The sequence below is a fragment of the Herbaspirillum sp. VT-16-41 genome, assembly GCF_001994935.1.
Classification (GTDB): Bacteria; Pseudomonadota; Gammaproteobacteria; order Burkholderiales; family Burkholderiaceae_D; genus Herbaspirillum; species Herbaspirillum frisingense.
Genome location: NZ_MUXB01000022.1, coordinates 57,672 through 171,188 on the forward strand (window position 1 = coordinate 57,672; position 113,517 = coordinate 171,188).

Consider the following 113,517-nt stretch of genomic DNA (forward strand, 5'->3'; position numbering starts at 1 on the left):
CGTCCACACGCTTGCGGCGCGGGTTGTCGATGTCGTAGCAGGTGATGTGGCGCGCCTCCAGGACCACTTCGCCGATGGAATGATTACGTTCGGGATACATGGCCGTGATTTCGCGACCGACCATCTGGGTGATGATCTTGTCCACGTCCATTTCCTGCATGGGCGTGGTGGCGATGTGTTTGCCATCGCGGATCACCGAGATGGTGTCGCAGATCTCGGCCACCTCGTCCAGCTTGTGCGAGATGTAGACGCAGGCCACGCCACGCGCCTTCAGGTCCTTGATGATCTTGAGCAGCACCGTGATCTCGGAGGCGGTCAGCGAGGACGAGGGTTCGTCCAGGATCAGCAGCCGCGCATCCTTGTTGAGCGCCTTGGCGATCTCCACCAGCTGCTGGTGGCCGCCGCCAAATTGCGAGACCGGCAGTGCCACATTGATGTCGGGCATGTTCAGCTCGCGCATGAGCTCTTCGGCGCGGCGATACATGGCGGGGTAGTTCATGCGGCCACCGGGCAGGGTGATCTCGTGGCCCATGAAGATGTTCTCGGCCACCGACAGTTCCGGCACCAGCATCAGTTCCTGGTGGATGATGACGATGCCAGCCGCTTCGGTATCGCGCACCGAGTGCGCCTGCAGCGGCTTGCCGTCCCACAGGATTTCGCCGTCCCAGGTGCCGTGGGGGTAGACGCCGGAGAGAATCTTCATCAGCGTCGACTTGCCTGCGCCGTTCTCGCCGCACAGGCCCACGCATTCGCCGGGCCGGATCTTGATGTCGATGCCGTCGAGTGCGCGCACACCGCCAAAGCTCTTGACGATGCCTTTCATTTCTAACAGATACTCGGACATGCCTGTTCTTTCCAAGAAGCCTCTGGAATCCCTACCGGCGGGTGTCCGGCCGGTAGGGACGGCATTGCCGGCGACCGGGGGGGCAGCCGGCAACGCCTCATGCATTACGCCTCATGCAGGAATCAACGGCCGTCGATCTGGGCCTGGGTGTAGAAGCCGTCGTCGACCAGTACCTTGACGTTCTCCTTGGTCAGCAGGATGGGCTTCAACAGCAGGCTGTCGACCTTCTTGAAGCCGTTGTCATACTGGGCGTTGTAGGTCGGCTTTTCGTTGCGCGCCAGTTGCACGGACAGGTTGGCGGCCTCGGTGGCGATCTGCTTCAGGGGCTTGTAGACGGTCATGGTCTGGGTACCGGCCACGACACGCTTGACGGCGGCCAGGTCGGCATCCTGGCCCGAGACCGGCACTTTGCCTGCCAGCTTCTGCGCGGCCAGTGCCTGGATCGCACCACCGGCGGTACCGTCATTGGAAGCGACGATGGCGTCGATCTTGTTGTTGTTGGCGGTCAGCGCATTCTCGACGATGGAGAGGGCTTCGGTCGGGTTCCATTCCTTGACCCATTGCTGGCCGACGATCTTGATGTCGCCCTTGTCGATGTAGGGCTTGAGGGCCTTCATCTGGCCTTCGCGGAACATCTTGGCGTTGTTGTCGGTGGGCGAGCCGCCCAGCAGGAAGAAGTTGCCCTTGTTCTTGACCTTCAGGATGCCCTCGGCCTGCATTTCACCGACCTTCTCGTTGTCGAAGGAGATGTAGGCATCCACGTCGGCGTTGAGGATCAGGCGGTCATAGGACAGCACCTTGATGCCGGCCTTCTTGGCTTCCTTGATGGTGTTGGTCAGCACGGTGGCATTGAAGGGCACGATCACGATCACGTCCACGCCACGCGAGATCAGGTTTTCGATCTGGGAAATCTGGCGCTGTTCGCTGGCATCGGCCGATTGCACGAACACCTTGGCACCCAGCTTCTCGGCAGCGGCGGTGAAGAAATCGCGGTCGCGCGCCCAGCGCTCCACGCGCAGGTCGTCGATGGAAAAGCCGATCTTGGGATTCTTGGCGTCGGCCATGGCGCTACCGGCCACCATGGACAGGGTGGTCACGGTCATCAGCGCCAATACGGTCTTCTTCAGCATTGCCTTCATAGTCCAGTCTCCGATTTGAATTAAATTTGATTATGATTTTTGAAGCGGCGCTGTCCGGTGGATGTGGAGGCCTGATCTGGTGCAAAAGCTTCCAAAGCCGCATGGGGCCGGGTAGGGCAGGGGACGAATGCGCCGCATGATGGTGCGAGGGGGATACTAGCCCCGGGCCAATCCCCTCTACAATTACGAAATTGACCAAACGGCTTAGTGATTCTTTTTGTTGCAGGAGCACATATCGGTCATTTCGACCACGGCTCGCTACAATTCGACACCAGAGCCCATCCAGACAAAAATGGCGCGCGCCAGCGACGCCACCCCAAGGAGACACAGCGTGGCAAAAGTACCCACGGTGCACAGGATTGCGTTGCTCTTCAACGGCAACAAGATATTCGATCGGGAAATCATTTCCGGCATCGGCGAATACATCAGCAGTACCCGCGCTTCCTGGGACCTCTACCTGGAAGAGGATTTCCGCTGCCGTCCGCAAGGCATAGAGCGCTGGGCCGGACACGGCATCATTGCCGACTTCGACGACCCGGTCACCACCGCCGCGCTGGAAGGGGTGCAACTGCCGGTGGTGGCGATCGGCGGCTCCTACGCCGATCCTTCCCAATATCCGGCCAACCGCCCTTATGTGGCGACCGACAATGTGAAGATGGTCAAGCTGGCCTACGACCACCTGATCGAGGCCGGCCTTCAGCATTTCGCCCTGTTCAGTCTGCCCGAATCCGACTGCAACCGCTGGGCGCAGGAGCGCGAACGCATCTTCACTGGCCTGACAGCCGCCGACGGCATCGAAGGGCATATCTACCGGGGCGTGGGCACCAGCGCGCAATCCTGGGATACCGCCGTGGAACAGCAGATCGCCTGGGTGCGCAGCCTGCCCAAGCCGGTGGGCATCATCGCCGTCACCGATGCCCGTGCGCGCCAGCTGCTGCAGGCTTGCCTGTTTGCCGGCATCGCCGTGCCCGAACAGGTGGCGCTGATCGGTATCGACAACGATCCCCTGGCCCGCGTGCTGACCCGCATCCCGCTCAGTTCGGTGATCCAGGGCAGCGTCGAAATGGGCCGTACCGCCGCTCACCTGCTGCACCAGATGCTGCATGGAGCGCGCTTTCCGGACACCCGCATCATGGTGCCGCCGGTGGGCATCAATGTCCTGGCCTCCAGTCGCCACGAGGTACGCAATCACCCGCATGTGATGCAGGCGCTGCATTTCATCCGGCAATACGCCTGCCAGGGCATCAAGACCGATCAGGTGGCCGATTACGTGGGCATCTCGCGGTCCTCGCTGGAATGGTATTTCCGGCGCGAACTGGGACGCAGCGTCCATGATGAAATCCTGCGCTTCAAGCTGGAAGCCGCCAAGCGCATGCTGGAGCAGGCCGGCAGCCATGCCGCCGAGATCGCCGTGAGCTGCGGCTTCACCACCGTGCAATACATGCACGCCGTCTTCAAGCGCGAACTGGGCTGTACCCCCAGGGAATACCAGGAACAATTCGTCGCCGGGCTGGAGCATTCCGCCGCTCCTGCACCACGGCAGAAAAAGAAAACCGCAGGGAACGCCCTCCTCACCTCCACAAAATGACCCATTTCACCCTTTCCCACACCACCGCCGCCGACGGCATCCAGCTCTATACCCTGCGCAACCATACCGGCATGCGCGTGACCATCAGCGACCTCGGCGCCACCATGGTCAACTGGTGGGCGCCCGACCGCTATGGCCGCGAGGCCGACATCCTGCTGGGCTTCGACCGGGTGGAGCAATACCAGCGCAACCCGGCCTATTTCGGGGCCATCGTCGGTCGCTGGGGCAACCGCATCGCCCGTGGCCGCTTCACCCTCGACGGCGTACCACGGCAGGTCGATTGCAACGAAGGGGAGAACCATCTGCATGGTGGCCGCGACGGTTTCCATGCCCAGCGCTGGCAGGTCCAGCCCGACCCGGAAGGTCTGCGCCTGATGCTGGTGTCGCCTGACGGCCAGGCGGGCTTTCCCGGCACGGTGATGGCATCGGTACTCTATCGCCTGGACGACGATGGCCAGTTGCGCATCGACTACACCGCCACCAGCAATGCCGCCACCCCCATCAACCTGACCTCGCACGCCTACTTCAACCTCAATGGCGGGGCCAGCGATATCCGTGACCACATCATCGCCATCGATGCCGACGCCTACCTGCAGGTGGATGCCAGCCTGATCCCGGAAGCACGCGCCGAGGTTGCCGGCAGCCCCTTCGATTTCCGGCAGCCGGCCCCCATCGGCCCGCGCCTGGACTGGCCCGATCCGCAGCTGAAACTGGCCGGCGGCTTCGATCATTGCTATTGCCTGCGCAGCGAGCACGAACCGGTGCCCGGCGAGAGCCGCGTGGCGCAGACATTGCGCGAGGTCGCCACCGTCTACGAACCGGGTTCGGGACGCGAATTGCGCGTGTCCACCACCGAAATCGGCCTGCAGTTCTACAGTGGCAATTTCCTCTCCGGTGTACAGGGTCGGGGCGAACAGCCGTATGCCATCCATGACGGCTTCTGCCTGGAAGCGCAGTCCTACCCGGACCAGGTCAACACGCCCCTGAGTGAAGCGGTGATCCTCCGACCGGGCCAGGTCTATCGCCAGACCACGGTATATCGCCTGGGCGTGCGCGACTGAATGATTGAAATTTTTGAATAAAGCAGTCCTACATCCGCGTTACTGCTGACTTGCCCTTCCTCTCTCTTTAGCCTCCTCCGATCGCGGTGCCGCTGAACGTGGCATCGCGTCCGCTCCCCCGTACGCATCCATTTGTTGTTTTGGTGCTTCAGTAACTCATCTGGGTGAACCTGTTTGCGTCCATGACTTGCGTTGGGGCTTACAATCCAATAACCTAACGGTTAGGTTTATGAGAATCTGCAGCTACAAGGGTCTGGTGGTTTCAGTCTTCACCCGTGACGAGCACTGCCCGCCGCATGTCCATGTGGGTCAGGGGCGTTGGGACGCGCGTTACCAGTTCAGTTTCTGGCATCACGGCGTGGCCTTGTGGGATGTGAGGCCCATGTGGTCTGCCCCCGGCATCGCGCTGCTGGAGGAGTTGAGGCAGGTGATCGAACAGCCGGACCATCTGCGGCGAGCGCGCCAGCGATGGTGGCAGAGCCGGGCTTCGGTCTGCCTCGATCACCAGCAGTGGGACCCGCGTCGGGAAGAAGTCGTCAGTCCCAGCGTTTTCCGGCGGCATGCCGTCGATATTGTGTGGGCGCGTTACGCACCTGAACGTGACAGCACCTTGATTCAACTCGCGGGGCAAGCCAGTCCCCTGGAGATACAGTAATGACCATCATCAAAGCGAAGAAACGCGATAATCCGCCCGTCACCGAAGAGCTGCTCGCACAGGCCCTGGCCCGCGGCAGCAAACGCGCTGGCGCCGCCCTGCAGGCTACGGAGGTGGAGTATCTTCCCGCCTTCGCAGCCATCGCCATCGGTTTTGCCGACAAGACTGCCGTCCTGCTGCCCATCGACAACTACCCCGAGCTGGCCGAACTCAGTGCCGCCGAACTGGGGCGCATCGAACTGGGGTACGCCGGCAGTGCCCTGTGTCTGGAAGAGCGCGACCTGCATGTCTCCATCGCCGGGCTGGTGGCCGCCAGCCCGGCCTTGATGAAACTGGCGTCGACGGTGGTCGCAACGCGCAACGGCAGCCGCAGTAGCGAGGCCAAGGTCCTGGCCGTGCGAGAAAATGGCAAGAAGGGCGGCCGGCCCCGCAAGCTGCCGCAGGACGTCTAGCCCCCTGCTGGCAATATCCTGGTTCAACGGGGCCTCCCACCACCGCCACCACCGCTACCACCGCATATCCGTCCGCTCTGCGACGGAATTCATTAGTTCGTCTAATATCCCCATTAAGTCCAGGTCAGCTAATCGCCGCCCGCGTGATACATCATCATGCGGGAGCCAAGCTGCATCTACGGGCTCGCCTTGCTGCGTCCGTTTGCTCCCCCAGGGCTGCGTCCCGCCCTGATTTGCGTTCTCAACCCCGATGGCAGGAACCATGGAACTCCAGATAAACGACAAGACTTACCAGATCACTTCCGACGCCGAGACACCCCTGCTCTGGGTGATCCGCGACGAACTGGGCATGACCGGTACCAAATACGGCTGCGGCCTGGCCCAGTGCGGGGCCTGCTCGGTCCTGGTCGATGGCGAGGTGCTGCGCTCCTGCGTCATGCCGGTGGGCGCCATGGCCGGCCGCAAGGTCAGCACCATCGAGGCGGTGAGCGCCGATCCGGTAGGCAAGCAGGTGGTCGACGCCTGGGTCAAGCACCAGGTCCCGCAATGCGGCTACTGCCAGTCCGGCCAGGTGATGGCCGCAACCGCGCTGTTGAAGCAGGTCGCCCAGCCCAGCGACGAGCAGATCGCTGCCGCCATGGTCAACCTGTGCCGCTGCGGCACCTACAACGCCATCAAGGCCGCCATGCACGACATCTCCGGTAGCAAGGGCGCTCCTGCAGCAGCCGCATCGACGCTGCCGGCAGCCCCCGCCGGGCCGGCCGGGGTCAACCAGACCGCCGTCGCTGCCGCTGCCGTGGCGGGTATCGGCGCCGTGGCCGCCATCCAGTGGAGCCGCACGCAGAAAGCCAAGGCCGGAAAGGAGCAGGCATGAACCCCTCGCACGATCTTCCCGCCCAGGACCTGCCAGCCGATGGCGAGCCGGTCAATGTCTCGCGCCGCCACTTTCTCCTGACCTCCGCCAGCACCGCTGCCGGCTCTCTGGTGCTGGGCTTTGCGCTACCGGCCGGCAACGCCCGGGCTCAGGGCAGCGCGGCACCCGCCGCCGCCGGTACGCGGGTGCCGGCCTTCCTTGAGATCCGCCCCGACAACAGCATCCACCTGCAAAGCCCCTTCGTCGAAGGCGGCCAGGGCATCTTCACCGCCATGGCCCAGATCGTGGGCGAGGAACTCGACGCCGATCCAGCCGGCTTCGTCGTGCACAACGCCCCCGCCAACGACCAGTACAAGGTCATGGACATCGGTATTCGCATCACCGGCGGCAGCATGTCGGTGCGTACCAGCTATCCCACCATGCGCCGCGTGGGCGCGCTGGCGCGCCATTTGCTGATGCAGGCGGCCGCCACGCAATGGAAGGTGCCGCTGGAGAGCCTGTCCACCGAGCCAGGCCGCGTGGTGCATGCCGCCAGCGGCCGCTCGCTGAGCTATGGTGAACTTGCTCCCAAGGCGCTGGACCTGCCCAATCCGCCGCTGGACACCATCAAGCTCAAGCAGGACAGCCAGTTCCGCTGGATCGGCAAGCCCCTGGCGCGCCTGGACGTGCTGGACAAGTCCACCGGTCGCGCCCTCTATGGCATCGATACCCAGGTGGAGAACATGCTCCAGGCCGCCGTACAGCACGCGCCGCGCCTGGGCCTGGAAGTGGGAGGCATCCGCAACGAGGCCGAGGTGCGCAAGATGAATGGCGTGCATTCGGTACACCGCCTGCCCGGTGCGGTGGCCGTGGTGGCCGAGCGCTGGTGGAACGCCAAGCGCGCCGTCGAAGCCCTGCAGGTGGACTGGAGCGACCCTGGCCCGGCGCCGGACCGCCGCTATGTGCCGGCGGACTTTTCCACCGAACAGTTCGCTGCGCAACTGGCCAGCTCCACCGCTGCCGTCGATGAGGCCGAGAACGAAGGCGATGTGAACAAGGCCATCGCCGGTGCCAAGACCGTGTTGCAGGCCAGCTACCGCAGCCAGTACCTGAATCACGCGCAGCTGGAGCCGCCTTCGGCCACCGCCCGTTTCAATCCCGATGGCACGCTTGAAATGTGGATCCCCAACCAGGCGCCCGAGATGTTCCTGGGCGCCATCGCCAAGCAGACCGGCTTGCCGCCGGAAAAGATCCAGATCCACTCGCCGCTGCTGGGTGGCTTCTTCGGCCGCCATTTCCTCTACGAGAGCGCCATGGTATTCCCGCAGGCGATCCAGCTGGCCAAGGCCGTGGGTCGTCCGGTCAAGGTGATCTGGAGCCGCGAGGAAGAATTCGCCCGCGACACCATGCGGCCCATGGCAGTCGTGCAGTTCCGCGCCGGTCTGGATGAAAAGGGCTTCCCCATCGCCATCGAAGCCATCAGCGCCACCGAAGGTCCCGCCGAATCGATTGCCAACAAGCGCAACAAGATCGATCCAACCGCCCTCGAAGGCCTGGCCGGCAAGTCCTACCAGTTCGCCCACAAGCGCATCGGCCAGCGTTTCGTCAAGAACCCGCCAGTATTGGGCTACTGGCGTTCGGTGGGCAACTCGATGAATGACTTCTTCTACGAAGCCTTCCTCGACGAGATCGCCGACAAGGGCGGCCAGGACCCCTATGAAATGCGCCTGCGCCTGCTGCAGGGCAACGAGCGCCTGACCACGCTGCTGCGGGCGGCGGTCGATCTGTCCGGCGGCTGGAAGCGCGGCCCCTTCACCGCGCCCGACGGCACCCGTCGCGCCCGTGGCGTGGCCATGGCCAAGGCCTTCGGCACCGAGACTGCGGCCATCGCCGAAGTCTCCATCGAGAACGGCCAGGTCCGCGTACACGACATCTGGGAAGCCATCGACCCCGGCCGCATCGTCAACCCGGCCATCGTCGAAGCCCAGGTCAACAGCGCCGTTTCACTGGGCCTGTCGCAGGTCTTGCTGGAAGAAGTGGTCTACAAGGAAGGGGCCAGGGTGGCGCGCAACTACGACCTCTATCCCATCCTGCCGCCCCAACGCATGGCCCGCGTGCATGTGAAAGTCATCGAGAGCGGCGCCAAGATGGGCGGCATCGGCGAGCCCCCATTGCCGGCCGTGCCACCCGCGGTGGCCAATGCGGTCGCACACCTGACCGGCCAGCGCATCCGCAGCATGCCGCTGTCCCATTACACCTTCAAGGCCTGATGGCGGACTGACGCATCCATGACCACTCCAAAAACCGGGAAGCTGCGCATCTTCCTGCTGATCCTTGTCGCGCTCATCATCGGCGCCGCCTGGGTCGCCCTGCGCACGCCGGCCTCGCCCTTCGAAGGCAGCGCACCGCCCCCGGCGCCTTCGGCCGAACTGCTCCAGCGCGGTGAATACGTGGCGCGCCTGGCCGATTGCGTGGCCTGTCACAGCACGCCCAACAGCAAGCCCTTCGCCGGTGGCCTGGAGATGGCCACCCCGCTGGGCGCCATCTACGCCACCAACATCACGCCGGATCGCGCCAGCGGCATCGGCGAATACAGTCTGGCCGACTTCGACCGCGCCCTGCGACATGGCGTGGCCCGTGACGGCCACCGGCTCTACCCGGCCATGCCCTATCCTTCCTACGCCAAGATGGCCGATGAAGATGTCAGCGCGCTCTATGCCTGGTTCATGCATGGCGTCAAACCGGTGGTGCAGGCCAACCGCGAGAGCGATATCCCCTGGCCGCTGGACATGCGGTGGCCGCTGGCGTTCTGGAACCTGGCCTTCACCCGTCCGCAACCGTATCAGCCCCAGCCAGGCAAGGATGCCCTCTGGAACCGTGGCGCCTATATCGTCCAGGGTGCCGGCCACTGCGGCAGTTGCCACACCCCGCGTGGTGTCGCCATGAACGAAAAGGGACTGGATGATGGCCAGCCGCTCTATCTGTCTGGTGCGCTGCTCGATGGCTGGTATGCGCCCAGTCTGCGTGGCGACGTCAATATCGGCATCGGCCGCTGGAGCGAAGAGGAAGTGGTGCAATTCCTCAAGACCGGCCGCAACCAGCACGCCGTGGTCTTCGGCTCCATGGCCGACGCCTTCAACAACTCCACCCAGTTCATGAGTGATGACGACCTGAAGGCCGTCGCGCATTACCTGAAATCCTTGCCGGGCGACCCCGGTCGCGATGGCACCCCCTGGAAGTACGACGCCAGTACCACCGCCGCCCTGACACCGCAACGCCTGGAGGGGAGCGGGGCGCGCACCTTCATGGCCAAGTGCGCTGCCTGCCATGCGGTCGACGGGCGCGGCAGGGCGCCCTGGATTCCTCCGCTGGCTGGCGCCGTGTCATCGCTGGCCAGGGAAGATGCCTCGGCCATCAATGTCACGCTCAATGGCTCGGCGCGGGTGGTGGCCGACGGCGTGCCCGATGCCTATCGCATGCCGCCGTTCCGCAGCCAGTTGTCGGACGCTGAAATCGCCGACGTACTGAGCTTCATCCGCACTTCCTGGGGCAACCATGGTGGCGCCGTCAAGGTGGACGATGTCAGCAAACTGCGCGAACGGACCAATCCGGCCAGCAGCAATCCCATCGTCCTGCAGATGCGCTGAAGCGCTTTTCGAGGAAGTCGTACCGGAACCGCCGCCTGCACAGGCGGCGGTTTTTTTTCAGGTCGGGGAGGGGGACGATTCAGCCGTCACACGTGCCTGCTTCATGGCCGCCACCGACATGGCCGCAGGCACGGCCACGCCATTCTTCACGGCCAGCACTTCAGCCATGACGCTGACCGCGATCTCGGAAGGCGTCTTGCTGCCGATATAAAGACCGATAGGGCCACGTAGGCGCGCCAGGCTTTCTTCGGTCTGGCCGAAGTGGGTCATCATGCGATCCTTGCGGGCGGCACTGTTGCGGCGTGAGCCGATGGCACCCACATAGAAGGCCGGACTGGCCACCGCTTCCATCAACGCCAGGTCGTCCAGCTTGGGATCGTGCGTCAGGGCGATCACGCAACTGCGCTGATCGGGGCGGAAGGCCTGCACGGCGTCGTCAGGCATGTCGGTGACGATGCGCACCCCCGGTACTGCCCAGCCGCCCAGGTATTCCGAACGCGGATCGCACAGCGTCACCGAAAAACCGTTGAAGAGCGCCATCGTCGCCAGGTATTCGGCCAGCATGCCGGCGCCGATCAGGAGCATGCGATAGTCCGGCCCCATCGTATGGCGCAGGGTCTGGCCATCGAACACCAGGTCGGCCGGCGACGGGCTGACGTCCATGCGGCTCTGGCCGGTAACGCAGTCGACGCTGCGGCAGACCAGTTGCCCGCTTTCCAGCGCCAGTACCAGTTCCTGCAAGGGCGCGGCCGGTGGATCGAATTCCAGCAGCAGCTCCAGCGTGCCGCCGCAGGGCAGGCCGAAGCGATGCGCCTCGTCGGCGTCGATGCCATAGCGCACCAGCTGCGGGGCCTCGGGGCGGCCCCAGGCAGTGGGGGCGTTCTTGATGTATTGGAACAGCAGGTCATCCTCGATACAGCCACCCGACACCGAACCGATGAGCCGGCCGTCGTCACGGATCGCCAGTTGGGAGCCCACCGGGCGGGGCGACGAGCCCCAGGTGGAGACAACAGTGGCCAGCAGTGCCCTACGGCCGGCCTGGCGCCACTCATGCAGGGCGCGCAATACCTTCAGATCAGTGGTGTCGTTCATGATGCGTTAGAAATACGGTGATGGGGCAAATCTGCCACGACATCGTGGCCGGAACTAATTGCGCTGGCCAATAGACCAAGCAAGCCCCGGGCCAGCGAATCCCGGCCCACATGATGAGGCAGAATCGGCCAGCCTGCTTGCTTTCCCTCCGGAAAGCGGCTTCCTGCGACGAGCGATGATGCACTGCTCATCCTTCATCCGGTCGTGCCAGCTGTCCTGCGGAGAGGTGGAATTTCAGGCAATAATCGTAGCGGAATAGGTCTGTCTTCCCCCCCCCCGCCACGTCACAATGCCCTGTTCCGGGACAGGTTCCCCCGCCTGTCTGCACGTCCGTTTTCAATTCCCGTCTGACTCAAGGAGATTCCCATGCAAGTACATGCCTACGGCGCCCACGCAGCCGACAAACCGCTGGAACCCCTGCAGATCAACCGCCGCGCCACCGGTGCGCATGATGTGCAGATCGACATCGCCTACTGCGGCATCTGCCACTCCGACCTGCACCAGGTCCGTTCCGAATGGGCCGGCACCCAATACCCCTGCGTTCCCGGCCACGAGATCGTCGGCCGCGTCGCCGCCGTGGGCGACCACGTCAGCAAGTTCAAGGTCGGCGACCTGGTCGGCGTAGGCTGTATGGTCGACAGCTGCCAGACCTGCCCCGACTGCGAAGAAGGCCTGGAAAACTATTGCGACAACATGGTCGGTACCTACAACGGCAAGACCGACGACGCTCCCGGCTGGACCATGGGCGGCTATTCGCAGCAGATCGTGGTGCATGAGCGCTATGTATTGAACATCCGCCATCCGGAAGCCGACCTGGCCGCCGTGGCGCCGCTGCTGTGCGCCGGCATCACCACCTATTCGCCGCTGCGCCACTGGGGCGCCGGCCCTGGCAAGAAGGTCGGCGTGGTCGGCATCGGCGGCCTCGGCCACATGGGCATCAAGATCGCCCATGCCATGGGGGCGCACGTAGTGGCCTTCACCACTTCCGACTCCAAGCGCGCCGACGCCAAGGCCTTGGGCGCCGATGAAGTGGTGGTCTCGCGCAATGCCGACGAAATGGCTGCACATGCCGCCAGCTTCGACTTCATTCTCAACACCGTCGCCGCCCCGCACGACCTGGATGCCTTCCTTGGCCTGTTGAAGCGCGAAGGCACGATGACCCTGGTTGGCGCTCCGGCCACGCCGCATCCCTCGCCCAATGTCTTCAATCTGATCATGAAGCGCCGCTCCCTGGCCGGCTCGCTCATCGGCGGCATCCCTGAAACCCAGGAAATGCTGGACTTCTGCGCCCAGCACGGCATCGTCGCCGACATCGAGCTCATCCGCGCCGAGGACATCAACACCGCCTATGAGCGCATGCTCAAGGGCGACATCAAGTATCGCTTCGTGATCGACAACGCCAGCATGGCGGCCTGATCCCCTTGCCAACCTCTGTGGAACGGTCCTGAGCGCAGGATCGTTCCACTTGTCTATCGCTCCCCGGCGTCATGCGGGAAAGATCACCCGTGCGAGCTTGCGCGCTTGATCATGGCAAGTTCGCCTTATCCGCAGCTGTTTGGTGAGTACCTTGGCCGGTGTAGTGCCAGGCCATTTGCTCCCGCCCTCACGGCGCCCGATCCTCCACCGGCTTCGCCGTCTTCCTGATCTTCGCCACATCGGCCGCCGACACCGTCGCGCCGCGATTGCCCCAGGCGGTCTGGATATACGAGGTCACTTCCGCCACCTGCTGGTCATTGAGCAACTGCGCGTAGGGCGCCATCACCAGTCCGCCCTTGACCGAATCAGTCGCCGGCTGGCGTCCGCCCTGCAGGATGATGCGGATGGCCGAGGTGGCATCGCCCGTCTGCAGCACCGGATTGCCCGCCAGGGCCGGGAAGGCCTTGCCGTAACCCGTGCCGTTGCTGCGGTGGCAGGCGGCACAGCGATCCAGGTAGAGCGCCGCACCCGGCGTCTGCGGCCGGCCCTCGTAGGCGGCCGTGGCGCTCACCTCGTCATAGCGATAGGGCGCCGCATCGTTGCGCGGCGACAGACTCAACAGGTAGCGCGAGATGGCATTGAGATCGGCCTCGCTCAGGTATTGCATGGAATGCTCGACCACGTCATTCATGGCCCCGAAGGAGGCTGTGAACTGGTTGCGTCCGGTGCGCAGGAACTCCACCAGATCGGCCTGGCTCCAGCCAGCGATGCCGCCACCATGCTCGTTGCGCAGCGACGGCACGCTCCAGCCATCCACCACCTGGCCACCGGAGAGGTAGAGACGGCTGCTGTCGTCACGCAGCGATTTTTCCTGCAGCGTGGTCGAGCGCGGCGTATGGCAGCTGCCGCAATGTCCCAGTCCCTCCACCAGATAGGCACCCCGTGCCAGTTCCTGGTCGCCGCCGGCCGGTGCTGCATAAGGCGTCGGCGTCGGCGCGAACAGCTTGCGCCAGATCGCCAGCGGCCAGCGCATCGACAGCGGCCACGGGATGTCATTGGCGCGATTGGCCTGGGCAGACGGCGGCACGGCCTTGGTGAAGTAGGCATAGAGCGCCTGCATGTCCTCCTCGCTCAGCCGCGAATAGGACGGGTAGGGCATGGCTGGGTAGACCGTATAGCCAGCCCGGGTGACGCCGGTACGCATCAGACGCGCAAAGTCCTCGTAGCTCCAGTCGCCGATGCCGTGTTCCTTGTCCGGCGTGATGTTGGTCGAATAGATCGCGCCCAGCGGGGACGCCAGCGCAAGACCGCCGGCAAAGGGTGCGCCACCCTTGCTGGTATGGCAGGCCACGCAATCGCCGGCCCGCGCCAGGTAGGCACCCCGCAGCAGCAACTGGCCGTCCGCACTGGGGCTGCCCTTGGCGGCAATGCGTTGCGACAGCGCGGCATCGGCCGGCGGTACCGCGAAGGGCTGCAAGGGCACCGTTTCGCGATTCAACAGCCGCCCGCCCATCGGCGGCTTGGGCGGCGCCGCAACGGTCAGCGAATCATCGGCATACGCCAGGTTGTAAGCGGCTGCCGCGGCCAGCATGGCCGCGCCCAGTGCCAGGGAGGAGGTCAGGATCAGTCGTTTCATCATCACTCCCGTGCTCACGCGCTGACCAGCGGACGCGGGTCCTTGAGGTATTGCTCGCGGATGGCGCGGGCCGACCAGTAGGTCAATGCCACCGCCGCCCCGGTCGGGTTGTAGCCGATGCCCTGGGCGAACACGCCTGAGCCCACCGCAAACACGTTGTGTACGTCCCAGCTCTGCAGGTAGCGGTTCACCACGCTGGTGGAGGGGTCATTGCCCATGGCCACGCCTCCGGCCCAGTGCGTGGTCTGGTAGCTGCGCAGGTCCGGCGCCGCGCCGAAATCCTTGACCGTGACCTTGATCTCGCGCGCCTTCAGTTCATGCGCGATCTTGACCGCCTGATCAGTGACATAGCGGCTCATGCGGATGTCGTTGTCCTTCCAGTCGAAGGTGAAACGCAGCAGCGGCTGGCCGAAGGCGTCCTTGTAGTTCGGATCGAGATCGACATAGACGTCCCGATACACCATGTTGGCGCCATGCACGTCGAAGGACATGGTGTTCAGATAGCTGTCCTTGACCGCCTGCTTCCAGGCGCGCCCCCACTTGGGTGTGCCGGGCGGCACGGCAATCCCCGAGATTGGCTTGGCCCCGGCCGGATTGCTCCAGATCGGGGAACCGCCCACGAAGCCCAGCGGCCCGTGGTCCATGTGGTCGCCATTGAAGTCATCCACCGCCACCCCGTTGCCACCGGCACCGATGAAGCCATTGATGTTCTTGCCCGGCGCGAAGAAGGCATTGATGGTGGACATCATCTGGAAGGCGATATTGCGGCCCACCACACCGGTATTGGAAACCGGGTCATACGGCTTGCCGATGCCCGAGAGCAGGAACAGCCGCGCATTGTTGTAGGCGAAGGTACTGGCCACGACGATATTGGCTGGCTGGAACACGGTGTCGCCGTTGGCATCGATGTAGGTCACGCCGGTGGCCTTCTTGCGGGTGCTGTCGAGTTCGATGCGCAACACATTGCACTGGCTGCGCAGCTCGAACAGCTTGCTCTGGCGCAGTGCCGGCATGATGTTGACGTTGGGCGAGGCTTTCGAATAGTTGTAGCAGGCATAGCCCGAGCAATAGCCGCAGAAGGTGCAGGGCCCCATCTGGCAACCGTACTGGTTCACATAGGGTGCCGAGGCATTGGCCGAGGGCAGCGTAAAGGGATGGAAGCCCGCCTGCTGCGCCGCCTTGCGAAACAGCGCCGCCTGGTATTGCTCCTTCTGCGCCGGCAGCGGGAAGGCGTCGGAGCGGTCGGCCTCGAAGGGGTTGCCACCATTGTCCACTACGCGACCCTTGACCCGATAGGCGGTGCCGGAAGTCCCCATCATCTTTTCGGCGAAGTCGAAATACGGTTCCAGTTCTTCGTAGCTCACCCCCCAGTCCTGCAGGTTCATATCCTTGGGGATGAAGTTCTTGCCGTAGCGTTCTTCGTAATGGCTGCGCATGCGCAGTTCTTCCGGCAGGATGCGCCAGTGGCAGCCCGACCAGTGCAGGCCAGCACCGCCCACACCTTCACCCGGCTTGAACATGGCGATCTGGCGATAGGGGATGGCGCTGTCGCCCATCTTGCGGCGGAAGGTGAAGGAGGATTTGTTGAGGTTCTGGAACAGCTTGAAGCGCTGCTGGTAGTCCAGCTCATTGATGGTCTTGGGATAGGCGCCATCGGGATAGGTGTCGCGATAGACACCACGTTCCAGCGCCACCACGCTTTGACCGGCCTCGGTCATTTCCTTGGCCATGATGGCCCCGGTCCAGCCGAAGCCGACGATGACGACGTCGACTGCTTTCATGTTCTTGTTGGCCATGTGCTTGTGCTTCCTGGGGAAGGGGAAGAGGAAAGAAGTAAAGGGCAGGGGCAGGGACGCCCGGGTCATCAGCCGCGCGAGACCGGCGGCAGCGGATAGGTGCGGCCGTATTGGTCCACCCAGTCGTAGTAGTCGGCGCGGGCACCGGGGAAGCCGATCATCTTCCATGCGGCCATGCCCTTGTTGCCGCCATCGACGGGGTCGCAGAAATAGCCTTCGTGCACGTTCTGCAGCAACTGGTTGAACAAGGCCGCGGGGGGAATGCTGGCCATCTTCACATTGCCCTTCTCGAACTCGCCCATCATCTTTTCGCGCTGCTGCTGGTTCAGCCCGACGTAGCCCTGGCCGTACTGCTGCTTGATGGCGGCGTCGAACTCGGCCAGGCCCTTCTTGTACAGTTCACGCGGCGGGTAGGGCAGCTGGTAACCGAACTCGGCCGGCGCATCCGGCGTGAAGGGCCCCTGCATGTACCACAGCTGTCCCTGGCCGTAGGGCGTGTTCATCTGGGCATCGATGAATTCGGGCACACCTGCCTCCAGCGCACCCGGGCCGTTTTCATCGGCCGGGATGAGCACCTCGGCCAGGGCACTGAGCAGGGCGAATTCATCCTGGTTGAAGAAGCTGGGTTTGTAGGGCGTGTTGTCGCCGGGCTTGGCCGACTGGCCCTGGGCAGCCACGGTGAGGCTGCCGGTGGTCACCGCCAGCGCGGCAGCCGGCGCGGCAGTCAGGGCGCCGCGCAGGAAGTGGCGGCGATTGGCGGAGATGCTTATTTTTTTCATGGCGCGTTTCCGTGTGGGAAATCGGGGCCGCAGCAAGGCAGATGCCTTCCGTACGGATGAGCCATGATGCGCGCTTGCGCAGCGTGAAGGGATCAGTGAATCTGAGGTTTTGGTGTCGGAAACGTCTGACATCGCGACGCTGTACCAGCACCGCGATGTCCGCATGTCCGCTGCTCAGGCGTCCGGCAGGATCTCGGTCAGCGAGAGGATGGCCTGGGCCACTTCGGCGATACGGCGGTTCTGGTTCATCGCATGCTTGCGCAGCAGGCGATAGGCGTTTTCTTCGTTGAGGCCCTGCTTCATCATCAGCACGCCCTTGGCGCGTTCGATGAGCTTGCGTTCTTCCAGGCTCTCGCGCACGGTGGCCAGTTCCTGGGTCAGGTTCTGCAGCCGTTCGGATTGCGCCCGCAGCAGGTCGACGATGGATTGTGTCAGGTGCGGCCCGACCCCGGCATCCATGGGGCCGCCGCTCAGGTGCCCGCCATCCAGGCTGGAGGAGAAGGTCGCCAGCGGGGCCAGCGGATCGAGCGCCTCTTCCTGGCTGAACCACTGGCCCTGATCGTCCAGCTCCTTCTGCAGTTCGATGATCTTGGCGCGGCATTGCGCCTGCACGTATTGCGCCAGGTGAATCTCGACCTGATGCAGGCCATCGATGCGGGTGGAGCAGCACTGGTACCAGGCATCGGCCATATCGGAATCCAGCGGCCGCTCGTGCGAGGTCAGCAGCTTGCGGCGCAGTCGCTCGAGCTCCGCCAGCGGCAGCGTCGCCTGCATCGCCGTCCACTCATTGCGGAAACCCTCGGCGAAGGACTCGAAACGGCGCAGAGCCTGCTCCTGCATCTCGATCTGATATTCGATGCTCTGTTCCTGCTCGCGCGTGATCTTGCCCATGGCAAAGGCCGCGGCGCCGCCGGCGCGTTCGCGGCCGGCGAATTCCTTGCCCTGCATCAGGTTGAACAGCGCCACCAGCAGGCGTGAGATCTGCGGATCGACTGCCACGTCGGCGGCCTCGAATACCAGCGCCAGCAGCGCCCCGACCAGCGTCTTGAAACGTTCGTAGCTGGCAGCCGGCGAGCAGGCCAGGGCCGCCACGTCGGCGCGCAGGCGCGGCAGGCCGTCCAGGGCGTGCAAGGCGAAGGCGATGCGGGTGTAGAGGCGGGCACCGTTGGAAAGTGCGTTGTCATGTTCGGTCGCCTCCAGCCAGGAGGCAAATTCCTGCTGCGCCACCTCGCTGGCGGCCACGCGCTCGCGCCACACCAGGGCATCACGCTCACCGCGCGAGCCCAGGTAGATATTGGAAATGCCACGTTCCTGCTGCAGGCAGTGGATCAGTTTGCCCACCGTCAGCACCAGCTGGCAGGTGCGGGCGAGGCGTTGCAGTTCTTCCACTTCGCAGCGGCGGGCAGTGATCAGGTAGTTGAGGACGTTGCTCATGGGCGCAGGAAAGGGAGGGAGCGGGCAGCTGCCAGGGCAAGCAATATTCATGCAATGCCCGGCGCTGCCGCGATTGTAAAGGATCGCTCCCCTGCCTGAAACCCCGGGGCGGGCCGACGACCTTGCACCCCGGTCCGCCCCGCCGTACCCGACTACATGTCGCTGACCAGCACGGCACGGCTGGCGTCAGCCGGTGCCGCGCCTTCCATCACGATCAGTTTCAGCGGGCCGGATTGGGACGATTGCGCGCCCGGTTCGGCCAGGCGGCGCGCCGGACCGATGGCCGTGCCGTTGGACATGCCCTTGGCATCGGTCACGAAGCTGGCCACCGGCGCACTCTGACCACTCAGGTAGACGTTGTAGTTGGTCTGCGGCTTGAGCTTGAAGAGCGACACCTCCAGGGCATCGACCACGCCCAGGTTGCGCGACACCACGAAGCCCTTGGCTTCCGGCGTCGTCACGGGTTTCAGGCGGATATTGAGCGGTTCGGCATTGGCCAGCGGCGCCAGGTTCTGCTTGCCATCACCCTCGCCGACCACGTTGGAAAGGAAGATCAGGGCCTGCGGCGCCTGGCCACCGGCGACGTGGGCGATCACCTTGTTCTGCGCCGGATCGATCACTTCCATGCCGTCACCGTTTTCCAGGCCCACATAGACCCGGCTGCTGTCGTCGGAACTCCAGATACCATGCGGCAGCGCGCCGGTCGGGATGGTCGCCAGCAACTGCGCCTGGGCATCGGTGCTGTAGACCTTGACCACGTTCTCGCCACCCACCGTGACATAGGCCAGCACCTGGCCGTTGACCGTGGCAAAGGCCAGGTGATTGGTGATGAAGCCGGTATCGATGACGCCGGTCACCTTCAGGGTGCGGGTGTCGATGCGGGTCACCTTGCCCACGTCCTTGTGGGTCATCCACAGTTCCTTGTGGTCGGGCGTGAATTGCAGGAAGGGCGAGAAGGGGCTCACCACGTCGATCTTCTTGATCACCGTATGCGACTTCACGTCGATCACATCCACCTGCGGCGTAAAGCTCGATACCGAGAAGGCCAGCTTGTTGTCCGGCAGGAATTGCACCATGCCGGGACCGACGGCGGTCTGGATGCGGCGGGTTTCCTTGAAGGTCTGCGGGTCGATGACGGAGATGTAGTCCTCGCCGCGCACCACCACCCAGACTTCCTTGCCGTCAGCGGTAAAGAAGCCTTCGTGCGGGGAGCGGCCGACATAGGTCACTCCCTTGACGGCATTGGTGGCGGTATCGATGAAGGTGACCGAGTTGGACCCGTTGGAGATCACCACCAGGGTCTTGTGGTCCGGCGAGAAGCCCATGCCGTGTACGTTGATCTGGCCGCGATACAGGGGCGAGAGCACGTCCGGACGCGGATTGCCCAGGCGGATCTGGCCTACCAGCGTATTGTCGGCCGGGTTGAAGACCGACACCGTATTGCTGTTCTGGTCGGCGGTGTACACCCGGTCATGGGCGGTGGGCAGGGCCATGGCCGAGCAGGACAGCAAGGACAGCAGCGAGATGGTGAGGGTGGAAAGTGCGAGTCTGGATGATTTCATGGCGTTGGCGCGGTGGTTGGAAAAGCGGGGGGAGGCACAGTGATGGCGGGCTCAGGGCGCGCTGGAGGGGTAGCCGTGGCGCTTGAGCCAGGCCTGCATCACCTGGATCTCGTTCTGCTGTTCGGCCACGATGCCCAGTGCCAGATTGCGTATCTCCGGGTCCTGGCTGTACAACAGCACGGCACGCGCCATGTCGACTGCACCCTGGTGATGGGGCAGCATCATGCTCACGAAATCGTGGTCAGGTTGACCGTTCATGGGCGCGTGCTGCATGCCGTAGTCCATTACGGCCATGGCATCGTCATTCAGTGTGGAAAAGGGTTTGGCGCTGCTGGCCACGAAGACGGGGGGCGCTGCCGTAGTGGCCGGCGTCGCGCCGCCATGGGCCATGCCATGCATGGCACCCATGTCGTGCATGGCCCCCATGTCATGGGCCGGTGCGGTGGCCGCGAACGCAGCCAGGGAACATGCCAGCGAAGCCGCCAGCATCAGGCGCCAGCCCCGGGCCGACCGGCCGTGCGTTGTCGATACTGCCTTCATGCTATCTCCTGGAGGTGATGAGTACGGGCAGTCTAGGCAGCGCACGGCGTCGTCGGCATGACAATCGAATGACAAATCTGTCACCCGCTCATGCCCAACGACGGCAAGGAGGATAGGCTCAACCGTCGGTGGAACGGCTCAGCGCTTCATGGGTCTGGATTTCCTGTTCCAGCGCGGCCACGCCGGCGCGCACCAGTTGCAGCGCATCGCTGCCCAGCAGCAGATGGGCCGGTGGCTGCGGCATGGAGATCAGGGCCAGCATCGCCTGCGCTGCCTTTGCCGGGTCCCCCAATTGCTTGCCGTGCTTGTCTTCGCGGGCCTTGCGGACTGGGTCGAAGAGGGCGTCATAGTCGCTGATGGTGCGCGGCGAGCGCGCCATCGACCGACCCGCCCAATCGGTGCGGAACGAGCCCGGCGCCACCGCCGTGACGGCGATGCCCAGCGCCTTGAGCTCCTGGCCCAGAGAGGCCGAGATACCCTCCAGCGCGAACTTGCTGCCGCAGTAATAGCTGATCCCCGGCATGGTGATATGCCCGCCCATGGAGGTGATGTTGATCAGGTGGCCGCGGCGGCGGGCGCGCATGAAGGGCAGCACCGCCTTCATCATCGCCACCGCGCCGAAGACATTGACCTCGAACTGGCGGCGCATGTCCGCCAGCGGCGATTCTTCCATCACGCCTTCGTGGCCATAGCCAGCATTGTTGACCAGTACGTCGATGCCACCGGTCTGCGCTTCGGCCGCGCTGACCATGGGCGCGATGGCGGCGGTGTCGGTCACATCCAGAACGTGACCCCAGGCGCGGCCCGGCGCCAGGGCCTCGAAGTCGGCGACCGCCTGTGCGTGGCGTGCGGTCCCGACCACACGGTGACCGGCGGCCAGGGCGGCCTCGGCCAGCGCCCGGCCGAAGCCGCTGCTGATGCCGGTGATGAGCAAGGTTTTCTGCAGGGACATCATGCTTCTCCAGTTGAAGTAGGGGAGTGCATAATAGTCAGCCATCACCGAATCATTAAGTCGTAATCACCTGTTTTTATTGCCTGAAACTATGAAACGCGAGATTGCCGTGCGTACCGCCAAGCCCACCCTGCAAGCCCCTGTACAGCAGCGCATCATCCACCTGCTGCAGGACATGGCGCCCACCGAGGGCTATCACCTCACGCCCATGGAGAGCGTGCGCGTACTGCGCGCCGACGGTCCGCTGGCGCGCACGCCGGTGCTCTACGACCCCGGTATCGTGATCGTCTGCCAGGGGCGCAAGCGGGGTTATTTCGGCGGGGAGCTGTATCTCTACGACGAGCAGCACTACCTGGCGGTCTCGGTACCGGTACCTTTCACCATGGAGACCGATGCCACGCCGCGACGGCCCTTGCTGGCCCTGTACCTGCATCTGGACTTCACCCTGGCTGCCGAGCTGGCGCTGCAGATCGACCGCCAGGGCGCCCCCGCCGTGCAGGCCGCGCGCAGCATGATGTCCTCGCCCATGGAGCCAGCCTTGCAGGGTAGCCTGCTGCGTTTTCTGGAAGCGATGGCGCAACCGCAGGAGGCCGCCATCCTCGGTACCGCGCTGCTGCGCGAAATCTACTATCGGGTGCTCACCGGCGCCCAGGGCGAGGCGCTACGCAATGCCCTGGCCATGCGCGGTCATTTCGGCAAGATCGGACGGGTGCTGCGGCGTATCCACAACGACTATGCGCAGGACCTGGACGTGATGCAGCTGGCGGCCGAGGCCGGCATGAGCGCGCCCAGCTTCTACGTGCATTTCAAGGACATCACCCAGGCCTCGCCGATGCAGTACCTGAAGTCGATCCGCCTGCATCAGGCGCGTCTGCTGATGGTGCGTGAAGAGATGACGGCCGAGGCGGCCGCCCATGCGGTGGGTTATGTCAGCACCAGCCAGTTCAGCCGCGAGTTCAAGCGCCTCTTTGGTGCCACCCCGGTGGCCGAATGCCGACGCCTGCGCGCGAGCTTTGCCCTGCCGCCCGGCTTTGCGGATGCGCAGTTCGTGTCATCGCATTGAGCCCTCGGGCTGCAGCGTTCAGCGGGCGATATACCACTCGTAACGGTGGTTCCAGGCCACGAACAGGTTCATGACGATGGCCCCCACCAGGGAATAGAGCACGCGGTCGGCCGGCATGAAGCAGGCCGCCGTGGCGAACAGCACCAGGTCGAAGCCCATCAGCAGCCAGCCGGCCTTGAAACCGGTGCGCTCCTGCAGGTAGCTGGCCAGGATGCTCATGCCGCCGCAACTGGCCTGGTGGCGGAACAGGCCGATCAGCCCGATGCCCACGCACAGACCCGCCAGCACGGCACCCACCAGCGGATCGAGGTGGCTGTAGCTGATGTAGTTACCGGCGATATTGGTCAGCACCGACACGGCGGTCACCGCCGCCAGCGTGCGCCAGGTGAAGGCCGCACCCATGCGCAGGGCCGCCAGCAGGTAGAAGGGCAGGTTGATCAGCGCAAAGGCCGTACCGAAGCTGACCCCGGTGGCATAGCTGACCAGGAAGGCCACACCGGCCACCTGGCCGATGATGAGACCGAGACTATGCAGCATGGACATGCCGAAGGCGATCATCACCACCCCGAACAGCTGGCCCTGCAGGTTGTCGATCCAGTTGTGGCGCACCTGGGGAAGCGCTGCAGCGCGCTCGCGCGGGCGGGGTAGGGACGAGGAAGACGAGGAAGAAGCGGGTGCCACGGAGGCAGGGGAGGCAGACGAAGAGCCGGCAGTAGAGGTCGTCATGGCAATACCAATCATCAATCGTGGATAACGAACGCGTTACGGCAATGGACAGGCCAGCGGGTAAGCCGGCACCACCATTGCATTTGCGACTGCCTTCTGTCGTCGACAGTCGCCGCAGGGGCGCATGGTAATTGATTTGTTGCGACGCAGCGACTACTGGATGCGGCCGCGCTGCGTCCTCGCAACATTTCCCATCTAGCAGGAAATATGCCAGGGGGTCCGAGGGATGAGCACCGGAATGTCGCCTCCGGCTAGAATCCCGTCATGGACATTCTTTCTCCCACGCCCGCCCAGGAATGGATCAGGCTGCAGCGCGACGAGGACAGCGGCATCGAGAGCATCGGCGCCCATTTCTCCGGCCATGCCTACGATCCGCACGACCATGACGAGATACTGGTCGGCGTGACCCTGCAGGGCGTGCAGCGCTTCCGCTGCGGCACCGCCTTGCACGTCAGCACCCCCGGCAAGTCCATCCTGATCGAACCCGGTGCCCTGCACGACGGTCACGCGCCCCATGAGAGCGGCTTTACCTACGCCATGCTCTACCTGCCCACGCCCTGGCTGGACAGGATGACCGACCACCTGCGCCTGCCCGCGATGACCCGCTTCGCCACCTTCCGCCAGACCCTGCACGACGACGCCCAGCTCGCCGGTGCCATCCACCGGGCCTTCCTGGCCTTGCACCAGCGCGAGGGCAAACTGGCCCGCGACCTGGCCCTGGACCGCATGCTGGTCTTGCTCTCCGGCCAGTTCGACGACAGTGTCGCGGGAAGCAACGAGCCACCTTCCCCGGCCCTGCAACGGGTACGCGATCTGATGCATGCGCGTTTCGCCGACGATCTGGGCCTGGAAGACCTGGTCGCCTGTTCCGGCATGGACCGGTTCCGCCTGAGTCGCCAGTTCAGCCGGGCCTTCGGGCGCACCCCGCATGCCTATCTGGTGCAATTGCGCCTGCGCCGGGCGCGCAGCCTGCTGGCGGCCGGCCATGATCCGGCCCAGGTCGCAGCCGACGCCGGCTTTGCCGACCAAAGCCACCTGGGCCGCTGGTTCCGGCGCGCCTACCGCATCACCCCGGCCGCCTACCGGCGCGTCTGCACAAATGTTCTAGAGTGAAACGTGGCGGCTTCCTAAGATGGAAGGCTCTGAATCCTGATCGGGAAGACCGCATGTTCGATACCAAAATCGCCATCCTGGTGCGCAATGACCTGCCCATGTGGCAACGCCTGAACGTCACCGCATTCCTTGCCACCGGCATCGTCGCCGCCGCGCCGCAAGCCCTGGGCACGCCCTATGTCGATGCCGCCGGGAAAAGCTACACCGCCCTGTGCGGCCAACCCATCCTGATCTTCGAGGCCGACCTGCAGGGGCTGCAGGCGGCCCATCGCATCGGCCTGGAACGTGAACTGATCGTCGCCCCCTATGTGCAGGCGATGTTTTCCACCGGCCATGACGACGCCAATCGCCAGGTCTTTCTGGCGGAAGACCCGGCATTCATGAACCTGGTGGGACTGGCCCTGCGCGGCGGCAAGAAGGCGGTGGACAAGGCCACCAAGGGACTGGCGCTGCATCCCTGAAGGAAGGCCAGAGCGGGGAGGGGACAGGGCTGGGCAGGCTGGATGGCGACGGCCGCTCAGACCGGTCGCGTCATTCCAGTTCCTTCAACTTCTGGTGCAGCACCTCCACCCGCTGCAGGTGGCCATTGCCGCGTTCGCGCAGCCGTTCGGCCGTCAGCGAACAGATCAGGTTGACCATCGCGGAGACGGCCACCACGCTGTCGAACAGCATCATGCCGTCGGTATGGCAGCGGATCACCCAGTCGGCGCGCCGGGCCGGCTTGCCGGCGATCACATCGGACACGTACAGGGTCTTCACGCCGGCCTCGGCCAAGGCTTCCATCGCCAGGGAGATCGCCGGCACCCGGCGTCGCAGACCGATCACGATCGCCATGTCGCGCTCGCCCAGGTCACCCAGGTACTCGGCCAGCGTATCTCCTGGCGCCGGCAGCACCAGCACATTGCTGCGCACCTGGATCAGCTCGCGCCGGATCATCTGCGCAATCGTATGGCTGTGACGATAGCCGATGATCGCCACGCGCTGCGCATTGGCAATCCCATTGACCGCATCGGTCAGGACCTGCGGGTCCAGCGAGCGGTAGGTATTGGCCAGGTTGGCGACCTCATGGTTCAGGTGCGCCTCGATGGTGGCACCGAGCCCGCTTCGGGCTTCCTTCTCTCCGCGCTTCTGCAGATACAGGGGCGACCCGCCCATCAGCGCCGCCCGCGCGTCTTCCCGGGCATCGTCGTAGGACGCATAGCCGAGTTTCTGGAAAAAGCGGGTGGCCGTGGCCTTGGACACCTGCGCGCTTTCGGCCAGCTCCGTGGCCGTCTGCATGGCCAACTGACCCGGTGCGCTGAGGATGATGTCGGCCAGCCGCTGGTCGATTCCCGAAAGCTGTTCGTACTGCGCCGCGATGCGGCTTTCGATGGAGGCCGAAGCCTTGTTCTTCTTGGTCGGAATGCTTGCCATGGTTGTCTGGACGGCCTGGTCTGGGATGCTGCGCGATGGTGCAAGAATCATTCCAGTGCAGCGCGGCGCACCTGTCTTGTGCGGGGCGGCGCTGCCCTGGAACGAGAGGCATTGTACGTCGTCGGCGTCGTCGTGAAACAGATATTTCAGATTTAACCTGATTGTATCTGGTGTTTCACGGCGTTCCTCGCGGGAAACTGGTGTTTCAGGATTGATTGACATGAAACATGCATTGCATGATCGTGCTTGCCCGGATCGCCTGTGCGATCCCATCGTCCCTCAACCTCCAGGAGCCGCCCATGTCCGCACCACGTCTGTCCCGCTATCTGCTTTCCGCACTGCTGTTCTGCAGCGTCGCCGCCTATGCCGACACGCTGGACGACATCAAGAGCCGCGGCAAGATGATCGTCGCCATCGATCCGACCTTCGCGCCCTATGAATACACCGATGCCTCCAACGCCATCGTGGGCTACCACCCGGCCGTGCTGGCGGCGGTGGCCAAGAGCCTGGGCGTGAAGATCGAATACCAGCGCATGGCCTTCAGCGGCATCATTCCCGGCCTGTTGTCAGGTTCCTTCGACATGGAAGGCTCGGCACTGAACGTGACGGCCGAGCGCGCCAAGCGCATCGCCTACGTGGTGCCGACCGGCAAGACCGTCAATGGCCCCCTGGTGCGCGATGACTTCACCAGGATTCCCGCCAACCCCACTCCCGAATCGCTGGCCGGCCTGACCGGCGCGGTCAAGACCGGCAGCGCGCCCGAGGGCATCCTCAAGCAGTTCAACGACACGCTCAAGGCCAAGGGGCTGGCGCCGATCACCCTGCTCAGCGTCGATAGCGTGGACCAGACCGTGGCCGCCCTCATGACCCGCCGCGCCGACTTCGTCTTCGATGACCTGACCGTGCTGGCCGACGTCATCAAGCAGCACCCCGGCAAGATGAAGATCACCGGCGAACTGGGCCCCTCGCAGTGGATCGCCCTGGCCACCCGCCCCGAAGACAAGCGCCTGAACAAGGCCGTCAGCGACCAGATCCTGGCCATGAAGAAAAGTGGCGAACTGGCCCGTCTGCAGCAGCAATACCTGGGCGTCACCTTCGCCACGCCCGATGCCGATTTCATCCCCGCCAAATAAGCGCCCAATACGACCTGCCAGCATGTGCAACTCTACCCACTCCCTGACCGTCCCCGCCGGTCATGGCCGGACCTTTGAAGTCAAGGCCGGCCAGTTCCTCACCATCACCGATGTCGAGGGGCAGCAGGCGGCCGATTTCGTGGCCGTCGTCGCCGGCGACAAGAGCGAGAAACTCTCGCCCACGCATACCCGCCGCAGACTGCAGTCGATCTTCTTCGACGTCGGCGACCACCTGTATTCCTCGCTGGATCGGCCGCTGCTGCGCGTGGTGGCCGACACCGTCGGCGTGCATGATGCCAATGTCCCGGCCTGCGACGATACCCGCTTCACGGTCGACTTCAACGTGATCGGTCACCGCAATTGCCTGGACAACATGCACGAAGGCCTGGCGCTGCACGGCCTGTCCAAGTTTGACGTGCCGGAGCCCTTCAATCTGTTCCAGAACGGCCCGGTCACCGCTGACCGCCGCATGCAGGTCACCGACCCGACCAGCAAACCGGGGGATCACATCACCTTCGAGGTGCTGGAAGACCTGCTCTGCGCCGTCTCGTCCTGCCCGCAGGACATCATTCCCGGCAACGGCCTGCGGGTCACCGATATCGCCATCTCCATCCATGACGCCGATCCGCACCGCCGTGCCGGGGCGTCCACCGACTGACTACCATGCTGCTGCTCAAAGAAACCCCGCCCCGTCAGCCCCTGCCACCCACGCGCCTGGTGGTGCCGGCCGGCGAAAGCCGCGCCATCGACGTCAAGGCCGGCCAGATCCTGCGCATCGAAGCGCGCGAGGACGGCGCCACCGCCATGCTGTTCGCCTTCGACCGCGCCCAGCCTGACATCTTCATGTCGGTGCACCATACCCGCGTCTTCAGCAATTCCTATGTCCTGCAGGCGGGCATGCGCATCGTCAGCAACCGACGCCGCGCGCTGATGGTGCTGGGCAAGGACAGCGTCGGCACGCACGACCTGCTCATGCCGGCTTCCACCACCGCCTGGCTGGCCGCCAACGGCTATGCCGGCCAGACCGGCTGCGTGGAGTCGGTCTCGGCCGTCATCCGGGAGCAGGGTTTGACGCCGCCGCGCCTGCCGGACCCGATCAATCTCTTCATGCATGTCGACCTGGACCAGCAGGGCCGTATCATTCCCTTGCCCAGTCGCACCCGGGCCGGCGACTTCATCGCCTGCCGGGTGGTGGCCGACATGGTCTTCGTGGTCTCGGCCTGTTGCACCGGCGTGCCCGGCAACGACCGACCGGGGGCGCTGGAAGTGGCCACCGCCGAAGAACTGAACGCCCTGTAGGCAACGGAGAGCGCGCATGTGGTTTAGCCCCCAGGTGATCCAGAGTTTTCCCGCGCTGCTCGACGGCTGGATGATGACGGTCTCGCTCACCGTGCTGGGCGCCATCGGCAGTCTGGCCTGGGGCCACCTGGCACTGGCCCTGCAACTGGCGCCGCTGGCCCCGCTGCGCTGGCTGGTGCGGCTCTACATCAGTTTCATGCGCGGCACGCCCGCGCTGGTGCAGTTGTTCCTGGTGTTCTTCTCGCTGCCGCTGATCGGGCTGGGCGGTCATCCGCTGCTGGCGGCGGCATTGACGCTGGGCCTCAACAGCGGCGCCTACACCGCTGAAATCCTGCGCGGCAACCTGCGTATCGTCCCGCGTGGCCAGATCGAGGCCGCCACCGCGCTGGGCATGGCGCCCTGGCGCATCGCCACGCGCATCGTGATGCCGCAGGTGCTCAGGGCCAGCATCCCGGCGCTGGTCAATGAATTCACGATCCTGCTCAAGACCACGCCGCTGGCCTCGGTGGTGGCCGTGACCGAACTGACCTACGCCGGGCAGATGGTGATCGCCCGCACCTATACCTCGTCCCAGATCATGCTGATCGTGAGCATCGGCTATCTCGCCGTCGTGCTGCCGGTCCTGGCGCTGGGCAAGCACCTGAGCCGGGTGCCGCGGTCCGGTCAGACCCGACTGACCAGCCCGGCCACCACGGCCACTCCGGGGAGAAGCTGACATGGCCTTCGATCCCGGCATCCTGCGCCCGCACGTCCCGGCCCTGCTGGCAGGTCTGGTGGACACTTTCTGGCTGTGCGCAAGCAGTGCCGTGCTGGCCTGCCTGCTGGGCATGGTGCTGGTGGTGTTGCGACGCATGGGGCCGCGGCCGCTGGCCGTGCTCATCGACGCCTATATCGCCGTCACCCTGGCCTTGCCCTTGCTGGTGCTGCTCTATGTGAGCTTCTACGTACTGCCCGACTTCGGCCTGCTGCTGCCGGCGCCGCTGGTGGGGGTGCTGACGCTGGCCATCTATTACGCGCCCTATATCGCCCAGGTGATCCAGGCCGCCATCGACGGCCTGCCCCGGGGCACGGTGGAAGCGGCGGTCGCCATCGGCATGCCGCCGCTGGCCATCGCACGCCGGATCGTGGCACCCCAGGCCTTGCCCCTGCTACTACCCACCATGACCGGGCTAGGTATCGGCCTCTTCAAGGATTCCGCATTGCTGTCGGTGATCTCGGTGCATGAATTCATGTTCGCCGCCAAGAGCGTGGTGGCCGAGACCTATGCGCCGCTGGAAGTCTATTGCATGGTGGCGCTGGTCTACTGGGCCGCCACCGGCTTGCTGCATGCACTGACGCGACGCTGGGAGCAGCGCATCGCCATCGCCCATGGCGTCCAGTCCTATGGCATTTCATCCTCATCCAACGCTAGCACGCCATGAACCCGACAGAACCGAATTCTCCCGTCGGTGGCGCGATCGCCCTGCGCGTTCGCGACATCGTCAAGTCCTTCGGCCCGCAGCGCATCCTCGACGGCGTCAGCCTCGATATCGAACGCGGCAAGGTGGTCTGCATCCTCGGCCCCTCCGGGTCGGGGAAGTCGACCCTGCTGCGCTGCCTGAACTGGCTGGCACCGCCCGACGCCGGCGAGGTCTGGATCGGCGATGAGCGCGTGGGCGTGCGGGAAGGGCCGCACCAGCGCCTGCAGCCCCGTCCCGCGCGCGAGATCCGTGCCCAGCGCAGCCGCATCGGCATGGTGTTCCAGAACTTCAACCTGTGGCCGCACATGAGCGTGATCGACAACGTCATGGAAGGCCTGATCTCGGTCAAGGGCATCCCGCGCCTGGAGGCCAGCGACATCGCCGCCGAAGCATTGCGCAAGGTCGGCCTGGCCGGCAAGCACACAGCGATGCCGGCCGCGCTGTCGGGCGGGCAGCAGCAGCGGGTGGGCATCGCCCGCATGCTGGCCATGGCGCCGGAAGTGATTCTTTTCGACGAACCCACCTCGGCCCTCGACCCCGAGCTGGTCGGCGAGGTGCTGGCCGTGATGCGCGCCCTGGCGGCCGCCCAGACCACCATGATCGTGGTCACGCACGAGGTGGCCTTTGCGCGCGACGTGGCCGATGTGGTGGTCTTCATGGACGGCGGCAAGGTCGTCGAGATGGGGCCGCCTGAGCAGGTGATCGACCAACCCTCTTCGGCGCGACTGCGCCAGTTTCTTCAACGTTTCAACCCAGGAACCCCGACATCATGACTTCTCCCGCTTCCATTACCGTTCCCGCCGGCCACGGCAAGGCCGTGCGACTGCAGGCCGGGCAGGCCGTGCGCGTCATCAATACGCACGGCACCCAGGTGGTCGATTGCTGGGCATGGAACGCCTACGACCTGGCCGAATACATGTGCATGGAGACCACCCGCGTCTGGAACCAGCGGCTCAACCCGATGCTCGGCGACAGCTTCGTGACCAACCGGCGCCACCCCATCCTCACCGTGGTGGAGGACGCCACGCCGGGCGTGCATGACACCTTCATGGCCGCCTGCGACCGCCGCCGTTACGAATTGCTCGGCGTACAGCACTACCATCGCAATTGCTGCGACAACATGTTCGAGGGCATGTTCGAACTGGGCGTGACCCCGCCACGGGCCAACCTGGCCTCGTTCAACATCTTCATGAACATCCGCGTCCAGCCCGACGGCATCACCCTCAAGACTCTGCCCACGGTGACCAAGCCGGGCGACTTCATCACCCTGCGTGCGGAGATGGATTGCTTCGTCGCTTTTTCGGCCTGTCCGCAGGACATCGTGAAGATCCAGGGGCAGGGCGACAATACCCCCAAGCCGGTCGAGATCAGGGTGCTGGAGCAGTTCCAGTCCGACCTGCCTGGCACGCGCACCTGGGTGCCGCAGGATTGAGGGGGCAGGGCCGCGCGGTCAGCAGGCGGGTACCGGTCACGGCTGGCCGGCCGCCTTTTCGCGAATGATGCGGATCAGCCGCAGCGCCGCCGGTGACAAGTACATGTCGCGCCGGTGGGTCAGGCCCATGCGGCGCAGCATGGTGGTTTCCTTCAGGGCCACCTCGCGCAGGTGACCCCGGCCGCCCAGCAGATTCAGCTTGGACGCAAAGCCCAGCAGATTGCTGCGCTCGATGAGCGGCAGGATCATGTTCAGCACCGTGGGCGTGATCTGCACGTCGGGTCGGGGCAGGTGATGGCGGTCGAAGACATTGTCCAGCCACTGCCGGCTCAATACCGATTGCGCCGGCAACACCCACTGGTATTCCAGCAGGTCGCGCAGCCGCACCTTCCTGTCGAAGATGGGGTGATGCGGGCTGGCCATCACCACCATCTGGTCCTGCATGATTTCCTCGGTGTGGAATAGCTCGTCATCCTGGATCATCGGCCCCAGCACGATATCCAGTTGTCCCGCCTTCAATCCCGTCAGCAGGACATCGTTCATCGACACCTTGAGGTCGATGGTCACCTTGGGCGCCTCCGCCAGCAACTGCTGGCAGATGCCCGGCAGCACGTGCTCGGCCAGCGTGGGGACGCAGCCCAGGCGGATGTTGCCGTCCCGCCCATTGGCATAGTCGCCGATCTCGCGTGCGGTCTCGTCCATCATCAGGCTGATCTGGCGCGCCCGGGTCAGCAGCGCCTGGCCCACGGCGGTCAGGCGGATGCCGCGCCCGGCCCGTTCAAACAGCGGCGCCCCCAGTTGTTCTTCCAGACGATCGATGCACTTGGTCAGTGCCGGCTGGGTCTTGTAGAGCCGCTCGGCGGCCCGCCCCACGTGGCCTTCCTCGGCGATGACGGCGAAATACTTGAGGTCGCGGAAGTCCATAAATCATTCCTGGAAGTTATCGAACGTAAAATAAAAGCAAATATACATTAAATATTCGCCCGCGTAGACTGCCCTCCAAACAAGAACCCCGCCCACCGTGGCGGCGACAACATGGAGACCAGCACGATGCACGTCCAGCCTTCCCGGCGCCACTTCCTGCGGCGCAGCGCCCAATGGGCCATCAGCCTTGGTGCCGGCAGTTATCTGCCGTCAGCGCTGGCCCAGCCCCAGCCTGTCAGCTACCCCCATTCTTCCGGCAGCGAACCTGCGTCGGCCAGACTGCCGGCCGATGCCTGCGACTGCCACATGCATGTCTACGACCCGCGCTTCCCCTGGGCACCCGGCGCCAAGCTGCTGCATCCGGCGGCCACCGTGGCGATGTACCGCCAGCTGCAACAACGGCTGGGGACCACCCGCAACGTGGTGGTCACGCCCTCGGCCTATGGCGTGGACAACCGCTGCACGCTGGACGCCCTGGCCCAACTGGGCTCCCGCGCACGCGGCGTGGCCGTGGTGAACGACCAGGTCAGCGACGACCAATTGCAGGCCCTGCATCAGGCAGGTGTGCGCGGCCTGCGCTTCAACCTGGCCCTGGGTTCGGTCACCACCGTAGAGATGATGGAGCCGTTGGCGCGCCGCGTCGCCCCGCTGGGCTGGCACCTGCAGGTCAACATGCCCAACGAGGTCTTGCTGGCCAATCGCGCAGTGCTGGCCCGCCTGCCGGTGCCGCTGGTGTTCGACCACTTCGCCCGCATCCCGCTGCAGGCCGATGCAACGCATCCGGTATTCGATTTCGTGACCGGCCTGATGCGCGAGCAGCGCGCCAGCGTCAAGCTTTCCGGCGCCTATCTGTACAGCAAGCGGGGCGCGCCCGACTACGACGACGTCGCACCGCTGGCCCACACGCTGGTGCAGCTTGCGCCTTCGCAAGTGGTCTGGGGCAGCGACTGGCCGCACCCGACCGAACAGCACAAGCCCGATGACGCCCGACTGCTCGACGTGATGACCACCTGGCTGGGCTCGGACGCGCTCATGCGCACCGTGCTGGTCGACAATCCGACCCGCCTCTACCACTTCTGACGGAGCCCCACATGTCCCAGGCATCGATCAATCCGCTGGCGCAGCCGGCTCTCACCGAAGCGGCCGTCAGCGAGCAGGCCACCATGAAGAAGGTGATGCGTCGCCTCATTCCCTTCATCCTGCTGTGTTACGTGGTCAGCTATCTGGACCGCATCAACGTCGGCTTCGCCGCCTTGACCATGAACAAGGACCTGGGCCTGACACCCTCGCAGTTCGGGCTGGGTGCGGGTCTGTTCTTCATCGGTTACTTCTTCTTCGAGATTCCCAGCAACCTGGCGCTGCACCGTTTCGGCGCCCGCATGTGGATTTCGCGCATCATGATTTCCTGGGGTCTGATCTCGATGGCCACCGCCTTCGTGGTCGGTCCCAAGAGCTTTGCGCTGGCGCGCTTCCTGCTGGGCATGGCCGAGGCCGGCTTCACCCCGGGCATCTACCTGTACTTCACGCAGTGGTTCCCCGGCGCCTGGCGCGGCAAGGCCACGGCCTTCTTCCTGATCGGCATCCCGGTGGCCAACATCATCGGCTCGCCCTTGTCGGGCGCGCTCATGGAGTTGCACGGCATGTGGGGCTTCCAGGGCTGGCAGGTGCTGTTGCTGCTGGAGGCCGTGCCGGCCGTGCTGCTGGGCGTACTGTGCCTGTTCCTGCTGCCGGACCGTCCGTCCAAGGCCGCCTGGCTCAGCAGTGATGAAAAGCGCTGGCTGGAAAACGAACTCTCGACCGAACAGAACGTGCTGGCCGCCCGTCATGGCAACAAGCTCAAGGACGCCTTCACCAACTGGCGCGTGTTCGCCCTGGCCGCGGCCAACTTCTGCGGCATCATCGGCTCGCTCAGCATCGGCCTGTGGCTGCCGCAGATCATCCGCGAATTCGGCCTGCCGTCGCACCAGGTCGGCCTGGTGGCGGCCATCCCCTATCTGGTCGGCGCCATCGCCATGACGCTCTGGGCGCGCCTGGCCAACCGCAGCCAGCGGCGGCTGGTCTATGTGGCCGGTGCCATCGTCCTGGCCGCGCTGTCGCTGGCGATCTCGGCCTTCCTGCATACGCCGCTGCTGAAGATGCTGGCCATCACGGTGGCGGTGGCGTCCATCCTGTCCTTCCAGGCTACCTTCTGGGCCATCCCGTCGGGCTTCCTGACTGGCCGCGCCGCAGCCGGCGGACTGGCCCTGATCGTCTCCATCGGCAACCTGGGCGGCTTTGTCGGACCGTCGGTGATCGGCTTCATCCGCGAATCGACCCAGGGCTTTACCTATCCCCTGATCTTCGTGGCCGCCGCCTTGCTGCTGGGCGCCGTGATCACGCTGGCCCTGGGCGATCCTTCTCGCAGCAATTCCCGCACGACGTCTTCTTCCAAGGAACCCGCATGAGCTTCTTTGCCCCGCCTCCGGTGGTCGAGGCCACCGTCTTCACCTGCCTGCCGGACCATTTCCGTACCCCCCGCAAGAATGCCTGGGGCGATGCCAACCGTGGCGGCCAGCCCATCGATTCCTTCCTCGAAGGCCCGTCCTTCGACCGCCAGGGCCGGCTCTACGTGACCGACATTCCCTACGGCCGCATCTTCCGCATTTCGATGCAAGGCGAGTGGGAACTGGTCACCGAATACGACGGCTGGCCCAATGGCCTCAAGATCGACAAGACCGGTCGCATCGTCATCACCGACTACAAGCGTGGCCTGGTACAACTCGACCCGGATACCGGCACCGTCACGCCGCTCCTGGAGACGGTCGGCTCGGAAGGCTTCAAGGGCGTCAACGACCTGGTCTTCGGCCCCAAGGGCGAGATCTATTTCACCGACCAGGGCCAGACCGGCCTGCAGGACGCCACCGGCCGCGTCTACCGGCTGGCGCCGGACGGCCAGCTGACCTGCCTGATCAATACCATTCCCAGCCCCAATGGCATCGTCTACGACCCGGCCCTGAACCATCTGCTGGTGGCCGTGACCCGCGCCCAGCAGATCTGGCGCATTCCCCTGCATCACAACGGCGTGGTCGGCAAGGTCGGCGTCTTCGCCAACCTGCACGGCGGCATGGCCGGCCCTGACGGACTGGCCCTGGATGCGGAGAGCTGCCTGTACATCGCCCACACCGGATTCGGCTCCATCTGGCGGCTCTCCAAGTTTGCCGAGCCGCTGCTGCGCATCCGCTCCACGGCCGGCATCTCCACCACCAATCTCGCCTTCGGCGGGCCGGAGGGCAAGAGCCTCTTCATCACCGAATCCCAGACCGGCAGCATCCTGCGCGCCGACGTGCCGGTGGCCGGTCTGCCCATGTATTCCCATGCCTGAGGCTGAACCCTCGGCTCTGACTTCACTTCCAGCAAAGGACCCACACCATGAGCCAGCAACCTGATTTCATCCGTGACTTCGACCGTGTCGACGCCGCCATCGTCGCCAAGGCCGCCGAATTCCCCGCCTCCATCCTGGCCGACGTGGCCGGCCGTCGCGGTACTCTGTGCAGCCGCGTGGCGCCGCTGTCACCCACCATGCGCGTGGCAGGTCCCGCGCTGACCGTGGAAGTGCGCCCCGGCGACAACCTGATGATCCACGCCGCCATGGCCATCGCCAAGCCGGGCGACGTGCTGGTCATCGATGGCAAGGGTGACGAGACCAGCGCACTGATGGGCGAGATCATGGTCTCGCAATGCAAGGCCAGCGGCCTGGCCGGCATCATCATCTACGGTTCGGTGCGCGACACCGAGGCCCTGCGCGAGATCGGCTTCCCCGTCTATGCCGTCGGCGCCAACCCCAACGGCCCCACCAAGAACATCGCCGGCCGCGTGAACTGGCCCATCTCGGTGGGCGGCACCGCCGTGCAGCCGGGTGACCTGATCGTCGGTGACGCCGACGGCGTGGTGGTGGTCGAGCGCGAGAAGGCTGCCTCCCTGCTGGAGGCCGCCGCCAAGAAGGTAGCCGACGAAACCAAGCGCCTGACCGAGATCCGTGGCGGTGGCCCGCTGCGTCCGGGCTGGCTGGAAGGCGCGCTGCGCAAGGGCGGCGTGCTGGCCGAAGGAGAAACACTGTGAGCGGCGCCCACAAGGACGTGGTGATTGTCACCGGTATCGATCTGGCCCCGGCCGCCGTCGATATCCTGCGCGACTACCAGCTGGTCTACACCAGCGCCAAACCGACCGAGGACGACCTCATCAAGTTGGCGCAACAGCACCAGCCGGTGGCCATCATCGTGCGCTACGGCGGCGTGAGCGCGCGCGTGATGGATGCCAGCCCGGCGCTGCGCGTGATCTCCAAGCACGGCACCGGCATCGACACCATCGACAGCCAGGCCGCGCAGCAACGCGGCATCGCCGTCAAGGCCGCCGTCGGCGCCAATGCCCCGGCCGTGGCCGAACATACCTGGGCACTGATCATGGCTTGCGCCAAGAATGTGGTCGGCCTGGACCGCCGCATGCGCGAAGGTCACTGGGACAAGTCCACCCACAAGAGCCTGGAGCTGCAGGGACGCATCCTGGGCCTGGTCGGTTTTGGCGCCATCGGCCGTCGCGTGGCCGCCGTGGCGGCCGCGCTGGGCATGCCGGTGCTGGCCTACGACCCATATGCCAAGGAAGCGGCACCGGGCGTGCTACTGGTCGACCTGGACACGCTCTATGCCCGTTCCGATGTGGTCTCGCTACATTGCCCGCTGACCGCCGAGAACAAGCACATGATCAACGCCCAGTCGCTGGCCCGCATGAAGGATGGCACCATCCTGGTCAACACCGCACGCGGTGGCCTGATCGACGAAGCGGCCCTGATCGCCGCCCTCAACAGCGGCAAGCTGCGCGCCGCCGGGCTGGACAGCTTCGAGAAGGAACCCTTCGCCGCGCCTCATCCGTTGCAGGACGTCGGCAATGCCATCCTGAGCCCGCACATCGGCGGCGTGACATCCGACGCCTACATCGCCATGGGCACCGGCGCTGCCCGCAACATCCTGGCAGTGCTCAACGAGCAGGCCATTGCCGGCTGATCCATAATCACCCCCGGGCCAGCCGCCGACACAGGCGGCGCCCGCCTTCCGAGAGAGACACATGGAGACCATCCAAGACGACAAGCAGCTGGAGCAGGAGACCGTAAAAAAGGTCACCTGGCGGCTGCTGCCATTCCTGATGCTGTGCTACCTGTTTGCCTTCATCGACCGTGGCAACATCGGCATGGCCGCGCTGCAGATGAACCACGACCTCGGGCTCTCGCCCAAGATGTTCGGCTTTGCCAGCAGCCTGTTCTTCATCGCCTATTTCATCTTCGAGGTGCCCAGCAACCTGGCGCTGCAGAAGTTCGGCGCCCGCAAATGGCTGGCGCGCATCATGATCAGCTGGGGCCTGATCTCGGCCTGTACCGCCCTGGTGCAAGGGCCGAACTCCCTGTACGTGGTGCGCTTCATCCTGGGTGCAGCCGAAGCCGGCTTCTTCCCCGGCGTGGTGCTGTACCTGACCTACTGGGTGCCCTCGGCCTACCGCGCCCGTATCGTGGCGCTGTTCATGGTGGCCATCCCGGCGGCCAGCTTCATTGCCTCGCCGATCTCGGCATTGCTGCTGCAGATGGATGGCATCGGCGGCCTGCGTGGCTGGCACTGGCTGTTCATGCTGGAAGGCCTGCCCACGGTACTGCTGGGCGTGGTCTGTCTGCGCTTCCTGACCGACCGCCCTGAACAGGCCCGCTGGCTCGACGAGCGCCAGCGCAACTGGCTGACCGCCACCATGAACAAGGAGGCCGCCGGCCGCGCCGCCAAGCAGCATGTGCCGCTGTGGAAGCTGTTCAGCCAGCCGCACGTCTGGGGCATGGCGCTGGTCTGCGCCTGCGCCTCGGCAGCCGGCTCGGTGCTCAACGTCTGGCAGCCGCAGTTGCTGAAGTCCTTCGGCCTGACGGTGATGCAGACCGGTCTGGTGAACTCCATTCCCTACCTGATCGCCTCGGTGCTGATGGTGTGGTGGGGCCGTCATTCCGACCGTAGCGGCGAACGTCGCTGGCACACCGCCATCCCGCTGATCCTGATCGGCGGCGGCCTGGCCATGGCCACCCTGGCCAATTCGCTGGTGCCGGTGGTGCTGCTGCTGACCATGGTGCTGATCGGCGCCTATTCCTTCAAGGGACCGTTCTGGGCCATGGCCTCCAGCTGGCTGGCCACCGGTTCGGCAGCGGCCGGGCTGGCGGGCATCAATGCCGTCTCCAACCTGATCGGCGGCGGCCTGATGGTCAACGTCTACGGCTGGGTGAAGGACGCCACGGGCAGCTACGCCATGGCCCTGCTGCCGATGGTGGGCCTGTCGGTGGTGAGCGTGGGGATCCTGCTGTTCCTGTCGCGCAAGGCGCGCTCGCAGGGCAGCGGCGTGATGAAGGAGGCGGTGCGCTGAGCAGGACCCGCTCACAACGCAATCCGCATCACCCATACAAAAACGCCTTGCGTTCAATCGAATGCAAGGCGTTTTTTACTGGCGCCTGAGGCACCAGTCCAGGCAGATCAGCGAAAGCCGAACAGCGCCGCCGGGTTGCTCACCAGCACCTGTTCGCGCAGCGCCGGGTCCGGTGCCCAGTCGGCCAGCAGGTCGAACAGCACGGCATCGTCCGGCTTGATCTTCTCGGTCGGATGCGGCCAGTCGCTGCCCCACAGCGTGCGCTGCGGCGCCGCCTGCAGATAGGCGCGGGCCAGCAGGCTGGTATCCGGATAATCCGGCGCCCCGCGCAAGGTATCGGCATACGGCTCGGACAGCTTGATCCAGACATGGCCCTTCTCCAGCAAGCGCAGGATCGCCCTGGCGCCCGGATGGTCCAGCCCGTCCGGCTGCGGGATGCGGCCCAGATGGTCGATCACCACCGGCGTGGGCAGCGCGGCCAGCACCGCCTCATGCTGCGCGATCTGCGCCCCCGACATCAGCACCTGCACATGCCAGCCCAGCGGCGCGATGCGCTCCGCCGTGCGACGCAGGCGGTCGACCGTGGTCACGCCCCAGCTCTGCGCCGACAGGAAATTGACCCGCACTCCACGTACGCCCAGCCGATCCATCTCCTGCAGCTGGGCCAGATCGACATCGTCCTCGATCACCACGATGCCGCGTGCCTGCTGGCCGAACTGGGCCAGCGCATCCAGCAGGCAGCGATTGTCACTGCCATAGGTGGAAGGCTGCACCACCACATGCCGCGCGATGCCCAGCTTGGCCATCAGCAGCCGGTAGTCGGCCACGGTAGCGCCATCCGGACGCCCGCCGCGCCAGTGCGGCGACACCGGAAAGCGCGCGTCATAGATGTGGTGATGGCTGTCGCACGCCAGCGCTGGCGCCTTCAGGCGCGGTGCCTCGGTGCCGGCTGAGTTGGGAACGGATTGTGCCTGCGCAATGCGCAAGCCGGAGCACGCGAGCAGGCTGCCCGCGATGAAGCGTCTTCTGTTGACCATGGGTCTCCCTGGTGATTGTTGTTGTCGGCATGAGCGGCACAGGCGTAGGATGTGAGCGCGCGTGGCCTGCCTGTGCGGGAGTCTAGCGAGGGGGAGGAAGCAGGACTATTTCCTTTTATTTTCCCAACGATAAATGGCGGGAATGGGTGCGTCCGGCGCGTCCTGTCTGCGTTCAGCCTGCAGGGCGACATGCTGTCAGACACGCCGCCGATCACCTTGCTATTCTGCCGGCCGGTCTGCACAGGGCGGGGGGGTAGGGCGCTGAATCCGGGCATCGGGGCCGGATCGCGATCTTGTATGGATCTTGTCTTCTGGATGTATGGACGCTAGCTGGTTAGAATGGCTAAAAACAAGTGTTACCGGGACAGTGACACACCTGTGCTGGGGCCTGTTCCCACTAAATCTGCGAGTGCGAGAGGTCGTCAAGTGTTGACTGCCTAGGCGCAGCGACGCGCCGTAGTGGTACTACGGCAAGGAGCTGCAACAACGGCAGGCGACGCTTGCCGGCCTCTCCCGGAGGGTTGCGCCCAGAAGGCGCGCTGGCGGCGTTGCCCGGTAAGGCTGGTGGTACCACCACCAGCCTTACCGGGCGCCTTGCCACCACGCCTTCTGGGTGCAACGCATCTCGCAGATTTAGTGGGAACAGGCCCGACTTCGGATTCAAGGCTGGCGCCGCAGTGGAGGGCGCCCCATCAACAAGGGTTTTGACTGTGGTGGTATCCGATAGCGCTCAGGCAACTGCAGCGCTATCGGCTTTTTTCGTCACTGCCCGCAACTGGAAAACACGCATCATGGATTGGGTCCCTATCGTCTTCGTCATCTTCAAGCTCGGCGTGCTCTGCACGGGCATGTTCTACGCCATCAAATGGCACTACGACCAAGGAAAGAAAGAAAAGGAAAAAGGCAAGGAGAGGCGCGCCGTGCTGCGGGGAGCGGCGACGGTGATCGTGATCTTCTTGATCTTGCTGGTGGGGTTGGGGGTGGTGACGTATGACGTCGCGAAGATGTTGGGGTTGGAGTTGACGTTTCCCTGATGGGTACGACGCATTGCTGTCGCCGGACTGAATGCCTTGCCCCAGCCGTAGTCTTTAGCTGACCGGGCGCCGAACAACACGGCTGCCGCAGTCGCATCAGCAAAAGTCTGTCGTTGAGAGGCCCGGCATGCGCCGCCAGGCCGACTCCTTACTTGCCCGCCACCTTGTCATCGAACCAGCGTTTCCAGGAGGGCACGGCCGTGGCAAAGGTCCCGCGATGCGTGGTCGGTCCGGTGGATACCGCTTGCACATGCGGATTGCCGGCACCCATGGCCTGCGCATACGTCATCGCCATGCGACCCACGCCGGGTGTGATGGCTTCATCCGATTCACCATAGTAATTGCGCACGTCGGAGCGGATCACCCAGCGATAGGCCTGGGTGGTCGCGATCAGGCGACCATAGGCGGACCGGGCGAAGTATTGCGGATCGAAATATTCCGGCCGCATCAGCTTGTGCAGGTCGGTTGGAATGTCGGCCACGTTGAAGGGCTGGCGATTGTAGGCTTTCTGGGCGACCTCGTAGGAGGCGTCGTTGAGCACCGAGCGTGCCAGGCCAGGTACGCCGTAATAATTTTCGAAGGCGAATGCCGACAGGATCACGATGCTGTTGAGCCAGTCCGCATCATTGGGACGCGGATAGGTGAGAAAACCTTCGAGCAGCGCGAAGACATCCAGTGGTGCACTGGCAGTGGTCGCCGCATCGACCTTGATGCCGGCCGCTTCCAGCTTTTCCAGGAAGGCCATGGTCACGAAACCGCCCTGGGACCAGCCCGAAAGAAACAGCTTGTCCTCGCGCACGCCCATGCTGGCCAGCACGCTGCGCGCGGCCAGCAGCATGTCATAGGTGGCTTGCTGATGGCTGCCCTTGACCATGTAGCCCTCCGGTTCGCCGGAAATGCCCATGCCGAAATAATCAGCGCCGATGAGTGCATAGCCCTGGCCGGCAAACTGGGCAATCATCAATTGCGTTTCAGGCGATTGATCGGGGAAGGACGGCACCTGCTGGCGCCCATACACCGTGCCATGCTGGTAGGAGACCAGCGGGTAGGACTTGGCCGGGGTATCAGGCAGGGCCAGCAGGCCGGAAGCCAGGATGGGCTGGTTGCCGCGCTCCGGGATGACCGAGGGATAGGTCACCCGATACAGCAGCACGGCGTTGCGTGCGGGCGAGTAGGTGACAGGAACGCCGGAGAAGGCCGGTGTGTCCTTTTGCAGAATGGTATTGAGCTTGTCGACATCCCAGCGGCCAATCAGCTGGACGCGCACGCCTGAGGCCACCGCCTGCACGGTCGTGGTGGCCGGACTCTGTGCCCCCGCCGGCGCAGGCAGGACGGACAACACGGCGCTCAGTATTCCCAGCACCATGCTGGTACGCATCAGGCATGACTTCATCGCTACCCCTTATGTTTGTATTGGAAATGCATTGCTGCAATCATTTGTACCGGCGCTGTGCGGCAGGTCTGAGACGCGTACGACGCATGCCCAGCCTGGCGCATTATGACGAGCCGGGGCACAGCACAAAGCAGGAAAAGCGGGAGCTTTACCTTGCAAGCGCCAGTTTGGAGGCGCCATGACATCTGGTATAAACACGGTCTGGAACGTCGCTCCCCTCCCTCCGATGGCGGACGGCGCCATTCACCTCCCGATTTCGAGAAACGAGCAAGCCATGAACAAGCCTACTCACTCCCGCTTCCGCTTCCTGAAGCTGGTCGCCCAAGCTGGGCTGATCTGCGCCGCCCTGAGCCATCAGGCACATGCGCAGGCGAACCTGGACTTCTTCGCCAATACGGCCGTGGCCGATCTGCAGAAGGAACAGATCAATTCCCTCTATGCCGCCATCACGGCGTCGCTGGATGCAGGCGTGAGCGGCAAGACCTCGCAGTGGACCGATGGCCCAAAGCCCTCTACCACGGCCAAGATCACGCCGACCTTCGAGCAGGGCACCCCGCCCTGCGCCAAGGTGGACCTGATGGTCAGCAGCAAGCGCGGCACCGAGCCACTGAAATTGCGCTATTGCAAGAACGGTGCAGGCAAGTGGGCATTGAGCAACTGATGTCCTGATCGGCAGCGCGGCCGCTTGGAGGCTGGCTGCATTGACAGCAGATGCCACGACAAAAGACGACCTGAGGGTTAATGCCGTTCAGTTAAGAAAAAATCGCTGCGCCAGATGACTTTGGCGCAGAGATTTTGCTTAGTTATCTTCAAACCATTTGAAACCGTTCGGACTGAGTAGGCCCTCTAGGGCCGTATCGAAGCCTGTCCTGAGCCTGTCGAAGGGGCGCTGCTCAGCTTGTGGCGCGCCTTCGATACGCGGCTACGCCGCTACTCAGGACGAACGGTCAGGGGTGGCGCGAGCAGAGTCTGAGCAAACTTTCGGGCTCGTAACAAGCTTAACTGAACGGCATTCCGACCTGAGGGTCGTCTTTTTTTCGTGGTCGTCGATGAGCACCTGCCTCTACACCATTGTCCTGCGGCAGTGCAGTTCCTGATGGTCCGGTTTTGGTGTGGCAGCTTGGTAAAAAGCAGGGGTGGCATCAGCGCGGCGAATGCGTTCTGCCTGATGAGATATCGCGTGCTTGATATGGAATGGAAATATGCCAGAGATATGGCCTGCCCTGAGGGACTCGAACCCCCGACCTATGGCTTAGAAGGCCATTGCTCTATCCAGTTGAGCTAAGGGCAGTTCGGCGTGGCTGGCGGGAAGGGCGGGGTGCGACTGCATCAGTGCGTCACCGCAATTCCACCAGCGAGCCAGAAAAGGAAAACGGGCTGTAAAAACAGCCCGTTTTTCAAGTGTGGTCGGAGTACAAGGATTCGAACCTTGGACCCCCTGGTCCCAAACCAGGTGCGCTACCGGGCTGCGCTACACTCCGAGAAGCGAGATAATAGCAGCATCTCTTGCGAATGGTCAACAAGGTTTGCAGGCAAGTTCAACAATGCCTCAGGAAACCGCCTCTCCCTCGCGGGATTCGGCCACTTTCTGCAGCCTGATTTCCACCAGCAGTTTCTTGATCTCCGGCACGCAGGAGCCGCAGTTGCCGCCGGCCTTCAGGCAGGCCGTGACCTGGCTGACTTCTTCCAGGTCCTGCTTCCTGATGGCGTCGCAGATCGTGTTGCGGCCCACGCCGAAGCAGGAGCAGACGGTCGGTCCGGTGTCGGCGCCTTTTTCGATGTGCTGGCCCACCAGCAGGCCGACGCGGTCGGCTTCTTCCAGCTTGTCCTTGGCAAACAGGCCAGCCAGCCAGGAGCGCGAGGGCAGGTCGGGGCGGGCGGACATGAACAGGCACATGTCGATGCGGTCATCCACCACATGTACGGCACGATAGCTGCCGTCGCTCAGGTCTTCATATTCCAGCCAGTCGGCGTCGTCGTCGCGTACGCCCAGCAAGCTGCGCGCCCAGGCGGTGTGGTCGTTGATCTGGTTGCGGCCGGCCAGCTCATAGCGCAGGAAGTCGCGGCCCTGCACGCGGGTCCAGTGGGTGATGTCGTCCAGTGCCAGTGCATGGCGGGTGAGGATGAAGCCGTGCCAGCCGACGCGGAATTCTTCGATGGCCACCGGCGTGTGCTTGAACTCGGGCTCGCCCGAGACCGGGTCGACCACCGGGTTGACCACCGCGCCCACGCGGGCGTCCGAGGCCGACTGGCTGTTCCAGTGGATAGGCACGAAGACTGCGCCACGCGGGATGCCGCCGCCGTGCTGCACCCGCGCCACCATGGCGCCCCAGCGGCTGCTGATGCGCGCCAGGCCGCCTTCGCGCAGACCGTAGAGCAGGGCGTCCTGGGGATGGATGTCGATGAAGGATTCAGCGATGTGGCTGCCCAGGGTGGCCGATTTGCCGGTACGCGTCATGGTGTGCCAGTGGTCGCGCACGCGCCCGGTATTGAGGATCAGCGGGTAGTCTTCGCAGGCGGCATGCAGCGGGCTGCGCGGCGCGGTCGGCACAAAACGCGCACGGCCGTCGGCGGTGCTGAAACGGTAGTCCTGCAGCACCCGCGCCGTGCCGGCCACGCTGCCATCGGACAGGCGCTGCACCGGCCACTGGATCGGTGCCAGGGTGTCGTAACTGCTGCGGTCCATGCCGGTCAGGCCGGCCAGGTTGAAGACGCGGCGCACTTTGCCCGGTTCGGTCTCAGCATGGGCCTCGCCATTGCGATAGGCCGACAGGCGGGCATGTTCGTCGAAGATGGCATGCGGGCCGTCAAAGTCGAAACCGTCGAAGCCCATGCGCTGCGCCACGTCACACAGGGTGCGCCAGTCGCCACGGGCTTCGCCGGGGGCGCTCAGGAAAGCGCGCTGGCGCGAGATGCGGCGTTCGGAATTGGTGACCGTGCCATCCTTCTCGCCCCAGGCCAGGGCCGGCAGCAGCAGATGGGCGTAGGCATTGGTGTCGGTCTGGGTGACCACGTCCGAGGCCACCACCAGTTCGCACTTCTGCAGGGCGCGTTGCACCAGATCGGCGTCGGGCAGGCTGACCATGGGGTTGGTGGCCATGATCCACACCGCCTTGATGCGGCCGTCCTCGATGGCGCGGAACATGTCCACCGCCTTCAGGCCAGGCTTGTCGGCGATGCGTGGGGATTGCCAGAAGTCTTGCACGATCTCGCGGTGCAGCGGCTGCTCCAGGTCCATGTGGGCCGCCAGCATGTTGGCCAGGCCGCCGACTTCGCGTCCGCCCATGGCGTTGGGTTGGCCGGTGATGGAAAACGGTCCCATGCCGGGCTTGCCGATGCGGCCGGTGGCGAGGTGGCAGTTGATGATGCTGTTGACCTTGTCGGTGCCGGCGGAGGACTGGTTCACGCCCATCGAGAAACCGGTGACGACCTTGTCGGTCTCGGCAAAGGCCTGGTAGAAGGCCAGCAGGTCCTGCAGGTCCACCTTGCAGATACGCGCCACCGTGGCTGGATCGGCGCAGTCGGCGTCGGCCACCGCCAGGGCGTCGTCGAAGCCGTTGGTGTGGGCGCCGATGAAGGCGTTGTCGCGCAGGCCGCGATGGGCCAGGTAACTCATCAGGCCGTTGAACAGCCAGACATCGGTGCCAGCCTTGATCGGCAGGTGCAGGTCGGCCAGTTCGCAGGTGGCGGTGCGGCGTGGATCGATGACGATCAGGCGCATTGCGGGGCGGGTTTCTTTCAGGCGGGCGATGCGCTGGAACAGGATGGGGTGGCACCAGGCAGCGTTCGATCCCACCAGCACCACCAGGTCGGCCAGTTCCAGGTCTTCATAGCAGATCGGCACCAGGTCTTCGCCGAAGGCGCGCTTGTGGCCGGCCACGGCCGAAGACATGCACAGGCGCGAATTGGTGTCGATGTTGGCGCTGCCGATGTAGCCCTTCATGAGCTTGTTGGCGATGTAGTAGTCCTCGGTCAGCAACTGCCCGGAGACATACAGGGCCACCGCATCCGGTCCGTGTTGGGCGACGATGGCGGCGAACTTGCCGGCGACTTCGTCCAGGGCATCGTCCCAGGACACCTGCTCCAGTTCGCCCTGGGCGTTGCGGCGCTGCGGGTGCAGCAGGCGGCCATCGAGATCGACGGTCTCGCCCAGGGCCGAGCCCTTCACGCACAGGCGGCCCAGGTTGGCGGGGTGCTGCTCGTCGCCCTTGATGCCCAGGCTGCCGTCCTCTTTCAGCGATGCCGTCACGCCGCAGCCCACGCCGCAATAGGGGCAGGTGGTGCGGGTGGTCGTCACGGCCAGGGCGAGCGGGGTCTGGGAGAGATTCATGAAGTTTCCTTTGGAGCTAGGCGGCTTGCTGGCACATGGCCTGGCCGAAGGGCAGTTCGCGGCGGAAGGCGCTGATGTCGCGGCCGCTCTGGATCAGGTCGAAGTACCACGGCCCGTCCTTGACGTCGCCATACAGCACCGCGCCCACCAGGCGCGTACCGCGCAACACCAGCCGCTTGTAGATGCCGCGGCGCGGGTCGCGCACCACCAGGTCTTCGGTATCCTCGCCGCCGATGAAATCACCGGCCGAATACAGGTCCACCCCGGTCACCTTGAGCTTGGTGGCAGTGGCCTGCTGCACGTAGCGACGATGGCCGGCACCGGCCAGGTGCGCACCGCAGACGCGGGCCTGGTCCCAGATCGGCGCCACCAGACCGAAGGTGGCCTTGCGGTGCTGCACGCATTCGCCCACGGCATAGACGCGCGGGTCGTAGGTCTGCAGGGTGTCATCGACGATGATGGCGCGTTCGCAGTGCAGGCCGGCGGCCTTGGCCAGGGCGATATTGGGGCGCACGCCGGCGGTCATCACCACCAGGTCGGCCGGGATGCTGCTGCCATCCTTGAAGCGCAGCGCGGTCACGCGGTCCGGCCCGACGATTTCCTCGGTATGGGCATTGAGCAGGAAGCGCAGGCCACGGTCTTCCAGCGCCTTCTTGAGCAGGGCGGCGGCGGGCTTGTCCAGTTGCTGGTTCATCAGGGCATCGGTGACGTGGACCACGGTCACCTCCATGCCCTGGCGCATCAGGCCATTGGCCGCTTCCAGCCCCAGCAGGCCACCGCCGATGACGACAGCATGCCGGTGGGTGCGGGCCGCTTCCAGCATGGTATCGACGTCCTGGATGTCGCGGAAGGCGATCACGCCCGGCAATTGATGGCCCGGCACCGGGATGATGAAGGGCGTGGAGCCGGTGGCCAGCAGCAGGCGGTCGTACTTCACCGCCAGGCCGGAGCGTGCATGCACGGTGCGTTGGCGGCGGTCGATGTGGATCACCGGGTCGCCCGCGTGCAGGGTGATGCCGTTGTCGTCGTACCAGGCGCGGGGGTTGAGCATGATCTCATCGATGCTCTTGTCCCCGGCCAGGACCGGCGAGAGCATGATGCGGTTGTAGTTGCCGTGCGGCTCGGCACCGAAGACGGTAATGTCGTACAGGTCCGGCGCCAGCTTGAGCAGTTCTTCCACGGTGCGCATGCCGGCCATGCCATTGCCGATGACCACCAGCGATGGTTTGGCGGCACGCTTGTCGGCCCCGGTCTCCATCTCAGGCCCCGATCCAGACCTTGCCCTGCTCGATGCGCGCCGGCCAGGCCGGTACCGAGTGGGCGGGTTCTTCCAGGCATTCGCCGGTGGTCAGGTCGAAGTGATGCTTGTAGATCGGCGAGGCCACCACGATGCGTTCGCCCAGATTGCCCACCAGGCCGCGCGAGAGCACGGCGGCGTCGGCGTTGGGGTCGTAGTTGCCGATGGCGAAGACGCGTGCCTGCGCCTGGCCCGCGCTATGGTCGATGACGTGGAAGATCGCCACCTGCTGGTCGCCGATCAGGGCGGCCACGCCGGTGTTGGGGACGATCTCGGCCAGGTCGCAGATCGGGGTCCAGTGCTGGATTTGTTGGTCGCTGTGCATGCGGTGCTCCTGATGGTTGTACGGCGGGTGCGTCTTCGGGTGCGTCTTCGATACGCGGCGTTGCCGCTACTCAGAACGAACGGTTCTTTGTCCGGCGACGCTCGTTCGGACTGAGTAGTCACCAGAACGAACGGTTCTTTGTCCGGTGACGCCCGTTCGGACTGAGTAGTCGCGCAGCGACGTATCGAAGGCGCGACGACGGCCGGATATCACACGGTCTCGACGACGACGGGGATGTCGAGCAACTTCTTTTCCGCCACGGTGGCCGGACGGATCTGGCCGCGTTCCTCGACAAACCTGATGTTGCCGTCGGCAGCCTTGCTGTTGACGAAGTGGCGGAAGCGCTTGCGGGTTTCCGGATCGGTGACGGCCTTCTTCCATTCGCATTCGTAGGTGTCGACCACATGCTGCATCTCGCTTTCCAGTTCGGCGGCGATCCCCAGCTTGTCGTCGATGACCACGCTCTTGAGGTAGTCCAGGCCGCCTTCCAGGTTTTCGCGCCAGGTGCTGGTGCGTTGCAGGCGGTCGGCGGTGCGCACGTAGAACATCAGGAAGCGGTCCACATAACGGACCAGGGTCGCTTCGTCCAGATCGGAGGCGATCAGCTCGGCATGGCGCGGCTTCATGCCGCCATTGCCGCAGACGTAGAGGTTCCAGCCCTTGTCGGTGGCGATGATGCCCACGTCCTTGCCTTGCGCCTCGGCGCATTCGCGGGTGCAGCCGGAGACGCCGAACTTGATCTTGTGCGGCGAGCGCAGGCCCTTGTAGCGGTTTTCCAGGCGCACCGCGAAGCCCACGCTATCGCCCACGCCATAGCGGCACCAGGTCGAGCCGACGCAGGATTTGACGGTGCGCAGCGACTTGCCGTAGGCGTGGCCGGTCTCGAAGCCGGCGGCGATCAGTTCTTCCCAGATATCGGGCAACTGGTCCACGCGGGCGCCGAACAGGTCCACCCGCTGGCCGCCGGTGATCTTGGTGTAGAGGCCGTATTTCTTGGCGATCTGGCCGACCGCGATCAGGCCGTCGGGAGTGACTTCGCCACCGGCCATGCGCGGCACCACCGAGTAGGTGCCATCCTTCTGGATGTTGCCCAGGAAGTAGTCGTTGGAATCCTGCAGGCTGGCATGCTCCTTCTTGAGCACGAAGTCGTTCCACAGCGAGGCCAGCACATTGGCCACCATCGGCTTGCAGACGTCGCAACCGAGGCCGCGACCGTGCTTGGCGAGCAGTTCGTCGAAGCTCCTGATCTGGCCCACGCGCACCAGATGGTGGATTTCCTGGCGCGAATAGGGGAAGTGCTCGCAGACATGGTTATTGACCGCTATCCCCTGTTTCTTCATTTCCGCCTTCATGACCTGGGTCACCAATGGCACGCAACCGCCGCAGGCCGTGCCTGCCTTGGTGCAAGCCTTCAGATCACCGATATTGGTCACGCCAGAAGCGACAGCGGCGCACAGCTGGCCCTTGGAGACATTGTTGCAGGAGCAGATCTGCGCCGAATCCGGCAGCGCATCCACGCCCAGGCCGGGCTTGGCCTTGCCGTCGGACTGCGGCAGGATCAGGAATTCCGGCGCCTCCGGCAGTTCGATCTTGTTCAGCATCATCTGCAACAGCGTGCCGTATTCGGCGGCATCGCCTACCATCACCGCGCCCAGCAGGTGCTTGCCGGATTCGGAGACCACGATCTTCTTGTAGATCTGGCGGCGTTCATCGGTGAACTGGTAGGAACGGCTGCCGGCTTCCTTGCCGTGGGCGTCGCCAATGCTGGCCACGTCCACGCCCATGAGCTTGAGCTTGGTGCTCATGTCGGCGCCGTTGAATTGCGGCACTTCGATGGCGTCGTCGCGGTGCGACAGCAGATGCTTGGCGGCGGTGCGGGCCATGTCGTAGCCCGGCGCGACCAGACCGAAGATCTTGCCGTTCCACAGCGCGCATTCGCCGATGGCATAGACCGCCGGGTCCGAGGTCAGGCAGCAGTTGTCGATCACGATGCCGCCCCGGTCGCCCACCTTCAGGCCGGCACTGCGCGCCAGTTCGTCACGCGGGCGGATGCCGGCGGAGAAGACGATCATGTCGGTTTCCAGGTGCGAGCCATCTTCGAAGTTCATGCGATGGGTGTGCTGCTTGCCATCGACGATCTCGACCGTGTTCTTTTGCGTATGGGCGGTCACGCCCAGTTCCTCGATCTTCTGGCGCAGCACGCGGCCGCCGCTTTCGTCCACCTGCACCGCCATCAGGCGCGGGGCGAACTCGACCACATGGGTCTCCAGCTTGAGGTCGCGCAGGGCCTTGGCACATTCCAGGCCCAGCAGGCCGCCGCCGATGACCACGCCGGAGGTGGAACGGGTGCCGCATTCCAGCATCGCTTCCAGATCTTCAATGGTGCGGTAGACGAAGCAGTCCTTGCGCTGGTTGCCCGCCACCGTCGGCACGAAGGGATAGGAGCCGGTGGCCAGCACCAGCTTGTCATAGGACAGGGTTTCTTCCACGCCGGCCACGTTGACCAGCACCTGCTTGCGTTCCAGGTCGATCTGCTGGGCCTTGGCGTTGAGCTTGAGGTCGAACTGCACGGCGCTGCGGCCGGCATCGAAGAAGCCCGGTGCCACCAGCGACAGGTCGTCTGCGCTCTTGCCGGCGAAGAATTCGGAGAGGTGTACGCGGTCGTAGGCCGGGCGCGGTTCTTCGCACAGGATGGTGACCTGCAGTTCCCCGGCGCCGCTTTCGGCCAGGCTTTCCAGGAACTTGTGGCCGACCATGCCGTGGCCGATGACGATGATCTTCATGGGTTGTCTCCTCAGGCTGCAACTTTGCTGTCGGCCAGGACGGCTTCGCCGTTCTTGTCCGAGGCAGTGAAACGGATGGCCACGGCGCACAGTGCCGAGACGGTCACCAGCACGCCCAGCGCCGACAGGGTCTGCTGGGTATTGCCCAGGCCCTTCATCAGGAAGCCCGCCAGTACCGCACCCACGTTGCCGCCGGCGCCGATGATGCCGGCCACGCCGCCCAGGGCCTTGCGGTCGATGAAGGGCACCAGCGCATAGGTGGCGCCGCAGGCCATGTGGGTGAACAGGCCGAAGCACAGCATGGCGAAGATGGCCGCCGCAACGCTACCGGCATGGGCGAACCACAGCAGGCCCAGGCCTTCGCCCAGCATCATCACGAACAGCAGGGTGGCGCGGCGGTTCAGGCCGCCCGCGAGGGCTACCTTGTCCGAGATGAAGCCACCCAGGGCGCGGGCGAACAGCGCCAGCAGGCCGAAGCTGGCGGCGGCGATGCCGGCCGATTCCAGCGACAGCTGGAAGTGCTCCACGTAGTAGATGGCGGCGATGTTGTGGATGAAGATTTCCACGCCGAAGCAGGCGCCGTAGGTGATGAAGAGCATCCACACGCGGTAGTTGGCGGCGGCGGCGCGGAAGCTCGCCCAGCCACCGCGCTTGCCGCTTTCGATGGTCACGCCGGCGGCGCGCAGGTCGTCATAGTTGCCTTCCGGGCAGTCCTGCGTAAAGCGCCAGTAGAGCGCCGCCATGATCAGCATCAGCACGCCCGGCACCAGCAGCGCCACGCGCCAGCCCCAGGCCTGGGAGACGCCCAGCATCAGCACGGCCGCCATCAGCAGCGGCATCACACCCTGTGCCACGCCACCGCCGGCATTGCCCCAGCCGGCTGTGGCCGCGTTGGCGGTGCCGACCACATTGGGGGCGAACATCACCGAGGTGTGGTACTGGGTGATCACGAAGCTGGCACCGACCGCACCGATCAGCAGGCGGAAGAACAGGAAGCTCTCGTAGCTCTGCGCAAAGGCCACGCCGATGACCGGCACGGCACCGGCCAGCAGCAGGCCGGTATAGGTCTTGCGCGGGCCGAAGCGGTCGCACATGGGGCCGATGACCAGGCGCACCAGGATGGTCACGGCCACGGCGGCGATATTGATGTTGGCGATCTGGCCGGGCGTGAGATGGAATTCACCCTTGATCACCGGCATCAGCGGCGCGCAGGCGAACCAGGCGAAGAAGCAGACGAAGAAAGCCATCCAGGTCAGGTGGAAGGCGCGCATCTGCGGCGTGCGCAGGGAGAACAGCTCGATACGATTGGATTTGCTCATCTCGGGTCCTGTAAAAACAAAAAGGCGCCCGCTGGAACCAAGCGCAGGGCTCGGTTCTAGCGGACGCCATTGTCCGTGTGTCTTGCAGATCCATCGTTAGATCGGCATCGAATTGGGGGATCGTCCTTGATCCTGGGCACTTATGAGCAAAGGTCGTGCCAGGCGCTGGGAATAGGGCAGGTGCGCCAGTACGGCGCGGGTTTGCGGCGGGGAGAGATAGTAAGGGGCGGAACAAGGGGCCACCGTTGAGCTGGCGGCTGGCCCCGATTTATATCATCGCGTGATGTATTGCAGTGCAAGCTGCGCGTTCGTGGTGCAGTGCATCGTGAGGGTGCAGGGCATCAAAGCGGTGCGCGGGGAGCTTGCCGCCCGGACACGGCCGGTGTTCAGCGCGGCTGGAAGGCGATGATGCCCATGCCGGCCAGCGCCACGGCCACACCCGCGCAATCCCAGGCCGAGGGCCGGATGCCATCCACCGCCCACAGCCAGGCCATGGCCACGGCGATATAGACCCCGCCATAGGCCGCATACACGCGCCCGGAGGCGGCGTCGTGCAGGGTCAGCAGCCAGACGAACAGCGCCAGGCTCAGCGCGGCCGGCAGCAGCAGCCAGGCCGAGCGGTCCTGCTTGAGCCAGAGATAGGGGAGGTAGCAGCCGACGATTTCGGCCACGGCGGTGCAGAGATAGAGCAGCAGGGTCTTCACGGCCGGCCGGGCTCAGTCTTCTTCACGGGCGGTGATGTCGGCCCGCTCATCGTCGCTCTTGCGCAGCCATTGGCGGTGCATGAACTGCTCCAGCGGCCGGCCCACCACGAACAGCAGCAGGATCAGCGCCGTCGCCATCAGGGCCACGCGCCACCAGCCACCGCCGCAGACGATGCCCACCGCCGCCGTCACCCAGATCGAGGCCGCCGTGGTCAGTCCCCGGACTTTCTCGGTCCGCTGTTCATGGATGATGACGCCGGCGCCCAGGAAGCCGATGCCGGTGATCACGCCCTGGATGGCGCGGCTGACGGCGTCACGATAATGGTCGTCGGCACTGAAGGAGAAATCCATCGCCGCCATCGTCACCAGCGCCGAGCCCAGGGCCACCAGACCCAGCGTCTTCATGCCGGTGGGCTTGCCACGCAGGTTGCGGTCGATACCGATGATGCAGCCGATCAGCATGGCAAAGCAGAGACGGTAGAAGACTTCGAAATGGTCGGTCATGGCACGGTCGGGGCGGCTAGGGAAGCTTGCAGGACGTAGGGAATCAGCCCGCCATTGTACCCTTGCACCTTGCTGGTTCCTGCACTCAGAGCCGGACGAACGTGCATAAAAAAGCCCCGTCAGGATCGACGGGGCAAATCAGGCATGGCGGGAAGGAACGGAGGCTACGCCATGCCGCGCTCAAACGTGCAAGCCGGTCAAGCCCTGCTGACCGACTTTCGTAGGTCGGCTCATGTCAGGAAAGACTGTTGCGAAAGATCAGGAACCGGAGCCGCCAGCGCCTGCACCCGAGCCGCCGGCACCACCTGCACCACCCGCACCGGAACCGCCACCCGCGCCGCCATTACCGCCGGGGGAAGTGCCCATGGGACCATCCTTCATCTCGGTGGCATTCGGGTTGTTACCCGAACGGGACTTGGTGCTGCTCTTGTCGGACTTGTTGTGGTTGCGCATGGTCTTGCTCTTGCTGGAGGAACTGCCCGCATCGGAAGCGCCGCTGTTGCCGCTACCCGGGGTGGTCTGCGCGCCGGTGGCACCGGTGGCGCCGGAGCCGGCCGAACCGGAACCCGAGCCGGCAGCGCCGCCCGAGGTCTGCGCCATGGCGCCAGTGCTGAAGGCGGCAACAATCAGGGCAGTGCCGAGGAATTTCAGAGTCGGTTTGGATGACATGCGTATCTCCTTGAGTTTTGGGGGCGTCCCGCTGTCGCGAGCCGTTGATGCCATACTAGGCTTCGCTCCCGTTTCCCACAGTCGGACGTCACTTCATACGCCTGTCGGTGCTTTCGTACCGGGATGACGGTGACTGTTGTTGAGCTGGGTGGCGCCAGCTCACCGTCACGGCAGGGTCTGCCGCAGTTCGCTAGGGCTCAGCCCGTAATGCTGGCGAAAGCGGATCGCAAAGCGCGAGGCCGAATCGTAGCCGCAGGAGGCGGCGATGTCGGCAATCGGCAGGGATGAGGCCTGCAGTTGTTCCAGCGCCTGGCCCAGCTGCACCTTGTCCAGCAGTTCGCGAAAACCGGTCTGCTCGCGTGCCAGGCGGCGCCGCAGGGTCGACACGCTGCAGTGGAAGGCATCGGCCACCCGTTCCAGGCTGCGCTGCTCCGGGGCCAGCATCAGCAGATGCTGTTCGATGCGCTGGCTGATCGCGTCGCCCCGTTCACGCAAGAGACCACCCACCACCCCGCGCAGACTGAGCGCCAGCAACAGGCCTTCGGCGGCCTGGCACTGCAGGTCAGCGGCCGCGTCATCGCGGATGCAGTCGAGCAGGTAGCGCCAGGCGCGCAGGATGTCCGCATCCTGCTGCACGCTGACCAAGGCCGTGGCTTCGCTGCTGCGCACGCCCTGGCCGGGATAATGCAGGCGGAAGCGCTCCAGCAGCGACGACGGCAGCGAGACCATGTCGGCCGCGTATTCGCCAGCGCGGGGCAGGTTGGCCACGTTCATCTGCATGCCGGGGGCGATCAGCAGCAATACATCCTGACCGCATTGCAGCTGACGGCTGCCCCATTCGACCCGCTTGCGCCCCTGCCGCACGTGGCAGATGCTGGCCAGTCCGATGAAGACCTGGCGCAGCTTCTGCTCCTGGCGGGCGCGGATGCGGGTCAGGGTCGGTGCGGGACCATGCGCGAAGGGCAGGATGGCGAGATCGTTTTGCATGCGGGGATGGGGGGGAATCAGCGTCGGAGTCAGCGTCCGTAGTGGGCGGTCAGTCGGGCCTGGCCGAGCACCGAGGCATTGAGCATGAAGCCGAGCATAGCACCGCTGGCTTGTGCGTCCAGTGGCAACTTGTCGGTTTTCAAGGCCCAGACCACGAATTGGTAACGGTGCGGCTTGTCGCCTTCCGGCGGGCAGGCGCCGCCGAAGCTGCTGCTGCCGAAGTCGGTGCGGCCCTGGATGGCGCCGGCCGGCAAGCCCTTGCCCTCGGCGGTGATCCCGCCCGGCAGGCTGGTCACCGAGGCAGGGATGTTGAATACCGTCCAGTGCCACCAGCCACTGCCCGTTGGTGCATCGGGATCGTAGACCGTGACGGCAAAGCTCTTGGTGCCGGCTGGCGCGCCCGACCAGGACAATTGCGGCGAACGGTTCAGGCCGTTGCAGCCGAAGCCCTGGAAGACCTGGGCGTTGCTCAGGGTCTGGCCTTCCTGGATGTCCTTGCTGGTCACGCTGAAGTCGGCCGCCTGGGCCGACAGTGCGGAAAGCGTCAGGGCTGCGCTGGTGGCCAGGGTCGCGGCCAGGTGTTTGGGATGGTTCATGCATGTGCTCCACAGGGGTTGAAGAGCGCTCATCGTAGAGGCCACGCCTGCCGCCCATGGTGCAGAAAACGTCAGGCGCGGTGCAGAAGGCGTCATCCTGCCCGCCGCATATCGACTGGCTCCATCGCCGGCCGCCCTGGCCTGATCAAAAGCCTCCGCTGGCTCTATGGCCTTCAGGCCAGGCTCCAGTAGGCTGTGCCGTATTCGCCTGTATCAGGTATCCCATGGAGTTCGCATGTCCTCGCCATCCCATTCGCTCAGCACCGCACCGGCCGTGACGGTGGAAACCCTACAGGCCTTCTCCGATGCCTGGAACCGCCACGACATCGCTGCCCTCATGAGCTACATGCATCCCGACTGTGAATTCCTCACTGCCGCCGGGCACGATGCCCACGGCACCCGCCATGCCGGCCAGGAGGCGGTCGCCAAGGCCTTTGCCTCGGCCTGGATCGCCGTGCCCGATGCGCAGTGGCGCAATGGTCGCCATTGGGTGTCCGGCGAGCGTGGCGTGTCCGAATGGACCTTTACCGGCACCGCCGCCGATGGCTCGCCCATCGAGGCCGACGGTGTCGATCTGTTCATCTTCCGCGATGGCAAGATCCTGCAGAAGAACGTCTTCCGCAAGAACCGCACCGTCAGGCCGGCCTGATCCGCAGCAAACACCGCGCCGCCCGCTCACTGCTACCAAGGCCACTGCCATGAACAGCCTGTCCCGCGCCGAAGTCGGCGCTGCCTTCACCGATTCCCGCGCTCCTGCCACGCCCTACGACCCCGCCTTCGATCCGCTGGTCTCGCGTTCGCCCGGTCATAACATGCAGTACGCGCCGACCTACTGGGTCGCCAGCGCCGGTGATCCGCCGCCGGACGATGGCCCCATCACGGGTGACACCGATGCCGACGTGGTCATCATCGGCTCCGGTTTCACCGGCCTGGCCACGGCCTTGTTCCTGGCACGCGAGCACGGCATCCGCGCCACCGTGCTGGAAGCCAACCAGGTCGCCTGGGGCTGCACCAGCCGCAATGGCGGCCAGGGGCAGAACGCCAGCGGTCGCCTGTACCGCTCGCAGTGGATTGACCGCTGGGGCTTGCCGACCGCGCTGAAGCTGGACGAGGAAATCCGCAACGGCTTCGAGACCTTCCGCCAGCTCACCGAGGAAATCGACTGCGATCCCCAGCCTGGCGGCCATCTCTACATCGCCCATCGGCCCAAGAAGATGGACTTCCTGCGCAACGAAGCCGAGGTCATGCGCAGCCGCTTCGGTTACGACACTCGCATCCTCACCGGCGAGGAAGTGCGGCGTGACTGGTGCGGCGACCAGGAGGCCGCCGGCGCCATGCACGAACCGGTGGGCATCTGCGTGCATCCGCTGAAACTGGCCTTCGGCTACATGAAGATGGCCCGCGCACTGGGCGCCCGCGTGCATCCCTCCAGCCCGGTGACGGGCTGGGAAACGCGCAATGGCGTGCATCACCTGCGTACCCCCGGCGGGGTGGTGCGGGCGCGCGCGGTGGCGGTGGCCACCGGGGCCTACGGCCTGCAGGGCTTGACGCCGCTGCTGAAGAATCGCGTGTTCCCGGTATTGTCCAATTCCATCGTCACGCGCCCGCTCACCGACGAAGAACTGCAGGCCACCAACTTCCTGACCCATCAGGCCATCACCGATACCCGCACGCTGCGCTTCTACTACCGCCTGCTGCCGGACCGCCGGGTGCAGATCGGCAGCCGCAGCGCCATCAGTGGCGCCGCTGCCCATCAGGAGCATCACTACCGCCTGCTGGTCGACGGGCTGGCCCGCAAGTTTCCCGCCCTCAAGGGCATCCGCATCGATCATTCCTGGTGGGGCTGGGTCGATGTCAGCCACGACATGATGCCGCGCGTGGTGCAGCCTGATCCGGCGCAGAGCATCTACTACGCCCTGGGCTATGGCGGCAACGGCGTGTCCTTCTCGGCCCATGCCGGGCGCCGCATGGCCGAGCGCGTGGCCGGCCTGCGCGGACCGGAAATCGAGCTGCCCATCTACGACAGCGCCTTGCCCTTCCCGCGCCAGGGCGAGTGGGCCGCACCCTTCCGCCGCCTGGGGCAGAGCATGCTCTATCGCTGGTACTGGCTGCGTGACGAAATCCTGTAGGCAGGGGTAAGGGAAGGGACAAGGGCCGTGCCGGGCGTGCGCCCCGCACGGCTGCAAGACACTGCAAGTGAGTGTCTCTCAGCGCAGGCGACAGCGCGGCACCAGGGCCGCCAGCGCCGCAATCCCGGGTTCGATGCGTTCGGCCTGGATGGATGAAAACCCCAGCCGCAGTCCATTGACCATGCCCGGCTCGGCCAGCCAGAAGGCCTCGCCCGATTCCACCAGGATGCCTTGCTCGAAGGCCGCCTGCCGCAGCAGCCGGGTATCGATCTCCGGCGCAAAGCGACCCCACAAGGCAGAGCCACCATCCGGTGGCGTGAAATCCATCATCGGCAGATGCGTGCGCACGGCGTCGATCAGGAGACCCGCCCGGCGCGCCAGTTCATCGCGCATCAGGTGCAGGAAGCGGTCGTAATGGCCGTGCGAGATGAACAGCGCCGCCGCCAGCTGGTTGTTGGTGGCCGGATGGCGGATCATCAGCCGCCGCAAGGCGCGCAGCCGCACCACCACCTCCGCCGGTGCCACGATATAGCCGATGCGCAGGCCCGGCGAAAGCGTCTTGGACAGGCTGCCGATGTAGATCACCCGGCGCTCATGGTCGATGGCCTTCAGGGCCGGGGAGGGCTTGCCGACGTATTGCATCTCGGCGTCGTAGTCGTCTTCGATGATCACACCATCATGGGTGCGCGCCCATTCCAGCAAGGCCAGCCGCCGCTCGGTGGAGAGCGTGATACCGGTCGGGCACTGGTGGCTGGGTGTGCAATACAGCATGCTGGCCCGGGCCAGCACCGCCGGATCGGGCAGCACGCCGTCGCGGTCCACCTCCAGCCCCACCAGTTGCGCGCCCCGGCGCAGGAAGATGTTGCGGGCATCCATGTAGCCCGGGTCTTCCACCGCCACGGTGGAGCCAGGCGGTGTCAGCAGTTCGCTCACCAGGTACAGGGCCTGTTGCGCCCCCACCGTCAGCAGGACCTCGTCCCGGCGCGCCGCGATGCCGCGCCGGGGCAGCACGCGCTTGATCAACTGGTCCACCAGGGAGGCATTGTCATGGTCGATGGCATCCGGCGCCCAGCCCCGGATGGAGCTCACGTCCAGCGCCTGGCGGCTGCACTCGCGCCAGTCGGCGATGGGGAACAGGCTGGGATCGAACTGGCCGTACAGGAAGGGATAGCGATGGCGCTGCCAGTCTTCCGGCTTGTCCAGCCATTTGATGCCGGCAGGCTCAGCCTGCATGCGCGCCTGCCAGTCCACCCCCTGCGGTGCCTCGCGACGGGGATGGTCGGGCGCAGTCTGCGCCGGCCGGTGGTGGTGCAGGTAACGCTCGCTGACGTAATAGCCGTTGCGCGGACGGTTTTCCAGGTAACCGTCCTCGGCCAGCTTTTCATAGACCAGCACCACGGTATTGCGTGAAATGGCCAGCATGTCGGCCAGCTCGCGGCTGGAGGGCAGGCGCATGCCGGGCGCCAGTCGCCCGTCCAGCACGGCATCGACGAAGCACACCCGCAACTGGCTCTGCAGGGTACTGCCCTGGCGCTCCGGCTCGGGAAAGATCTGTCGCCACATCACCTGATGGGCCTGGTGGTCACGCACGCCTTTGCTCCGCTGTCCCAAAGCCTGCGTTGTCGCAGGAAGCGTGCCAGCAGCAGGCTGTGCGGGTTTCACATCTTGCCCTTCCACGGAATCAGCTTTTCTTCCATCTTGCGCATGAGCAGGTCGATCAGGTAGGCCAGCACGCCGATGACGATGATGCCCATGATCACGATGTCGGTGCGCAGGAAGTTGGAGGCATTGAGCACCATCTGCCCGATGCCGGCGGTGGCCGCCACCATCTCGGCCGCCACCAGGGTGGTCCAGCCGAAGCCCACGGCGATGCGCATGCCGGTCAGGATTTCCGGCAGTGCCGCCGGAAACACCACCATGCGGATCACCTGCCAGTTGCTCGCACCCAGCGAGCGCGCCGCATTGATCTGTTCGATCGCCACCGAGCGCACGCCGGCCTTGGAAGCCATCGCCAGCGGGGCGAAGCAGGCCAGGTAGATCAGCGTGACCTTGGCGCTTTCATCGATACCCAGCCAGATCACGATCAGCGGCAGGTAGGCCAGCGGCGGCAGCGGTCGATAGAACTCGATGATGGGGTCGGCGATGCCGCGCACCAGGCGCGAGGTACCCATGGCCAGCCCCACCGGCACGGCCGTGACCACTGCCAGCAGGAAGGCCGCCATCACCCGGCTCAGGCTGATGAGCACGTGTTGCGCCAGCGGCGTGTCGCCCTGGGTCTGGCCGTGCAGGGCGCCAATCAGCGCATCCAGGGTGGCCTGCGGGGTGGGCAGGAACAGCGGCTTGATCCAGTGCAGGCCGGTGGCGATCCACCACAGCAGCAGCAAGGCCACCAGGGTGATGGTGCTGATCAGCCAGGTGCTGCCCTGGCCCGGGGCGCCATAGTTGCGCGGGCGCCGGCGACGGCGCGGGGCAGTGGCCTGGGCGGATGCGGTGGCCGCAGGGCGGGTAGTGGGGGGCATGGTGGTCTCCTGCGCCGGCTTGGTGACGGCGGTGGCGGTGGTGCTGTTCATCAGTGCATCCCGGTCGACGAGGTTTGGTGGACCAGCGCCAGCACGCGTTCGCGGGCGGCGATGAATTCAGGATCGGCCTTGGTGCCGCGGGCATCGCGGGTGGCCAGGTAGCGGCGGGCGAAGGGCATGCTCAGGTCATGCACCACGCGGCCTGGGCTGGGCGCCATCACGATCAGGCGGGTGGCCAGGAACAGGGCTTCCTCCACATCGTGGGTGATGAAGAAGAACACCCCCTGGGACTCGTTCCAGAGGTCCAGCAGCAGTTCCTGGATGGCTTCGCGGGTGAAGGCGTCGAGCGCGCCCAGCGGCTCGTCCAGCAACATCACCGAGGGCGAGGAGGCGATGGCGCGTGCCACCCCCACGCGCTGCTGCATGCCCCCGGACAGTTCATAGACCTGCTTGTGGGCCGAGGACAGCAGGCCCACCTTGTTGAGACATTCGAGGGCGATGCGGCGCCGCTCGTGCAACGGCATCTTGCGCAGCTTGAGGCCGAATTCGACGTTTTCCACCACATTCATCCAGGGCATCAGCGCGTGCTTCTGGAACACCACGCCGCGATCCGAACCGGGACCGTCCACCGCCTCGCCGGCCAGCCGGATTTCGCCCCGCGTGGGCGGGATGAAACCGGCAATGGTATTGAGCAGGGTGGTCTTGCCGCAGCCGGAGGCCCCCAGCGCCACCACGAACTCGCCAGCCGGGATGGACAGCGAGACCTGGTCCAGCGCCAGGCTGGGCGGCCCCTTGCGGGCCGGGTATTCGATCGAGACCTGGTCGATTTCAAGCATGCTCGCGCTCCAAGGATGAATGGGTGAAAAAGGGAAGGGACGACGACCTTACTTGCCGGCCGCGATGGCCTTGACGTACTGGTCGGTCACGCCCACCGAGTAATCCGGCAGGATGGCCTGCAGGGTCTTCTGTTCCTTCAGGAACTCGGCCGTGGCCTGCAGCGACTTGACGGCACCGGCCTCCTTGCCGCCCGAGAGCCACTTGGTGGAAGCCTGTTCGGCCGGCGTCGGGAACTGGTAGAGCTTCAGTGCTGCCGCCACCTCGCCCGGCTCGCCACCGGAGATGGCTGCCACCGCCTTGCCCTGCGCGGTGTCGCCGGTCCATTGACCCGGGTTGGCGCGATACATGGCGTCATACTTGGCCAGCATGCGGGTGAAGCTGATCATGAACTTCTCATGCTCCTTGGCCCAGTCGCGGTTGACCACGAAGCCGTCGAAGGTGGCGATGCCGGTCTGGGCGGCGATCTTGCCGGAGCTGGTCACCACCGTGCCACTGGCGCTGATCTTGGCCAGCACCGGGTTCCAGACGAAGGCGGCATCGATGTCGCCGCGCTCCCAGGCCGCGGCGATCTCGGGCGGGCGCATGTTGAGCACCTTCACATCGGCCGCCGACAGGCCGGCCTGCTTGATCGCCATGAGCGCATGGAAGTGGCTGGTGGAGACGAAGGGCACGCCCAGGCGCTTGCCCTTGAGCTGCGCCACCGAGCTGATGCCGGACCCGTTGCGGGCCACCATGGCCTCGGCGTCGTTGATGTTGTCCAGGATCCAGAACAGCTGGATCGGCAGGCCCTGCGACAGGCCGGCCGCCACCGGGCTGGAACCGGCTTCACCGATCTGCACGTTGCCCGAGGCCATGGCGCGGATGACGTCGCCGCCACCGCCGAACTTGCGGTAGTTGACCTTGTAGCTGGTTTCCTTGGCGGCCTCGTCAAGCTGCTGGGCGTAGCGCCAGGGGACCATCATGTCCTGGTAGGCGATGGTGACTTCCTTGTCGGCGGCCAGGGCCAGGGCGGCAGGGAACAGGCAGGCTCCGGCCAGCAGGCCGGTCAGCGTACGACGCAGTGCGAATGCTTTCATGAAAAACCCCTCGATATCGTGATGTGGCGATGTGAGCAAGGAACGCGGCCCGGTACTGGCACGCGGTTGCCCGTTTCGGTGTTGGCAACGCATCTACTCTGACGCAGAAACTGCGCCAGCCGATGGAGCCACAGCGGCCTTTCGATTGGACCAGCGCAACCGCGCCTGGTCCGGGTGCGTTATGGCAGTGGCGATCCGGCGCACAGCCGCGCCACCGCCGGCTGCGCGGCTTGGGCGTGGTGCGGCGGGCAGAAAGCGGCACCGCTTTCGCGCCATTTTTGTGCGCCTTGCCCACCTGCGGTGCTGTCGTGGCTGGCTCCATGGAAAGGTCTCGCTGGTCTTATGGTCCAGCCGGTGCCGATGCAATGATTGCGCCATGTCCCGACTTATCCCTTCTTCTTGCCGCGTGTGCCATCCCGAGGTGGCCGCATGAGCGCCTCCCTGTCGCTGGTCGCCGGCCTCATGGCGGTCAGCCTGCTGGCCGGTCTCACCAAGGGCGTGACCGGCTTTGGCGGGGCGCTGGTCATGGCGCCGCTGTTCGGCCTGGCGCTGCCGTCCTCAGAGGCGGCGGCCCTGATCGTGCTGGTCAACTGCGCGGCGTCGCTGCAGGGCTGGCGCGGCTGGGTCCGGCAGGCTCACTGGCCAACGGTGTTGCCACTGGCGGCCATCGCACTGGCCTGCACTGCGGTGGGGGTGCGGCTGATCGCCAGCGGCAGCCTGCCCGACATGCATCGTCTGATCGGCCTGTGCGTGCTGGCGGTGACCGCCCTGCACGTGCTGGGCTGGCGCTGGCGCCATGGGGGCGGCGCCACGCCGACGCTGGCGGCCGGTGCGGTGTCAGGACTGATGACAGCGCTGTGCGGGATCGGCGGGGTGGCGGCGGTGTACTACTTCAATGGCATCCGGCGCGCTGAGGCAGGAGCGATACCGCAAGCGGCCGATCACGGGCAGGCACATGAGCAGGCACATGAGCAGGCCGCACACCTGCGCGCCAACCTGCTGGCTTACTTCATGGTGCTGTTCTTTGGCGCGGCCATGATCCTGGCCTGGGACGGACAGGTGGGTCTGCCGCAACTGGCGCTGACGGCCTGGCTGGTGCCGGCCTTCGCGTCCGGTGTGCTGGTGGGGGAGCGGCTCTATGGCCTGCTGTCACCGTCATGGTTCCAGCGCATCGTGTCGGCGCTGCTGTTCTGTGCGGGGCTGGTGGCGCTGGCGGGATGAGCGGGATGCTGCGCTGATAGCAAGCAGCAGGCAGCAGGCAGCAGGTACAGCAGACGGGCTTGCATCAAATGGCCCGCCTGATGGCACAATCACGGCTTGCCCCTGATGTCGCCCTTTCCTGATCGCGCAGGCCACGTCCCTGCCCAAGAGCCCGCCATGAACCTGACTTCGCTCGCACTCCTTCTCGTCTTCCAGTGCCTGGGAGAAGGCGTCGCCCAGCTGCTGGGCCTGCCTATCCCCGGCCCGGTGATCGGCATGCTGCTGTTGCTGCTGGCCTTCCTGTCATCACCGCGCCTGGCTGAGCTGATGGAGCCCACTTCCTGGGGCATCCTGCAGCACCTGTCATTGCTGTTCGTGCCGGCCGGGGTGGGCGTGATCGCCGCCGCCGGCCAGCTCAAGGCCGACCTGCCGGCCATCGTGGTGGCGCTGGTGGCCAGCACGGTACTGGCCATCGCCGTGGGTGCGCTGGTGACGCAGGCGGCCATGAAGTGGCTTGGCAAGTCCGGTCCGCCTGCCCCGTCAGATCAGCCGACAACGCCCGACGCCGGCCAGGAGTCGCACTGATGCACGGCCTGGCACGTCTGACCGACATCTGGGTCTATCTCGCCGCCTCGCCGCTGCTGGGGCTGACCACCACGCTGGTGGCCTATCTGGTGGCGCTATGGGTGTATCGCCGGCTTGGTTTCAATCCGCTGGCCAATCCGGTGCTGATCGCCATCGCTATCGTGGTGAGCATCCTGACCGTGACCGGCACCCCCTACAAGACCTACTTCGAAGGCGCGCAGTTCGTGCACTTCATGCTCGGCCCGGCCACGGTGGCGCTGGCCATGCCGCTGTACAAGCAATGGAACAAGCTGCGTCACGCCGCCGTGCCGCTGCTGCTGGGCCTGGCGGCGGGGTCCATCACGGCGGTGGTGTCGGCGGTGGGCATTGCCTATGCCATGGGCGCTTCGCCGCAGATCATGGCATCGTTGGCGCCCAAGTCAGCCACCACGCCGATAGCCATGGCGATTTCGGAACGCTTCGGCGGCCTGCCTTCGCTGACCGCCGTGCTGGTGATCTGCACCGGCATCCTGGGGGCGGTGCTGGCGCGCTATGTGCTGAACTTCCTGCGCATCGACAGCCATCCGGTACGCGGCTTCGCGCTGGGCGTGGCCTCGCACGGCATCGGTACGGCGCGGGCGCTGCAGGTGAGCGCCGAGATGGGCGCTTTCGCTGGCCTGGGCATGGGGCTCAATGGAGTCTTCACGGCGATCGTGGTGCCGCTGGCGATGCCGGTGTTCCTGCGCTGGATCGGCGCCTGAGGCCGGCGCCGATTGCCTTGCCGGCTTATTTTGCCGGCTTACCTGGCCGGCTTGGGGCACCAGGGCGGTACCTTGAACTGTTCCACCAGAAAGTCGCGCATGCGCTGGACCTTGGGTGGCAGGTGGGTGCGGGTCGGGTAGAGCGTATGCACCACCAGTTGCTCACCGGTGCTCCAGCCCTCGAACAGTTCCACCAGTTGCCCCGAGGCGATGGCGGCATTGACGATGAAGTCCGGCTGGATCGCGATGCCCTGGCCGGCGATGGCCATCTCGCGGCAGGTCACGCCATTGTTGACATAGACGGTGGAACGCACGCGCACATGGCAGGTGTCGCCATGCACATGCTTGAAGCTCCATTCGTCGCCATTGGCGCGGTAGCTGTAGGAAATGAAGGGGTATTCACGCAGCTCGGCCGGCGTCTCCGGCGTGCCGTGGCGGCGCAGGAATTCCGGCGAGGCGCAGGCAATCATGCGCACCGGCGCCAGTGGGCGCGCCACCATGCGGCTGTCACCCAGGGTGCTGATGCGGATGACCATGTCGAAACCTTCTTCGATCAGGTCGATGGTGCGGTCCGAGAGGGTGATGTTGAGCGTGATCAGCGGATTGTCTTCGGCGAATCGGCCCCATAGCGGCGCCAGCTGCTCCACTCCGAAATCCTGGGGCGCGCCGATGCGCAAGCGGCCGCAGGCCTGGTCGGAATTGAGCCCGACCTCGCTTTCCACGTCCTGTATCGATTCCAGCAATTCCTTGCAGCGGGCGAAATAGACGCGCCCTTCATCGGTCAGCGACAGCCGCCGCGTGGTGCGGTGGAGCAGGCGGATGCCCAGGAACTGCTCCAGCTCCGACACCTGGCGCGAGACGGCCGGCTTGGAGAGGCCGGTGACATCCACCGCGCTGACGAAGCTGCCGCTCTCGACCACGGCGACGAAGGTTTCCATGGCTTGCAACTTGTCCAAGCTGTCTCCGATCTGCAAGAAAAATACCGTCCAGCGTGCCACAGGCGCGCGGGCATGAACATGCTACGTTTGGATAATGGTCAGCATGGCCCCAACCATGCTCGGCACCTGGCGCTGGCGCGCTAGCGCACCCCGGCCGCCCAGCCCACCACCTCGGCCGCCAGCCGCTCGCTGGCCGCGCCGAAGGCGGTGACCACTTCCGGCACCTTGCTGCCGGCCACCGGCTGCACCACGGCAAAGCGGCGCGCCGCCAGTTGCTGGCGGGTGGTGGTATCGACCAGGCGGGCGTCATAGACGATCACCACCTGCGGTACACCGTTGCGATATTCGGTCTGGAAGGCGCCCAGCACGCCATTGAGCTCGACCTCGGCCGCGATATTGGCATTGTCGCCGGACAATTGCGGGAAGCGGCCATCGGCCTGGAAGGCATCCAGCAGGCGGTCACGCAGCAGTTGCGGTGCCGGATCGCTCCAGCGTACGCCGGCATAGGACTTGATCATGTCACCCTCGGGCAGCACCAGGATGCGTTCGCTGTCGACGCTGCGATTGGCGCTGGGCGTGACGATGCGCAGCGCCCGGTAGGGGCTGGCGCTGTTGCCTGTGCTGGCAGGCGTAGCCAAGGTCGGGGCCGGCAGGCGGTACACCGCCAGCGGGTCGGCCTTGGGCAGGATGGAGCAGGCCGTCAATGCCAGGCTGCCGGCCACGAGGGCGGTGCGCAGGAGCAGGGTCTTCATGGTTGGAATTCCTGGAGATTGTCTTGGCCCAGCAGATAGGCGCCGGGATTGATTTCCAGCTTGCGGCTGATGGCCCGGACCGAGGCCAGTGTGCCGCGCAGTTCGGTGATGGCCGGGCCGATCTCGGCCACGCCCTGGGCGCCGTTGTTCAGCGCCGCCTGGTTCTGCTGGATCAGGGTTTCGATCTGCCGGCTGCTGGCGGCCAGCGAACTCATGGCCTTCTGCAGGTTGCCCATGGCGTCGTTACCCCGGGTGGACAGCAACTGGTTGGCCGACCGCATGGCGATATTGGCCTGGCGCGCCGCCTCGGCCAGGTCCTGCATGGCCCGGCCGACGTTGCCGCGCTGCGCGGCCAGGCTGCCGGTCAGCTGTTCCAGGTGGGCCAGGGTCTGGTTCAGGCGCTGTGCATTTTCCGGGGCCAGGAACTGCTTGGCATTGATCAGCACTTCATTGACGTTGGAGAGCAGGTCTTCGCCGTTGGCCAGCAGCGAGGTCAGCGGCGAAGGGGAGGCGATGATGACCGGATCGTTGCCGTCCCTGGACTCCAGGCGCGGGCTTTGCGGCGAGCCGTTGGTCAACTGGATCAGGGCGGTGCCGGTGATGCCGGCCAGGGCCAGCTTGGCGCCGGTGTCTTCCTTGATCGGTGCCTTGCCCGTCACGCGGATGCGCGCGCGCACCTTGCGCGGATCGGCCGGGTCCAGGCTCAGGCCGACCACGTCGCCCACCTTGATGCCGCTGTACTGCACCGGGCTGCCCCGGGACAGACCGCTGACGGCTTCGTTGAAGATCACCGTGTAGTAATCCACGTCGCGGTCCTGGCCGACCTTGGTCAGCCACAGGCAGAACAGCAGCGCCGCCAGCGCGACCAGGATGGTGAAGAGTCCGATGAGGACGTGATGTGCGCGGGTTTCCATCAGGCGGGTCCTTGCTGGGTTGCGGTGGCGGCCGATCGCAGCGCAGCCACACTGGCGGCCCGTCCACGCGGGCCCTGGAAATATTGGCGTATCCACGGATCGTCGAAGGCTGCCACCGCTTCGATGCGGTCGGCCACCAGTACCCGTCGTGCCGACAGCACGGCCACCCGGTCGCAGATGGCATAGAGGGTGTCGAGATCGTGGGTGACCAGGAATACGGTCAGCCCGAGGGCGTCGCGCAGGGTCAGGATCAGGCGGTCGAAGGCGGCGGCGCTGATCGGGTCCAGGCCGGCGGTGGGTTCGTCCAGGAACAGGATGTCCGGGTCCAGCGCCAGGGCCCGCGCCAGCGCGGCGCGCTTGATCATGCCGCCCGAGAGCTCGGCCGGGAACTTGTCGCCGGCGGCAATGGGCAGGCCGGCCAGGGCCAGCTTCATGGCCGAGACGCCCCGCGCCTGGTCGGCATCGAGGCCACCGTATTCGGTCAGGGGCAGGGCGATGTTTTCCAGCACCGTCAGCGAGGAGAACAGCGCACCCTGCTGGAACAGCACGCCAAAGCGGCGCTCGTAGCGCGAGCGCGCCTGGGTGGAGAGCGCCGACAGGTCCTGTCCGAACACCTTCACCTGCCCGGCGGCCGGACGTTGCAGGCCGACGATGCTGCGCAGGAGCACCGACTTGCCGGTGCCCGAGCCGCCCACCACGCCGAGGATTTCGCCGCGCCGCACCTGCAGGTCCAGCTGCTCGTGTACCACCTGGGTACCGAACTGGTTGCGCAGGCCGCGCACGTCGATGATGTTTTCCGTGCCGGTGTGAGCGGGGTCGTGGGGTGCGTTCACCATCCCATCTCCATGAAGAACAGGGCCGCCAGCGCATCCAGCAGGATCACCACGAAGATCGACTGCACCACGCTGGAGGTGGTGTGCTGCCCCACCGACTGCGCACTGCCGCTGACCTTGAAACCTTCATTGCAGCCGATGATGGCGATGACGAAGGCAAACAGCGGCGCCTTGACCATGCCCAGCACGAAATGACGGATTCCCACGTCCTGCTGCAGCAAGGACAGGAACATGGTGGGGCTGATGTCCAGCGACAGGGCGCACACCATGGCGCCACCGAGCAGGCCCGACATCATGGCAATGAAGGTCAGAATGGGCAGGGACACCAGCAGCGCGAGGATGCGCGGCAGCACCAGCAGGTTGACCGGGTCCATCCCGAGGGCGCGGATGGCGTCGATTTCCTCGTTGGCCTTCATGGAACCGATCTGCGCGGTAAAGGAGCTGGCGGTGCGCCCGGCCATCAGGATGGCCGTCAACAGCACCGCGAATTCGCGCAGGAAGGAAAACGCCACCAGGTCCACCGTATAGATGCTGGCGCCGAAATCAGCCAGCACCGTGGCGCCCAGGAAGGCCACCACCGCGCCCACCATGAAGGTCAGCAGCGAAACGATGGGCACCGCATCCAGCCCGGTCTGTTCGACCTGTGCCACCACGGCGGTGAAGCGCCAGCGCGAAGGGCGCCAGAAGGACGCCACCAGCGTCTGCAGGCACAGCCCGGAAAAGCCCAGCAGGCCGCGCGCGCAAGCACGCAGGCTGAGGGTGGCGATGCCGGCACGCTCCAGTACATCGGTGATCCAGGCCTGGGGTGGCGGCGCCGGCTTGGGAATGGCGATCGCCTTGGCGTCGGCCACGGCGGCCAGCAGGCCACGCCAGGCCGGCGCCAGGTCGCTGTCGTCACCGGTCTGGCGCAGTGCCGCCGGCACGCCCAGCAGATCCACCAGCATCTTGGCGCCCACGGTATCGAAGGCGGTCAGTGCCGAAAACGTCAGCACCAGATCGTCCCCCATGGCCGGCCGCTCCTGCGCGATCCGGCGCGACAGCGCGGGATAGTTGTGCAGTGTCCAGTCGCCCTCCACATGCAGCACGGGCGGGCTGGTCGGTTCCAGGCGGAAGGTGGCAGCGGTATTCAAGTCGGACGCGGGTGGGTGTATGGATGGGGATGCGGCAGTTTACCTACATTTAGCGCGTGCGTGCCAAATCGCTCATGGCACGGCGCCAAGTATTGCATGAGCCCGGTGCTTTGCGCCAGCGTACCGGCAGGACTATCCCAAGAGGTAATTGTCCCGTGCCGGTGGCGCTTCTACCATGCGCACTTCCTGTCAGGGCGATGCAATGCGCGCCTGTCCATCCATGGAAAGCGTCACGGTCATCCTGACGTTTTCTGCACCATGCGGCCTGTGCCGCCTTCTCCTCATGAAAAAACTCGTCCTTACTTTCACCGCCTGCGCCCTGGCCCAGACCAGTCTGGCAGCCCACGCAGAAGCCTCCAGCGTCACCGTCTATGGTGTCATCGACATGAGCATGGTCTATATCAGCAAGGTCGGCCCGGGCAACAACAGCCGCGTCAGTCTCGATTCGGGTGATGCCATGGCCTCGCGCATCGGTTTTCGCGGCAAGGAAGACCTGGGCGGCGGCCTGTCGGCCATCTTCCAGCTGGAAACCGGCTTCAGCGCCGACGACGGCGCCATGGCCACGCCCGGCAGCCTGTTCGACCGCAAGTCGGTGGTCGGCCTCGCCGGTCGCTACGGCACCCTGACCGTGGGTCGCCAGACCGACTACCTGGAAGAGATCGGCCAGCAATACAGCTCCTTCCAGATCTTTGGCGGGGGCGGCGTGCGGGCCGGCCACTTCAACAGCCTCGACCGCCTGACCGGCGCCCGTACCAACAATTCAGTGCGCTTCGACAGTGCCGAGTTCGGTGGCTTCAGCGGCAGCCTCTTCTATGGCTTTGGTGAAGTCGCCGGCAAGACCTCGGCCGGGCAGGCCTTCGGGGTCGGCGCCAACTACCGCAACGGCAATGCCGGCATCGGCGCGGCCTATTACCAGAGCCGCCTGGCGGCCGACGCCATACCGGCCAGTGCCGGTGATACCGATCTCAAGACCTTCACCCTGGGCGCCAGCTACCAGGCCGGCCCGGCCAAGCTGTTCGCGGCCTGGTCACAGGTGCGTCGCCCGACCCAGCAGGCCCTGGGCAGTACCGGCCTGGTGGCCATCACCAGCGCCACCCGTGCCAATGTATTCGACGTCGGCGTGAACTATGCGCTCAACGCCAAGCTGCACCTGCTGGCCAGCGTCATCCACGACCGCGCCGACCTGGCACGTGCGGGGGCTGGTGCCACCCGTGGGCACACCACCCAGCTCAACCTGGGCGTGGATTACTTCCTCTCCAAGCGCACCGATGTGTACGCGATGGCCAGCCGCCAGTCAGCCAGCGACGTGATCAACCCCGGCGTGATCAGCGCCGCCTATTCCTCGGCTCCGTCCGACGACAGCAGCCAGAACGTGCTCCGTATCGGACTGCGGCACAAGTTCTGAGCCATCGAAACCAACGGATGGCAGCCATCAGCGCTGTCACCGCCCCCCTCACCTGAGCACTTCGCTCAAGACGGCCCTTGTGAATCCGGGGCCGTTTCTCATTTCTCCGCCAGATCTCTGCCTGATTTCCGCATCGTCTTCGCCTGACGACGCTCGGGCTGTCCTTCGCGCCGCCAACAATGGCGTCAGAAGTGACAAGAAATTCACCTTGCCCATCGCGCCGTTTCTGCGCAAACCGTCTTTTCAATTGCTGAAGATGTGAAGTTGTTTGCTGGTTCCGATGGTGCGCAAACATTCACTTGTAAAGCCATGAAGAGATGGCGAAGTTGTCCGTGCTCCAGGTCGGTCAAGGTGCCAAAAAACCACGGTGTGAATGATTCTTCATTTAGTCGACAAGTCGTCCTTCATAAACAAATTCTCCTGAATGAACAAGCTTCACCATGGTGCGATTGTCGCCGTTAGCAAGCTTCGATTGAATGGGCACGGGACGAAATATGAAGAATTTTGAAACCAGAAAATTCGGGATGAGCGCGATCGACATGAGCAGGCAATGAACAGATCTGCAAGATCAACGCATGAAACGTGAAGATAAAGGACAGGCTGCCGCCGGTTCCGGTCGTCTTTGCGGGTCATGGGGGTCCCACGCGAAAGGGCCGCGAGAAATGCTCGTCCGTGTCATTTCCTCCATGTCAGACAGCTCAGGAAAAACAATATGTCTATCACCATCACCAGCAATCGCATGAGTGGCCAGGCCGCGGCTTCATTGCCGTCTACGCCTACGCCCACATCCTCATCGACTGCCCGCAGTCGCAAGAGCACGTCCGTCTCCGTGACCAGCACCTCCAGCTTCCAGAGCGCGGGCGCACGGGCCCTGGACAGCATCCTGCCCACCAGTGCCTTTGCCGTACACCGCCCCATGGCGATCGGCAGCCGGGCGGCTGCCATCCCGTCACTGTCGGCTGGCAAGCCCATACAGCCGACCCAGCCGACCCAGGCCGACAGCGATTTCATCCGGCCCGCCGCCAGCCCCGAGCGCAACGCCGTCGCCAGCTGGAACAGCGGCCCCATCCGCCTGAACGTGGCCAGCACGGTCAAGAACATGGCCGACGCGCTGTCCGGCGCGTGGTCGCGCAGCGCCCCCCTCAGCGCCAGCTTCAGCTCGCCGATCGTGATCAACCGATCGTCCGGCACCACGGCGGGCGGCACCGCGACGCCGGGCGGGTGCGGACCGCTGTCGATGATCAGCTGTCCGTCCCTGCCCATGCGGGTGAGCATGCCGGTATCGAGCTCACCCTACGCCTGCCCGCTGCTGCCGGTGCGCCTGCCCGTGCCCGCGCAGACGCCAGTGCAGACGCCAATGCAGACGCCGACGCAGGCCACGCCAAAGCCCAGCTTCGTCTGCCCCTTCCAGCCGGTGACCATGAGCGCGCCGCAGCCCTCGCCGGGTTGTCTGCCGCTCAATGTCCGTTCCTGCCCGTTGACGCCGGTCAGCATCTGCCCGGCGGTCCAAGGCGTGGTACCCACACTCAAGGCCGATCCAGCCAAGCCATGGACCGTCACCAAGGAAGTGGTGCCGCTGTCGCGGGCGTTCCCGCCCGGGGTCGTCATCGAGTTCCTGGACTGCACGCCGGTGCCCATCTCCAGCCTGGTCCCATCGACCGGTCCCAAGCTGGTGCCGGCATTGAAACCGCTGCCTGAACCGGTGCTCACGCCCGTGCTGACCCCGGTGGTCAAGCCGGTGCTGAAGACCGCCGATGCGCCGGTGGTCGCGCCTGGTGACAAGCCGGTTCTGGTCACGACACCGGTGGCGACGCCGAAGTCGACGCCGGTACCGGTATCGGTACCGGCCAGCACGCCGGCAACATCCTCCCAGCCCGCCGTGGCCGGCCAAGCCAAGGGGGTGGGTGTCACCGACAGTACCAGCGGCAGCGCGGCGCAGACCCTGCCAGTCGTGGCGCTGGGTGCCGCCGTGGCGCTGCCTGCTGCCATGGCAGTGGCCGCACCCAAGCCGCCGGTCCTGTCCGACAGCCAGTTCCGCAGCCTGCGCGACAACGACAACACCCTCAAGCTGGAGGGTGGGCGCACCGTCAATTTCAAGCCGGGCGACCTCAAGACCAAGGCCGGCGAACCGGACCTGTTGATCGGCACCGACGGCAACGACCGCCTTGATGACTGGGGTACCGGTCTGGACGAGGCCATTCGCCGCAACCGGCCGCGCTTCACCCGCTTTGTCGGCGGTGGTGGCGATGACGTGATCATCGGTGGCGCCAAGGCCGACACCATGTGGGGCGGTACCGGCAACGACATCATGCTGGGCCGCGATGGCGACGATACGCTCTACGGCGAAGAGGGCGACGATCGTCTCGACGGCGACAACGGCAACGACCTGCTGGTCGGCGGTGCCGGCAGGGATGACCTGGCCGGTGGCCTGGGTAACGACACCCTGTTCGGCGGCGATGGCGATGACCTGATGTATGGCTACCAGCTCTTCGGCAACCTGCAGCCCGCCTTGCTCCCGGGGCAGACCGACGACGACGTGATGGATGGCGGCGCCGGCAACGACACCATGAACGGCGGCTTCGGCAACGACCAGATGTGGGGCGGCACCGGTGATGACCGTCTGCGCGGCGGCAGTGGCGACGACAAGCTCTACGGCGACGAGGGCAACGACATCCTCTTCGGCGAAGAGGGCAACGATGTCCTCATGGGCGGTGATGGCGACGACGAACTCTACGGCGATTTCCGGCGCGCCTATGCCTCGCCGGACAACGACGTCGGCGGCAACGACCTGCTCTATGGCGGCGCCGGCAAGGACAGCCTGTATGGCGGGGTGGGCAACGACCTGCTCGACGGCGGCAGCGGCGAAGACTACCTGGAAGGCGGCAAGGGCGACGATATCTACGTGGTCGACAACGTCAACGACAAGGTCGTCGAAAACGCCAACGAGGGTCACGACACCGTCATCGCCTCCTGCAGCTATACGCTGTCCGGTGAGGTGGAGGACCTGCGCCTGACCGAAGGCGGCGACTTCAATGCCATCGGCAATGCCCGCGACAACCTGCTCACCGGCAACAGCGGCGACAACGTCCTGGATGGCGGCAAGGGTATCGACACCATGATCGGCGGTCGCGGCAACGACACCTACATGGTCGACAACCTCGGCGACAAGATCGTCGAAAACGCCGGCGAGGGCATCGACACCGTGGTCTCCCGCATCAGCTACACCCTGGGTGACAACCTGGAAAACCTGACCCTGATGGACGCCAGCAAGCCGGAAAGCGAGATCATCAACGGCAAGAAGATGCTGACCTATGGCTCGCCGCGCTTCTACCTGCTCGATTACAAGCAGGGCGATGAGGTGCCGGGTTACAAGGGCACCTGCAGCGAGACCAGCGTGGCCAACGTCTGCGTCATGGCCGGCCTGTCGGTGAGCGAAGGGGACGTGGTCAAGAAGGCCATCGCCAACGGCTGGTGCAACACCTCGGCGGCCGACGAAAGCACCCGTGGCTCCAGCAACCCGTTCTCGCAGGTGGCCATGCTCAACAGCTATGGCCTGCGTGCCGAAATCGTCGACGGCTACAACATCAAGCGCATGGCCGAGCTGGTCCGCGATGGGCGCGGCGTGATGCTGTCGGTCAACGCCGGCAAGCTGTGGGGCGTGCCGGAGTACGTCGAGGGCGGCTGGGTCAACCACAAGATCACTGTCACCGGCGTGGTCTGCGACGCCGAGACCGGCGAGGTGGCCGGCTTCTACATCGCCGATTCCGGACGGGGCCGGACCAGCGACGGCTGCCGCTATCTCACCCTGGAGGAGGTGCGCAATGCCGCCGATGTGATCGGGGCCGGCATGATCACCACGCTGGAACCGATCAAGATGCGCGACCAGAACATGGACGCCATCGGCAATGCGCTGGACAACGTGCTCACCGGCAATCGCGGCAACAACCTCATGAAGGGCGGCAAGGGCAACGACACCCTGATTGGCGAGGCCGGCAACGACACCTATGTCTTCAGCCGGGGTGATGGTCGCGATGTCATCGTCGACAACGACAAGACCCGGGGCAACCTGGACGTGCTGCAGCTGACCGACATCAACCAGAACAATCTCTGGTTCAGGAGGTCCGGCAACGACCTGTGCATCGACATCATGGGCAGCAACGACCGCGTGACCGTGAAGGACTGGTACGTGGGCGGTGTCAGCGGCAGCGACAACCGCATCGAACGTATCAAGACCGCCGACGGCAACACCCTCTACGACAGCGACGTCGACAAGCTGGTGCAGGCCATGGCCAGCTTCGCCCCGCCCGCCGCCACCCAGACCTCCTGGGTCAACGGGCAGACCAGCCAGGACAAGGTGCTCATGACCGTCACCCACTGAGCCTGAACCCCAAGCAAGTGTAGTACCCGACGCCGGGCCTTGCGCCCGGCGGCGACGCCATGCGTCCCCTGCGAGCAGGCAGGGCGGGGTAGGGCGTGCCGATGGCCATGGCCATCCACGCGAAGTATCTATTCAAGAATCCGGAAATCTATGAACCAGTCCGACAAGGATCCCGATCAGGCGGGGCAAGACAGTGCCCTGCAATGCCTGATGATGATGGCGCGCCTGCATGGCATCGCCGCCGATCCCGCGCAGTTGCAGCACCAGTTCGGGCGCGAGCCCTTCACCCTGGACAAACTCTTGCTGGGCGCGCGCGCCCTGGGCATGAGTGCGCGCTGCATCACCCAGGACCGCAAGCGCCTGGAACGCACGCCGCTGCCGGCCATCGGCGTGGACCGCCAGGGTCGTTATTTCATCCTGGCCAAGCTGGAGCAGGGACAGGCCAAGGACTGGGGCAGCCTGCGCATCCTCATCCAGCGGCCCGGACAGCCGCCACAGGTGCTGTCACGGCGCGATTTCGAGTCGCTGTGGTCGGGCCGGGTGATTCTGGTGACCAGCAAGGCCAGCTACGCCGGCGAATCGGCGCGTTTCGATTTTTCGTGGTTCATCCCGGCCGTGATCAAGTACCGCAAGGTGCTGGTGGAGGTCCTGGTGATCTCGCTGGTGCTGCAGATCCTGGGGCTGGTCACGCCCCTGTTCTTCCAGGTGGTGATGGACAAGGTGTTGGTCAATCACGCCATGATGACGCTCAACGTGGTGGCCGTGGCGCTGGTGGCCGCTACCCTGTTCGAGGCCGCCCTGACCGGCATTCGTACCGCCGTGTTCGCCCATACCAGCAGCAAGATCGATGTCGAGCTGGGCTCGCGCCTGTTCGCCCATCTGCTGAGCCTGCCGATCGGCTACTTCCAGGTGCGGCGTGCCGGTGACTCGATTGCGCGCATCCGCGAGCTGGAAAACATCCGCTCCTTCCTCACCAGCAACGCCCTGACACTGGTACTGGATATCGTTTTTTCCTTCATCTTCCTGGGTGTGATGCTGTGCTATAGCGTCACCCTGAGTCTGATCGTGCTGGCCTCGATCCCGCTGTACCTGGCGCTGTCGCTGGTATTTACGCCCATGCTGCGGGCGCGCCTGAACGACAAGTTCAACAAGAACGCCGAGAACCAGTCCTTCCTGGTGGAGACCCTGACCGGCATGGACACCGTCAAGTCCATGGCGGTGGAACCGCGCTGGCAGCAGCGCTGGGACAAGCAACTGGCCGCCTATGTCGCCGCCAGCCTGGGCAGCACCAACATCGGGCTGCTGGCCAGTGGCGGCGTCACCCTGGTGAGCAAGCTGGTGACCGTGGGCATCATGTGGCTGGGCGCGCTGCTGGTGGTCAAGAACGAATTGACCGTGGGCGAGCTGGTCGCCTTCAACATGCTGGCCGGACAGGTGGCCTCGCCTATCCTGCGCATGGCACAGCTGTGGAACGATTTCCAGCAGGTCGGCATCTCCATGAGCCGGCTGGCCGATGTGCTGGACGCCCGCGCCGAAGTGGGCGGCAACCGCACCCGGCTGCCGCAGGTGAGCGGGGCCATCAGCTTTGACCAGGTGTCCTTCCGCTACCGCCCCGAAAGCCCGCCGGTGATCCATTCGGTCTCGCTGGAGATCGCGCCGGGCGAGGTCATCGGCGTGGTCGGCCGTTCCGGCTCCGGCAAGAGCACGCTGGCGCGGCTGGTACAGCGCCTCTACATCTGCGACAGCGGTCGCATCAGCGTGGACGGTCAGGATATCGCCGTCATCGACACTGCCTCGCTGCGCCGGCAGATCGGCGTGGTACTGCAGGAGAGCACGCTGTTCTCCCGCTCCATCCGCGACAACATCGCCCTGGCCGACCCGGCCCTGCCGATCGAAGACATCATCGCCGCCGCCCGCCTGGCCGGCGCCCATGATTTCATCTGCGAACTGCCCGAAGGCTACGACACCGTGGTCGGCGAGCAGGGCAGTGGCCTCTCCGGCGGTCAGCGCCAGCGCATCGCCATTGCCCGCGCGCTCATCACCAACCCCGGCATCCTCATCTTCGACGAGGCCACCAGCGCCCTGGACTATGAGTCCGAAAAGATCATCCAGGACAACATGCGCCAGATCTGCGCCGGTCGTACCGTGCTCATCATCGCGCACCGGCTTTCGGCAGTGCGCGACGCCGACCGCATCGTCGTCATGGAGCAGGGCCGCATCGCCGAAAGTGGCCCCCACGCCGAACTGCTGGCACGGCCCGACGGCATCTACGCCCATCTCTACGGACTGCAGAGCCAGCAGGCCAGCCCCGCAGTGGCCGGCGCGGCGCTGTCCGAGGGAGGCGCGGCATGAGGATGCAACACCGTCGTCAGGCCTGGAGCGAGCTGGGCAACCGTTACGTCCGGGTGTTTCAGCATCACTGGAAGGCCCGCCACGCGCTGCCCAGCGATTTCTACAATCGCCAGGAAGCCGAATTCCTACCCGCCGCCCTGGCCCTGCAGGAGTCGCCCGGTTCACCCAGTCTGCTGTGGACCGCCCGCCTGATGGTGGCCATGGTGGTCTTCGCCCTGGTCTGGTCGGTAGTGGGGCAGATCGACATCATCGTCAGCGCCAATGGCAAGCTCATTCCGACGGTCCGCGTAAAAACCATTGCCTCGGTCGACCTGGCCAGCGTGAAGGGCCTGTTCGTTACCGAAGGCCAGCGTGTGGAGGCGGGTGATCTGTTGATCGCACTGGACTCCAGCAACAGCGATGCCGAACGCGCCAAGGCCGCCGATGCGGTGGCCCAGGCCAGGCTGCAGGCTGCGCGCGCCGCCGCCCTGATGGACGCCGTGCAGAACCAGCAGCCGCCCGAACTGGGCAAGGTGGAAGGCGTATCCCCCGCCCAGTGGGCCTCGGTACGCAGCCAGCTGCAGGGCCAGTACCAGGAGGTGCGCGCTCGCCTGGCACGGCTGGACGACGAAATCTGGCGCTATGGCTCGGCCCTGCGCCTGGCCACCCAGCGCGCCCGCGACTACCAGGCACTGATGGCCGATCGCACCGTCTCCCAGCATGCCTGGCTGGAGCGCGAGCAGGCCCGCATCGACCTGCAGGGCCAGTTGTCCGACGCCCGCAACCAGCGCGCCGCGCTGATCGCCCAGACCCGGAAGGAGGCGCACGACAGCCGCGTGGAAGCCGAAAAGATCATCGAGGCCGCGCAGCAGGACCAGCTTCGCGCCGAGGAACACAGTCGTCTGCTCAGGCTCACCGCGCCGGTGACCGGGACGGTGCAGCAGCTGAGCGTGCATACCGTGGGCGGCGTGGTGCCGGCGGCGCAGCCGCTGATGCAGATCGTGCCGGAAGACAAGGAACTGGAAATCGAAGCCTTCCTGGAGAACAAGGATGTGGGCTTCGTCCAGGTCGGCCAGCAGGCCGAGGTCAAGCTGGACGCCTATGACTACACCAAGTACGGCACCCTGCGCGCCAAGGTCCGGCATGTCTCGCGTGACGCCATCCCGGACGAGAAGCGCGGCTTGCTCTATTCGGTACGCGTCGTGCTGGAAGACAAGAGCATCGTCATCGACGGCCAGCGCGTGGCGCTTTCGTCGGGCCTGGCCAGCAATGTGGAAATCAGGACCGGTAGCCGGCGCGTCATCGAATACCTGCTCTCGCCGCTGGTGCGCCACCAGAAGGAGGCCTTGCATGAACGTTGATGGAGCAGGGCGCTGCTGGTCCTTGCCAGAGCGTCCCATGAAGCCTCCCGCGCCCATGCCTTATGCCTCACCCATCACCCCGACCATGAAACAGATGAACCGCAGCAAACCGATGAAGCACCCCATGCCAATGAAACCGGAGTCGCACCTGAAACAGCTCAAGGAAATCACCGCCGTCCTCTTCAGCCTGGCCATCGCCGGCACCATGTTGCCGCCCGCGAGCCACGCCGCCATGCTGGACGAGCTGACCACGCCGCTGGCCGACCCGCTGCTGGCGCAGCCTCCGGTGCTGGTGCATGGCAAGCCCCTGCCGGGCGACCAGGAAGGCCTGATCTGCAGCCCCGGCCCGACCGTGCTGCGCGAGCCGCTGTCGCTGGCCGACGCCATCGACCTGGCGCTGTGCCAGCATCCGCAGGTCCAGGCCGCCTGGGCCGGCATCAAGATCCAGGCCGCCCAACTGGGCGAGGCACGTGCGGCCTACCTGCCCAGCGTCAATGCCGGTGCCAGCCAGGTGCGCAGCAAGACCAGCCCGGCCGCAGGCGAGGGCGTGCGCTCCACCCACAGTTACTACGCGGCGCTGACCTGGCGCCTGCTGGACGCGGGTGCGCGAGCGGCCAACCGGCGCGCCGCCGACGCCCTGCTGGAAGCCGCCGCCGCCAGCCATGACGCGACCCTGCAAAAGGCCATGGCCAATGTGATCGGCCTGTACTTCGACGCCCAGAGCAGTCAGGCCAGCGAGCAGGCCCGCGCCCAGAGCGAAGCGCTGGCGCGCCAGGTACTGGAGACCGCGCTCAAGCGCGAACAGCGCGGCGTCGGCTCGCGCCCCGAGACCCTGCAGGCCCGCACCTTCGTTGCCAAGGCCGAGCTGGAGCTTGCCCGCGCCCGCGGCCAGCACCAGAAGGCGCTGGTGGCCTTGAACCTGGCCATGGGCGCGCCGGTGGCCGGCGAAGATGCGCAGACACTGTCGCTGGCGCCTCACACGGACGATGACCTGCCGGCGCTGGAACTGGATCTGCGCGAATGGCAGCAGAGCGCACGCGAGCAGCATCCGGCCATCCTCGCCGCGCAGGCCCAACTGGACGCCTCCCGTGAAAAAGTCCAGGCCACCCGTGCCGAGGGCCTGCCGAGCGTGGACCTGAGCGCCGGGCAATACATCAACGGCCGGCCCAACCAGTCCCCCGGCACCCGTGGCGAGCGTGATACCACGGTCGGCGTGAGCCTCAACATCCCGCTCTTCGATGGCTTCTCGCGCACCTACAAGGTCAGGGGCGCGCAGGGCCAGGTCGAACTCAGGCAGGCCGAGTTGCGTGATGTCCAGGCCCAGGTACAGGGCGATATCTCCACCGCCTATGTCGAGGCCAGTGCCGCCTTGCGCAACCTGGCCTCCTCGCGCCGCCTGCTGGATGCCGCGCAATCCTCGGTGGATGCGATCAGTCGCAAATACGACAGCGGCATCGCCGACATCGTGGAAATGCTCAACGCCCAGGCCGCGCTATCGGATGCCAGCCAGGAACGCATCCGCACACTGTCGGACTGGCGCTCGGCGCGCCTGCGCCTGCTGGCCAATGCGGGGCGGATGTCGCGCAGCGTGCTGGCCACCGACGCCAAACCTTGAGTCAACCCAGGTCAACAAGAAGAGCATGGACAGGGCGGCAAGTGCAGCTCACGCGCCGCCCTGAACCTGCCATCTTCCATGACCGCGACAGATCATCAGCCAGGCGCTGATCAATCAGGATCAGATGCCGCTGAACCAGTTGTAGCCCTGATCTTCCCAATAGCCGCCGGGATTCTGGTTGGTCACGAAGATCGCGGCCACGTGCTTGGGGTTCTTGAAACCGAGCTTGGTCGGCACCCGCACCTTGAGCGGGAAGCCATACTCGGTCGGTAGCGGCTCCTTGCCGAAGTCCAGCGCAAGGATGGTCTGCGGATGCAGGGCGGTGGGCATGTCAAGGCTGGTGTAGTAACGATCGGCGCACTTGAAGCCCACGTATCGGGCCGACAGGTCGGCACCGATGGCCTGCAGGAAAAGCTTGAGTGGCACGCCCGACCACTGACCGATGGCGCTCCAGCCTTCGATGCAGATATGGCGCGTGATCTGCGCGGCTTGCGGCAAGGCGCGCAGGCGCTCCAGCGTCCATGGCCGTTTGTCGCTGACCATGCCGCTTACTTCCAGACGCCAGTCGGCAGGATCGATGTCGGGCGCGCTGGCCTGGTCGTAGAAGGCGTTGAAAGGGAAGGGGTTGGTGATCTGGCTCGCCGCATAGGTCGGTGCCAGCTTGTCGCCACGGAACAGCAGCGCCTGGACCCGGTCGTTCCAGCGCGACATGGCCCACAGCGCCTTGTCGACACGATCGTTGCTCTGCAGGTCGCAACCGGCCAGCATCGACAGTGCGCCCAGCGACAGCGCCGAGCGCAGTAACAGACGACGTTCCACCTTGACCAGCGACGTGCGGTGGTCGGCCAGTCGGATCTTCTCGGGTGGGCGGGGAGGTTTTTCGTCCGGCCGGCTCATTGCACGTTTCCTTCCGTATGCCCGCGCCCGACTAGCATGGGCAAGAGGGTCTTGGGTACGATGGCGACCAAGGCCAGATGCACGACCACGAACGCGGCGATACCCGCCATTGCGGCGAAATGGACCTTGCGCGCGAAGTCGAAGCCGCCGAAGAAATTGCACAGCGGCTCCAGTTGCACCGGCTTCCAGATGGCGAGGCCGGACAAGACCACGAGGACGCCCAACAGGATGACTCCCCAGTACAGCAATTTCTGTACAGCGTTATAGGCGCCCGGATGATGCGGCAGGCGAAAACGCAAGGCGCTGGCGGCATCGGCCACCACATCGCGCGCGCGCAGCGGCAGCAGGCGCCGGCGGAAATGACCGCTGGCCGCACCATAGCCCAGATAGAACAGGCCATTGACCACCAGCAGCCACATCGCGGCGAAATGCCAGGCGATCGAACCGCCCAGCCATCCACCCAGGGTCATCCAGGCCGGAAACCGGAAGCCGAAGATCGGCGAAGCGTTGTAGATGCCCCAGCCGCTGGTCAGCATGCAGCCGATGGCGAAGGCGTTGAGCCAGTGGGCGATGCGCACCGCCATCGGATGAAGAGCAAGCCTGCCGGACATTGCGCGCCTCTTACATCGGCGGCGTGATGCCGTTGCGACCGACACTGACCGAAGCGGCGGTCAGGCTGCCATCAGGGTTCTTGCGGGCGCGCACCACCACCTTGGCGCCAGTCACCAGCATGGAGCGTTCACCGGCTTCGATGTTGACGATGGGTACGTCGTTCGGCACCACGATCTTCTTTTCGCCACCCTTGTACTTCAAGGTCAGCGTGCGGCCGTTGCTGGCCACCACGTCACCCACGGTGCCGTTGGTCATGGTGCTGTTGGGCGCCAGGTCGAACGGACGATGGCCATCGCCGGTGCCGGCCATGGCCGGCGGGAAGACGTGCACTTCCAGCGCCTTCTGCGAGCCGTCCGGCTGCGGGATGCCGGCCGCGCCGATGTAGCTGCCCGGCTTGATGTCGTTGATGTTGGCCAGCGAGATGGCGGCGACACGGGTGTCCTTGTCGAGGGCTATGGTCTGCTCGCCGCCACGGTTGCTCTTGACGACCAGCTTGTCGGCCGCAACGGAAACGATGGCGCCACGGATACCGGCCATGGCGGCGGGTGCGGGCGCTTGTGCAAAGGAGGCGGAGGTGGCGAAGATGGCGGATACAGCGATGCCATGGACGAGGTTGCGAAGGGATGCGCTCATGAGATCCTGACCAGTTGAGTGGGTTGGAAAAAGACTCATGCTAGTCACGCAAAGGAGTCATTTGCATGACATTTGAATGACAAAAATGTCAGCTTTGGAGCGACCCGAATAGCCGCAGTCTGGGACGCACTCATCCGCCCTTGAGATTGCGCCAGGTCTGAGGCCTTCTCGATACCCGCCGGGCGGTCTTCGCCTGATCGAAAACTTCCTGTTCCTGCTGGATTGACAATGCCCAGGTTGGCATTTCACTGGCCGGTGCCACAGTTCCTGGCAAACCGAAGGATGGTCAGTGTTTCCTTGAAGGTCTCCTGCACGGCGTGAGTCGGATCGATGCACGCCTGAAGATCGCTCTGCACGCCCGCGATCATCTCGTCAAGCTTGACGGCGCCGGTCGCGTCCAATCGTTGAAGCAGCATCGTCATGATGTATTGCATGGCGGCGGTGGTGGTATCCGGGTTGCTCATCGGTTCTTCCTTTTCCACGGGATCTCCGGTTAAAAAATGCGCAGTAGTTGAGAATGGATTTGCTTCTGGTCGACGGCGGCCAATAATGGTGGCATAACGAATCTCGGCGAGCCGCCGATGAAGGTATGGCGGTCATTCGGGAGATGCTCGGCAAACGGCGACAGGCTGAGCAGGAGGGCAAGGAGGATGAATCCATCGCCTTCGAGGTACAGCATCGCTGCAAGGACGGGCGGCTGCTATGGGGCGAGCTGCATTCCAGACCTGTGCGCGACGCCGACGGCACCATCATTGGTTACCACGGTATCACCCGCGAGACCACCGAACGCCGGCAACTCGAAGAGCAGGTGCGTGAACTGGCATTTTATGCCCCGCTGACTCACCTGCCAAACCGCCGCCTGCTGAGCGATCGCCTGAATCAATCCATCGCGGCCAGCCAGCGCAACAATTGCCACTACGCCTTGCTGGTGCTGGATCTGGATAATTTCAAGCCGCTAAATGATGTGCACGGCCATTTGGTGGATGATCTGTTGTTGATCGAAGCCGCACTTCGCTTGAGGGGTATCGTCCGAGAAGTCGACACGGTAGGTCGCTTTGGCGGTGATGAGTTTGTGGTGTTACTAAGTGACCTTGATGCGAACCTGGCAAAAGCGACAGCGCAGGCAAGGACGGTTGCCGAAAAAATTGGCGCCAGCCTGTCAGCTCCCTATGTGCTTAGCGTGGAGCACGCGACCCAGGAACCTGAGACGGTGAAGCATCGGTGCTCTGCCAGCATCGGCGTGGTGCTCTACTTGGGGACCTTGGTCACACCGGAAGATATTTTCAAATGGGCTGATGCTGCCATGTACCAGGCCAAGGCGGCCGGTCGCAATGCGATCCGGTTTTATGACCACGGGGCGCTGTAGAAAACGGGATCGAGGGCGCAAGGTAACGATAGGCTGGTTCTACAGTTCACAGCGTAGTTGGCGGCTAACGGTGTTCTTGCAGAAGCCAAGCCGCCTGGCGATCTCCCTTGGCGATATCGGGTCACTCAGGTGCAGGCGCCAGATGATTTCTAGTGATGCCATGTCGAGCACTCCAGTCACCTGCCTGATTGCCAAACGAGTGATACGCACTCAAGTTTTAATCGCGGCGTAGCTTTTGCCCGCTGAAGACCGTTTCTGGTCGGAAGCGGACAGCAGGAGCGGCAACGGCTTCGCGGCCATCATGCCTCGCCCGAAGGCGGGAGCCGTTATGTGTCTCCCCTCCCGCCCTAAAACATCTGGTGAAAAATCCACAGTGCTTTGATTTGAAAAGACTCTTCGGTGCATCAGCGCGACACCCGGCGGCGGGCTGCATGTTGGTGCGTTGATTGCGACGTTTGGTTTGCGCCCGTCGCTTACTGCCGCTTCGTCTTCGCCAGCGCGTCAATGAAGCCCTCGATCTGCTGCGCCACCGCCTCCGGATCTTCCAGCGGCGACAGATGGCCTACGCCGGGCAGGATGTGCAGCTCGGCCTGGGGAATGCGCGGCAAAAGCTCTGCCTGCAGCGTCGCGACCCGGTCCACCTGATCGTGCTCGCCAGAAATAACGAGCGTGGGCACCTCGATGGCGGCCACCTCCGTGGCGATGTTCTCCGCCATCGCTACGTTGGGCCAGGCGTGCTTGGCCTGAGGCGCAGCCCGCAGGCTGTCCTCGATGACCTGGGCGCGGCGGGCCGCCGTCAGCGGTTGTGCCGTCAGCACATGATCGATCACGAACTCCACCGATTCGCGCGTCTGGTAGGCACCTACCAACATGGCGCGCTGTTCGGCGGAAAGCAGCATGGGCGAGGGTGGGGACGGTGCCACCAGAATCAGCCCCTCGAGTCCGTGCGGCCGGCGCGAGGCCACCAGCTGTGCCACCTTGCCTCCCATGGAGTGGCCGACCAGCACATAGCGCTGCAGTCCCAGTGCGGCAATGACGCCCTCGGCATCGGCGGCCAGGTCGGCAATCCGGTAGCCGTCAGCAGGCGCATCAGAGCGGCCCCAGCCGCGATGGTCAGTGGCGACGATGCGGTAGCGGGGCGCCATTTGCGCGGCCACCGCATCCCAGGTGCGCGACGAGCCGCCGTAGTAGTGCAGAAACACCAGCGCCAGTTCGCCGCTGCCCTGCTGGGCCACATGGATGCGTGTTCCGTTGGTTTCGATATGCATTTCTCTGCTCCTTGGTGATGGGGAGACTCCACGATAGATTAGATTGCCAAAAGTTATAATCGCCAATTTGTTAGCGGTAGTCGATACCAGCATGATCGAATAAGGGAGCGGCATGGACAAACTGATGAGCCTGAATGTCTTCGTGGCAGCGGTAGAGGAAGGCAGTTTTGCCGGGGCGGCGCGGCGCTTCGCGCTATCGCCGGCGATGGCGGGCAAGCACGTCAGCCAGATCGAGAAGGAGCTTGGCGCCCGTCTGTTTCAACGCACGACGCGCCGCCTGAGCCTCACCGATGTGGGCCGGAGGTATTACGAACGTTGCCGCCAGATCCTCGCGGCATTCGATGAGGCGAACCGCGAAGTGACTGTTGCGCAAGGGAGCGCAAGCGGCATGCTTCGCTTGGCGGTGCCGCTGACCTTCGGCGCGATGCATCTGGGCCCGGTCGTGGCGCGCTATCTTGCGGATCACTCGGAGGTCAACGTCGAGGTCGTACTCGGCGACCGCTATGTCGATCTGATCGATGCAGGTGTAGACGTGGCGATCCGCATCGGAAAGCTCGACGATCCCGCACTGGTCACACGCCGCCTGGCACCCTGCCGCATGATCGCCTGTGCCTCCCCCGGCTTCATCGCGCAGCATGGCCTGCCGGCCACGCCTCAAGCCTTGTCGCGCCTGCCGCGGCTTGCCTTCAGTGACGCAGTCTCCGCCGGCGACTGGACATTCATCGATGCAGCGGGACAAGCGCATCGCCTCGACGGTCCCTGCCGCGTGACGGCGAACAATATGCAGATGCTCCTGGCTTGCGTGCTGGCGGGCGCGGGAGTGGGCTACGGGCCGGCCTTCGTTTTCGGTGAGCACATCAGGCAGGGGCGCCTGCTTGCATTGCTGCCAGACTACCGGACCACCGCATTGACCATCCAGGCCGTCTATCCGAGCGCGCGAGGAATTCCGCTCAAGGTCCGCCGCTTCGTCGATTATCTTGCCGAGGAGTTCGGCGATCATCCGCCGTGGGAAATCCAGGATACCGCGACGCCCCCCGGCAACGCATCGCAGAATTAATGTGAACAGGCCTTAGATCGATTGGAATCAGCTTGACGTCCGCTTCTGGCCGATAACTGCCGTCAGTTGCTCTCGGCGTCAGTAGTGAAGACGATTCGATTACCAAATGGGTCCAGAATCGACATATCTCGGCTGCCCCAGGGAGTTGCCTTCACCTCCGGGAAATATCCCATGTATGGACGGCCTTTCAGTTCGCGGTAGAGCTCGTCCACGTTCCCTACCGGGATGCGCAATGCAGATCCCGGGCAGGCATCCCCATGATGCTCCGATAGATGCAGAATGCAGCTCTCCCGGGAAATCTGCAGATATAGGGGCAGATGCTTGTCAAAACGATGTTGCCAATCAATTTTGAAATTTAGCCACTCGACGTAAAAGGACAGTGCCTTTGCCTCGTCGAAAATCCTGAGTATTGGTATCGGTGAATGAATTCTGTTTGTCATATCTTCAATGGATTGAGAGCTTAATTTGCTTACACAGACAACGGGATTCCCACTCTGTCCACTCTTGGCCGAATTCGGCCGTTGGGCTCAGCAGAGCAGGGTGCCGCGCTGAAAAGTCAAGAATGGTCACGACCGTCCAAAACCGTCCGACAGCAGCCTGACGCGTACCTCTACGCTGCCGGTTTGCAACCGCTTTGTTTGCATACTCTTTCGGTCGAGAGCGTGGACGACGATCTACTGGTGACCAGGAACATAGTCACCACAGACCTTGATCGTAACGGTGATTCAAGCCCTTGGAACGATCGCTTTCGGCGGGTAACTTGCCAGAATTACTGAAGTGGTAACTGGCCCAAACCGCGCCAGCGCATCGATAGCAGCTTCCAGCTGCGCCATCTCTTCAACGACGACACGCACAATGAAGCAATCTTCCCCAGTTATGCGGTGTGCTTCAATAATCTCCGGCATCGCTTCGAAGGCCAACAAGCAGCGCTTGATCTCCGCGTGGGTGGTACGAATCCGCACCATTGCGGAGATTTTGTGGCCCACCAAGCCGGGATTTATTCTTGCCGTGTAGCCTTCAATTACACCTCGGTCTTCCAATTTCCTGATGCGGGCGGTGATGGCTGGTTGAGATAGACCAATCTGCTTTCCCAGCTCTGTATTGCTCATGCGCGCATTGTGTTGAAGGGCCTCCAAGATGCGCCAGTCCAGGCGGTCTAATGCCTCCGCTTTAATTTCATTTGTCGAGTCCATCATCTTCCGTCAATTCATCGGTTCAGTGCCGTCAATTCATTCGAATGCCGATGTTGCCTTAGTTCGGGTCTCAATACAATGAGCACTGTTTCATCAATGGAGATTTCGCAAATGCATCATTCCGTCCTTGTGGTTCCTGGCATCGGCAACTCTGGCCCCTCGCACTGGCAGAGCCTATGGCAGTCTTCGTATCCGGATTGGCGGCGCCTCATCGTCGAGAATTGGGACAAAGTGGAGCGCGACGACTGGGTATCTGCCCTGGAGCGACAACTTGTCGATGCTCCTGCAAACACCCTGCTGGTAGCACATAGCCTTGGATGCCTGGCGGTGGCACATTGGGCTGCACATTCGGAAAAGAAGATTGGCGGCGCCTTGCTGGTTGCCGTTCCCGATCCAGCGGCGCCTTCATTTCCGCGTGGCGCGGCGCATGGATTCGCACCTATACCTCTGGTGCCATTAAGGTTTCCGTCAGTCGTCGTCTGTAGCACGGACGATCCCTACGGCAGCGTTGATTACGGCCGAGAATGCGCCAATGCCTGGGGCAGCGAGTTCGTCGAGGTTGGAGCGAAGGGGCACCTCAATGCGGAAAGCAAGCTAGGTGCCTGGCCGGAAGGGCTAGATTTGCTCGCAAGAATGTCCATTTCCACCGATCGCGGCCGAGAGACCCCATAGTCAATATGCGCATCGTGGATAGAAGATTCCCATCGCATTGCCAAGCGACCGTCACTTCCGTGCTAGACGTTTGATCAGTTCCTGGTGCTGCGGCCAATCTTCCAGCAGCAACTCTGCCTGGGCGATTTCAAACGCATCAAATTCGAAGCCTGGCGCCACCGTGCAGCCCACCAGACTGTGACCGTCTTGAACCGTACACTCCGCCGCAAACCAGGCGCCTGCCGGGACCAGCGCCTGGAAATCGGCGCCGTCATGCTCCAGCGGATTGCCCAGGCGGAAAGTCTGAAGCGCCCCATGCGGCTGCAGGACATGGACGTGCAGAGGATCACCTTCATAGAAGTGCCACATCTCTTCTGAATCGATCCGGTGCCAGGTTGACCTATCCTCGCCACCGAGAAGGTAATAGATTGCGGTCGCCGCCGAGCGCGTCGAACCTCTCGAGGAGCGCGCTACGCGCTCCTGGCTGCGATGGGTCTCGCGATAGAAGCCCCCCTCCGGATGCGGTTGAAGGTCCAGATGGGAAATCAATTCTTCGAAGCGGTGTCGAGACATTTTTCAGTGTGATGGAAAGGTGGAGGGGGGTTATGCGCCCTGATGCTTCCAGTTCTTGACGCGCTCTCGCACTCGCAGATCTGGTGTGAACAGGGCCTAGGTTAGATTCAATCCGCCATCCGATAGCAGGATTTCACCGGTGAGATAGTCCGATGCAACCAACATCGCAACGGCTTGGGCGATGTCCTCCGGACGGGCAGATCGGCGCATCGGCGAGCGCTCCTTCCAGATTTGCTGCGCCTGGGTCCAGTCTGCGGTCAGTGGCGTATCGACCAATCCAGGGGCGACAGCATTTACTCGGATGTCGGGCGCAAGTGAAACGGCGAGTAGCCGGGTCATATGATTCAAGGCCGCCTTGGTCGCTGAATATGGAATCGATGCGCCCTTCGGGCGGACGCCAGCATGGGAGCTGATGTTGACTATGCAGCCGGGTCGACCGAAGCGTTTCGAATCACGCAAGGCCGATTCAGCCTCAGCGATCAAACGAAAAGGAGCAACCACGTTCACTTCATACAGCTCATGCCACACATCGGGCGTTGCGGCCGCCAAATCCTGGTGCGAAATAACACGGCTGATTCCTGCGTTATTAACCAGGACATCCAGCCGCCCCCAGGATGCTATCGCTTCGCGGATCAGTCGCACCCTGTCGTCATCATTAGCCAGATCAGCTTGCACATAGATGGCCGATCCGAGTTCGAGTGCCAGTCGTTGTCCGGCCTCTACCGAATTGCGCGAGTGCAATACGATTGAATATCCTTCTTTTGCGAGCCGGCGGGCAATTGCCACACCGATGCCAGAAGTTGAGCCTGTGATAAGTGCGACGGGAGCCTGTGACATCGTGGAAGCCTATACGGTTGGGTGCATAAGTTAATAAACGTTCGTCTCACTTTGATGAAGGCCTGCTTCTGGCGATTGCGGTCCTCATGAATGGCCGCTTCAGCCCTCCGCTGTCCCTCTGCCGCCCGCTGCAACACCAGCGGTGACGGCAACGGCGCCTCCTTGGGCTTGGCGCCGATCATCCTGCAGCCGCAGGCCTGGCTGACAAGCCGGCATGCTGGTGGCATGATAACGCCTCTAATTTTCCGCAAGGCAAACATATCAATGACCTGCTGCCCGACATTGTCCTCCGATGGCGTTGGTGGCAGCGGGCAAGCGCAGGGGGCGGCGATGTCAGCGGTAACCATCCATCTTCGGGGCGAAGACCGGACTGCACAAATCCATGACTGGAAGATTTACTGGAGCGACAAGCATCAGACCTGGTTCCTGACCTGTTACTTCCATAGCACTAAATCCTTCAGCCTGCCGCTGGCCGAATGCCGCATCTCTCCGACCCGCGAGCTGGGCGGCGCCTTGCTCAACAAGGGCAAGGGAGGGGCGGCCAAGCGGGTGGAGCAGGCTACGCTCTATGGAAACAAGTATGTGATCGTCACCTATGCCGGTAACCGCAAGGGCTATCTGCATCGCCTGGATGACGTCAGCGTGGTGGCCGAGACCAACCTCAAGCAAACGCCGGTCTTCCGCTATTTCCTGGCCGTTGCGCAGGCCCGGGGCGGGCAGGGCGGTGAGGTCTCGCCGGATCAGGACCGCATCGCCGATAACGTACTGCGCCAGCTTAACAAGCTGCCAGCCCATCCGGACAGCGCCCTGCAGGCCTATTGCAGTGGCGCGAATCGCAGCTGTGAACTCTCCCGTCCATTGATCTTCCCCTTTGGCGTCAATGCCAGCCAGATCGAGGCGGTGGAGCAAGCCTTCCGTGCGCAGATCAGCGTGATCGAAGGTCCTCCCGGTACCGGCAAGACCCAGACCATCCTCAATATCGTTGCCAATATCCTGTTGCGGGACGAAACGGTCGCCATCCTCTCCAACAACAACTCGGCCGTGGATAACGTGGTCGAGAAGCTGCAGAAATCTGACCTGGATTATCTGGTGGCCAAACTCGGCAGCAAGGCAAAGCGTTCCGCATTCTTTGAATCCCCGCCTGCGGTGCCGTCGGAACCCCCATTGCCCGCACCCGCGCTGGAAGAAATCGACGCCGCCGTCATCCGCCTCAAGCAGTACCTGCACGCCCACAACCGCGCAGCCCAGCTCAAGGCCGAGATCCAGGAGTTGCAGGTCGAGCAGCGCTATCTGCAGCAGTGGCATGATGAAAACGACGTGCCAGCGGGGCCGGCACTGGAACGATACCGATTGACGCCCGCCCGCGCGGCCGATCTCATGGCCTACTTGTCGCATCTGGGGCAGAAGTCGATCGGACTGCGCGAACGGTTCAGCCTGCTGTTGCGCTTCGGCATCGTCCGCGCCGGTCCCTTCGCTGCCGGCGCCCAGCGCGCGCACAGCTTCCATGCCCTGCAGGCCCACTTCTACCAGCGCCAGTTGCAAGAGAAGGCGAGCGAGCTGGCGGCCTGCCTGGCGATCCTGAGAGAGGGAAGCTTCGACGCTTCGCTGGAGCAGGTGCGCCAGGATTCCATGCTCTGCCTGAAGCAACATCTGCATAGCAGCGTCCCCCATTCACAAGCCTTCGGGATCGATACCTATCAGGCAGACTTCGGCGATTTTCTGGCACGCTATCCGATCATTGCCAGCAGTACCCATTCCATCGTCAATTCGCTGGCCGAAGGTGCCATGCTGGACTACGTCATCATCGACGAGGCGTCCCAGCAGGACATCCTGCCCGGCATCCTGGGCCTGGGCTGTGCGCGCAACCTGATCGTCGTCGGTGACCGCCGCCAGTTGCCGCATATTCCGGTGGAGCTGGGCAAGCCGGCGCCGTCGCCGGCCTATGACTGCGAGCGGCTGAGCCTGCTCGATTCGGTGATGGCGGTCTTCGGGGATGCGCTGCCGCGTACCTTGCTCAAGGAGCATTACCGCTGCCATCCGCGCATCATCCAGTTCTGCAACCAGCAGTTCTATGACAATGCCCTGATCCCGATGACGCCCGACGACGGCAGCGAGCCCCTGCGCCTGATCGTCACGGCCAAGGGCAATCACATGCGTACGACGACCAATCTGAGGGAAATCGAATCCCTGCTGGCAGTGCTGGATGAGGCCGGTGAGCGCAGCGGTGTGGATGCCCAGGGCCGTGGCTTCATCGCGCCTTTCCGGGCACAGGTGAAGCTGGCCGGTGCGCAACTGCCGTCGGATTTCGTCAGCGATACCGTGCACAAATTCCAGGGCAGGGAATGCGAGGAAATGGTCTTCTCGACCGTGCTGGACAAGAAGCGCAGCAGCCAGTCGATGTCCGGCTTCGTCGACGCGGCGCAGATGGTCAATGTCGCCGTGTCACGGGCCAAGCGGAGATTCACTCTGGTGACTGGCGATGAGGTCTTCGCCCAGCGCAATGGGCCGGTGGCCGCACTGATCCGCTATATCGAATACTACGCAGACCAGGCGCAAGTGCGGCGCGCGCCGGTGGTGTCGGCCTTCGACCTGCTGTACCAGGAATACGACCGCTCACTGGCCAGGCTGGCCGCCAGCTTGCGCAGCAGCGATTCGCACTTCCGGTCGGAGCAGATCGTGACGCAGCTGCTGCGAGAACTGCTGGCAAGCACGCGCTTTGCCGGCTTGCGCTTCCATTGCCAGGTCCGCCTGCAGCAGCTGGCGTCTGCCCGCAATCCCGCCATGACACCGCGCGAGCTTGAATTCATGGCACAACAGGCCAGTTGTGACTTCGTGATCTATTTCAAGGTCGGCAAGCAACCGCTGGGCGTGATCGAAGTGGACGGGGGCTTGCACCATGGCCAGCAACAGGGCGAACGTGACGCGCTCAAGAACAGCATCCTGCGCAAGAGCGGTATCGATCTGCTGCGCCTGCAGACCATCGATAGTGATATCGAGCCCAGGCTGGGCAGGTTCCTCGCGCAATGGGTGGATGCCGCCGGCGCCGCCGCCGAGTCGGTTACCCGCGAAACTACACCACCGCCGGCCGCGCCAGCGGCGCTTCATTGAGCGCATCGCGGATGACCTCCAGCGCATGCTGGATATCGTGGCGGTTGGCCACGCCGCCGATACAGACCCGTACTGCCTGCTCCGGCGCGGTGCCCACGGCGAAGGCGTCGCTGGCCACCACGCCGATGCCGGAGGAGCGCATCTGGGCGGCGAAGCTGGCGGCCTGCCAGCCGCCGCGCAGCTTGATCCAGAGATGGAAGGCCTCGGCTTCGGAGGCGTAGCTGTGCGGGGGCAGGATACGGGCCGCGATCTTCTGGCGGGCCATGGATTCCTTGCGGATGTTGGCCAGCGCCAGGTCGGCCACGCCATCGCGTATCCAGTGCGTGGCCAGGGTCGAGGTGATGGGCGAGGCCATCACCGTGGTGGCCCGTAGCGATGCCGTGAGGCGTGCCGCCGAGTGGGTGTCCGGCGCCACCATGTAGGCGATGCGCAAACCGGCACCCACGCTCTTGGCCAGGCCGGTGACGTAGAAGGTCAGTTCACTGCCCAGGCTGGCAATGGCCGGCGGGGTCGAGCGCGGCAGGAAGCCATAGGCGTCGTCCTCGATGATGGCGACTTCGTAGTGGCGGGCGATATCCACCAGCGCCTGGCGCCGTGACAGCGAGGTGGTGCAGGTGGTGGGGTTCAACAGCGTCGGGTTGCAGTACAGGGCCTTGGGCGCGTATTGCGCGCAGGCGCCGGCAAAGGCGACGGCGTCGATGCCTTCGTTGTCCATCGGCAAGCCTACCAGCTTGATGCCCAGTTGCCCGGCCAGGGCACGCAGGCCCGGGTAGGTCACGTCTTCACAGCACAGCACGCCACCGGGGCCGACCAGCATGGTCAGGATCGCCAGCAACGCGCATTGCGCGCCTGGGGTGACCAGCACCCGTTCCGGTTCCACCACCAGCCCGCGCCGGCGCAGCCACAGGGCGCCGGCCTCGCGGTCTTCGGGCGAGCCGCCGAAGTCCTGGTAGCGCATCAGGTCGCGCAGCCTGCCGTTGACCTTGCTCCATCCCGCCTGCATCAGTTCCACCAGCTCCGGCGACTCCGGCTCGGGCGGCATGTTCATGGACATGTCCACGTTGGGCCGTCCCTCGGTTACGCGGGGGATGCGCGGGCGCCGCTTGCCACAGACGAAGGTGCCGCGTCCCACCACCGAATCGACCAGCCCGCGCCGGTGTGCTTCTGTATACGCCCGGGCCACCGTGGTGAAGTCCAGGTCCAGTGCTTCAGCCAGCTTGCGCTGCGGCGGCAGTCGCTGCTCGGCCTGCAGCTGCCCGGTGGCGACATCCTCGGCAATGGCATTGGCGATGGCCAGGTAGAGCGGGCCGCTGCCCTTCTTCAGTTTGGGGACCCACATGGTGCTGTTCTTCGGCATGACGATTCCTTGGTCGGCGTTCCTGGCGGCTCCTGATCCTTCCCGATCTCTTGAGCTTGCCCGGATTCAATATTGACTGCATCGGCATGCGTCATTGAATGCAATTTGTATTCCATCCAATGCAGCCCCCAGGCGGCTCTCGCTGCACCGCCTTGTGTCATCGGAGACGGCGTGCCTGCACCAAGGTAAAACACGCCGCTACTCCAGAGTGCATGCGGGTTTGCGCGATTGTATGGAGCGATTGAATGGATTGCTGCACGGGTGCTGAAAAGCCCGTCGCGAAGGTCCCCCCGGGAAGTCGCGAGCGTGCTGGAAGCCGGATCGGTAATCAGCGATTGACGGGATTTTCATGCAGTCAATTCACGCATTGACGGGGCATTGTTGGCACGCGTGATGCATTCAATGCCAGCGTCGCGGCAACGTCGCCGGACCACTTCCACAAGTGACCACCCACAGCAATCAAGAGGAGTCTCACCATGCCCGCAGTCACCAAAGCAGCCCACGCCCCCGGCGATTTCCTGGTGGATTATGAAGAGAAGGTATTCGAAGACGTCAAAGCCCAGCCGGGTGAAAAAGCGCTGGTGACCTTCCATACCGTGGCCTTCGAAGGTTCGATCGGTTTCGTCAACCTGTTGCAGGCCACGCGTCTGAAGCGCAAGGGTTTCGAAACCTCCATCCTGCTGTACGGTCCGGGTGTGACGCTGGGCGTGCAGCGTGGCTTCCCCACCCTGGGCGATGAAGCCTTCCCCGGCCACCAGAACTTCAACAAGCAGATCGTCAAGTTCATGGAAGAGGGCGGCAAGGTCTATGCCTGCCGCTTCGCCCTGCAGGCCCTGTACGGCCACGGCGAGCCCTCGCTGATCCCGGGCATCCGTCCGATCAACCCGCTGGATGTGCTGGACCTGGTGTTGCTGCATCGTCGCGACAACGCCTTCATCCTCGACACCTGGACCCTGTAAGCGGAAGGGCGGCCCATGAGCATCAACAAGAGAACGGTACGGGCGGCGGCGGTGCAGATCGCGCCCGACCTCGATAGTGCCGACGGCACCGTGGCCAAGGTCTGCCAGGCCATTGCCGACGCCGCTGCGCAAGGCGCGCAACTGGTGGTGTTTCCGGAAACCTTCGTTCCCTACTATCCGTACTTTTCGTTCGTGCGGCCGCCCTTTGCGTCCGGGCCTGAGCACCTGCTGCTCTACGAGCGCGCCGTCGAGGTGCCGGGTCCGGTCACCCAGGCCGTGTCGGCGGCGGCACGCCAGCATGGCACGGTGGTCGTGCTGGGTGTCAATGAACGCGACCACGGCACGCTCTACAACACGCAACTGGTGTTCGATGCCGATGGCGAGCTGGTCCTGAAACGCCGCAAGATCACGCCGACCTATCACGAGCGCATGATCTGGGGCCAGGGCGACGCCAGCGGCCTGAAGGTCGTGCCCACTGCCGTGGGGCGCCTGGGTGCGCTGGCCTGCTGGGAACACTACAACCCGCTGGCACGCTACAGCCTGATGGCGCAGCACGAGGAAATCCACTGCGCGCAATTCCCCGGCTCCATGGTCGGCCAGATCTTTGCCGACCAGATGGAAGTCACCATCCGCCATCACGCCCTGGAAGCGGGCTGTTTCGTCATCAATGCTACTGGCTGGCTGACTGATGAGCAGATCGCCGCCATCGAACCCGATCCCAAGGCGCAGAAGGCGCTGCGCGGCGGCTGCTGTACCGCCATCGTCTCGCCTGAGGGCAAGCTGCTGGCCGAGCCACTGCGCAGCGGCGAAGGCATCCTGGTGGCCGATCTCGATATGGAACTGGTCACCAAGCGCAAGCGCATGATGGATTCGGTGGGCCACTACGCGCGCCCGGAACTGCTGCACCTGGTGATCGATGATCGCCGTACTTCCCCCATGTCTTCCCTGTTCCCGGCGGAACAGTCTTCTCCTGTCATCTCATCTTCCGCGAGGCCACATCATGCAGACAGCCGTCATCCAGTTGCATCCCCAGCGTTCGAGCCGCAAGGCGCCCATGGAACTGATCTCGGAGCTGCAATCCTTAGGGCTGCGTCTTGACGATCCCACCGCCGGCGCGCAAAGCCGGCGCGGCGGGGCAGGGCCGTCCGACCACAAGGCGGTGACGGTCGACGGTCATACCGTGATGATCCCGGTGCATACGGCCGGCTCCTGGTCCTCGCCCTATGTGGCCACGCAACCGGGGGCGGATGGCGCCTCGCGCATCCTGCGCGATGGCGTCGAGGTGGGGGTGGTGTCCTTCCCGCGCCAGCCGCGCTTCTACAAGATGCAGACCTTCGATGGCATCCCCTACGGCAAGATCGCCACGCTGCACGGCGCCGACGTGCTGGCCACCACCATCCTGCAGAGCTGCATCCGCTACGAAAGCCGGCGCAAGTCCTGCCAGTTCTGCGCCATCGGCCAATCGCTGGCGGCCGGTCGCACCATCCTGCGCAAGACCCCCGAGCAACTGGGCGAGGTGGCGCGGGCCGCGGTGCTGCTGGATGGCGTCAAGCACATGGTGATGACCACCGGCACGCCCAACGCCACCGACCGTGGCGCGCAGATCCTGTGCGAGAGCGCTTTCGGCGTGAAGTCGGCGGTGAACCTGCCGATCCAGGGGCAGTGCGAGCCGCCCGATGACGATGCCTGGTTCCGCCGCATGCACGACGCCGGCATCGATACCCTGGGCATGCATCTGGAAGCGGTCACCCCCGAGGTGCGCAAGCGCATCATGCCGGGCAAGGCCAGCGTACCGGTGGAGCGCTATATGGACGCGTTCGCAGCCGCTGTCGATGTCTTCGGTCGCGGCCAGGTCAGCACCTACATCCTGGCCGGGCTGGGCGACAGCGACGAGGCCATCCTCGGCATGAGCGAGCGCCTGATCGCGCTGGGTGTCTATCCCTTCGTGGTGCCCTTCGTGCCGATCTCCGGCACCCCACTGGAAGACCATCCCTCGCCTGACGCCGCTGCCATGCGGCGCCTGTTGAGCCCCCTGGCCGGCATGCTGGAAGCGGCTGGCATGCGCTCCGGCGACGCCAAGGCCGGTTGCGGCAAGTGCGGCGCCTGCTCCTCCCTGTCTTCGTTCGAAAGGAAATGATCATGAGCGATGTGGTCGAGAAAGCTGTTGCCCCCGTCACTGCGCCGGCGCCGTTGGCCCCGGTAGTGCGCATCAAGCTGGCGCTGGACAAATGGGAGCGCGAGCAGGCGCGCCAGTTGCGCCGCGAAGTGTTCTGCGCCGAGCAGGGCGTGTTCCAGGACGACGATACCGATGCCATCGACGCCATCGCCATGCCCATCGTGGCTGTGATGGAGGCGCCCGATGGCAGCCGCAGCGTGGTCGGTACCGTGCGCATCCACGAATCCGCACCCGGCGTGTGGCACGGCTCGCGCCTGGCGGTGGCGCAGCATGCGCGGCGCATCGGCTCGGTCGGCAGCGGCCTGATCCGGCTGGCCGTCTGCACTGCCCATGCCCATGGCTGCCATACCTTCCTGGCCCAGGTGCAGAGCCAGAACGCGCCGCTGTTCCGACGCCTGCACTGGCAGACCCTGGCCGAGATCGAGGTACACGGCCTGCCGCATCACCAGATGCAGGCCGACCTGGCCTTCTATCCGCCCATCAGCGACGGCGAGCGGGGTTTCCTGGCCGGCCAGCGCGAGGAGCGCGCAGCATGAATGCGCGAGACAGCGCGCCCACGCTGGCGCAGATCGTGACGACCCTGCGCGCCGCCCGTGGCATCGCGCACAAGCGCGATATCGATGCGGTGGTCCAGGTGCTGGACCCGGCGCCAGCGGTGCGGCATCAGGGCCACACCCTGGCCGTGGGCGACGACTGTGCCGCCATTCCCGATGGCGATGGCTATCTGCTGTTCGCCATCGAAGGTTTCATCAACGAATTCGTTGAACAGCAACCGTGGTTTGCCGGCTATTGCGGCGTGATGGTCAACGTCAGCGACATCTATGCCATGGGCGGCCGCCCGGTGGCGGTGGTCGATGCCCTGTGGAGCCGTGACGGCGATGCCGCGCGGCCGGTGCTGGAAGGACTGGCCGAGGGTGCGCGCGTGTATGGCGTGCCACTGGTGGGCGGGCATAGCAACCGGCGCAATGACCGCGAGCAGTTGTCGGTGTCCATCATCGGTCGCGCCCGGCGCCTGCTGACCAGCTTTGATGCCCGCAGTGGTGATCATCTGGTGGCCGTGATCGATCTGCGTGGCCGCTTCCAGGAGCCGTATGCCTACTGGAACGCCAGTTCCGGCGCGCCTGCCGAACGCCTGCGCGCCGATCTGGAATTGCTGCCGGCCATCGCCGAGGACGGGCTGGCCAGTGCCGCCAAGGACATCAGCATGGCCGGTGTGATCGGTACCGCGCTGATGCTGCTGGAGTGCTCCGGCAAGGGCGCGCTGATCGATCTGGACGCCATTCCCTGCCCACCGGGTGTGGATTTCCAGCGCTGGCTGACGGCCTTCCCCAGTTATGGTTTCTTGCTCAGCGTGTCGGCGCCGGACCTGGAACAGGTACTGGGCCGCTTCGCCGCCCGTGGCCTGTCGGTTGCGTCCATCGGCCGCATCGATGACAGCCGCACACTGCGCCTGTCCATGCAGGGCCAGACCGAGACCTTCTGGGACCTGGCCGAAGAAGCCCTGATCGGCTGCGGCCCGGTGCGTGCCGGGCAGGGTGGTGTGTGATGACGCGACCAGTCTCGGCCCTGATGCGGCCTCTGCGGATCGCCATGCTGACCCACTCGGTCAACCCCCGGGGCGGCGTGGTGCATGCCCTGCAACTGGCCGAGAGCCTGCAGGCCCTGGGACAGGAGACCACGCTGTTCGCGCCCGATGCCCGTGGACGCGGTCTGTTCCGCGAAGCTGCCTGTGGTTTTCATCCCGTGCCGGGGTCGGTGCACTGCGCCGACGTGGTGGACATGGTGCGCCAGCGTATCGACGACTATCTGCGCTGCTTCGAACAGCCCGGCATGGACCGCTTCGATCTCTACCACGCCCAAGATTCGATCAGTGCCAACGCCCTGGCCACGCTGGTCGCCCGTGGCGTGATCCCGGGTTATGTGCGCACCGTGCATCACCTGGACCAGTTCGACGACCTGCGGCTGCACGCCTGGCAGGAACGCGGCTATCGCGCCGCTGACCGTCTGCTGTGCGTGAGCCGCACCTGGCAGGACATCCTGGCCCGCGAGCACGGCGTGCGGGCCGAGCTGGTCTCCAATGGCGTCGACCTGCAGCGCTACACCGCCACACCTGCGGTGCAGGCAGCCCAGCGCGACGAGCTGCTGCGCCAACGACTGGGGCTGGATGGCGCACCGGTGCTGCTGGCGGTGGGCGGGGTGGAGCCACGCAAGAATACCTTGGGCATCCTGCGTGCCTTCCTGCGGCTGCGGCGCGTCTATCCGCAGGCGCAACTGGTGATTGCCGGTGGCGCCAGCGTGCTGGACCACGCCGACTACCAGCGCAGCTTCCAGGATGAACTGCAGGCAGCCGATCTGCCGCCGGGCGCCCTGCGCATCCTCGGCCAGGTGCCGGACGCCGACATGCCGGCCCTGTTTCGCTGTGCCGATGTACTGGTGTTTCCCTCCCTCAAGGAAGGCTTCGGCCTGGTGGTGCTGGAAGCCATGGCCAGCGGCGTGCCGGCAGTGGTCTCGCGCATCGCCCCTTTTACCGAATATCTGGACGGTGGTTGCTGCGCCTGGGTCGATCCCCATGACCCTGCCTCGATTGCCGCCGGCATTGCGCATGCGCTCGACCCGGCCGGCCGCGCCGCGATGGTGGCCGCCGGCCAGGCGATCTGTGCGCGATTTTCCTGGTCGCGCTCGGCGCGACGCCATCTTGAGCTTTATCACGATTACCTGGGCCAGCGCGCCCCATCTGCAACACGCCAAGAGGAACACCATGCCTGAAATGCACTTTCGCGTCCGCTGGCCGGACGACACCGTCAGCGACTGCTATTCGCCCTCGCTGGTGGTCAAGGAACACCTGCAAGCCGGTAGCCGTTATCGGCTGGCCGATTTCGTCGAGCGTAGCGCCACTGCGCTCAACATCGGCAGCGAGCGCGTGCGCGAGAAATACGGCTTCGCCTGCTCATCGGCCATGGACCAGCTGCGCCGTATCGAAGAGACCGCCGCCCGTTTCGAGGGCCAGGCCGACGCCGAGGTGGTGGTCGAAGCCTTCCTGCCCTGATCTGCTCATCCAACCCGACAACATCCCACGAGGAACATCATGTCCATTGCAAGCCAAGGCGCAGTGCGCCATCACAGTGTCATCATCATCGGCGGCGGCCAGGCCGGGCTGTCCATCAGCTGGTACCTCAAGCAAGCCGGGGTCGATCATCTGGTGCTGGAAAAGCATCAGGTCGGCCACGCCTGGCGCAACGAGCGCTGGGATACCTTCTGCCTGGTCACGCCCAACTGGCAATGCAACCTGCCGGGCTATCCGTATCGCGGCAACGATCCCTTCGGCTTCATGAAGAAGGATGAGATCGTCGAGTACCTGGATGGCTTCGTCGCCAGCTTCCAGCCGCCGGTGCGTGAAGGCGTGAGCGTGAACAAGCTATGGCGCGAGGACGGGCTGTGGCGCATCACCGCCAGCGATGGCGCCTATTCGGCCGATCAGGTGGTGGTGGCGGTGGGTGGCTATCACATCCCGGTGGTGCCGCGTGCGGCCGAGCGCCTGCCGGCCGATATCGTGCAGATCCACTCCAGCCAGTATCTCAATCCGCAATCGCTGCCGGAGGGCGAGGTGCTGGTGGTGGGCACCGGCCAGTCCGGTTGCCAGATCGCCGAAGACCTGCACCTGGCCGGCCGTCGCGTGCACCTGGGCGTGGGTGACGCGCCTCGCGTGGCGCGCACCTACCGGGGCAAGGATGTGGTCGAGTGGCTGGACAAGATGAAGTATTACGACCTGCCGGTGGACAAGCATCCGCTGGGCACGGGCGTACGCGAAAAAACCAACCACTACGTCACCGGCCGTGATGGCGGGCGCGATATCGACCTGCGCAAGTTCGCCCTGGAAGGCATGCAGCTCTATGGCAAGTTCGAGAGCCTGGAGGGCGAGGTGGCGCACTTCGGCGGCGGCGTGAAGGGTTACCTGGACGAGGCCGACGCTGTCTCCGAGAGCATCAAGGACAGCATCGACCGCTTCATCGACGCCAACGGCATCGAGGCGCCGACCGAAGCCCGCTATGTGCCGGTCTGGCAGCCGCCTTCGGATACGGCGCGGGCGCTGGACCTGCGCGCCTCGGGCATTTCGGCGGTGGTCTGGTGCATCGGCTTCCGTACCGATTTCAGCTGGATCAACGAACCCATCTTCGACGGCCGCGGCTATCCCGGTCACGAGCGTGGTGTGACGGCGGCTCCCGGCCTGTACTTCCTGGGCCTGCCGTGGCAATACACCTGGGGCTCGGGACGCTTCTCCGGCATCGACCGCGACGCGCGCTACCTGTTCGACCACATCAGCGCCTTGCGTGCCGGGGCGACGTCGTCCACTGAATCGACACCATCGGCCCTGTCACAGGCCGCCTGAGCCCGAGGGAGTTTCCCATGCCGCAGCAAGCCGTACTTTCGCCCGTGGACGCTGCCAGTTCCGCCTATGGCCGCCTGATGCAGCGCTCGCAGCAGGACCCCGAGGGTTTCTGGCGCGAGCAGGCCGGCCGCATCAGCTGGCAGCGCGATTTCGATCAGGTCCTCGACGACAGCCGGGCGCCGTTTGCGCGCTGGTTCGTCGGCGGGCTGACCAATCTCTGCCATAACGCCGTGGACCGCCATCTGGAAGCGCGGGCAGAGCAGGCGGCCCTGATCTGCATTTCTAACGAGATGCAGGGCGAGCCGAAGGCGCAGCAGGGCGGCTGCTATGAACGCGTATTGAGCTATCGTCAGTTGCATCGCGAGGTCAATGCGATGGCCGCCATCCTGCTGGAACGCGGGGTGCGGCGCGGTGACCGGGTGCTGGTGTATCTGCCCATGGTGGCCGAGGCCGCCATCGCCATGCTGGCCTGCGCCCGCATTGGCGCGGTGCACGCGGTGGTGTTCGGCGGCTTCGCACCGGCCAGCCTGGCGAGCCGCATCGTCGATGCGCGCCCGGCGCTGGTGGTGTGTGCCGATGCCGGTTTCCAGAATGGCGTGGCGGTGGGCTACAAGACCTGGGTCGATCAGGCCCTGGAGATCGCCGGTCATGCCTGCCCGGTGCTGGTGGTGGATCGCGGCGTGTTGCCCTGGACGCGGGTGGTCGGGCGCGACCACGACTACGCGGCGCTGCGCGAGCGGCATCTGCAGGCCGACGTGCCCTGTGTCTGGGTGGAATCGAACGAACCCAGCTATCTGCTCTACACCTCCGGCACCACCGGCCAGCCCAAGGGCGTGCAGCGCGATACCGGCGGCCACGCGGTGGCGCTGGCGACGTCGATGGACCTGTTGTTCCAGGCCCGGCCCGGGCAGACCCTGTTCACCACCTCCGACCTGGGATGGGTGGTCGGTCACAGCTATGGGTTGTATGGCCCCTTGCTGCTGGGCATGCGCAGCGTGCTCTACGAAGGTTCGCCGCTGCGGCCCGATGCCAGTGCCTGGTGGCGGCTGGTGGAGCGGCATGGCGTGGATCTGATGCTGTCCTCGGCCACGGCGATGCGGCTGCTCAAGCGGGGTGGGCGCCGCGCCTTTCGTAGCGCTGACCTGTCGTCCTTGCGCTGCCTGTTCCTGGCCGGCGAACCGCTGGACGAACCGACCGCCGACTGGCTGGAAGAGGCGCTGGGCAAGCCCGTCATCGATCACTACTGGCAGACCGAGACCGGCTCGCCCATGATCGGCCTGCCGCTGACCGATCTCGATGGTCACACCCCGTTACGGCGCCAGCGGGGTTCACCGGGACTGCCGGCGGCCGGCTACCGGCTGGCCGTGCTGGAGGGGCAGGGAGGGCAGGGTAGTCAGCCCTGCACCCCCGGCGACAAGGGTTTGCTGGTCGCCAGCGGCGTCTTGCCGCCCGGTTGCCTGACTACGCTGTGGCAGCGTGATGAACAATTCCTGAGCACCTATTGGCGGCGCGAGCAGGGCCAGTGGCGCTATGCCACCTTCGACGTGGCGGTGGCCGGGCCGGATGGTCATCTGCGCGTACTGGGCCGGGCCGACGACGTCATCAATGTGGCCGGCAAACGCCTGGGCACGCGCGAGGTGGAGGAAATCCTGCTGGCCGACGATGCCGTGGCCGAGGTGGCCGTGATCGGCATGCCGCATCGTCTGCGCGGGCAGGTGCCGATGGCGGTGGTGGTGCCGCGTGCCGGTATCCAATACCTGCCCAGCCTGCTGGAGCACCGGCTGGGGGAAGCCGTGGTGTCGGCCATCGGTGCCTGGGCGCGGCCGCGTCGCATCGTGCTGGTGGAGAGCTTGCCGCGCACGCGCTCGGGCAAGGTCCTGCGCCGTCTGATGCGCGAGATGGTCAATGGCGAACTGCCGGACGCCGCCTGCCCGCCGGAACTGGCGGCCTTGCACACGCTGCTGGCCGGCGCGCCGCAGAAGTTGCCGGAAGCCGCCCTGCACCTCTCCGCGGGCGCGGAGGCAATGCCGCTACCAGCCTGAGCGCTTGCGCGAACGCAGGCGGGCGGCTATCGTGCTGGCTTGCACAACGGGGAAACGGGAAGGAATCAGCATGCATCACATCGGCTACTTGCTCACTGACGGTTTCCAGGTCATGGGGCTGGCGACGCAGACCGTCTTCGAGTATGCCAACAAGGTGGCCGGCGAGGACTTCTATGCCCTGCGCAATTTCTCGGTAGCTGGTGGCGATGTGCGCTCCTCGCTGGGCATGACCATTGCGACGCTCCCGGTGGAGCAGGCCGAGCACATCGACAGCTGGATGGTCTGCGGCGTGGGCAATCCGCTTGAGTCGCCCTCCAGTCAGGAGGAGCGCAGTTTCCTGCAGACCACCGGCCAGCGTGCCCGACGCATTGCGGCCATCTGCACCGGTGGTTTCGTGCTGGCCGAATCGGGCCTGTTGTCCAAGCGCCGTGCCACCACCCACTGGTTTTTCGCTCGCGACATGCAGGCGCGCTTCCCGGACATCCAGGTCGAGGACGACCGCATCTACATCGTCGACGGCGCCATCTGGACCTCGGCCGGCATGACCGCCGGGCTGGACATGGCGCTGGCCATGGTCGGCAAGGACCTGGGCGAGGACGTGGCACGCGGTGTGGCGCACAACCTGGTGATGCACCAGCATCGCACCGGTGGTCAGACCCAGCATTCTGAAATGCTCTCCCTGGCCCCCAAGACCGACCGCATCCAGAATGCCCTCAACTACGCCCGCAAGAACCTGATGCGACCGCTCACGGTGGAAGAACTGGCCGAGGAGGCCAATCTCAGCCCGCGCCAGTTCAGCCGCGTCTTCACCGCCGAGACCGGCTTGTCGCCCTCCAAGGCGATCGAAGGCCTGCGTCTGGAAGCGGCGCGCCTGATGATCGAGCAGAGCCGCCATCCGCTGGAAGTGATCGCCCGCGAAACGGGTTTCCGCGACCGTCGCCACATGCGCGAGGTCTTCATGCGTGGTTATGGCGTGCCGCCGCAATCGATGCGGCGGGAAGTCAGGGCCTGAGGGGGGCTGATCCAGGCCCCAGGCACCCGGTACCGGCCTGCTCAGGCCTGCTCAGGCCTGCTTGCGTGTGCGGATGTCGCGCAGGATCTTTTGCGGAGATTCTCCCAGCACGCGGGCAAAGGCGCGCCGCATCCGCTCGTCATCGCCAAAGCCGGTCTGCACTGCAATGCGGGACGGGGTGGAGTGACCGCTTTCCATCAGTGACTGCGCAGCCTGCACGCGCAGTTTTTCGATGGCCTTGGCGGGGGACAGGCCAGTCTCGGCCTGGAAAGTACGGCTGAAGTGGCGCGCACTCCAGTTGACCTGGTCTGCCAACTGCTGGATGGTCAGTGGTTCGCGCAGGTTTTCCCGGATGAAACTGAGCACGCGCTGGATGCGTTCCTGCTTGGGATCGATCTCGGCCAGTACCGAGAACTGGCTGGTGCCTCCCGGACGACGATGACTGAGCACCATGGTCTTGCAGATGGCCCGCGTGACCTCGTGGCCGAGATCGGACTCCACCAGACCCAGCACCATATCGATGCCGGCCGTCATGCCGGCCGAACTCCAGAACTTGCCATCGCGCACGTAGATCTGGTCCGGCTGTACCCGCAGCTGCGGGAACCGCGTCGCCAGCGCGTCAGCGAAACTCCAATGAGTGGTCACGGCGCGGCCGTCGAGCAGGCCGGCTTCGGCCAGCAGGAAGGCGGCGGTACAGATACCGGCGATGCGACGACTATCCCGCTCGGCCTGGCGCAGGCGATCCAGCAGGCCCGGGCAGGGCGTGGGTACGGCCGGTGTGCTGGCCACCAGCAGGGTGTCGTAGGGAGTGTCGTCAATGGCCTGGGTGCCGATGGGGACCCCGGAGCGGGTCTCGATGTTGCCGCCCCGCATGGAGACGATGTCCACGGCATAACTGCCCGGCGCAAAGTGGTTGGCGATTCCCAGGATGGTGAGAACGGAGAGATCCAGGATATGGAATCCGGGATAGACAAGCAACGCGACACGGGCAACCACGGGACCTCACGAACGTAGAAAACAGGTCCCGCCAGCATACAAGCGCACTCTCTTGGCAACAAGACCTCATCCATGCAGCGGCCGCCCCCGGTGGTGGGAGCAGCCATGACAGCGAGGCCGGCCAGTGATTCTTTCGATACGGCAAGCAACAGGAACGCCGCCTCTCCAGACGCAGCGCGCGTCCGGTACGAGCGAGCGGGACGGCTGAATATAGCACCGGCCAGGACCTTGCGAAGGACAGGAAAACAGGTGATTACTGCCATCGGCATGGCGCTTTCCGTGGCCGATGCAAGCTCATCTTGATGGCCGGTTTTGCATGCTTTCCTGACTGTTGCAGGATGGTCGGCTCCGTATAATTTGCCTGGTCCCGAGCGCAAGAACGCACTGTGGTATGCCACATCTTCCTTGCCCGGACTGTCCATTCTCCGCCACGGGTGTCAGGCCAGGTCATGACCGTTGATCGATGACCGAGACCGATGTCCGCGGGACTCTTTCCAACCAGCCTTGACGTGGCACTCCCGTGACAGGGATGGCTGCAGCATGGACACGCCAGGATCGCCCATGACCGACCGTCGACTTTTTCTCAAAACCCTGGCTGCCGGCGGCGGTGGCCTGATGCTGGGGGTGCTGTTGCCCCAGGCCGGTGCGCACGCCCGTACCAAGCCTGGCGCTGCGGACACCGGCAGCAGCTGGGAGCCCAGTGCCGTACTGCGCATCGCCAGCGATGGCCGGGTCACCATGACCATGCCTTATGTGGAAATGGGGCAGGGGACCTATACCTCGGTCCCCATGCTGATTGCCGAAGAACTGGAGATCGACCTCCACGACGTCGTCCTGGAACATGCCGGCGCCGATGACAAGCGCTACATGAACCCGGCCCTGGGCTTCCAGGTCACCGGTGGTTCCACCACCATGCGCGCAGCGTGGATGCCGATGCGCCAGGCCGGCGCGGCCGCCCGCATGTTGCTGGTGCAGGCGGCCGCGCAACGCTGGCAGGTCGACCCCGCCAGCTGCCTGGCACGCAGTGGAACCGTGATGCATCCCGCCAGTGGCCGCAAGCTGGGCTACGGTGAACTGGTCGAGGCGGCCGCTGCCATGCCGCTACCTGCACCGGCCAGCATCGTGCTCAAGCAGCCGGCCGATTTTCGCCTGATCGGCAAGCCAGCCCGTCGCCTGGACACTGCCGGCAAGCTGGATGGTTCGGCCCGCTACGGCATGGACGTGCAACTGCCCGGTATGAAGGTAGCCGCACTGGCCATCACCCCCACCATCGGAGGACGCCTGGACAGCGTGGACGAAGCGGCCGCATTGCGCGTGCGCGGAGTGCGCCAGGTGGTACGTCTGGACGACTGCGTGGCGGTCATCGCCGACCACTATGGCGCCGCGCAAAAGGGTTTGCTGGCGGCTCGTCCGACCTGGCATGCCGGCTCGCATGCGAGTCTGTCCACCGAGGACATCGTTGCCGACATGCGACGCGCCAGCCAGAGCGCGGCCGCCCGCGTGCGCAGCGAGGGGGACCCCGAGGCTCGCATCGCCGGGGCGGCCAAGGTGCTGGAGGCGACCTACGAATTACCCTTCCTGGCGCACGCCGCCATGGAGCCGATGAACTGTACCGTGCATGTCACCCCCGACCACTGCGAGGTATGGACCGGCACCCAGGTGATGACGCTGGCGCGGGCTGTGGCCGCCAAGGTCACCGGGCTGCCCCAGGACCGCGTGACGGTGCACAACTTCTTGCTGGGTGGCGGCTTCGGTCGTCGTCTCGAAATCGACGGCGTCGAGCGTGCCGTGCGTATCGCCACCCAGGTCAAGCACCCGGTCAAGGTGATCTACAGTCGCCAGGACGATATCCGCCACGACATGTACCGCCCCTACTGGTTCGACCGCCTGCGCGCCGGCATCGATGCCCAGGGCCAGCCAGTGGCCTGGTTCCATCACCTGACCGGTTCGTCGGTGCTGGGGCGATTCCTGCCACCGGCCTTCAAGAATGGCTATGACGAGGAGACCCTGGATGGCGCCGAGCGCCCGCCGTATGCCTTCCCGGCCATCCAGGTCGATTACACCCGCCACGAACCGCAGTTGCCGACTGCCTTCTGGCGCGGCGTGGGGCCGACCCACAATGTCTTCGTGGTGGAAAGCTTCATCGACGAACTGGCCTTTGCGGCCGGCATCGATCCGCTGCAGTACCGGCTCTCCCTGCTGGGGGACAATCCGCGCGCTCGCAAGGTGCTGGAGGTGGCGGCCCGCGAGGCCGGCTGGCACGGTCCGCGTGAAGGCAAGACCGGACGCGGCCTGTCGGTGCAGTTCGCCTTCGGCACCTACATGGCCATGGTGGTCGATGTCGAGGTGGAGCAGGGCGAGGTCAAGGTGCAGCGCGTGGTCTGCGCGCTGGACTGCGGCGTGGTGGTCAATCCCGATACCGTGCAGGCCCAGGTCGAAGGGGCGGTGATCTTCGGTCTGTCCGGCGCATTGTGGGGCAACATCACGCTGCGCAATGGCCAGGTGGAGCAGGGCAACTTCGACGATTATCGCGTCATGCGCATGTTCGAGACCCCGCGTATCCAGACCCACATCGTGGCCAGCCAGGAAGCCCCTGGCGGCATGGGCGAACCAGGTACCTCCGGTGTCATGCCGGCACTGGCCAACGCCGTGCATGCGGCCACCGGAACACGAATCCGCAAGCTGCCCATCGTGGCCGCCTTGCAAGCAAGCTGACAGGAGCACACATGATTTCTCTGAACATCAACGGCAAGGTGGTCAAGGTCGAGGCCGAGCCGGATACACCCCTGTTGTGGGTACTGCGCGATGAACTGCAGATGGCCGGCACCAAATACGGGTGCGGTGCGGCCCTGTGCGGCGCCTGCACCGTGCATGTCGACGGCCAGCCGGCACGTGCCTGCGTCATGCCGGCCTCGGCGGCGGTGGGAAAGAAGCTCACCACCATCGAAGCCATCGGCGCCACCCCGGTGGGACAGCGGGTGCAGGCGGCCTGGGCCGAGATCGACGTGCCGCAATGCGGTTACTGCCAGTCGGGCCAGATCATGGCGGCAGTGGCCTTGTTGCGCGCCATCCCCAAGCCTAGCGACAAGGACATCGACCAGGCCATGTCCGGCAACATCTGCCGCTGCGGGACCTATCCGCGCATCCGCGCGGCGATCCACAAAGCGGCGGGGCAGTCATGATGCGCGCGCTGATGGTGATGCTGCTGGCCCTGTGTTCGCTCACCCAGGCGCAGGCGCAAGGCAAGGGCAAGCCGGCCCGGGATGATGGGACGCTCTTCGAACCGATTGCCAGCGTAGTGATGTCGCCGCGCTGCCTGAACTGCCACCAGGCCGAAGCTCCGCACCAGAAAGACATGGGCGTGCTGCATGCCCAGCAGGTGGTGCGCGGCAAGGATGGTCATGGCTCGGCCGTGCTGCAATGTGCGGCCTGCCACCAGGCCACCAACACTGCCCAGGGCAAGGTCCCCGGCGCGCCCAACTGGCACCTGGCACCGCTCTCCATGCGCTGGCAGGGTCTGGACAAGAAGGGCGTATGCGAGCAGATGCGTGACCCGGCCCGCAACGGCAACCGCAAGACCGGTGCCCAGGTCATCGAACATATGAAGACCGATCCACTGGTGCTGTGGGCCTGGTCGCCCGGTGCCGACCGGACCATCCCGCCGATGTCGCATGCGCAGTTCGTGCAGATGCTGGAGATGTGGTCGGCTGCCGGCATGCCCTGCCCGGGTTGATTCGCGGCGGCATGGACAGTATCGATCTGCAGGTTTTGCAGGCCTGCGTGCAATGGTTGCAGCAGGGGCATGCCTGCGAATATGTCACGGTCGTGCGGACCTGGGGCTCCAGTCCCCGGCCACCGGGCTCCACCATGGCCATCCGTGCCGATGGCGTGGTGGTCGGTTCAGTCTCGGGCGGTTGCATCGAGGATGACCTGATCGCCCACGCCCGCGCCGACGGCATGACGCGGCGCACGCCGCAACGGATCAGTTATGGCATTTCCGCCGATGAGGCGCACCGCTTCGGGCTGCCTTGCGGCGGCACGGTGGAACTGCTGGTCGAACCCCTGGGGCCGCACAGCCAGATGGCCGCCTTGCTGGCGCGCCTGCAGCGCCGGGTGCTGACCCGACGCCGACTGGACCTGGCCAGTGGCACGGTCCTGCTGGAAGATGCCGGCGAAGACGCACCGTTGCAGCTCGACACGCATAGCCTGACGACACTCCATGGCCCCCGGCTGCGGCTACTGATCATCGGCGCCGGCCAGCTCTCGCAGTTCCTGGCCCAGATTGCCACTGCCCTCGATTACCAGGTCACCGTCTGCGATCCGCGTGAAGAACACCGGTTGGCATGGTCATTGCCGGGCGTGGCGGTGGTGCATGCCATGCCCGATGATCTGGTGCTGGAGATGCGGCTGGACCACCGCAGCGCCGTGGTGGCTCTGACCCATGATCCGCGCCTGGACGACATGGCCCTGATGGAAGCGCTCAAGACCGACGCCTTCTACATCGGCGCCATCGGCTCGCGGCTGAACCAGTCACGGCGCCGTGAACGTCTGCTGCAGCTGGACCTCGATGCCGATCAGATCGCCAAGCTGCACGGCCCGGTCGGGCTGGACATCGGCAGCCGCACGCCGCACGAGATTGCCATCTCCATCATGGCGCAGATGATCCAGGTCCGTGGCGGAACTAGGGAAGCGGCCATGCCGGCGTACTGATCCTGTCCATTGCGCCCAGCGCAAAAGGCCTTGCGATCCGGGATGCATTCCCACCCATGGGCAGTCAGGGCATAGTGGGGACAGTCCAATATCGGGGTCAGATCGTGTCCACTTCCTTGCCTTCCTCTTCCGCTGTTTCCTCCCCATCGCCATCCCGCCCGCGACACGCCGTCATCATCGGTGGCTCGCTCGGCGGTCTGTTTGCCGGCACCATGCTGCGCCAGATCGGCTGGGACGTTGACATCTACGAGCGCTCGGCCAGCGATCTCGACAGCCGGGGCGGCGGCATTGTGTTGCAACCGGAGGTGCTGGAGGTGTTCCGCCGCATTGGCGTCGATATCCGCCGCCAGGCACTGGGCGTGCCCTCGATCAACCGCGTCGTTCTCGACAAGGATGGCAGCGTGCGGGTACGGCGACCGGCGCCGCAGACCCAGACTTCCTGGTCCCTGATCTATAGCACGCTGAAGTCGGTCTTCGGCAGCGAGCACTACCATCAGGGCCGGGTGCTGTCGCATGTGGAGCAGGACCCGGACAGCGCCCGCGTGACGGCGTGCTTCGAGGATGGCAGCCGCGCCAGCGGCGACCTGCTGATCGGCGCCGACGGCGGGGATTCCCGCGTGCGCAGCCAATTCTGGCCGGCGCAGCGGCCCGGCTATGCCGGCTACCTGGCCTGGCGTGGGCTGCTGCCCGAGGCCGATATGCCGGCCACCACCCGCGCTGTGCTGCATGGCGACTTCGGCTTTGCCAACCATACCGGCTCGCACATCCTGGGTTACCTGGTACCAGGGGAGGGCAACAGCATCTGGCCCGAGCAGCGTCTCTACAACTGGGTCTGGTACCGCGTGGCCAGTGAGGCCATGCTGGAACAGGTGATGCTGGATCGCGATGGCCGCCAGCGCGCCTATTCGGTGCCGGAAGGCCTGCTGGCCCCACGCTGGCGCCAGCACCTGCGCGAGGAAGCGCCGCAGCTGTTGCCGCCGCCCTTCCGTGATGCAGTGCTGGCCACCGATGCCCCCTTCGTCCAGGCCATCCGCGACCTGGCGGTGGAACAGATGGTCAGCGGTCGGGTGCTGATCCTGGGCGATGCGGCCTCCATTCCACGCCCACATACCGCAGCCAGTACCCTGAAGGCTGCCGCCAATGCACTGAGCCTGGCCGATGCACTGCAGGCCAGCCCGGATGACATCGACGCTGCCCTGGCGCGCTGGGAACCGCGCCAGGTGGCCCTGGGCCAGCAGTTGCTGCGCCAGGGTGTGGAAGCGGGCCAGTTGCTGCTGTTCCATCATCCCTGATGGGCCAGGGCCTGTTCAAATTTAATCTAAGCATCTTGCAGATCAAATGTGAACAGGCCCTAGTCCCGCGTGGCGGGACTTTCCCGGTCGCTATCGATCTTCCGCTGTTGCCGATCCTCCGGGTCGGTACAATGTGGCTCCACAACAGGCGCCATGCCAGCGGGGGGCGCGCCTGATCCGCATCGCAGCGGGTTTTTCAACGAACATGGCGCAACGATCATGGACCGGTTTTCAGAGCTCAAGGCATTCTCGGTGGTGGCCAGCACCGGCGGCTTTTCGGCCGCTGCACGCAACCTGGGCATTGCGCCTTCATCGGTGGTGCGTCTCATCGATGCGCTGGAGCGGCGCGTCGGCGCCAGGCTGCTCAATCGCTCTACCCGCACGGTGACGCTCACCGACAGCGGGCGCCTGTACTACGAGAGCGTGCTGGTCATCCTGGAACAGATCGAGGAAGCCGAGAACCTGGCTTCCCAGGAAGGCGTGCCGCAGGGGCGGCTGAAGATTTCGGCACCGGTCACCTTCAGCACGCTCTACCTGGCGCCGGCCCTGTGCCAGTTGCAGCAGACCTATCCCAAGCTGGCTGTACATCTTAATCTCAGCGACGGCATCAGCGATCTGGCCGAAGATTCGGTGGATGTCGCCATCCGCATCGGCAAGCCGGTGCCGCAAGCCGAGCTTCATACGCGCTGGCTGGCCGACCAGCGGCGCATCATCTGCGCCAGTCCCGAGTACTTCAAGGCAGTCGGCATGCCGCTGGTTCCGGCCGACCTGCGCCAGCACGATTGCCTCAGCTTTTCCTATGCCAGCCAGTCACGCCAGTGGCGCTTTCGTCCGCTGGCGGCACCCGCTGGGCCGGCCACGCCAGCCGAGCCTATCCAGACGGTGGAGGTGAGCGGCTCGCTGTCGGTGAATAATTCCGAGATGCTGCGCCAGGCCTGCCTGGGCGGGTATGGCGTGGCCATGCTGCCGGTGTGGCTGGTGATGGATGACGTCCAGGCCGGGCGGCTGGTGTGGGCGCTGCCCGCCTACGAAGCCAACCCAGGTGCCATGGACGTCAGCATCTATGCCGTCTATCCCTCCAACCGCGAGACCGCCCTGAAGGTAAAGGTCTTCATCGACGTGCTGGAACAGCACCTGGCCACGGCGCTGCCGGTATTGCCGCAGCCGGCGGCGCCGGTTCAGGACTAGACCTCAGGCCTGACCCAGTGCCAGGCGCCGGCCCCGCGTGGTGGCTTGACGGGTTTCTGCGGTGGTGCTGATGGTGGTCGACGGCACGGCAACGGCATCATCCTTGGCCAGCCTCATCTCACCCAACTTGAAGTGACTGACCATCTCGGCCAGTGCGGCGGCCTGGTCGCGCAGGCTGGCGGCCGAGGCGGCGGCTTCTTCCACCAGGGCAGCGTTCTGCTGGGTGACGCCATCCATTTCCGTGATGGCCACGTTGACGTGACCAATGCCGGTGCGCTGTTCGCTTGAGGAGGCGGTGATGGCCGAGATCATGGATGCCACTTCATTGACGCTCTGTACCACCTCGCTGATGGTGCCGCCGGCTTCGCTGACAATGCCGGCGCCGGTAGCAATGCTGGTGGAGGACGCATCGATCAGGCTCTTGATCTCCTTGGCTGCGGCCGCGCTGCGCTGGGCCAGTACCCGTACCTCCGAGGCCACCACGGCGAAGCCGCGCCCCTGTTCGCCGGCGCGGGCCGCTTCCACGGCCGCATTGAGCGCCAGGATATTGGTCTGGAAGGCGATGCCGTCGATGGCGGAAATGATGGCCTCGATACGGCCTGCGCTGCTGCTGATGGCGTCCATGGTCTGGCTCACCTTCTGCATGGCGGCGCCCCCTCGTTGTGCCAGCTCGGAAGTGGCCAGCGCGAGGTGATTGGCCTGTAGCGCATGCTGGGCATTGGAGGCCACGGTCTGGGTCAGCTGTTCCATGGAGGCGGCCGTCTCCTCCAGCGAGCCGGCCTGGCTTTCAGTACGGGCCGACAGATCCAGGTTGCCGCTGGCGATCTGCGAGGATGCTGCAGCAATGGTTTCGGCACTGCTGCGGATGGCGGCGATCATGGCTGCCAGCCTGGCCTGCATCAGCGCCATGGCGGCCAACAGGCTGCTGTTGTCGTCCGCGCGCAGTTGCACCGGCCGGCTCAGGTCCTGTTCGGCGATCTGCATGGCAACCGCCACCGCGTACTCGGGGCTGCCGCCCAGGGTGCGGTTCAGGCTGCGGTTGATCACGACCAC

102 protein-coding genes and 2 tRNA genes (2 of these 104 running past the window's edge) are annotated in these 113,517 nt (G+C 64.9%); 56 read left to right on the top strand and 48 right to left on the bottom strand.

Annotation, left to right across the window (positions count from 1 at the left end; all coding sequences use genetic code 11):
• Positions 1–844, bottom strand: the 5' portion of a protein-coding gene (xylG, locus tag BTM36_RS02990; RefSeq protein ID WP_077235169.1) for a D-xylose ABC transporter ATP-binding protein. It extends 716 nt beyond the left edge of the window; only the first 844 of its 1,560 coding nucleotides appear in the window; it begins with the start codon at positions 842–844; the stop codon falls past the left edge of the window.
• A 122-nt stretch (positions 845–966) separates the two neighbouring features.
• Positions 967–1,983, bottom strand: a complete 1,017-nt coding sequence (gene xylF / locus BTM36_RS02995; RefSeq protein WP_006464779.1) for a D-xylose ABC transporter substrate-binding protein — start codon at positions 1,981–1,983, stop codon at positions 967–969.
• Between the two features lie 292 nt (positions 1,984–2,275).
• Between xylF and BTM36_RS03000 the strand changes: the two genes are divergently transcribed.
• The 7 genes from BTM36_RS03000 to BTM36_RS03035 all read left to right on the top strand — a co-directional run bounded on the left by BTM36_RS03000 (position 2,276) and on the right by BTM36_RS03035 (position 10,239).
• Positions 2,276–3,571: a DNA-binding transcriptional regulator gene (locus BTM36_RS03000; RefSeq protein WP_167331830.1), complete on the top strand. Its 1,296-nt coding sequence runs from the start codon at positions 2,276–2,278 to the stop codon at positions 3,569–3,571.
• A complete protein-coding gene (locus BTM36_RS03005; protein ID WP_077235170.1) occupies positions 3,568–4,632 on the top strand; it encodes an aldose epimerase family protein in 1,065 nt (354 codons plus the stop codon). The genes BTM36_RS03000 and BTM36_RS03005 overlap by 4 nt, the downstream gene beginning before the upstream one ends.
• A gap of 229 nt (positions 4,633–4,861) precedes the next feature.
• Positions 4,862–5,287: a DUF4160 domain-containing protein gene (locus BTM36_RS03010; protein ID WP_077235171.1), complete on the top strand. Its 426-nt coding sequence runs from the start codon at positions 4,862–4,864 to the stop codon at positions 5,285–5,287.
• Positions 5,287–5,739, top strand: coding sequence for a DUF2442 domain-containing protein (locus BTM36_RS03015; RefSeq protein ID WP_077235172.1), 453 nt, complete (start codon positions 5,287–5,289; stop codon positions 5,737–5,739). The genes BTM36_RS03010 and BTM36_RS03015 overlap by 1 nt, the downstream gene beginning before the upstream one ends.
• Positions 5,740–6,001: 262 nt before the next feature.
• On the top strand, positions 6,002–6,613 hold the full coding sequence (locus BTM36_RS03025; protein ID WP_077235174.1) for a (2Fe-2S)-binding protein: 612 nt from the start codon (positions 6,002–6,004) through the stop codon (positions 6,611–6,613).
• A complete protein-coding gene (locus tag BTM36_RS03030; protein ID WP_077235175.1) occupies positions 6,610–8,862 on the top strand; it encodes a xanthine dehydrogenase family protein molybdopterin-binding subunit in 2,253 nt (750 codons plus the stop codon). The genes BTM36_RS03025 and BTM36_RS03030 overlap by 4 nt, the downstream gene beginning before the upstream one ends.
• An 18-nt stretch (positions 8,863–8,880) precedes the next feature.
• Positions 8,881–10,239: a cytochrome c gene (locus BTM36_RS03035; RefSeq protein WP_077235176.1), complete on the top strand. Its 1,359-nt coding sequence runs from the start codon at positions 8,881–8,883 to the stop codon at positions 10,237–10,239.
• Positions 10,240–10,296: 57 nt separating this feature from the next.
• Here BTM36_RS03035 and BTM36_RS03040 read toward each other — a convergent pair whose 3' ends face one another.
• The gene (locus BTM36_RS03040) at positions 10,297–11,331 is read right to left on the bottom strand and encodes an XdhC family protein (RefSeq protein ID WP_077235177.1); all 1,035 of its coding nucleotides are present in this window, start codon (positions 11,329–11,331) and stop codon (positions 10,297–10,299) included.
• 366 nt (positions 11,332–11,697) lie between these two features.
• Between BTM36_RS03040 and BTM36_RS03045 the strand changes: the two genes are divergently transcribed.
• On the top strand, positions 11,698–12,747 hold the full coding sequence (locus BTM36_RS03045; protein WP_077235178.1) for an NAD(P)-dependent alcohol dehydrogenase: 1,050 nt from the start codon (positions 11,698–11,700) through the stop codon (positions 12,745–12,747).
• 187 nt (positions 12,748–12,934) lie between these two features.
• On the opposite strand, the gene BTM36_RS03050 is transcribed toward BTM36_RS03045, so the two are convergent.
• The 7 genes from BTM36_RS03050 to BTM36_RS03080 all read right to left on the bottom strand — a co-directional run bounded on the left by BTM36_RS03050 (position 12,935) and on the right by BTM36_RS03080 (position 21,446).
• Positions 12,935–14,383 carry a cytochrome c gene (locus BTM36_RS03050; RefSeq protein ID WP_254426900.1) on the bottom strand — a complete coding sequence of 483 codons (1,449 nt, stop codon included), beginning with the start codon at positions 14,381–14,383 and terminating at the stop codon, positions 12,935–12,937.
• A gap of 14 nt (positions 14,384–14,397) precedes the next feature.
• Positions 14,398–16,179, bottom strand: a complete 1,782-nt coding sequence (locus BTM36_RS03055) for a GMC family oxidoreductase (RefSeq protein WP_006464796.1) — start codon at positions 16,177–16,179, stop codon at positions 14,398–14,400.
• 68 nt (positions 16,180–16,247) lie between these two features.
• Positions 16,248–16,958: a gluconate 2-dehydrogenase subunit 3 family protein gene (locus BTM36_RS03060; RefSeq protein ID WP_077235179.1), complete on the bottom strand. Its 711-nt coding sequence runs from the start codon at positions 16,956–16,958 to the stop codon at positions 16,248–16,250.
• Between the two features lie 174 nt (positions 16,959–17,132).
• Positions 17,133–18,392 (bottom strand): nitrate regulatory protein, encoded by a 1,260-nt coding sequence (locus BTM36_RS03065; RefSeq protein WP_006464798.1) that lies wholly within the window; start codon positions 18,390–18,392, stop codon positions 17,133–17,135.
• A gap of 152 nt (positions 18,393–18,544) precedes the next feature.
• Positions 18,545–19,954 carry a hypothetical protein gene (locus tag BTM36_RS03070; protein WP_077235180.1) on the bottom strand — a complete coding sequence of 470 codons (1,410 nt, stop codon included), beginning with the start codon at positions 19,952–19,954 and terminating at the stop codon, positions 18,545–18,547.
• A gap of 51 nt (positions 19,955–20,005) precedes the next feature.
• Positions 20,006–20,362, bottom strand: a complete 357-nt coding sequence (locus BTM36_RS03075; protein ID WP_254426905.1) for a DUF305 domain-containing protein — start codon at positions 20,360–20,362, stop codon at positions 20,006–20,008.
• A gap of 250 nt (positions 20,363–20,612) precedes the next feature.
• On the bottom strand, positions 20,613–21,446 hold the full coding sequence (locus BTM36_RS03080; RefSeq protein ID WP_077235262.1) for an oxidoreductase: 834 nt from the start codon (positions 21,444–21,446) through the stop codon (positions 20,613–20,615).
• Between the two features lie 91 nt (positions 21,447–21,537).
• Here BTM36_RS03080 and BTM36_RS03085 point away from each other — a divergent pair, with 91 nt between their 5' ends.
• On the top strand, positions 21,538–22,509 hold the full coding sequence (locus BTM36_RS03085) for an AraC family transcriptional regulator (protein WP_077235182.1): 972 nt from the start codon (positions 21,538–21,540) through the stop codon (positions 22,507–22,509).
• An 18-nt stretch (positions 22,510–22,527) separates the two neighbouring features.
• Here the strand turns inward: BTM36_RS03085 and BTM36_RS03090 are convergent, their stop codons facing one another.
• Entirely contained in the window at positions 22,528–23,235 is a 708-nt protein-coding gene (locus tag BTM36_RS03090; RefSeq protein WP_241811801.1) for a YitT family protein, read from the bottom strand.
• 264 nt (positions 23,236–23,499) lie between these two features.
• On the opposite strand from BTM36_RS03090, the gene BTM36_RS03095 reads away from it, so the two are divergent.
• Positions 23,500–24,348, top strand: coding sequence for an AraC family transcriptional regulator (locus tag BTM36_RS03095; RefSeq protein WP_077235184.1), 849 nt, complete (start codon positions 23,500–23,502; stop codon positions 24,346–24,348).
• A 53-nt stretch (positions 24,349–24,401) separates the two neighbouring features.
• The gene (locus BTM36_RS03100) at positions 24,402–24,809 is read left to right on the top strand and encodes a DUF2000 family protein (RefSeq protein WP_077235185.1); all 408 of its coding nucleotides are present in this window, start codon (positions 24,402–24,404) and stop codon (positions 24,807–24,809) included.
• Between the two features lie 70 nt (positions 24,810–24,879).
• Here BTM36_RS03100 and BTM36_RS03105 read toward each other — a convergent pair whose 3' ends face one another.
• On the bottom strand, positions 24,880–25,761 hold the full coding sequence (locus BTM36_RS03105; protein ID WP_006464807.1) for a MurR/RpiR family transcriptional regulator: 882 nt from the start codon (positions 25,759–25,761) through the stop codon (positions 24,880–24,882).
• Between the two features lie 299 nt (positions 25,762–26,060).
• On the opposite strand from BTM36_RS03105, the gene BTM36_RS03110 reads away from it, so the two are divergent.
• From BTM36_RS03110 to BTM36_RS03140, 7 genes are read left to right on the top strand one after another with little or no spacing between them, the layout of a single operon-like run.
• Positions 26,061–26,894 (top strand): transporter substrate-binding domain-containing protein, encoded by an 834-nt coding sequence (locus tag BTM36_RS03110; protein ID WP_077235186.1) that lies wholly within the window; start codon positions 26,061–26,063, stop codon positions 26,892–26,894.
• A 22-nt stretch (positions 26,895–26,916) separates the two neighbouring features.
• Positions 26,917–27,552 (top strand): DUF1989 domain-containing protein, encoded by a 636-nt coding sequence (locus tag BTM36_RS03115; protein ID WP_077235187.1) that lies wholly within the window; start codon positions 26,917–26,919, stop codon positions 27,550–27,552.
• A 5-nt stretch (positions 27,553–27,557) separates the two neighbouring features.
• Positions 27,558–28,193 (top strand): urea carboxylase-associated family protein, encoded by a 636-nt coding sequence (locus BTM36_RS03120; RefSeq protein WP_077235188.1) that lies wholly within the window; start codon positions 27,558–27,560, stop codon positions 28,191–28,193.
• 16 nt (positions 28,194–28,209) lie between these two features.
• Positions 28,210–28,908 (top strand): amino acid ABC transporter permease, encoded by a 699-nt coding sequence (locus BTM36_RS03125; RefSeq protein ID WP_077235189.1) that lies wholly within the window; start codon positions 28,210–28,212, stop codon positions 28,906–28,908.
• Position 28,909: 1 nt separating this feature from the next.
• A complete protein-coding gene (locus BTM36_RS03130; protein ID WP_077235190.1) occupies positions 28,910–29,614 on the top strand; it encodes an amino acid ABC transporter permease in 705 nt (234 codons plus the stop codon).
• Positions 29,611–30,426, top strand: coding sequence for an amino acid ABC transporter ATP-binding protein (locus tag BTM36_RS03135; RefSeq protein WP_006464813.1), 816 nt, complete (start codon positions 29,611–29,613; stop codon positions 30,424–30,426). Before BTM36_RS03130 ends, BTM36_RS03135 begins: the two co-directional genes overlap by 4 nt.
• Complete coding sequence (locus tag BTM36_RS03140) at positions 30,423–31,085, top strand: DUF1989 domain-containing protein (protein WP_077235191.1); 663 nt, start codon at positions 30,423–30,425, stop codon at positions 31,083–31,085. Before BTM36_RS03135 ends, BTM36_RS03140 begins: the two co-directional genes overlap by 4 nt.
• Before the next feature lie 36 nt (positions 31,086–31,121).
• Here the strand turns inward: BTM36_RS03140 and BTM36_RS03145 are convergent, their stop codons facing one another.
• Positions 31,122–32,009 carry a LysR family transcriptional regulator gene (locus tag BTM36_RS03145; RefSeq protein WP_077235192.1) on the bottom strand — a complete coding sequence of 296 codons (888 nt, stop codon included), beginning with the start codon at positions 32,007–32,009 and terminating at the stop codon, positions 31,122–31,124.
• Between the two features lie 111 nt (positions 32,010–32,120).
• On the opposite strand from BTM36_RS03145, the gene BTM36_RS03150 reads away from it, so the two are divergent.
• From BTM36_RS03150 to BTM36_RS03175, 6 genes are all read left to right on the top strand, one after another.
• Positions 32,121–33,089 carry an amidohydrolase gene (locus BTM36_RS03150; RefSeq protein ID WP_254426901.1) on the top strand — a complete coding sequence of 323 codons (969 nt, stop codon included), beginning with the start codon at positions 32,121–32,123 and terminating at the stop codon, positions 33,087–33,089.
• An 11-nt stretch (positions 33,090–33,100) separates the two neighbouring features.
• Positions 33,101–34,453: an MFS transporter gene (locus BTM36_RS03155; RefSeq protein WP_077235193.1), complete on the top strand. Its 1,353-nt coding sequence runs from the start codon at positions 33,101–33,103 to the stop codon at positions 34,451–34,453.
• A complete protein-coding gene (locus BTM36_RS03160; protein WP_077235194.1) occupies positions 34,450–35,370 on the top strand; it encodes an SMP-30/gluconolactonase/LRE family protein in 921 nt (306 codons plus the stop codon). The genes BTM36_RS03155 and BTM36_RS03160 overlap by 4 nt, the downstream gene beginning before the upstream one ends.
• A 47-nt stretch (positions 35,371–35,417) precedes the next feature.
• A complete protein-coding gene (locus tag BTM36_RS03165; RefSeq protein ID WP_006464819.1) occupies positions 35,418–36,107 on the top strand; it encodes a demethylmenaquinone methyltransferase in 690 nt (229 codons plus the stop codon).
• Complete coding sequence (locus BTM36_RS03170) at positions 36,104–37,045, top strand: hydroxyacid dehydrogenase (RefSeq protein ID WP_077235195.1); 942 nt, start codon at positions 36,104–36,106, stop codon at positions 37,043–37,045. The genes BTM36_RS03165 and BTM36_RS03170 overlap by 4 nt, the downstream gene beginning before the upstream one ends.
• A 61-nt stretch (positions 37,046–37,106) precedes the next feature.
• Positions 37,107–38,429: an MFS transporter gene (locus BTM36_RS03175; RefSeq protein ID WP_077235196.1), complete on the top strand. Its 1,323-nt coding sequence runs from the start codon at positions 37,107–37,109 to the stop codon at positions 38,427–38,429.
• A 107-nt stretch (positions 38,430–38,536) separates the two neighbouring features.
• On the opposite strand, the gene BTM36_RS03180 is transcribed toward BTM36_RS03175, so the two are convergent.
• The gene (locus BTM36_RS03180; RefSeq protein WP_077235197.1) at positions 38,537–39,466 is read right to left on the bottom strand and encodes an amidohydrolase family protein; all 930 of its coding nucleotides are present in this window, start codon (positions 39,464–39,466) and stop codon (positions 38,537–38,539) included.
• A 500-nt stretch (positions 39,467–39,966) separates the two neighbouring features.
• Between BTM36_RS03180 and BTM36_RS29410 the strand changes: the two genes are divergently transcribed.
• Positions 39,967–40,500, top strand: coding sequence for a hypothetical protein (locus BTM36_RS29410; protein ID WP_306460528.1), 534 nt, complete (start codon positions 39,967–39,969; stop codon positions 40,498–40,500).
• A gap of 148 nt (positions 40,501–40,648) precedes the next feature.
• On the opposite strand, the gene BTM36_RS03190 is transcribed toward BTM36_RS29410, so the two are convergent.
• Positions 40,649–41,893 carry a S9 family peptidase gene (locus BTM36_RS03190; protein WP_077235198.1) on the bottom strand — a complete coding sequence of 415 codons (1,245 nt, stop codon included), beginning with the start codon at positions 41,891–41,893 and terminating at the stop codon, positions 40,649–40,651.
• 274 nt (positions 41,894–42,167) lie between these two features.
• Here BTM36_RS03190 and BTM36_RS03195 point away from each other — a divergent pair, with 274 nt between their 5' ends.
• Positions 42,168–42,554: a hypothetical protein gene (locus tag BTM36_RS03195; protein WP_077235199.1), complete on the top strand. Its 387-nt coding sequence runs from the start codon at positions 42,168–42,170 to the stop codon at positions 42,552–42,554.
• A gap of 553 nt (positions 42,555–43,107) precedes the next feature.
• On the opposite strand, the gene BTM36_RS03200 is transcribed toward BTM36_RS03195, so the two are convergent.
• The 12 genes from BTM36_RS03200 to BTM36_RS03255 all read right to left on the bottom strand — a co-directional run bounded on the left by BTM36_RS03200 (position 43,108) and on the right by BTM36_RS03255 (position 55,407).
• Positions 43,108–43,184, bottom strand: a tRNA-Arg gene (locus tag BTM36_RS03200).
• A gap of 113 nt (positions 43,185–43,297) precedes the next feature.
• Positions 43,298–43,374: transfer RNA gene (locus tag BTM36_RS03205), tRNA-Pro, on the bottom strand.
• Between the two features lie 68 nt (positions 43,375–43,442).
• Complete coding sequence (locus BTM36_RS03210; RefSeq protein WP_077235200.1) at positions 43,443–46,223, bottom strand: nitrate reductase; 2,781 nt, start codon at positions 46,221–46,223, stop codon at positions 43,443–43,445.
• A 16-nt stretch (positions 46,224–46,239) separates the two neighbouring features.
• Entirely contained in the window at positions 46,240–47,481 is a 1,242-nt protein-coding gene (locus tag BTM36_RS03215; RefSeq protein ID WP_077235201.1) for an NAD(P)/FAD-dependent oxidoreductase, read from the bottom strand.
• A gap of 1 nt (position 47,482) precedes the next feature.
• The gene (nirD, locus tag BTM36_RS03220) at positions 47,483–47,845 is read right to left on the bottom strand and encodes a nitrite reductase small subunit NirD (RefSeq protein WP_077235202.1); all 363 of its coding nucleotides are present in this window, start codon (positions 47,843–47,845) and stop codon (positions 47,483–47,485) included.
• Positions 47,846–48,054: 209 nt separating this feature from the next.
• Positions 48,055–50,628 (bottom strand): nitrite reductase large subunit NirB, encoded by a 2,574-nt coding sequence (gene nirB, locus BTM36_RS03225; RefSeq protein ID WP_077235203.1) that lies wholly within the window; start codon positions 50,626–50,628, stop codon positions 48,055–48,057.
• Positions 50,629–50,639: 11 nt separating this feature from the next.
• Entirely contained in the window at positions 50,640–51,947 is a 1,308-nt protein-coding gene (locus BTM36_RS03230) for an MFS transporter (protein ID WP_006462975.1), read from the bottom strand.
• A gap of 386 nt (positions 51,948–52,333) precedes the next feature.
• A complete protein-coding gene (locus BTM36_RS03235; RefSeq protein WP_077235204.1) occupies positions 52,334–52,651 on the bottom strand; it encodes a YnfA family protein in 318 nt (105 codons plus the stop codon).
• A gap of 12 nt (positions 52,652–52,663) precedes the next feature.
• Complete coding sequence (locus BTM36_RS03240; RefSeq protein ID WP_006462977.1) at positions 52,664–53,155, bottom strand: MgtC/SapB family protein; 492 nt, start codon at positions 53,153–53,155, stop codon at positions 52,664–52,666.
• 258 nt (positions 53,156–53,413) lie between these two features.
• Entirely contained in the window at positions 53,414–53,824 is a 411-nt protein-coding gene (locus BTM36_RS27570; RefSeq protein WP_139347031.1) for a hypothetical protein, read from the bottom strand.
• 165 nt (positions 53,825–53,989) lie between these two features.
• On the bottom strand, positions 53,990–54,811 hold the full coding sequence (locus BTM36_RS03250) for a helix-turn-helix transcriptional regulator (protein ID WP_006462980.1): 822 nt from the start codon (positions 54,809–54,811) through the stop codon (positions 53,990–53,992).
• Positions 54,812–54,840: 29 nt separating this feature from the next.
• Positions 54,841–55,407 carry a kinase inhibitor gene (locus BTM36_RS03255; RefSeq protein ID WP_006462981.1) on the bottom strand — a complete coding sequence of 189 codons (567 nt, stop codon included), beginning with the start codon at positions 55,405–55,407 and terminating at the stop codon, positions 54,841–54,843.
• Between the two features lie 235 nt (positions 55,408–55,642).
• On the opposite strand from BTM36_RS03255, the gene BTM36_RS03260 reads away from it, so the two are divergent.
• A complete protein-coding gene (locus tag BTM36_RS03260; protein WP_077235206.1) occupies positions 55,643–56,056 on the top strand; it encodes a nuclear transport factor 2 family protein in 414 nt (137 codons plus the stop codon).
• 49 nt (positions 56,057–56,105) lie between these two features.
• Complete coding sequence (locus BTM36_RS03265; protein WP_233207535.1) at positions 56,106–57,536, top strand: FAD-binding oxidoreductase; 1,431 nt, start codon at positions 56,106–56,108, stop codon at positions 57,534–57,536.
• Positions 57,537–57,614: 78 nt separating this feature from the next.
• Here the strand turns inward: BTM36_RS03265 and BTM36_RS03270 are convergent, their stop codons facing one another.
• The 4 genes from BTM36_RS03270 to tauA form a co-directional block, all read right to left on the bottom strand.
• Entirely contained in the window at positions 57,615–59,126 is a 1,512-nt protein-coding gene (locus tag BTM36_RS03270) for a PLP-dependent aminotransferase family protein (protein WP_077235207.1), read from the bottom strand.
• Positions 59,127–59,194: 68 nt separating this feature from the next.
• A complete protein-coding gene (locus tag BTM36_RS03275; protein WP_006462985.1) occupies positions 59,195–60,106 on the bottom strand; it encodes an ABC transporter permease subunit in 912 nt (303 codons plus the stop codon).
• Positions 60,106–60,891 (bottom strand): taurine ABC transporter ATP-binding protein, encoded by a 786-nt coding sequence (locus BTM36_RS03280; protein WP_006462986.1) that lies wholly within the window; start codon positions 60,889–60,891, stop codon positions 60,106–60,108. The genes BTM36_RS03275 and BTM36_RS03280 overlap by 1 nt, the downstream gene beginning before the upstream one ends.
• A 48-nt stretch (positions 60,892–60,939) precedes the next feature.
• Positions 60,940–61,968 (bottom strand): taurine ABC transporter substrate-binding protein, encoded by a 1,029-nt coding sequence (tauA, locus tag BTM36_RS03285; protein ID WP_077235208.1) that lies wholly within the window; start codon positions 61,966–61,968, stop codon positions 60,940–60,942.
• A gap of 429 nt (positions 61,969–62,397) precedes the next feature.
• On the opposite strand from tauA, the gene BTM36_RS03290 reads away from it, so the two are divergent.
• The 3 genes from BTM36_RS03290 to BTM36_RS03300 all read left to right on the top strand — a co-directional run bounded on the left by BTM36_RS03290 (position 62,398) and on the right by BTM36_RS03300 (position 64,493).
• The gene (locus BTM36_RS03290) at positions 62,398–63,189 is read left to right on the top strand and encodes a sulfite exporter TauE/SafE family protein (protein ID WP_077235209.1); all 792 of its coding nucleotides are present in this window, start codon (positions 62,398–62,400) and stop codon (positions 63,187–63,189) included.
• Positions 63,190–63,345: 156 nt separating this feature from the next.
• Positions 63,346–63,753 carry a CidA/LrgA family protein gene (locus BTM36_RS03295; protein WP_006462989.1) on the top strand — a complete coding sequence of 136 codons (408 nt, stop codon included), beginning with the start codon at positions 63,346–63,348 and terminating at the stop codon, positions 63,751–63,753.
• On the top strand, positions 63,753–64,493 hold the full coding sequence (locus tag BTM36_RS03300; RefSeq protein WP_006462990.1) for an LrgB family protein: 741 nt from the start codon (positions 63,753–63,755) through the stop codon (positions 64,491–64,493). Before BTM36_RS03295 ends, BTM36_RS03300 begins: the two co-directional genes overlap by 1 nt.
• Before the next feature lie 38 nt (positions 64,494–64,531).
• Here BTM36_RS03300 and BTM36_RS03305 read toward each other — a convergent pair whose 3' ends face one another.
• From BTM36_RS03305 to BTM36_RS03325, 5 genes are all read right to left on the bottom strand, one after another.
• Positions 64,532–65,449, bottom strand: a complete 918-nt coding sequence (locus BTM36_RS03305) for a LysR family transcriptional regulator (RefSeq protein ID WP_077235210.1) — start codon at positions 65,447–65,449, stop codon at positions 64,532–64,534.
• A 122-nt stretch (positions 65,450–65,571) separates the two neighbouring features.
• Positions 65,572–66,183, bottom strand: a complete 612-nt coding sequence (locus tag BTM36_RS03310; RefSeq protein ID WP_077235211.1) for an ABC-type transport auxiliary lipoprotein family protein — start codon at positions 66,181–66,183, stop codon at positions 65,572–65,574.
• Positions 66,180–67,097 (bottom strand): MlaD family protein, encoded by a 918-nt coding sequence (locus BTM36_RS03315; RefSeq protein ID WP_077235212.1) that lies wholly within the window; start codon positions 67,095–67,097, stop codon positions 66,180–66,182. Before BTM36_RS03315 ends, BTM36_RS03310 begins: the two co-directional genes overlap by 4 nt.
• Positions 67,097–67,933 carry an ABC transporter ATP-binding protein gene (locus BTM36_RS03320; protein WP_077235213.1) on the bottom strand — a complete coding sequence of 279 codons (837 nt, stop codon included), beginning with the start codon at positions 67,931–67,933 and terminating at the stop codon, positions 67,097–67,099. Before BTM36_RS03320 ends, BTM36_RS03315 begins: the two co-directional genes overlap by 1 nt.
• Entirely contained in the window at positions 67,927–69,060 is a 1,134-nt protein-coding gene (locus tag BTM36_RS03325) for an ABC transporter permease (protein WP_077235214.1), read from the bottom strand. Before BTM36_RS03325 ends, BTM36_RS03320 begins: the two co-directional genes overlap by 7 nt.
• 283 nt (positions 69,061–69,343) lie before the next feature.
• Between BTM36_RS03325 and BTM36_RS03330 the strand changes: the two genes are divergently transcribed.
• The 5 genes from BTM36_RS03330 to BTM36_RS03355 all read left to right on the top strand — a co-directional run bounded on the left by BTM36_RS03330 (position 69,344) and on the right by BTM36_RS03355 (position 80,150).
• Positions 69,344–70,465 (top strand): porin, encoded by a 1,122-nt coding sequence (locus BTM36_RS03330; RefSeq protein ID WP_077235215.1) that lies wholly within the window; start codon positions 69,344–69,346, stop codon positions 70,463–70,465.
• A gap of 712 nt (positions 70,466–71,177) precedes the next feature.
• Positions 71,178–74,843 carry a calcium-binding protein gene (locus BTM36_RS03340; protein ID WP_254426902.1) on the top strand — a complete coding sequence of 1,222 codons (3,666 nt, stop codon included), beginning with the start codon at positions 71,178–71,180 and terminating at the stop codon, positions 74,841–74,843.
• A gap of 150 nt (positions 74,844–74,993) precedes the next feature.
• On the top strand, positions 74,994–77,195 hold the full coding sequence (locus BTM36_RS03345) for a type I secretion system permease/ATPase (RefSeq protein ID WP_077235217.1): 2,202 nt from the start codon (positions 74,994–74,996) through the stop codon (positions 77,193–77,195).
• Positions 77,192–78,535: an HlyD family type I secretion periplasmic adaptor subunit gene (locus tag BTM36_RS03350; protein ID WP_077235218.1), complete on the top strand. Its 1,344-nt coding sequence runs from the start codon at positions 77,192–77,194 to the stop codon at positions 78,533–78,535. The genes BTM36_RS03345 and BTM36_RS03350 overlap by 4 nt, the downstream gene beginning before the upstream one ends.
• Before the next feature lie 37 nt (positions 78,536–78,572).
• Complete coding sequence (locus BTM36_RS03355) at positions 78,573–80,150, top strand: TolC family protein (protein ID WP_254426903.1); 1,578 nt, start codon at positions 78,573–78,575, stop codon at positions 80,148–80,150.
• 120 nt (positions 80,151–80,270) lie between these two features.
• On the opposite strand, the gene BTM36_RS03360 is transcribed toward BTM36_RS03355, so the two are convergent.
• The 4 genes from BTM36_RS03360 to BTM36_RS03375 form a co-directional block, all read right to left on the bottom strand.
• Complete coding sequence (locus BTM36_RS03360) at positions 80,271–81,047, bottom strand: molybdopterin-dependent oxidoreductase (RefSeq protein ID WP_077235219.1); 777 nt, start codon at positions 81,045–81,047, stop codon at positions 80,271–80,273.
• Positions 81,044–81,658 carry a cytochrome b/b6 domain-containing protein gene (locus tag BTM36_RS03365; protein ID WP_077235220.1) on the bottom strand — a complete coding sequence of 205 codons (615 nt, stop codon included), beginning with the start codon at positions 81,656–81,658 and terminating at the stop codon, positions 81,044–81,046. Before BTM36_RS03365 ends, BTM36_RS03360 begins: the two co-directional genes overlap by 4 nt.
• 10 nt (positions 81,659–81,668) lie before the next feature.
• Complete coding sequence (locus BTM36_RS03370) at positions 81,669–82,292, bottom strand: DUF5666 domain-containing protein (protein WP_077235221.1); 624 nt, start codon at positions 82,290–82,292, stop codon at positions 81,669–81,671.
• Between the two features lie 245 nt (positions 82,293–82,537).
• The gene (locus BTM36_RS03375; RefSeq protein ID WP_139347032.1) at positions 82,538–82,774 is read right to left on the bottom strand and encodes a hypothetical protein; all 237 of its coding nucleotides are present in this window, start codon (positions 82,772–82,774) and stop codon (positions 82,538–82,540) included.
• Positions 82,775–82,881: 107 nt separating this feature from the next.
• Here BTM36_RS03375 and BTM36_RS03380 point away from each other — a divergent pair, with 107 nt between their 5' ends.
• Positions 82,882–83,658 carry a diguanylate cyclase gene (locus tag BTM36_RS03380; protein WP_077235223.1) on the top strand — a complete coding sequence of 259 codons (777 nt, stop codon included), beginning with the start codon at positions 82,882–82,884 and terminating at the stop codon, positions 83,656–83,658.
• 473 nt (positions 83,659–84,131) lie between these two features.
• Here the strand turns inward: BTM36_RS03380 and BTM36_RS03385 are convergent, their stop codons facing one another.
• Positions 84,132–84,926 (bottom strand): alpha/beta fold hydrolase, encoded by a 795-nt coding sequence (locus BTM36_RS03385; protein WP_077235224.1) that lies wholly within the window; start codon positions 84,924–84,926, stop codon positions 84,132–84,134.
• 112 nt (positions 84,927–85,038) lie between these two features.
• Between BTM36_RS03385 and BTM36_RS03390 the strand changes: the two genes are divergently transcribed.
• Positions 85,039–85,983 (top strand): LysR family transcriptional regulator, encoded by a 945-nt coding sequence (locus BTM36_RS03390; RefSeq protein WP_077235225.1) that lies wholly within the window; start codon positions 85,039–85,041, stop codon positions 85,981–85,983.
• A 62-nt stretch (positions 85,984–86,045) separates the two neighbouring features.
• Here the strand turns inward: BTM36_RS03390 and BTM36_RS03395 are convergent, their stop codons facing one another.
• Positions 86,046–86,423: a glyoxalase superfamily protein gene (locus BTM36_RS03395; RefSeq protein WP_077235226.1), complete on the bottom strand. Its 378-nt coding sequence runs from the start codon at positions 86,421–86,423 to the stop codon at positions 86,046–86,048.
• A gap of 285 nt (positions 86,424–86,708) precedes the next feature.
• Complete coding sequence (locus BTM36_RS03400; protein ID WP_077235227.1) at positions 86,709–87,179, bottom strand: Lrp/AsnC family transcriptional regulator; 471 nt, start codon at positions 87,177–87,179, stop codon at positions 86,709–86,711.
• 108 nt (positions 87,180–87,287) lie between these two features.
• On the opposite strand from BTM36_RS03400, the gene BTM36_RS03405 reads away from it, so the two are divergent.
• Positions 87,288–87,848, top strand: a complete 561-nt coding sequence (locus BTM36_RS03405) for an alpha/beta hydrolase (RefSeq protein WP_168189730.1) — start codon at positions 87,288–87,290, stop codon at positions 87,846–87,848.
• A 51-nt stretch (positions 87,849–87,899) separates the two neighbouring features.
• Here the strand turns inward: BTM36_RS03405 and BTM36_RS03410 are convergent, their stop codons facing one another.
• On the bottom strand, positions 87,900–88,400 hold the full coding sequence (locus BTM36_RS03410; protein ID WP_077235228.1) for a cupin domain-containing protein: 501 nt from the start codon (positions 88,398–88,400) through the stop codon (positions 87,900–87,902).
• A gap of 96 nt (positions 88,401–88,496) precedes the next feature.
• Positions 88,497–89,237 carry an SDR family NAD(P)-dependent oxidoreductase gene (locus BTM36_RS03415; protein WP_077235229.1) on the bottom strand — a complete coding sequence of 247 codons (741 nt, stop codon included), beginning with the start codon at positions 89,235–89,237 and terminating at the stop codon, positions 88,497–88,499.
• A gap of 330 nt (positions 89,238–89,567) precedes the next feature.
• Here BTM36_RS03415 and BTM36_RS03420 point away from each other — a divergent pair, with 330 nt between their 5' ends.
• Positions 89,568–92,345 carry an AAA domain-containing protein gene (locus BTM36_RS03420; RefSeq protein ID WP_077235230.1) on the top strand — a complete coding sequence of 926 codons (2,778 nt, stop codon included), beginning with the start codon at positions 89,568–89,570 and terminating at the stop codon, positions 92,343–92,345.
• Here BTM36_RS03420 and BTM36_RS03425 read toward each other — a convergent pair.
• Positions 92,308–93,702 carry a PLP-dependent aminotransferase family protein gene (locus tag BTM36_RS03425; RefSeq protein WP_077235231.1) on the bottom strand — a complete coding sequence of 465 codons (1,395 nt, stop codon included), beginning with the start codon at positions 93,700–93,702 and terminating at the stop codon, positions 92,308–92,310. The genes BTM36_RS03420 and BTM36_RS03425 overlap by 38 nt on opposite strands.
• A 476-nt stretch (positions 93,703–94,178) precedes the next feature.
• Between BTM36_RS03425 and BTM36_RS03430 the strand changes: the two genes are divergently transcribed.
• The 10 genes from BTM36_RS03430 (at position 94,179) to BTM36_RS03475 (ending at position 104,278) form a co-directional block, all read left to right on the top strand.
• A complete protein-coding gene (locus tag BTM36_RS03430; protein WP_006463016.1) occupies positions 94,179–94,661 on the top strand; it encodes an MSMEG_0572/Sll0783 family nitrogen starvation response protein in 483 nt (160 codons plus the stop codon).
• Between the two features lie 15 nt (positions 94,662–94,676).
• Positions 94,677–95,759 carry a Nit6803 family nitrilase gene (locus tag BTM36_RS03435; protein WP_077235232.1) on the top strand — a complete coding sequence of 361 codons (1,083 nt, stop codon included), beginning with the start codon at positions 94,677–94,679 and terminating at the stop codon, positions 95,757–95,759.
• Positions 95,716–96,798 carry an MSMEG_0568 family radical SAM protein gene (locus BTM36_RS03440; RefSeq protein WP_077235233.1) on the top strand — a complete coding sequence of 361 codons (1,083 nt, stop codon included), beginning with the start codon at positions 95,716–95,718 and terminating at the stop codon, positions 96,796–96,798. Before BTM36_RS03435 ends, BTM36_RS03440 begins: the two co-directional genes overlap by 44 nt.
• Before the next feature lie 2 nt (positions 96,799–96,800).
• Positions 96,801–97,373: an MSMEG_0567/Sll0786 family nitrogen starvation N-acetyltransferase gene (locus BTM36_RS03445; RefSeq protein WP_174616801.1), complete on the top strand. Its 573-nt coding sequence runs from the start codon at positions 96,801–96,803 to the stop codon at positions 97,371–97,373.
• Positions 97,370–98,383 carry a sll0787 family AIR synthase-like protein gene (locus tag BTM36_RS03450; protein WP_077235234.1) on the top strand — a complete coding sequence of 338 codons (1,014 nt, stop codon included), beginning with the start codon at positions 97,370–97,372 and terminating at the stop codon, positions 98,381–98,383. The genes BTM36_RS03445 and BTM36_RS03450 overlap by 4 nt, the downstream gene beginning before the upstream one ends.
• A complete protein-coding gene (locus BTM36_RS03455) occupies positions 98,383–99,603 on the top strand; it encodes an MSMEG_0565 family glycosyltransferase (RefSeq protein ID WP_174616802.1) in 1,221 nt (406 codons plus the stop codon). Before BTM36_RS03450 ends, BTM36_RS03455 begins: the two co-directional genes overlap by 1 nt.
• Positions 99,596–99,883, top strand: coding sequence for an MSMEG_0570 family nitrogen starvation response protein (locus BTM36_RS03460; protein WP_006463022.1), 288 nt, complete (start codon positions 99,596–99,598; stop codon positions 99,881–99,883). The genes BTM36_RS03455 and BTM36_RS03460 overlap by 8 nt, the downstream gene beginning before the upstream one ends.
• A gap of 39 nt (positions 99,884–99,922) precedes the next feature.
• Positions 99,923–101,224 (top strand): MSMEG_0569 family flavin-dependent oxidoreductase, encoded by a 1,302-nt coding sequence (locus tag BTM36_RS03465; protein ID WP_006463023.1) that lies wholly within the window; start codon positions 99,923–99,925, stop codon positions 101,222–101,224.
• Positions 101,225–101,241: 17 nt separating this feature from the next.
• The gene (locus BTM36_RS03470; protein WP_077235235.1) at positions 101,242–103,266 is read left to right on the top strand and encodes an AMP-binding protein; all 2,025 of its coding nucleotides are present in this window, start codon (positions 101,242–101,244) and stop codon (positions 103,264–103,266) included.
• Between the two features lie 70 nt (positions 103,267–103,336).
• Positions 103,337–104,278, top strand: coding sequence for a GlxA family transcriptional regulator (locus BTM36_RS03475; RefSeq protein ID WP_077235236.1), 942 nt, complete (start codon positions 103,337–103,339; stop codon positions 104,276–104,278).
• A gap of 51 nt (positions 104,279–104,329) precedes the next feature.
• Here the strand turns inward: BTM36_RS03475 and BTM36_RS03480 are convergent, their stop codons facing one another.
• Positions 104,330–105,274, bottom strand: coding sequence for a GlxA family transcriptional regulator (locus tag BTM36_RS03480; RefSeq protein ID WP_234293832.1), 945 nt, complete (start codon positions 105,272–105,274; stop codon positions 104,330–104,332).
• A gap of 561 nt (positions 105,275–105,835) precedes the next feature.
• On the opposite strand from BTM36_RS03480, the gene BTM36_RS03485 reads away from it, so the two are divergent.
• The 6 genes from BTM36_RS03485 to BTM36_RS03510 all read left to right on the top strand — a co-directional run bounded on the left by BTM36_RS03485 (position 105,836) and on the right by BTM36_RS03510 (position 112,464).
• Positions 105,836–107,989, top strand: a complete 2,154-nt coding sequence (locus tag BTM36_RS03485) for a molybdopterin cofactor-binding domain-containing protein (RefSeq protein ID WP_077235238.1) — start codon at positions 105,836–105,838, stop codon at positions 107,987–107,989.
• 11 nt (positions 107,990–108,000) lie between these two features.
• Entirely contained in the window at positions 108,001–108,456 is a 456-nt protein-coding gene (locus tag BTM36_RS03490) for a (2Fe-2S)-binding protein (RefSeq protein ID WP_006463028.1), read from the top strand.
• Positions 108,453–109,007 carry a hypothetical protein gene (locus tag BTM36_RS03495; RefSeq protein WP_077235239.1) on the top strand — a complete coding sequence of 185 codons (555 nt, stop codon included), beginning with the start codon at positions 108,453–108,455 and terminating at the stop codon, positions 109,005–109,007. Before BTM36_RS03490 ends, BTM36_RS03495 begins: the two co-directional genes overlap by 4 nt.
• Positions 109,008–109,018: 11 nt before the next feature.
• A complete protein-coding gene (locus tag BTM36_RS03500) occupies positions 109,019–109,984 on the top strand; it encodes an XdhC family protein (protein ID WP_168189732.1) in 966 nt (321 codons plus the stop codon).
• A gap of 104 nt (positions 109,985–110,088) precedes the next feature.
• On the top strand, positions 110,089–111,276 hold the full coding sequence (locus tag BTM36_RS03505; RefSeq protein ID WP_254426904.1) for an FAD binding domain-containing protein: 1,188 nt from the start codon (positions 110,089–110,091) through the stop codon (positions 111,274–111,276).
• A 219-nt stretch (positions 111,277–111,495) separates the two neighbouring features.
• The gene (locus tag BTM36_RS03510; protein ID WP_077235242.1) at positions 111,496–112,464 is read left to right on the top strand and encodes a LysR family transcriptional regulator; all 969 of its coding nucleotides are present in this window, start codon (positions 111,496–111,498) and stop codon (positions 112,462–112,464) included.
• Between the two features lie 3 nt (positions 112,465–112,467).
• On the opposite strand, the gene BTM36_RS03515 is transcribed toward BTM36_RS03510, so the two are convergent.
• Positions 112,468–113,517: the 3' portion of a methyl-accepting chemotaxis protein gene (locus BTM36_RS03515; RefSeq protein WP_077235243.1), read on the bottom strand. Its footprint extends 615 nt past the window's final position; 1,050 of the gene's 1,665 nt are visible here — the last part of the coding sequence; its start codon lies beyond the right edge, outside the window — the gene reads right to left on this strand; the stop codon is at positions 112,468–112,470.

What these genes read in the sequence shown, in the direction of transcription:
- BTM36_RS03455 (WP_174616802.1), top strand. Translation starts at nt 98,383, where the DNA reads ATGACGCGACCAGTCTCGGCCCTGATGCGGCCTCTGCGGATCGCCATG.
- BTM36_RS03330 (WP_077235215.1), top strand. Translation starts at nt 69,344, where the DNA reads ATGAAAAAACTCGTCCTTACTTTCACCGCCTGCGCCCTGGCCCAGACC.
- BTM36_RS27570 (WP_139347031.1), bottom strand. Translation starts at nt 53,824, where the DNA reads ATGTCATCCAAACCGACTCTGAAATTCCTCGGCACTGCCCTGATTGTT.
- nirD (WP_077235202.1), bottom strand. Translation starts at nt 47,845, where the DNA reads ATGCACAGCGACCAACAAATCCAGCACTGGACCCCGATCTGCGACCTG.
- BTM36_RS03010 (WP_077235171.1), top strand. Translation starts at nt 4,862, where the DNA reads ATGAGAATCTGCAGCTACAAGGGTCTGGTGGTTTCAGTCTTCACCCGT.
- BTM36_RS03190 (WP_077235198.1), bottom strand. Translation starts at nt 41,893, where the DNA reads ATGAAGTCATGCCTGATGCGTACCAGCATGGTGCTGGGAATACTGAGC.
- BTM36_RS03265 (WP_233207535.1), top strand. Translation starts at nt 56,106, where the DNA reads ATGAACAGCCTGTCCCGCGCCGAAGTCGGCGCTGCCTTCACCGATTCC.
- BTM36_RS03130 (WP_077235190.1), top strand. Translation starts at nt 28,910, where the DNA reads ATGGCCTTCGATCCCGGCATCCTGCGCCCGCACGTCCCGGCCCTGCTG.
- BTM36_RS03310 (WP_077235211.1), bottom strand. Translation starts at nt 66,183, where the DNA reads ATGAAGACCCTGCTCCTGCGCACCGCCCTCGTGGCCGGCAGCCTGGCA.
- BTM36_RS03280 (WP_006462986.1), bottom strand. Translation starts at nt 60,891, where the DNA reads ATGCTTGAAATCGACCAGGTCTCGATCGAATACCCGGCCCGCAAGGGG.
- BTM36_RS03415 (WP_077235229.1), bottom strand. Translation starts at nt 89,237, where the DNA reads ATGTCACAGGCTCCCGTCGCACTTATCACAGGCTCAACTTCTGGCATC.
- BTM36_RS03405 (WP_168189730.1), top strand. Translation starts at nt 87,288, where the DNA reads ATGCATCATTCCGTCCTTGTGGTTCCTGGCATCGGCAACTCTGGCCCC.
- BTM36_RS03465 (WP_006463023.1), top strand. Translation starts at nt 99,923, where the DNA reads ATGTCCATTGCAAGCCAAGGCGCAGTGCGCCATCACAGTGTCATCATC.
- BTM36_RS03430 (WP_006463016.1), top strand. Translation starts at nt 94,179, where the DNA reads ATGCCCGCAGTCACCAAAGCAGCCCACGCCCCCGGCGATTTCCTGGTG.
- BTM36_RS03255 (WP_006462981.1), bottom strand. Translation starts at nt 55,407, where the DNA reads ATGAACCATCCCAAACACCTGGCCGCGACCCTGGCCACCAGCGCAGCC.
- BTM36_RS03115 (WP_077235187.1), top strand. Translation starts at nt 26,917, where the DNA reads ATGTGCAACTCTACCCACTCCCTGACCGTCCCCGCCGGTCATGGCCGG.
- BTM36_RS03340 (WP_254426902.1), top strand. Translation starts at nt 71,178, where the DNA reads ATGTCTATCACCATCACCAGCAATCGCATGAGTGGCCAGGCCGCGGCT.
- BTM36_RS03140 (WP_077235191.1), top strand. Translation starts at nt 30,423, where the DNA reads ATGACTTCTCCCGCTTCCATTACCGTTCCCGCCGGCCACGGCAAGGCC.
- BTM36_RS03385 (WP_077235224.1), bottom strand. Translation starts at nt 84,926, where the DNA reads ATGCATATCGAAACCAACGGAACACGCATCCATGTGGCCCAGCAGGGC.
- tauA (WP_077235208.1), bottom strand. Translation starts at nt 61,968, where the DNA reads ATGAAAGCATTCGCACTGCGTCGTACGCTGACCGGCCTGCTGGCCGGA.
- BTM36_RS03410 (WP_077235228.1), bottom strand. Translation starts at nt 88,400, where the DNA reads ATGTCTCGACACCGCTTCGAAGAATTGATTTCCCATCTGGACCTTCAA.
- BTM36_RS03040 (WP_077235177.1), bottom strand. Translation starts at nt 11,331, where the DNA reads ATGAACGACACCACTGATCTGAAGGTATTGCGCGCCCTGCATGAGTGG.
- BTM36_RS03510 (WP_077235242.1), top strand. Translation starts at nt 111,496, where the DNA reads ATGGACCGGTTTTCAGAGCTCAAGGCATTCTCGGTGGTGGCCAGCACC.
- BTM36_RS03485 (WP_077235238.1), top strand. Translation starts at nt 105,836, where the DNA reads ATGACCGACCGTCGACTTTTTCTCAAAACCCTGGCTGCCGGCGGCGGT.
- BTM36_RS03445 (WP_174616801.1), top strand. Translation starts at nt 96,801, where the DNA reads ATGAGCGATGTGGTCGAGAAAGCTGTTGCCCCCGTCACTGCGCCGGCG.
- BTM36_RS03135 (WP_006464813.1), top strand. Translation starts at nt 29,611, where the DNA reads ATGAACCCGACAGAACCGAATTCTCCCGTCGGTGGCGCGATCGCCCTG.
- nirB (WP_077235203.1), bottom strand. Translation starts at nt 50,628, where the DNA reads ATGAAGATCATCGTCATCGGCCACGGCATGGTCGGCCACAAGTTCCTG.
- BTM36_RS03050 (WP_254426900.1), bottom strand. Translation starts at nt 14,383, where the DNA reads ATGAAACGACTGATCCTGACCTCCTCCCTGGCACTGGGCGCGGCCATG.
- BTM36_RS03420 (WP_077235230.1), top strand. Translation starts at nt 89,568, where the DNA reads ATGTCAGCGGTAACCATCCATCTTCGGGGCGAAGACCGGACTGCACAA.
- BTM36_RS03075 (WP_254426905.1), bottom strand. Translation starts at nt 20,362, where the DNA reads ATGGGTGCCATGCATGGCATGGCCCATGGCGGCGCGACGCCGGCCACT.
- BTM36_RS03360 (WP_077235219.1), bottom strand. Translation starts at nt 81,047, where the DNA reads ATGAGCCGGCCGGACGAAAAACCTCCCCGCCCACCCGAGAAGATCCGA.
- BTM36_RS03000 (WP_167331830.1), top strand. Translation starts at nt 2,276, where the DNA reads ATGGCGCGCGCCAGCGACGCCACCCCAAGGAGACACAGCGTGGCAAAA.
- xylF (WP_006464779.1), bottom strand. Translation starts at nt 1,983, where the DNA reads ATGAAGGCAATGCTGAAGAAGACCGTATTGGCGCTGATGACCGTGACC.
- BTM36_RS03495 (WP_077235239.1), top strand. Translation starts at nt 108,453, where the DNA reads ATGATGCGCGCGCTGATGGTGATGCTGCTGGCCCTGTGTTCGCTCACC.
- BTM36_RS03085 (WP_077235182.1), top strand. Translation starts at nt 21,538, where the DNA reads ATGAAACGCGAGATTGCCGTGCGTACCGCCAAGCCCACCCTGCAAGCC.
- BTM36_RS03215 (WP_077235201.1), bottom strand. Translation starts at nt 47,481, where the DNA reads ATGGAGACCGGGGCCGACAAGCGTGCCGCCAAACCATCGCTGGTGGTC.
- BTM36_RS03355 (WP_254426903.1), top strand. Translation starts at nt 78,573, where the DNA reads ATGAAGCCTCCCGCGCCCATGCCTTATGCCTCACCCATCACCCCGACC.
- BTM36_RS03440 (WP_077235233.1), top strand. Translation starts at nt 95,716, where the DNA reads ATGGAACTGATCTCGGAGCTGCAATCCTTAGGGCTGCGTCTTGACGAT.
- BTM36_RS03250 (WP_006462980.1), bottom strand. Translation starts at nt 54,811, where the DNA reads ATGCAAAACGATCTCGCCATCCTGCCCTTCGCGCATGGTCCCGCACCG.
- BTM36_RS03160 (WP_077235194.1), top strand. Translation starts at nt 34,450, where the DNA reads ATGAGCTTCTTTGCCCCGCCTCCGGTGGTCGAGGCCACCGTCTTCACC.
- BTM36_RS03450 (WP_077235234.1), top strand. Translation starts at nt 97,370, where the DNA reads ATGAATGCGCGAGACAGCGCGCCCACGCTGGCGCAGATCGTGACGACC.
- BTM36_RS03065 (WP_006464798.1), bottom strand. Translation starts at nt 18,392, where the DNA reads ATGAGCAACGTCCTCAACTACCTGATCACTGCCCGCCGCTGCGAAGTG.
- BTM36_RS03090 (WP_241811801.1), bottom strand. Translation starts at nt 23,235, where the DNA reads ATGACGACCTCTACTGCCGGCTCTTCGTCTGCCTCCCCTGCCTCCGTG.
- BTM36_RS03110 (WP_077235186.1), top strand. Translation starts at nt 26,061, where the DNA reads ATGTCCGCACCACGTCTGTCCCGCTATCTGCTTTCCGCACTGCTGTTC.
- BTM36_RS03475 (WP_077235236.1), top strand. Translation starts at nt 103,337, where the DNA reads ATGCATCACATCGGCTACTTGCTCACTGACGGTTTCCAGGTCATGGGG.
- BTM36_RS03490 (WP_006463028.1), top strand. Translation starts at nt 108,001, where the DNA reads ATGATTTCTCTGAACATCAACGGCAAGGTGGTCAAGGTCGAGGCCGAG.
- BTM36_RS03350 (WP_077235218.1), top strand. Translation starts at nt 77,192, where the DNA reads ATGAGGATGCAACACCGTCGTCAGGCCTGGAGCGAGCTGGGCAACCGT.
- BTM36_RS03165 (WP_006464819.1), top strand. Translation starts at nt 35,418, where the DNA reads ATGAGCCAGCAACCTGATTTCATCCGTGACTTCGACCGTGTCGACGCC.
- BTM36_RS03300 (WP_006462990.1), top strand. Translation starts at nt 63,753, where the DNA reads ATGCACGGCCTGGCACGTCTGACCGACATCTGGGTCTATCTCGCCGCC.
- BTM36_RS03095 (WP_077235184.1), top strand. Translation starts at nt 23,500, where the DNA reads ATGGACATTCTTTCTCCCACGCCCGCCCAGGAATGGATCAGGCTGCAG.
- BTM36_RS03210 (WP_077235200.1), bottom strand. Translation starts at nt 46,223, where the DNA reads ATGAATCTCTCCCAGACCCCGCTCGCCCTGGCCGTGACGACCACCCGC.
- BTM36_RS03370 (WP_077235221.1), bottom strand. Translation starts at nt 82,292, where the DNA reads ATGAGCGCATCCCTTCGCAACCTCGTCCATGGCATCGCTGTATCCGCC.
- BTM36_RS03345 (WP_077235217.1), top strand. Translation starts at nt 74,994, where the DNA reads ATGAACCAGTCCGACAAGGATCCCGATCAGGCGGGGCAAGACAGTGCC.
- BTM36_RS03230 (WP_006462975.1), bottom strand. Translation starts at nt 51,947, where the DNA reads ATGAGCAAATCCAATCGTATCGAGCTGTTCTCCCTGCGCACGCCGCAG.
- BTM36_RS03290 (WP_077235209.1), top strand. Translation starts at nt 62,398, where the DNA reads ATGAGCGCCTCCCTGTCGCTGGTCGCCGGCCTCATGGCGGTCAGCCTG.
- BTM36_RS03195 (WP_077235199.1), top strand. Translation starts at nt 42,168, where the DNA reads ATGAACAAGCCTACTCACTCCCGCTTCCGCTTCCTGAAGCTGGTCGCC.
- BTM36_RS03315 (WP_077235212.1), bottom strand. Translation starts at nt 67,097, where the DNA reads ATGGAAACCCGCGCACATCACGTCCTCATCGGACTCTTCACCATCCTG.
- BTM36_RS03155 (WP_077235193.1), top strand. Translation starts at nt 33,101, where the DNA reads ATGTCCCAGGCATCGATCAATCCGCTGGCGCAGCCGGCTCTCACCGAA.
- BTM36_RS03260 (WP_077235206.1), top strand. Translation starts at nt 55,643, where the DNA reads ATGTCCTCGCCATCCCATTCGCTCAGCACCGCACCGGCCGTGACGGTG.
- BTM36_RS03005 (WP_077235170.1), top strand. Translation starts at nt 3,568, where the DNA reads ATGACCCATTTCACCCTTTCCCACACCACCGCCGCCGACGGCATCCAG.
- BTM36_RS03460 (WP_006463022.1), top strand. Translation starts at nt 99,596, where the DNA reads ATGCCTGAAATGCACTTTCGCGTCCGCTGGCCGGACGACACCGTCAGC.
- BTM36_RS03120 (WP_077235188.1), top strand. Translation starts at nt 27,558, where the DNA reads ATGCTGCTGCTCAAAGAAACCCCGCCCCGTCAGCCCCTGCCACCCACG.
- BTM36_RS03150 (WP_254426901.1), top strand. Translation starts at nt 32,121, where the DNA reads ATGGAGACCAGCACGATGCACGTCCAGCCTTCCCGGCGCCACTTCCTG.
- BTM36_RS03395 (WP_077235226.1), bottom strand. Translation starts at nt 86,423, where the DNA reads ATGACAAACAGAATTCATTCACCGATACCAATACTCAGGATTTTCGAC.
- BTM36_RS03380 (WP_077235223.1), top strand. Translation starts at nt 82,882, where the DNA reads ATGGCGGTCATTCGGGAGATGCTCGGCAAACGGCGACAGGCTGAGCAG.
- BTM36_RS03125 (WP_077235189.1), top strand. Translation starts at nt 28,210, where the DNA reads ATGTGGTTTAGCCCCCAGGTGATCCAGAGTTTTCCCGCGCTGCTCGAC.
- BTM36_RS03175 (WP_077235196.1), top strand. Translation starts at nt 37,107, where the DNA reads ATGGAGACCATCCAAGACGACAAGCAGCTGGAGCAGGAGACCGTAAAA.
- BTM36_RS03500 (WP_168189732.1), top strand. Translation starts at nt 109,019, where the DNA reads ATGGACAGTATCGATCTGCAGGTTTTGCAGGCCTGCGTGCAATGGTTG.
- BTM36_RS03365 (WP_077235220.1), bottom strand. Translation starts at nt 81,658, where the DNA reads ATGTCCGGCAGGCTTGCTCTTCATCCGATGGCGGTGCGCATCGCCCAC.
- BTM36_RS03400 (WP_077235227.1), bottom strand. Translation starts at nt 87,179, where the DNA reads ATGATGGACTCGACAAATGAAATTAAAGCGGAGGCATTAGACCGCCTG.
- BTM36_RS03470 (WP_077235235.1), top strand. Translation starts at nt 101,242, where the DNA reads ATGCCGCAGCAAGCCGTACTTTCGCCCGTGGACGCTGCCAGTTCCGCC.
- BTM36_RS03435 (WP_077235232.1), top strand. Translation starts at nt 94,677, where the DNA reads ATGAGCATCAACAAGAGAACGGTACGGGCGGCGGCGGTGCAGATCGCG.
- BTM36_RS03390 (WP_077235225.1), top strand. Translation starts at nt 85,039, where the DNA reads ATGGACAAACTGATGAGCCTGAATGTCTTCGTGGCAGCGGTAGAGGAA.
- BTM36_RS03275 (WP_006462985.1), bottom strand. Translation starts at nt 60,106, where the DNA reads ATGAACAGCACCACCGCCACCGCCGTCACCAAGCCGGCGCAGGAGACC.
- BTM36_RS03015 (WP_077235172.1), top strand. Translation starts at nt 5,287, where the DNA reads ATGACCATCATCAAAGCGAAGAAACGCGATAATCCGCCCGTCACCGAA.
- BTM36_RS03060 (WP_077235179.1), bottom strand. Translation starts at nt 16,958, where the DNA reads ATGAAAAAAATAAGCATCTCCGCCAATCGCCGCCACTTCCTGCGCGGC.
- BTM36_RS03425 (WP_077235231.1), bottom strand. Translation starts at nt 93,702, where the DNA reads ATGCCGAAGAACAGCACCATGTGGGTCCCCAAACTGAAGAAGGGCAGC.
- BTM36_RS03025 (WP_077235174.1), top strand. Translation starts at nt 6,002, where the DNA reads ATGGAACTCCAGATAAACGACAAGACTTACCAGATCACTTCCGACGCC.
- BTM36_RS03180 (WP_077235197.1), bottom strand. Translation starts at nt 39,466, where the DNA reads ATGGTCAACAGAAGACGCTTCATCGCGGGCAGCCTGCTCGCGTGCTCC.
- BTM36_RS03035 (WP_077235176.1), top strand. Translation starts at nt 8,881, where the DNA reads ATGACCACTCCAAAAACCGGGAAGCTGCGCATCTTCCTGCTGATCCTT.
- BTM36_RS03055 (WP_006464796.1), bottom strand. Translation starts at nt 16,179, where the DNA reads ATGGCCAACAAGAACATGAAAGCAGTCGACGTCGTCATCGTCGGCTTC.
- BTM36_RS03145 (WP_077235192.1), bottom strand. Translation starts at nt 32,009, where the DNA reads ATGGACTTCCGCGACCTCAAGTATTTCGCCGTCATCGCCGAGGAAGGC.
- BTM36_RS03080 (WP_077235262.1), bottom strand. Translation starts at nt 21,446, where the DNA reads ATGTCCCTGCAGAAAACCTTGCTCATCACCGGCATCAGCAGCGGCTTC.
- BTM36_RS03100 (WP_077235185.1), top strand. Translation starts at nt 24,402, where the DNA reads ATGTTCGATACCAAAATCGCCATCCTGGTGCGCAATGACCTGCCCATG.
- BTM36_RS03030 (WP_077235175.1), top strand. Translation starts at nt 6,610, where the DNA reads ATGAACCCCTCGCACGATCTTCCCGCCCAGGACCTGCCAGCCGATGGC.
- BTM36_RS03070 (WP_077235180.1), bottom strand. Translation starts at nt 19,954, where the DNA reads ATGAAATCATCCAGACTCGCACTTTCCACCCTCACCATCTCGCTGCTG.
- BTM36_RS03240 (WP_006462977.1), bottom strand. Translation starts at nt 53,155, where the DNA reads ATGACCGACCATTTCGAAGTCTTCTACCGTCTCTGCTTTGCCATGCTG.
- BTM36_RS03295 (WP_006462989.1), top strand. Translation starts at nt 63,346, where the DNA reads ATGAACCTGACTTCGCTCGCACTCCTTCTCGTCTTCCAGTGCCTGGGA.
- BTM36_RS03105 (WP_006464807.1), bottom strand. Translation starts at nt 25,761, where the DNA reads ATGGCAAGCATTCCGACCAAGAAGAACAAGGCTTCGGCCTCCATCGAA.
- BTM36_RS03320 (WP_077235213.1), bottom strand. Translation starts at nt 67,933, where the DNA reads ATGGTGAACGCACCCCACGACCCCGCTCACACCGGCACGGAAAACATC.
- BTM36_RS03045 (WP_077235178.1), top strand. Translation starts at nt 11,698, where the DNA reads ATGCAAGTACATGCCTACGGCGCCCACGCAGCCGACAAACCGCTGGAA.